At 70.8% G+C, this 114897-nt stretch carries 99 protein-coding genes and 2 pseudogenes (1 of these 101 only partly in view); 54 read left to right on the forward strand and 47 right to left on the reverse strand.

Going from position 1 to position 114897, the window contains the following annotated elements; all coding sequences use genetic code 11:
- Positions 1–224: 224 nt before the first annotated feature.
- The 10 genes from ACIBJH_RS35255 to ACIBJH_RS35300 form a co-directional block, all read right to left on the reverse strand.
- Entirely contained in the window at positions 225–1169 is a 945-nt protein-coding gene (locus tag ACIBJH_RS35255; RefSeq protein WP_399121002.1) for a hypothetical protein, read from the reverse strand.
- Between the two features lie 36 nt (positions 1170–1205).
- Positions 1206–1625 carry a nuclear transport factor 2 family protein gene (locus tag ACIBJH_RS35260; protein ID WP_399121003.1) on the reverse strand — a complete coding sequence of 140 codons (420 nt, stop codon included), beginning with the start codon at positions 1623–1625 and terminating at the stop codon, positions 1206–1208.
- 2 nt (positions 1626–1627) lie between these two features.
- The gene (locus ACIBJH_RS35265; RefSeq protein WP_399121004.1) at positions 1628–2563 is read right to left on the reverse strand and encodes a cyclase family protein; all 936 of its coding nucleotides are present in this window, start codon (positions 2561–2563) and stop codon (positions 1628–1630) included.
- Positions 2560–3507, reverse strand: a complete 948-nt coding sequence (locus ACIBJH_RS35270; RefSeq protein ID WP_399121005.1) for an SDR family NAD(P)-dependent oxidoreductase — start codon at positions 3505–3507, stop codon at positions 2560–2562. Before ACIBJH_RS35270 ends, ACIBJH_RS35265 begins: the two co-directional genes overlap by 4 nt.
- A 16-nt stretch (positions 3508–3523) precedes the next feature.
- Entirely contained in the window at positions 3524–5131 is a 1608-nt protein-coding gene (locus ACIBJH_RS35275; RefSeq protein ID WP_399121006.1) for a flavin-containing monooxygenase, read from the reverse strand.
- A 5-nt stretch (positions 5132–5136) separates the two neighbouring features.
- On the reverse strand, positions 5137–6081 hold the full coding sequence (locus tag ACIBJH_RS35280; RefSeq protein ID WP_399121008.1) for a hypothetical protein: 945 nt from the start codon (positions 6079–6081) through the stop codon (positions 5137–5139).
- Between the two features lie 40 nt (positions 6082–6121).
- A complete protein-coding gene (locus ACIBJH_RS35285) occupies positions 6122–7363 on the reverse strand; it encodes a cytochrome P450 (protein ID WP_399121010.1) in 1242 nt (413 codons plus the stop codon).
- Between the two features lie 53 nt (positions 7364–7416).
- The gene (locus tag ACIBJH_RS35290) at positions 7417–8157 is read right to left on the reverse strand and encodes an SDR family NAD(P)-dependent oxidoreductase (RefSeq protein ID WP_399121011.1); all 741 of its coding nucleotides are present in this window, start codon (positions 8155–8157) and stop codon (positions 7417–7419) included.
- A 44-nt stretch (positions 8158–8201) separates the two neighbouring features.
- Positions 8202–8591 carry a carboxymuconolactone decarboxylase family protein gene (locus tag ACIBJH_RS35295; RefSeq protein WP_399121012.1) on the reverse strand — a complete coding sequence of 130 codons (390 nt, stop codon included), beginning with the start codon at positions 8589–8591 and terminating at the stop codon, positions 8202–8204.
- A 97-nt stretch (positions 8592–8688) separates the two neighbouring features.
- On the reverse strand, positions 8689–9618 hold the full coding sequence (locus ACIBJH_RS35300; protein WP_399121014.1) for a cyclase family protein: 930 nt from the start codon (positions 9616–9618) through the stop codon (positions 8689–8691).
- Positions 9619–9794: 176 nt separating this feature from the next.
- On the opposite strand from ACIBJH_RS35300, the gene ACIBJH_RS35305 reads away from it, so the two are divergent.
- The 6 genes from ACIBJH_RS35305 to trxA all read left to right on the forward strand — a co-directional run bounded on the left by ACIBJH_RS35305 (position 9795) and on the right by trxA (position 16008).
- Positions 9795–10589: a FadR/GntR family transcriptional regulator gene (locus tag ACIBJH_RS35305; RefSeq protein WP_399121015.1), complete on the forward strand. Its 795-nt coding sequence runs from the start codon at positions 9795–9797 to the stop codon at positions 10587–10589.
- Positions 10590–10781: 192 nt separating this feature from the next.
- Positions 10782–11522, forward strand: coding sequence for a hypothetical protein (locus tag ACIBJH_RS35310; RefSeq protein WP_399121016.1), 741 nt, complete (start codon positions 10782–10784; stop codon positions 11520–11522).
- Positions 11523–11596: 74 nt separating this feature from the next.
- Positions 11597–13504 (forward strand): flavin-containing monooxygenase, encoded by a 1908-nt coding sequence (locus tag ACIBJH_RS35315; protein WP_399121018.1) that lies wholly within the window; start codon positions 11597–11599, stop codon positions 13502–13504.
- Between the two features lie 13 nt (positions 13505–13517).
- The gene (locus ACIBJH_RS35320; RefSeq protein ID WP_399121019.1) at positions 13518–13895 is read left to right on the forward strand and encodes an alcohol dehydrogenase catalytic domain-containing protein; all 378 of its coding nucleotides are present in this window, start codon (positions 13518–13520) and stop codon (positions 13893–13895) included.
- A gap of 53 nt (positions 13896–13948) precedes the next feature.
- Positions 13949–15652, forward strand: coding sequence for a hypothetical protein (locus tag ACIBJH_RS35325; protein WP_399121020.1), 1704 nt, complete (start codon positions 13949–13951; stop codon positions 15650–15652).
- Between the two features lie 32 nt (positions 15653–15684).
- Entirely contained in the window at positions 15685–16008 is a 324-nt protein-coding gene (trxA, locus tag ACIBJH_RS35330) for a thioredoxin (RefSeq protein ID WP_399121022.1), read from the forward strand.
- Positions 16009–16082: 74 nt separating this feature from the next.
- On the opposite strand, the gene ACIBJH_RS35335 is transcribed toward trxA, so the two are convergent.
- On the reverse strand, positions 16083–16865 hold the full coding sequence (locus tag ACIBJH_RS35335; RefSeq protein WP_399121023.1) for an SDR family NAD(P)-dependent oxidoreductase: 783 nt from the start codon (positions 16863–16865) through the stop codon (positions 16083–16085).
- A 176-nt stretch (positions 16866–17041) separates the two neighbouring features.
- Here ACIBJH_RS35335 and ACIBJH_RS35340 point away from each other — a divergent pair, with 176 nt between their 5' ends.
- The 5 genes from ACIBJH_RS35340 to ACIBJH_RS35360 all read left to right on the forward strand — a co-directional run bounded on the left by ACIBJH_RS35340 (position 17042) and on the right by ACIBJH_RS35360 (position 21714).
- Positions 17042–18052 carry an SGNH/GDSL hydrolase family protein gene (locus ACIBJH_RS35340; RefSeq protein ID WP_399121025.1) on the forward strand — a complete coding sequence of 337 codons (1011 nt, stop codon included), beginning with the start codon at positions 17042–17044 and terminating at the stop codon, positions 18050–18052.
- A gap of 29 nt (positions 18053–18081) precedes the next feature.
- The gene (locus ACIBJH_RS35345; protein ID WP_399121026.1) at positions 18082–18873 is read left to right on the forward strand and encodes an SDR family NAD(P)-dependent oxidoreductase; all 792 of its coding nucleotides are present in this window, start codon (positions 18082–18084) and stop codon (positions 18871–18873) included.
- Between the two features lie 129 nt (positions 18874–19002).
- Positions 19003–19836, forward strand: a complete 834-nt coding sequence (locus ACIBJH_RS35350; RefSeq protein WP_399121027.1) for an IclR family transcriptional regulator — start codon at positions 19003–19005, stop codon at positions 19834–19836.
- A 104-nt stretch (positions 19837–19940) separates the two neighbouring features.
- A complete protein-coding gene (locus ACIBJH_RS35355) occupies positions 19941–21122 on the forward strand; it encodes an acyl-CoA dehydrogenase family protein (RefSeq protein WP_399121028.1) in 1182 nt (393 codons plus the stop codon).
- 37 nt (positions 21123–21159) lie between these two features.
- Entirely contained in the window at positions 21160–21714 is a 555-nt protein-coding gene (locus ACIBJH_RS35360) for a flavin reductase family protein (RefSeq protein ID WP_399121029.1), read from the forward strand.
- A gap of 51 nt (positions 21715–21765) precedes the next feature.
- Here the strand turns inward: ACIBJH_RS35360 and ACIBJH_RS35365 are convergent, their stop codons facing one another.
- Complete coding sequence (locus ACIBJH_RS35365; protein ID WP_399121030.1) at positions 21766–22029, reverse strand: hypothetical protein; 264 nt, start codon at positions 22027–22029, stop codon at positions 21766–21768.
- A gap of 137 nt (positions 22030–22166) precedes the next feature.
- Here ACIBJH_RS35365 and ACIBJH_RS35370 point away from each other — a divergent pair, with 137 nt between their 5' ends.
- The 5 genes from ACIBJH_RS35370 to ACIBJH_RS35390 all read left to right on the forward strand — a co-directional run bounded on the left by ACIBJH_RS35370 (position 22167) and on the right by ACIBJH_RS35390 (position 27560).
- Entirely contained in the window at positions 22167–24026 is a 1860-nt protein-coding gene (locus ACIBJH_RS35370) for a flavin-containing monooxygenase (protein ID WP_399121032.1), read from the forward strand.
- Entirely contained in the window at positions 24023–24868 is an 846-nt protein-coding gene (locus ACIBJH_RS35375; protein WP_399121033.1) for a mycofactocin-coupled SDR family oxidoreductase, read from the forward strand. Before ACIBJH_RS35370 ends, ACIBJH_RS35375 begins: the two co-directional genes overlap by 4 nt.
- A gap of 66 nt (positions 24869–24934) precedes the next feature.
- Complete coding sequence (locus tag ACIBJH_RS35380; RefSeq protein WP_399121034.1) at positions 24935–25633, forward strand: TetR/AcrR family transcriptional regulator; 699 nt, start codon at positions 24935–24937, stop codon at positions 25631–25633.
- 89 nt (positions 25634–25722) lie between these two features.
- Positions 25723–27024: an NAD(P)-binding protein gene (locus ACIBJH_RS35385; protein ID WP_399121035.1), complete on the forward strand. Its 1302-nt coding sequence runs from the start codon at positions 25723–25725 to the stop codon at positions 27022–27024.
- 41 nt (positions 27025–27065) lie between these two features.
- A complete protein-coding gene (locus ACIBJH_RS35390) occupies positions 27066–27560 on the forward strand; it encodes a hypothetical protein (RefSeq protein WP_399121036.1) in 495 nt (164 codons plus the stop codon).
- 48 nt (positions 27561–27608) lie between these two features.
- Here ACIBJH_RS35390 and ACIBJH_RS35395 read toward each other — a convergent pair whose 3' ends face one another.
- A complete protein-coding gene (locus ACIBJH_RS35395; protein ID WP_399121037.1) occupies positions 27609–28211 on the reverse strand; it encodes a TetR/AcrR family transcriptional regulator in 603 nt (200 codons plus the stop codon).
- Between the two features lie 72 nt (positions 28212–28283).
- Here ACIBJH_RS35395 and ACIBJH_RS35400 point away from each other — a divergent pair, with 72 nt between their 5' ends.
- The 11 genes and pseudogenes from ACIBJH_RS35400 (at position 28284) to ACIBJH_RS35450 (ending at position 37853) form a co-directional block, all read left to right on the forward strand.
- Entirely contained in the window at positions 28284–29117 is an 834-nt protein-coding gene (locus ACIBJH_RS35400; RefSeq protein WP_399121038.1) for a class I SAM-dependent methyltransferase, read from the forward strand.
- Between the two features lie 172 nt (positions 29118–29289).
- Positions 29290–30687, forward strand: a complete 1398-nt coding sequence (locus tag ACIBJH_RS35405) for a condensation domain-containing protein (protein ID WP_399121039.1) — start codon at positions 29290–29292, stop codon at positions 30685–30687.
- Between the two features lie 287 nt (positions 30688–30974).
- On the forward strand, positions 30975–32462 hold the full coding sequence (locus ACIBJH_RS35410) for an ABC transporter substrate-binding protein (protein ID WP_399121041.1): 1488 nt from the start codon (positions 30975–30977) through the stop codon (positions 32460–32462).
- A 127-nt stretch (positions 32463–32589) separates the two neighbouring features.
- Positions 32590–32751, forward strand: a pseudogene (locus ACIBJH_RS35415) (ABC transporter permease); the annotation flags it as partial.
- A gap of 358 nt (positions 32752–33109) precedes the next feature.
- Entirely contained in the window at positions 33110–33493 is a 384-nt protein-coding gene (locus tag ACIBJH_RS35420) for an ABC transporter permease subunit (protein ID WP_399121226.1), read from the forward strand.
- The gene (locus ACIBJH_RS35425) at positions 33490–34350 is read left to right on the forward strand and encodes an ABC transporter permease (protein WP_399121227.1); all 861 of its coding nucleotides are present in this window, start codon (positions 33490–33492) and stop codon (positions 34348–34350) included. Before ACIBJH_RS35420 ends, ACIBJH_RS35425 begins: the two co-directional genes overlap by 4 nt.
- A gap of 257 nt (positions 34351–34607) precedes the next feature.
- A pseudogene (locus ACIBJH_RS35430) lies at positions 34608–35185 on the forward strand (alpha/beta hydrolase family protein).
- The gene (locus ACIBJH_RS35435) at positions 35185–35658 is read left to right on the forward strand and encodes a hypothetical protein (protein WP_399121042.1); all 474 of its coding nucleotides are present in this window, start codon (positions 35185–35187) and stop codon (positions 35656–35658) included. The pseudogene ACIBJH_RS35430 and the gene ACIBJH_RS35435 overlap by 1 nt, the downstream one beginning before the upstream one ends.
- Positions 35613–36167, forward strand: a complete 555-nt coding sequence (locus tag ACIBJH_RS35440; RefSeq protein WP_399121044.1) for a hypothetical protein — start codon at positions 35613–35615, stop codon at positions 36165–36167. Before ACIBJH_RS35435 ends, ACIBJH_RS35440 begins: the two co-directional genes overlap by 46 nt.
- Positions 36092–36379: a helix-turn-helix domain-containing protein gene (locus ACIBJH_RS35445; protein ID WP_399121045.1), complete on the forward strand. Its 288-nt coding sequence runs from the start codon at positions 36092–36094 to the stop codon at positions 36377–36379. The genes ACIBJH_RS35440 and ACIBJH_RS35445 overlap by 76 nt, the downstream gene beginning before the upstream one ends.
- A gap of 184 nt (positions 36380–36563) precedes the next feature.
- Positions 36564–37853, forward strand: a complete 1290-nt coding sequence (locus ACIBJH_RS35450) for an NAD(P)/FAD-dependent oxidoreductase (protein WP_399121046.1) — start codon at positions 36564–36566, stop codon at positions 37851–37853.
- A 15-nt stretch (positions 37854–37868) separates the two neighbouring features.
- Here the strand turns inward: ACIBJH_RS35450 and ACIBJH_RS35455 are convergent, their stop codons facing one another.
- Positions 37869–38804, reverse strand: a complete 936-nt coding sequence (locus ACIBJH_RS35455; protein ID WP_399121047.1) for an ADP-ribosylglycohydrolase family protein — start codon at positions 38802–38804, stop codon at positions 37869–37871.
- 56 nt (positions 38805–38860) lie between these two features.
- On the opposite strand from ACIBJH_RS35455, the gene ACIBJH_RS35460 reads away from it, so the two are divergent.
- A complete protein-coding gene (locus ACIBJH_RS35460) occupies positions 38861–39382 on the forward strand; it encodes an adenylate kinase (RefSeq protein ID WP_399121049.1) in 522 nt (173 codons plus the stop codon).
- 4 nt (positions 39383–39386) lie between these two features.
- On the opposite strand, the gene ACIBJH_RS35465 is transcribed toward ACIBJH_RS35460, so the two are convergent.
- Positions 39387–40562, reverse strand: coding sequence for an acyl-CoA dehydrogenase family protein (locus ACIBJH_RS35465; RefSeq protein WP_399121050.1), 1176 nt, complete (start codon positions 40560–40562; stop codon positions 39387–39389).
- Between the two features lie 332 nt (positions 40563–40894).
- Between ACIBJH_RS35465 and ACIBJH_RS35470 the strand changes: the two genes are divergently transcribed.
- Complete coding sequence (locus ACIBJH_RS35470) at positions 40895–41629, forward strand: dienelactone hydrolase family protein (protein WP_399121051.1); 735 nt, start codon at positions 40895–40897, stop codon at positions 41627–41629.
- Positions 41630–41684: 55 nt separating this feature from the next.
- On the opposite strand, the gene ACIBJH_RS35475 is transcribed toward ACIBJH_RS35470, so the two are convergent.
- A complete protein-coding gene (locus ACIBJH_RS35475) occupies positions 41685–42176 on the reverse strand; it encodes a hypothetical protein (RefSeq protein WP_399121052.1) in 492 nt (163 codons plus the stop codon).
- A 199-nt stretch (positions 42177–42375) separates the two neighbouring features.
- Here ACIBJH_RS35475 and ACIBJH_RS35480 point away from each other — a divergent pair, with 199 nt between their 5' ends.
- A complete protein-coding gene (locus ACIBJH_RS35480) occupies positions 42376–44535 on the forward strand; it encodes an MMPL family transporter (protein ID WP_399121053.1) in 2160 nt (719 codons plus the stop codon).
- Positions 44536–44548: 13 nt separating this feature from the next.
- Here ACIBJH_RS35480 and pepN read toward each other — a convergent pair whose 3' ends face one another.
- Positions 44549–46981: an aminopeptidase N gene (pepN, locus tag ACIBJH_RS35485; protein ID WP_399121055.1), complete on the reverse strand. Its 2433-nt coding sequence runs from the start codon at positions 46979–46981 to the stop codon at positions 44549–44551.
- A gap of 242 nt (positions 46982–47223) precedes the next feature.
- The gene (locus tag ACIBJH_RS35490; RefSeq protein WP_399121056.1) at positions 47224–47973 is read right to left on the reverse strand and encodes an IclR family transcriptional regulator; all 750 of its coding nucleotides are present in this window, start codon (positions 47971–47973) and stop codon (positions 47224–47226) included.
- 207 nt (positions 47974–48180) lie between these two features.
- Between ACIBJH_RS35490 and ACIBJH_RS35495 the strand changes: the two genes are divergently transcribed.
- Positions 48181–51015: a BTAD domain-containing putative transcriptional regulator gene (locus ACIBJH_RS35495; protein WP_399121058.1), complete on the forward strand. Its 2835-nt coding sequence runs from the start codon at positions 48181–48183 to the stop codon at positions 51013–51015.
- Here ACIBJH_RS35495 and ACIBJH_RS35500 read toward each other — a convergent pair.
- Positions 50993–52033 carry a CynX/NimT family MFS transporter gene (locus ACIBJH_RS35500; RefSeq protein WP_399121228.1) on the reverse strand — a complete coding sequence of 347 codons (1041 nt, stop codon included), beginning with the start codon at positions 52031–52033 and terminating at the stop codon, positions 50993–50995. The genes ACIBJH_RS35495 and ACIBJH_RS35500 overlap by 23 nt on opposite strands.
- Positions 52018–52239 (reverse strand): hypothetical protein, encoded by a 222-nt coding sequence (locus ACIBJH_RS35505; protein ID WP_399121238.1) that lies wholly within the window; start codon positions 52237–52239, stop codon positions 52018–52020. The genes ACIBJH_RS35500 and ACIBJH_RS35505 overlap by 16 nt, the downstream gene beginning before the upstream one ends.
- Positions 52240–52377: 138 nt before the next feature.
- Between ACIBJH_RS35505 and ACIBJH_RS35510 the strand changes: the two genes are divergently transcribed.
- Positions 52378–52854, forward strand: a complete 477-nt coding sequence (locus tag ACIBJH_RS35510) for an Lrp/AsnC family transcriptional regulator (RefSeq protein WP_399121060.1) — start codon at positions 52378–52380, stop codon at positions 52852–52854.
- Here the strand turns inward: ACIBJH_RS35510 and ACIBJH_RS35515 are convergent.
- The 6 genes from ACIBJH_RS35515 to ACIBJH_RS35540 are packed head-to-tail and all read right to left on the reverse strand — an operon-like array spanning position 52851 to position 60765.
- Complete coding sequence (locus tag ACIBJH_RS35515; protein ID WP_399121061.1) at positions 52851–53822, reverse strand: PDR/VanB family oxidoreductase; 972 nt, start codon at positions 53820–53822, stop codon at positions 52851–52853. The genes ACIBJH_RS35510 and ACIBJH_RS35515 overlap by 4 nt on opposite strands.
- Entirely contained in the window at positions 53812–55248 is a 1437-nt protein-coding gene (locus ACIBJH_RS35520; RefSeq protein ID WP_399121062.1) for a glutamine synthetase family protein, read from the reverse strand. Before ACIBJH_RS35520 ends, ACIBJH_RS35515 begins: the two co-directional genes overlap by 11 nt.
- Before the next feature lie 5 nt (positions 55249–55253).
- Positions 55254–56606, reverse strand: coding sequence for a Rieske 2Fe-2S domain-containing protein (locus tag ACIBJH_RS35525; protein ID WP_399121063.1), 1353 nt, complete (start codon positions 56604–56606; stop codon positions 55254–55256).
- 30 nt (positions 56607–56636) lie between these two features.
- On the reverse strand, positions 56637–58583 hold the full coding sequence (locus ACIBJH_RS35530) for a primary-amine oxidase (protein ID WP_399121064.1): 1947 nt from the start codon (positions 58581–58583) through the stop codon (positions 56637–56639).
- Positions 58580–60115 (reverse strand): gamma-glutamyltransferase, encoded by a 1536-nt coding sequence (locus ACIBJH_RS35535; protein ID WP_399121065.1) that lies wholly within the window; start codon positions 60113–60115, stop codon positions 58580–58582. Before ACIBJH_RS35535 ends, ACIBJH_RS35530 begins: the two co-directional genes overlap by 4 nt.
- A complete protein-coding gene (locus tag ACIBJH_RS35540; RefSeq protein WP_399121066.1) occupies positions 60112–60765 on the reverse strand; it encodes a cyclase family protein in 654 nt (217 codons plus the stop codon). Before ACIBJH_RS35540 ends, ACIBJH_RS35535 begins: the two co-directional genes overlap by 4 nt.
- 137 nt (positions 60766–60902) lie before the next feature.
- Between ACIBJH_RS35540 and ACIBJH_RS35545 the strand changes: the two genes are divergently transcribed.
- Positions 60903–61607 (forward strand): GntR family transcriptional regulator, encoded by a 705-nt coding sequence (locus ACIBJH_RS35545; protein WP_399121067.1) that lies wholly within the window; start codon positions 60903–60905, stop codon positions 61605–61607.
- Between the two features lie 20 nt (positions 61608–61627).
- Here ACIBJH_RS35545 and solA read toward each other — a convergent pair whose 3' ends face one another.
- The 13 genes from solA to ACIBJH_RS35610 all read right to left on the reverse strand — a co-directional run bounded on the left by solA (position 61628) and on the right by ACIBJH_RS35610 (position 75724).
- Positions 61628–64204: an N-methyl-L-tryptophan oxidase gene (solA, locus tag ACIBJH_RS35550; RefSeq protein WP_399121068.1), complete on the reverse strand. Its 2577-nt coding sequence runs from the start codon at positions 64202–64204 to the stop codon at positions 61628–61630.
- Positions 64201–65658, reverse strand: a complete 1458-nt coding sequence (locus tag ACIBJH_RS35555; protein ID WP_399121069.1) for an aldehyde dehydrogenase family protein — start codon at positions 65656–65658, stop codon at positions 64201–64203. Before ACIBJH_RS35555 ends, solA begins: the two co-directional genes overlap by 4 nt.
- 11 nt (positions 65659–65669) lie before the next feature.
- On the reverse strand, positions 65670–66521 hold the full coding sequence (locus ACIBJH_RS35560) for a creatininase family protein (RefSeq protein ID WP_399121070.1): 852 nt from the start codon (positions 66519–66521) through the stop codon (positions 65670–65672).
- A gap of 67 nt (positions 66522–66588) precedes the next feature.
- Positions 66589–67047, reverse strand: a complete 459-nt coding sequence (locus ACIBJH_RS35565; protein ID WP_399121072.1) for a cytidine deaminase — start codon at positions 67045–67047, stop codon at positions 66589–66591.
- Positions 67044–67808: an amidohydrolase family protein gene (locus tag ACIBJH_RS35570; RefSeq protein ID WP_019071637.1), complete on the reverse strand. Its 765-nt coding sequence runs from the start codon at positions 67806–67808 to the stop codon at positions 67044–67046. Before ACIBJH_RS35570 ends, ACIBJH_RS35565 begins: the two co-directional genes overlap by 4 nt.
- Positions 67809–67827: 19 nt before the next feature.
- Positions 67828–68790 carry an ABC transporter ATP-binding protein gene (locus ACIBJH_RS35575; protein ID WP_399121073.1) on the reverse strand — a complete coding sequence of 321 codons (963 nt, stop codon included), beginning with the start codon at positions 68788–68790 and terminating at the stop codon, positions 67828–67830.
- The gene (locus ACIBJH_RS35580; protein WP_399121075.1) at positions 68787–69800 is read right to left on the reverse strand and encodes an ABC transporter ATP-binding protein; all 1014 of its coding nucleotides are present in this window, start codon (positions 69798–69800) and stop codon (positions 68787–68789) included. The genes ACIBJH_RS35575 and ACIBJH_RS35580 overlap by 4 nt, the downstream gene beginning before the upstream one ends.
- Positions 69797–70486, reverse strand: a complete 690-nt coding sequence (locus ACIBJH_RS35585; protein ID WP_399121076.1) for an alpha/beta hydrolase — start codon at positions 70484–70486, stop codon at positions 69797–69799. Before ACIBJH_RS35585 ends, ACIBJH_RS35580 begins: the two co-directional genes overlap by 4 nt.
- 5 nt (positions 70487–70491) lie before the next feature.
- Positions 70492–71562 (reverse strand): ABC transporter permease, encoded by a 1071-nt coding sequence (locus ACIBJH_RS35590; protein ID WP_399121078.1) that lies wholly within the window; start codon positions 71560–71562, stop codon positions 70492–70494.
- Entirely contained in the window at positions 71559–72470 is a 912-nt protein-coding gene (locus ACIBJH_RS35595; protein WP_399121079.1) for an ABC transporter permease, read from the reverse strand. The genes ACIBJH_RS35590 and ACIBJH_RS35595 overlap by 4 nt, the downstream gene beginning before the upstream one ends.
- Positions 72463–74118, reverse strand: a complete 1656-nt coding sequence (locus ACIBJH_RS35600) for an ABC transporter substrate-binding protein (RefSeq protein WP_399121081.1) — start codon at positions 74116–74118, stop codon at positions 72463–72465. The genes ACIBJH_RS35595 and ACIBJH_RS35600 overlap by 8 nt, the downstream gene beginning before the upstream one ends.
- A 152-nt stretch (positions 74119–74270) precedes the next feature.
- Positions 74271–75083 (reverse strand): N-acyl homoserine lactonase family protein, encoded by an 813-nt coding sequence (locus ACIBJH_RS35605; protein WP_399121082.1) that lies wholly within the window; start codon positions 75081–75083, stop codon positions 74271–74273.
- Between the two features lie 92 nt (positions 75084–75175).
- Positions 75176–75724, reverse strand: coding sequence for a CGNR zinc finger domain-containing protein (locus ACIBJH_RS35610; protein WP_399121084.1), 549 nt, complete (start codon positions 75722–75724; stop codon positions 75176–75178).
- A gap of 100 nt (positions 75725–75824) precedes the next feature.
- On the opposite strand from ACIBJH_RS35610, the gene ACIBJH_RS35615 reads away from it, so the two are divergent.
- Positions 75825–77042 (forward strand): MFS transporter, encoded by a 1218-nt coding sequence (locus ACIBJH_RS35615; RefSeq protein WP_399121085.1) that lies wholly within the window; start codon positions 75825–75827, stop codon positions 77040–77042.
- A gap of 125 nt (positions 77043–77167) precedes the next feature.
- The gene (locus tag ACIBJH_RS35620) at positions 77168–79558 is read left to right on the forward strand and encodes an ATP-binding cassette domain-containing protein (protein WP_399121086.1); all 2391 of its coding nucleotides are present in this window, start codon (positions 77168–77170) and stop codon (positions 79556–79558) included.
- Between the two features lie 26 nt (positions 79559–79584).
- On the opposite strand, the gene ACIBJH_RS35625 is transcribed toward ACIBJH_RS35620, so the two are convergent.
- From ACIBJH_RS35625 to ACIBJH_RS35635, 3 genes are read right to left on the reverse strand one after another with little or no spacing between them, the layout of a single operon-like run.
- On the reverse strand, positions 79585–81696 hold the full coding sequence (locus tag ACIBJH_RS35625) for a bifunctional serine/threonine-protein kinase/ABC transporter substrate-binding protein (protein WP_399121087.1): 2112 nt from the start codon (positions 81694–81696) through the stop codon (positions 79585–79587).
- Between the two features lie 52 nt (positions 81697–81748).
- On the reverse strand, positions 81749–83926 hold the full coding sequence (locus ACIBJH_RS35630) for a bifunctional serine/threonine-protein kinase/ABC transporter substrate-binding protein (protein ID WP_399121088.1): 2178 nt from the start codon (positions 83924–83926) through the stop codon (positions 81749–81751).
- On the reverse strand, positions 83923–84618 hold the full coding sequence (locus ACIBJH_RS35635; protein WP_399121089.1) for a hypothetical protein: 696 nt from the start codon (positions 84616–84618) through the stop codon (positions 83923–83925). Before ACIBJH_RS35635 ends, ACIBJH_RS35630 begins: the two co-directional genes overlap by 4 nt.
- Before the next feature lie 449 nt (positions 84619–85067).
- On the opposite strand from ACIBJH_RS35635, the gene ACIBJH_RS35640 reads away from it, so the two are divergent.
- The 3 genes from ACIBJH_RS35640 (at position 85068) to ACIBJH_RS35650 (ending at position 88235) form a co-directional block, all read left to right on the forward strand.
- The gene (locus ACIBJH_RS35640; protein ID WP_399121090.1) at positions 85068–86108 is read left to right on the forward strand and encodes an alpha/beta fold hydrolase; all 1041 of its coding nucleotides are present in this window, start codon (positions 85068–85070) and stop codon (positions 86106–86108) included.
- Between the two features lie 94 nt (positions 86109–86202).
- Complete coding sequence (locus tag ACIBJH_RS35645; protein ID WP_399121091.1) at positions 86203–86820, forward strand: VOC family protein; 618 nt, start codon at positions 86203–86205, stop codon at positions 86818–86820.
- A gap of 44 nt (positions 86821–86864) precedes the next feature.
- A complete protein-coding gene (locus tag ACIBJH_RS35650) occupies positions 86865–88235 on the forward strand; it encodes a dihydrolipoyl dehydrogenase family protein (protein WP_399121092.1) in 1371 nt (456 codons plus the stop codon).
- Between the two features lie 21 nt (positions 88236–88256).
- Here the strand turns inward: ACIBJH_RS35650 and ACIBJH_RS35655 are convergent, their stop codons facing one another.
- Positions 88257–88529: a hypothetical protein gene (locus ACIBJH_RS35655; RefSeq protein ID WP_399121093.1), complete on the reverse strand. Its 273-nt coding sequence runs from the start codon at positions 88527–88529 to the stop codon at positions 88257–88259.
- A gap of 663 nt (positions 88530–89192) precedes the next feature.
- Between ACIBJH_RS35655 and ACIBJH_RS35660 the strand changes: the two genes are divergently transcribed.
- Positions 89193–90035, forward strand: a complete 843-nt coding sequence (locus ACIBJH_RS35660) for an MHYT domain-containing protein (protein WP_399121094.1) — start codon at positions 89193–89195, stop codon at positions 90033–90035.
- 63 nt (positions 90036–90098) lie between these two features.
- On the opposite strand, the gene ACIBJH_RS35665 is transcribed toward ACIBJH_RS35660, so the two are convergent.
- Positions 90099–91022, reverse strand: a complete 924-nt coding sequence (locus tag ACIBJH_RS35665) for an NAD(P)-dependent oxidoreductase (RefSeq protein ID WP_399121095.1) — start codon at positions 91020–91022, stop codon at positions 90099–90101.
- A gap of 144 nt (positions 91023–91166) precedes the next feature.
- On the opposite strand from ACIBJH_RS35665, the gene ACIBJH_RS35670 reads away from it, so the two are divergent.
- From ACIBJH_RS35670 to ACIBJH_RS35725, 12 genes are all read left to right on the forward strand, one after another.
- Entirely contained in the window at positions 91167–91772 is a 606-nt protein-coding gene (locus ACIBJH_RS35670) for a TetR/AcrR family transcriptional regulator (RefSeq protein ID WP_399121096.1), read from the forward strand.
- A gap of 156 nt (positions 91773–91928) precedes the next feature.
- Positions 91929–92924: a LacI family DNA-binding transcriptional regulator gene (locus ACIBJH_RS35675; RefSeq protein WP_399121097.1), complete on the forward strand. Its 996-nt coding sequence runs from the start codon at positions 91929–91931 to the stop codon at positions 92922–92924.
- A 338-nt stretch (positions 92925–93262) separates the two neighbouring features.
- On the forward strand, positions 93263–94792 hold the full coding sequence (locus ACIBJH_RS35680; protein WP_399121098.1) for an ABC transporter substrate-binding protein: 1530 nt from the start codon (positions 93263–93265) through the stop codon (positions 94790–94792).
- Between the two features lie 85 nt (positions 94793–94877).
- On the forward strand, positions 94878–95819 hold the full coding sequence (locus ACIBJH_RS35685) for an ABC transporter permease (protein WP_399121099.1): 942 nt from the start codon (positions 94878–94880) through the stop codon (positions 95817–95819).
- The gene (locus ACIBJH_RS35690) at positions 95816–97672 is read left to right on the forward strand and encodes a dipeptide/oligopeptide/nickel ABC transporter permease/ATP-binding protein (protein ID WP_399121100.1); all 1857 of its coding nucleotides are present in this window, start codon (positions 95816–95818) and stop codon (positions 97670–97672) included. Before ACIBJH_RS35685 ends, ACIBJH_RS35690 begins: the two co-directional genes overlap by 4 nt.
- Positions 97669–98598, forward strand: a complete 930-nt coding sequence (locus ACIBJH_RS35695) for an ATP-binding cassette domain-containing protein (RefSeq protein ID WP_399121101.1) — start codon at positions 97669–97671, stop codon at positions 98596–98598. The genes ACIBJH_RS35690 and ACIBJH_RS35695 overlap by 4 nt, the downstream gene beginning before the upstream one ends.
- Positions 98595–100082, forward strand: a complete 1488-nt coding sequence (locus ACIBJH_RS35700) for a glycoside hydrolase family 43 protein (RefSeq protein ID WP_399121102.1) — start codon at positions 98595–98597, stop codon at positions 100080–100082. The genes ACIBJH_RS35695 and ACIBJH_RS35700 overlap by 4 nt, the downstream gene beginning before the upstream one ends.
- Positions 100083–100141: 59 nt before the next feature.
- Positions 100142–102304, forward strand: coding sequence for a beta-galactosidase (locus tag ACIBJH_RS35705; protein WP_399121103.1), 2163 nt, complete (start codon positions 100142–100144; stop codon positions 102302–102304).
- Positions 102301–104847, forward strand: coding sequence for a beta-glucosidase (locus tag ACIBJH_RS35710; RefSeq protein ID WP_399121104.1), 2547 nt, complete (start codon positions 102301–102303; stop codon positions 104845–104847). Before ACIBJH_RS35705 ends, ACIBJH_RS35710 begins: the two co-directional genes overlap by 4 nt.
- Positions 104844–106418, forward strand: a complete 1575-nt coding sequence (locus ACIBJH_RS35715; protein ID WP_399121105.1) for a DUF4038 domain-containing protein — start codon at positions 104844–104846, stop codon at positions 106416–106418. Before ACIBJH_RS35710 ends, ACIBJH_RS35715 begins: the two co-directional genes overlap by 4 nt.
- A gap of 121 nt (positions 106419–106539) precedes the next feature.
- Positions 106540–107463 (forward strand): DUF5829 family protein, encoded by a 924-nt coding sequence (locus ACIBJH_RS35720; protein ID WP_399121229.1) that lies wholly within the window; start codon positions 106540–106542, stop codon positions 107461–107463.
- A 43-nt stretch (positions 107464–107506) separates the two neighbouring features.
- Entirely contained in the window at positions 107507–108007 is a 501-nt protein-coding gene (locus tag ACIBJH_RS35725) for a GNAT family N-acetyltransferase (RefSeq protein WP_399121106.1), read from the forward strand.
- A gap of 23 nt (positions 108008–108030) precedes the next feature.
- On the opposite strand, the gene ACIBJH_RS35730 is transcribed toward ACIBJH_RS35725, so the two are convergent.
- Positions 108031–109707, reverse strand: coding sequence for an MFS transporter (locus tag ACIBJH_RS35730; protein ID WP_399121230.1), 1677 nt, complete (start codon positions 109705–109707; stop codon positions 108031–108033).
- Between the two features lie 146 nt (positions 109708–109853).
- Positions 109854–110294, reverse strand: coding sequence for a MarR family winged helix-turn-helix transcriptional regulator (locus ACIBJH_RS35735; RefSeq protein WP_399121107.1), 441 nt, complete (start codon positions 110292–110294; stop codon positions 109854–109856).
- A 72-nt stretch (positions 110295–110366) separates the two neighbouring features.
- On the opposite strand from ACIBJH_RS35735, the gene ACIBJH_RS35740 reads away from it, so the two are divergent.
- From ACIBJH_RS35740 to ACIBJH_RS35750, 3 genes are all read left to right on the forward strand, one after another.
- The gene (locus tag ACIBJH_RS35740; protein ID WP_399121108.1) at positions 110367–111254 is read left to right on the forward strand and encodes a PfkB family carbohydrate kinase; all 888 of its coding nucleotides are present in this window, start codon (positions 110367–110369) and stop codon (positions 111252–111254) included.
- A gap of 79 nt (positions 111255–111333) precedes the next feature.
- A complete protein-coding gene (locus ACIBJH_RS35745; protein ID WP_399121109.1) occupies positions 111334–111528 on the forward strand; it encodes a hypothetical protein in 195 nt (64 codons plus the stop codon).
- A gap of 132 nt (positions 111529–111660) precedes the next feature.
- A complete protein-coding gene (locus tag ACIBJH_RS35750) occupies positions 111661–113127 on the forward strand; it encodes an FAD-binding protein (RefSeq protein WP_399121110.1) in 1467 nt (488 codons plus the stop codon).
- Between the two features lie 14 nt (positions 113128–113141).
- On the opposite strand, the gene ACIBJH_RS35755 is transcribed toward ACIBJH_RS35750, so the two are convergent.
- On the reverse strand, positions 113142–114897 hold the 3' portion of the coding sequence (locus ACIBJH_RS35755) for an ATP-binding protein (protein WP_399121111.1). The gene runs 1028 nt beyond the window's last position; only the last 1756 of its 2784 coding nucleotides appear in the window; the start codon falls outside the window, past its right edge — the gene reads right to left on this strand; the stop codon is at positions 113142–113144.

Here is a 114897-nt window from a genome sequence, read left to right on the forward strand (position 1 = left end):
ACATCGCCCGCGACCTCACCATCTGGATGGCCACCCGCGACTTCCCCGGACGGCCAACCAGACAGGTCAGCGAGTTCTAAAACACGGCCTAGGCGCACCGGGCCGACCTGGTCACGTTCCCGGCGGAGTCGGGCGGCGTCGTCTGGCTGGCCGCACCAGGACCGGCGAGGTGGCCTCGATCGTCGTCACCAGCGGAATGCCCGGCGCGAAGGCCTGACGCGGCGCTAGGAGTCGGTCCAGCGGACCGGATGCCCGGACGGATCCGTGGTGAGCCAGGTGCCGTCGCCGAGGGGCCGCATGTCGTAGGGGTTGTCCGTGCGCGCGTCGAACTCGGCTCCGACCCGGCCGGAGCGCACATCCACCCGGTAGTGCCGGAACCACTCCTGCTCGTCCTCGGTCTGGCCGCCGAGAGTGACGACGACGGTGTCCGGGTCCAGATAGCCGCCGCTCCATTCCACGAAGACCTCGTCGGGATCGTGTCCGAAGGCGTCGGTGGAGAGCGTGAACCGCACCTCTCCTTCGGGGTAGGTGTGGAGGGCGACGTCGGCCTGCTCGTGGTGGACGGTCATGAACTCGTGTCCGTCGGGCGACAGGGCGATGAGACACCGGTCGTCCCACGGATAGGTGACGAGATCCATCCGGCTCCCGGTCAGCGACGCGCGGAAGACGGCCGAGCCGTCCTGTCCCTCGCCCACGTCGAGGAGGACCTCGTCGCCCGCCGGGTGCAGCAGGTGCTGCCCGCCGTGCCCGACGGTCGACAGCTCCGCCTGTGCGAGGACCGCCCCGGTGGCCGCGTCCAGGGCGACCCACTTGTCGTGTCCGTCACGGCCCGCCATGGCGTCGGGCCGATAGACCCACACGACGAGTTCGTCCGACGACAGCACACAGCCGGGCCGGTGCCCGTGCCGCCGGTCCGACCGTGGTTCGAACAGCGACCGCCAGACCTCGGTCCCGTCCGCCGTCACGCAGACCGCCGCGTGGAGGGTCGTGTAGTAGGCGCGCCGACGGCCGACGGAGACGGTGTGCTCGACGACGTCGTCGCCGGGGGACGGCCGGCAGACCATGACCGGCGACAGTACGCCCCTGACGTCGCCGGCCAGGTCATAGGCGCAGACACGCCCGTCGACCAGCCGTGTGATCGTCCGTGGGGGACAAGGGGATTGAGTCACGCCCCGGAGGTTAGCGTCCCCGCGGATCTTCGACCGTCACGGGGGATCGCCCACGTACTCGTCCACCCGCCGCCGCAGCAGCCAGCGCCCCGCGGATTCCTCGAACGTGTCGTGATAGCGCGCCACGACGGCGACCGACCACGCGGAGCCGTCGTGGACGAGCATCACCACGTCACTGGTCGCCTTCGCCGTGCGGTCGTCCCACTCCGTCAGGAGGGTGTTGCCGACCATGTGGCGTTGGGGCCTGCCCGGATCCGGTCGCCACCCCGGCTGGGAGAACGCCGCGAGGATGGCGTCGGCGCCCGCCAACGGATCGAAGCCGGGGATCTCGACCACCGCGTCCGGCAGGTACAGCGCGACCATGTCCGTCGTACGGCCCTCGTCCTGCGCCTGGGCATGCGCGGCGATCGTCGCCCGCACACCCGCGCTCACCTCCGCGAACTCCCGCACAGCCACGCCTACTTGAGGACGATCGGAGTGATGGGGGAGCCGACGGAGCCTGTCACCTTCAGGCCCGGCGCGCAGAACAGCATCTCCCACACGCCGTCCTCCTCGCAGTCCGCCGCCAGCTCCTCGAAGTTGAACATCTCGCCGAGGGTCAGGCCCATGTCCCGGATCACCACCTGGTGGAACGGGATCGTCGCGCCCTTGACGGGACTCGGCCACACCTCGCCGGAGTGGTTGTCCATCGCGAGCGCCGCGACCTCCCGCTCGTACAGCCAGTTGCAGGTGTCGAGACAGGGCCCGGGGGCGTTGCCCAGGAAGTGCTCGCGGTCGCCCTCCAGGAACCACTGGTAGGAGCCGGTGCGCAGCAGCACGATGTCACCGGACTCGACACGCACGCCCTGGCGTTCCTCGGCGGCCAGCAGATCGGCCTCCGTTATCTCGTACGAGTCCTCCAGCCGGTCCACCCCCTTCAGCCGCGCGATGTCGAGCAGGACGCCACGGGAGATCAGCCGGTCGACGGCCTTGTGGAACGAATTGCGGCTGGCGCCCTGGAAGTTGTTGACCGCGGCGGCCGGCACGTTGTTGTAGAAGAAGCCGCCGTAGCCCGCGTGTGCCAGCCCGTCCCATTGCGTGGCCGCCTGTAGTCCCGTGACGATCATGTCGTCGGCGGAGATCAGACCGTCCTGCGAGAACGCCGTGTCGGACGGCAGCAGAGTCATGACGTGGATCGGGTTGTTGCGGAACCCCCCTGATTTGAAGGGTCCGTTGCTGTCGAACGCCATGCCCAGGTCGAACGCCTTGCCGGTGCGGACGAGTTGGGCCGCCGCGATCCGCTTCTGCGGGGTCACGAAGTTCAGGGTGCCGATCTCGTCGTCATCTCCCCAACGACCCCAGTTGCTGAGCTTTTTGCCGAGTTCGTGATGAGGCCAGACCTTCTCTGCGCTCACGCTTCTCCCTCTTCTCCTTGCCGATGTGCCAAGTAACGGCTGACGCATTCCATGAGGTCGCCCGGAACGTGATAGCCGGAGTGGTCCTTGATGCGGTCCAGGTTCGAGGCGATGTCCTCGACCGTGACCTTGAGCGGATCGGCGGGCAGCCAGCCCTCGGTGACGCCGACGAAGAGATGCGCGAAGCGTCCACCGCCGGCGAGGAACACCTCGCCGCTCACCTCGCACGTCTCGTGCGCGAGGTACGCCACCATGGGCGCCACCAGCGCGGGATCCATCACGCCGGTGGCGGGTCGGCCCCGCTCCCGCAGCGCGTCCATGCCCTCCGACGGGCCGCCGCCCATCCGCGTCATCGCGTTGGGCGCGATCACGTTGACCTTGATGTCGCGGCCGGCGGCCGACGACGTCATGCTGCGGGCCATGCCGATCATCGCCGCCTTGGCGGTGGCGTAGCCGAGGTTGTCCGGGAGGCCGAACATGCCGATCGAGCCGGTGAGGACGACCCGGCCGTGGTTCCGCTCCAGCATGTGCGGCCAGGCCGCGCGCGTGGTGTGGAAGGCGCCGAGGACATGGACCGCGAGATGGCTCTCGATGTTCGCCGCGTCGATGTCCGGGAGTCCGGCGAACCGCACGTTGCCCGCGTTGTTGACGAGGACGTCGATCCGTCCGAAGGCCTCGACGGCCGCTGCGACGGGACGTCGGCCGCCCTCGGCCGTCGAGATGTCGCTTGTGTCGGCGATCGCCGTACCGCCCGCGTCGTTGATCTCCGCGGCGACGGACTCGGCCGGACCGGTGTCGGAGCCGGAGCCGTCCAACGAGCCGCCCAGGTCGTTCACGACGACCTTCGCGCCCAACTCGCCGAGCAGCAGGGCGTAGGCCCGCCCGATTCCGCGTCCGGCGCCGGTGACCACCGCGACGCGGTCGTCGAATAGGTGTTGCCGCATGACCATGCCTTCCGGTTCAGGAAAGGAAGCGGGAGTACTTCGACTGGAGGACCTCGCCCATGAATTCGCGCAGCTTGGGGCGCCCGCCGGGATTCAGCAGGAAACTCCGCGGTTTCCCGGTGATGTTGGAACCGAAGAAATAGCTGTGCTCACCGAACGGTGAATACGCGGCGAGTTCCGCGACCATGGCGTTCCAGCCCGCCTCCGTGTCGGCGGGAACCTCGATCGCCCGGTGGCCGTGATCGCGCGCGTACTCGATCGCGTCGGCGATGAAGTCGACCTGGTCCTCGGCGTACCTCGGGTTGTTGCCGGCCGCGCCGTGCGGGCCGCCGGGGAAGAAGAAGTTCGGGAAGCCGTGGCTCATGAGTCCCATGAACGTGCGGGGTCCGTCGGCCCAGTACTCCTCCAGGGCCAGTCCGTCGCGACCGCGCACCCCCATGCGGTTCAGCGCACCGGTGCCGAAGTCGAACCCCGACGCCCAGACGATGACGTCGAACTCCCGCAGCCCGTCGGTCGTTTCGATGCCGGTCTCCGTCACCCGGACGAACGGGTTCTCCCGGAGATCGACGAGACTCACCTTCGGATCGTTGTACGCCTCGAAGTAGCCGGTCACGAACGGCGGCCGCTTCCCGGCCCAGCCGTGGTCGGTGGGGACGAGCCGTTCGGCCGTCGCCGGATCCTCGACGATGTCGCGGACCTTCTGCGCCATGAAGGCACACCAGTCGTCGTTGACCGCCTTGTTGGTGAACATGTCGGCGTAGTGACTTATCACCTTGGCGAAGCCCGGACTCCGCCACATCCGCTCGTGGAACGTCCGGCGGCCGTCCTTGGAGTCCTCGAAGGCCGTACGATCACGCGGCTGGTGCAGGAATCCGCTCGCCGACTCGTGCAGGGTCTCTCGTAACACCTCGAAACCGGCGACGAGTTGGGCCTGTCGGGCGGGCGTGATCGGCTCGTTGTTCAGCGGTGTGCACCAGTTCGGCGATCGCTGATAGACCGTCAGAGAGGCGACGTCCGCGACGATGGCGGGGATCACCTGGACTCCGCTGGAACCCGTGCCGACCACCGCGACCCGCTTGCCCGCGAAGTCGACGGGAGTGTCGGGCCACAGGCCGGTGTGATGGGCGACGCCCGCGAAGTCCTCGCGGCCGGGCACATCGGGGAAGACCGGCACCGACAGCACACCGGTGGCCGCGACCACGAACCGCGCCCGGATCTCGGTGCCGTCGGTTGCCCGCACCAGCCAGGTGGCCGAACTCTCGTCGTACAGCGCGGAGTTGACCCGGGCCCCGAACCGTATGTGGTCGCGCAGGCCCAACGTGTCGACGACGTAGTTGAAGTAGCGCTCGTTCTCCGGCTGCCCGGCGAACCGCTCACGCCACTCCCAGCCCTCGAACAGCTCCTTCGAGAACAGATAGCCGTAGGTGTAGCTCTCCGAGTCGAGACGGGCGCCCGGGTAGCGGTTCCAGTGCCACACTCCGCCGACTCCGGAGCCGGCCTCCAGCAGCCGTGCGGAGAGCCCGACGTCGAGGGCCCGCTTCAGCTGGTGAATCCCGGTGACCCCGGCGCCGATGACCACAAGGTCGACGTCGGTCCCGTCCATGTCCCTCGGCGGGACTGCCACTTCACTCACCCCCTGCGCGGGTCGCCGACCGGCAGCCCGGTGGTGAAACCCCAGGGAATGCCGAGCGCGGTGGCGGCGTCGGTCACGAGCGTGTCGCCCGTCCGGGTCCGCACTCCCACGCCCTGCGCTTCGAGGTGACGTGCGACGCGGTCGAGGTCCACGACCTTCCAAGTGATCGAGTGGTACGTGTCGTTGGGCGCCCCGGTGGCCCAGTCGGCGTACGCCGCGGTGCCCTCGTCGGGGACCGCGTACTCGAAGACGGCGTCGGCCAGGTGGACGTAGGTGCTCTGCGCGCCCAGCACCTCGTTGCGTCCGGTGTGGATGACGGTTCCGCCCAGGCCGTCGACCATCACCCGCAGGGCGCGGTCGACCCGGTCGGTCAGCACGGTGTGGTGCGAGCAGCGCTCGATGCCGAGTGGGTCCTCCTCGGACACCGGCGGCAACTCCCAGTCCGGGGCCAGCCGGTGGTCCAGCGGGAACGGGATCTGCGGCAGGAACTCGTAGCGCAGGCCCGCGTCCTCGGGCACTGTGAAGAAGATCGGCATCGGTGAGTTGGGAGCGGTGGGAGGCTCATCTCCCTCGGCCACCTGGTCGAGTTGACCGACCATGCCGATGCCAAGTGCCTTCAGCGCGCGATAGGCGTCGCCGATCCCGTCGACGTACCAGCCGAACCCCTTCAGGTGCGGCTTGTCGACCGAGGCGTAGCGCTGGATGCCATCGAGGACGTAGCGCTTGGGGTCGATCGTGTCGAAGAGGACGTCGTTGATCGGGGTGAACGTCGAGTAGTCCGTCGGATAGCCCTCGCTGGCGGGGGCGCCCCGCAGCATCTCGGCCATCGGCCGGCTGGGTCGTCCGAAGACCCGCTCGAACCACGCCTCCGCCTCGCGGAGATCGGTCACATGATGGCTGGGGTGGTACAGCCGGGTCGGACGAAAGCCGCCGTCGGTCATGGGGGTCCTCCTTCTTCCGATGTCTGTCGTACGAGCCGTGTCACCAGGCGACGGGCAGTTCGTAGATGCCGTAGGCCTGCGAGTCCTCCTTGAACTTCAGGTCCGCCAGGTCGGCCGCGAGCCGCAAGGTGGGGATGCGGCGGAACAACGTGCTGAAGACCACCTGGAGTTCGATGCGGGCGAGCTGCTGTCCGACGCACTGGTGGGGGCCCCAGCCGAACGCGAGATGGTGGGACGCGGGGCGGTCCAGGGTCAGTTCGCCGGGGTCGGGGAAGGCGGCGGGATCCCAGTTCGCGGCCGGCAGACTCGCGATGACGCCTTCACCCGCGCGGATCGTCACCCCCTCGAACTCAAGGTCCTCGACGACGGCCCGGCGGGCCAGCAGATGGGGGAGCGTGAGATAGCGCAGCAGCTCCTCGACGGCCTTCGCCACATAGTCGGGGTCGCCGGAGTGCGCGCGCAGGTCCGCGAGTCGGTCCGGGTTCTGGAGCAGCAGCGCCGTCCCGAGCGTGATCATGTTGGCGCTCGTGTCGTGGCCCGCGACGAGCAGGATGTGCCCCAGCGGCGCCGCTTCCCGCAAGGTCAGCTCACCGGCCTTGATCCGCGCTCCCAGGTCCGAGAGCACGTCCTCGGCCGGGTCGTCCATCTTGGCCTCGATGAGCCGGGCGATGTAGGCGCGCAGGGCGCCCGCCGTTTCCGCGTTCTCCTCGGGCGTCTTGTTCACCGCGTTGGTGACACCGGCGTGCTTCTGGAAGAACGCGTGATCCTCGTACGGCACCCCGAGCAGCTCACAGATCATCAGCGACGGCAGGGGCAGCGAGAGGGCCTCGTTCAACTCGGTCGGGTTGGGACCGTCCAGCATCCTGTCGATGAGATCGTCGGTGATCTGCTGGATCGCCGGCTGGAGCCTGCGCATCCGGTGCCGGGTGAAGGAACTGGTCAACATCCTTCGCCAGCGCGAGTGTTCGGCGCCGTCGGTGTTGTTGATCGACGGCTGCATCTCGCCCGCGTGCGCCTTCATGGCCGCGGTGGTGTGCGGGTAGCCCGGCGCGCCGATGTTCGCGCTCATCCTCCGGTCGGCGAGGATCGCCCGCTGGGCGGCGTGGGTGAGGACCAGCCAGGGGGTGGTGCCGTCCCAACTCCGCACCCTCAAGACGGACTTGCCGCTGTCGTGGAGCTTGAGGAGGTCGGGCGGGGGAGCGAAGGGGCAGGCGCCCGACCTGGGGGCCGGGAAATCCGGCAGTTCCTCCGTCGTTTCGGTGCCCGTCACTGTCTCTTTCATGGTCGTCCTTTGTCTGTGGCGTTGTTCGTGGCCTGTGCGTGGCCGCTCGGGGCTCAGACGAAGTAGCGTCCGCCGTTGACACTGAGGGTCTGGCCCGTGACGTAGCCGGCCTCGTCCGAGGCCAGGTAGGCGACCGCGTAGGCGATCTCCTCAGGGCGCCCGGCCCGCTTCATGGGCATGGTCGCGCCGAGCACGTCGGGGTCGAAGCCCTCGCGGAGCAGGGGGGTGTCGATGAGGCTCGGTGCCACGTTGTTGACGGTGATCCCGGTGTCGGCGAACTCGCTGGCGAGTGCCTTGGTGAGGCCGATCACCCCGCCCTTGGACGCCGCGTAGTGCGACACCGCGGGACCGCCGGTCTGGGCGGACGAGGACGAGATGTTGACGATGCGTCCGCGCCCCGCCGTCAGCATGTCGGGCAGGAAGGCCCGGGTGACCAGGAAGGGGCCCTTGAGGTTGATCCGGATCATGCGGTCCCAGGCTTCCTCGGTGAGGTCCGGGAACGGTATGTAGTTGGTGATCCCGGCGTTGTTGACCAGGATCGTGACCGGGCCGAGTTCCGCGTGCGTCAAGTCCGTCGCGGCTCCTACCGCCCTGGCGTCGGCCGCGTCACCGACGACCGCGACGGCCTTGCCACCCGCCTCGCCGATTGCGTCGGCCGTCTCGTGCGCGCTCGTGCCGTTCAGGTCCCACACGGCGACCGTCGCACCCTGGGTGGCGAGCACGAGAGCGATCGCCCGCCCGATGCCCCGGCCGCCACCGGTGACGACCGCGTTTCTCCCGTTCAGTGACGTCATTCAGGACTCCCTGTGAGGCAGTTGCTCGGTTTCCGTGGGAGCGATCACCCGTCGCCGCGCTCACGGGCCTGGTCCAGCGCCTTCCTGGCGGCCTTCCGCGCGGCCATGGCCCGGGGGAAACCCGCGTATCCGGTGGCGTGGTAGAGGACTTCGGAGATCTCGTCCTCGGTGAGCCCGTTGTTCAGCCCTATCCGGACATGGCTGCCGAGTTCGTCCTCGGCGCCCAGCGCGATCAGGATTCCCAGGGTGACCAGACTGCGGTCCCGCCGGGCCAGGCCGTCGCGCGCCCAGAGTTCGGCCCACACGCTGACCAGCCCGATCTCGACGAGTTCCGAGCCCACACCCCTGTCCCGCAGATCGGCGTCCGCGGGCAGTGAGGTGTTGACGACCGAGCTCATCGTTTCGAGCCCGAGTGCGCGCAACGGATCTTTCATGTCCCGCACTTGCCACACCCTTCTGTTTCAGATCGGTGCAATCAGCTAACTGATTAAACTCTATTGCGGAATGATGTAGGCGGCAATGGTCGCGACGTCAGCGGATGGCGACGGGATGCACGAGGCCCCCGGTGCTGTGCAGGAAACGCTCGGGTGTCGCGTGGAGCAGGAAGGTGTAGCGGCGATCCGTCGCGCATGCCGCCGCGAGGTCTTCGAGGACCCAGTTCTGCCCCTGGATCATCCCCATCATCACCAGGCAGAGGACGTGCACCGGCAGCATGAGGTCCTCGACGTTCGACGGCAGCAACTCCATCGGCATGTTGTCGATCGCCGCCGCTGCCGCCCGCCGCTCATGGAAGAACAGCGGCGCGTCGTGGTCGAGGGCGGGCACGGGCCGCCGGTACCCCGGCACGTCGCCCGCCAGGAAGTACGACACCTGCCCGGTCCTGACCAGAACGATGTCACCCTCCTCGACGCGCACCCCCTGGGCCTCCTCCACGGCCTCCAGCACGGCCCGCGTCACGGCGAACCTGCCGGGCAGCCGGTCGACGCCCTGATGCCGGGCCACGTCGAGCAGGACACCGCGCGACACGATCGTGCCGGCCGTCTCGATGCCGAGCCTGGTGGCGCCGGAGGCGTCGACCGCGTCCGCCGGAACGCCGTTGTACATGACGCCGCGATGGCTGCAGTGCGACAACGCGTCCCAGTGCGTGGCCGCCTGAGTGGGTGTCACCACGATGTCGTCGCTGTACGCGCACGCGTCGGGGGAGTCGGCCATCGGGGTGTTGACCGCGAGCATGGTCCGGACCGGATTGATGCGCCCGGGTACACCCGTGCCGTTCTGCGGGCCGTTCAACGACAGCGACATGGCCAGCGAGAACGTCTCACCGGTGAGCACCGACGCCGTGCCCCTTCTGACCACGTCCGGGGTGAGGAAGTTGAGGGTGCCCCGCTGGTCCTCGGCGCCCCAGCGCTTCCAGTTGTTGACTCGTTCCGCCAGGATGTCGAACTCGGCAACGGTCAGCACCGCTTCCGCCTCTCGTCCGCTGTGACGTGTCCGTGCATGGGCGTGGTCATGCCCTCAGAGCCGGACCCTAGCGATGATCGGATATATCAGTGAGCTGATTCCCGGTGAGCGGGCGGCCATCGAATCCTTGGTCACCGCCCCGAATCCGAGGCTCACGATCCAGTACACTCATTGCCATGAGTTCAACAGTGGGGTCGCAAGTCGGTCGGACCGTACGCGCGCCCAAAACGGCGGAGTTGATCGCCGCGCAGCTGCGCCGCCGGATCGTCCTGGGCGAGTTGACGCCCGGCGAGACCCTCCCTCCGGAGAACCAGCTCATGGAGCAGTTCGGCGTCTCGCGGCCCACGCTGCGCGAGGCCTTCCGCATCCTTGAGGCCGAGATGCTGATCAGCGTCAAGCGCGGCAGCCGCGGCGGCGCCCAGGTCGTGGCCCCGGACTTCTCCGTGGCGGCACGCCACGTGGGCCTGCTTCTGCAGATGCAGGGCACGACCCTCGATGACGTCTACGAGGCCCGGATGGTGTCCGAGCCGGCCTGCGCCCGACTGCTCACCAAGCGCCGCACCAAGCAGGACATCGCCGATCTGAACGAGGTCGTGGCCCAGCTGCAGTCCGCGGTGGAGTCGAAGGACAACTCCGTTCCCGACGCGGTCCTTTGGACCCGGCTCACCTACCGCTTCCACGAACTCATCATGGAGCGCTCGGGCAACAAGACGCTCGCGGTCCAGGGCGCCGTACTGCAGGAGATCGTGGCCACCCACATGGAGATGCGCGTCGCGCGGAACTTCGACAAGACGGAGTCGCCCGAGCGCTTCCAGCGCGCCATCAAGGCCTACAAACGACTCGTGGCACTCGTCGAGGCCCGGGACGCCGAAGGCGCCGAGCGGCACTGGCGCAACCACATGAAGGTGGCCGGCACGTATCTGCTCAAGGACGGCCTCCAGGACAAGCCCGTGGTGGACCTGTTCTTCTGAGCCCCGCCAGTTCCTCCGAGCCTCTCCCCAACATGTGTTCCGGTCAGCGGAATCGCCGGCCGAACCCTCATTCCCGCTGCCTAGCCTCCTCGTACTGCTTCCAGTCGAGGGGGTAGAGCGCCCGTCGGGGATCACAGCCCATCCTTCGCCCCTCCCTCGCGATTCACGTTTTCTCGGATCAAGGGAGATCCCATGGACGAAAAGGTGAAGTTCAGGCTGTACCGCATGTCGGTCTGGTGCGGTGTGGTGGTGCTGGTGGCCAACACGTTCGCCTTCTCGGTCGTCGGCAAACTGACACCGCCCATCTCACCGACGGCCAGCCCCCAGCAGGTCGCCGACTTCCTGACCGACCACCGCACCGGCATCCTCTGGGCGGCGGTCATCATGGGAGTGTTCGCCCCGTTCTTCTACGCGTTCGCGGTTGTCACGAGCCTCCAGATCCGCCGTATCGAAGGCGGCTGGGGCCTGCTGTCGATGATCCAGCTGACGACGGCGGTCGTCGCCCCGACCGGCTGGGTCTACCCGCTGGCCGTACTGGCCACCGCCGCCTACCGGCCGCACCGCGACCCGGCGTTGATGCAACTGCTCAGCGACCAGTTCTGGCTGACCTATGTCGGTGTCGCCGTCATCTTCGTGATCAACGTCGCGGTGATCGGCCTCTCCGCGTACCTCGACCGTCGGCCCGAGCCGGTGTTCCCGCGCTGGTTCGCCTGGCTGAACTTCGTGCTCGCGATCGCCTTCTTCCCCGGAGTCTTCGTCTATGTGGCGACCGACGGACCGTTCGCCTGGGACGGAGTGTTCACCGTCGTGGTGCCGTCCGTCGCGTTCGTCATCTGGAAGATCGCGATGATCATCGTGCTGCTGCGCGCGGTCAAGTCCGAGGAGCGCGAGGTTCTGGGGGAGCGGGAGCAGCCGGTACTCGTGTCCGGATGACGCGTCGGGGCGATGACTCCACCGTGGACCGCATGTATCGTGAATCGAATGTATGAGTGGAATGAGTTAACTCAATGACCTTGATGCCGGACAAGGCGTTCATCGACCGCGCACTGGACGACGCCGACCTGAACGCGCTGCGGCTCGCGCTGTACCAGGCCACCGGAGACGAGTCCCTGCTCGAACTGCCGCTGAAGACGGTCCCCATGTACGGCGGCGCGCTCATGCAGACCGTCGTGGCCGACGAAGCCGTGGCGACCCTCCGGGCCAGGGCGACGGAGTTCCTCACCACCAAGCCCGCCGACTTCACCGAGGTCGGGCCGACCGACCCCGAACTACGCCGTATGTACGAGGCGTTCCGCAACGAGGAACTCTCCGACCGGAGTTGGGCCTACCGACGCGACCTCGCCGCGTTCGACGACCACCCGCGGCTGGCCCAGTGGACGGACACCAGACCACCCATCCCCGAGGGCTTCCATGTGGCGGTCATCGGCGCCGGCTTCGGCGGTATCGCCGCCGCCGTCCAGCTGGAGCGCCTCGGCATCCCGTACACGGTCTACGAGCGGCGCTCGGAACTGGGCGGCACCTGGAGCATCAACGCCTACCCGGACGTACGGGTGGACACCACCAACTTCCTCTACCAGTTCTTCTTCGAGAAGAACTACCCGTGGACCGAGTACTTCGCCCGCGCCGGCGAGGTCCGCGAGTACCTCGAACACGTGGCCAAGAAGTACGGCGTCCTCGCGCACATGAGCTTCGACAGCGACATCAAGGAAGCGTCCTTCGACGCGGAGTCGGGCCGCTGGACGATCGACGCCGTGATCGACGGCCGACCGCAGACCCTCACCGCCAACGCCGTGGTGAGCGCGAGCGGCCTGTTCGCCACCCCCAAGCGCCTCGGCACCCCGGGCATCGAGGAGTTCGGCGGCGAGATAGTCCACACCGCCGAGTGCACCGGCCTGGAACAGCTCGACGGCCGGGACGTCGCCATCATCGGCAACGGCTCCACCGGCGTGCAGATGCTGTCCCAAGTGCGCAGCCGCGCCCGCAGCGTGGGCGTCTTCCAGCGCACCCCGCAGTGGATCAGCCCCCGCGAACGCTACGGTGAGGTCATCTCCCCGGAGACCCGCTGGCTGCTGGACACCATGCCGTACTACTGGAACTGGTACTGCTACTCCATCGCCACCCTCCGCCTCGGCGGCCAGGTCCTCCAGGAACCCGACCCCGAGTGGCAGGCCGCCGGCGGCCTCGTCAACCGGGCCAACGACTCCTACCGAGAGGGCCTCACCGCCTATGTGAAGGCGAAGCTGGGCGACCGGCCCGACCTGTGGCAGAAGCTCATCCCCAAGCACGCCCCCATGGCCCGCCGCCTCATCGTCGACAACAACTGGTACGCCTCCCTGCTGGAGGACAACGTCGAGCTGGTCACGGAGACCATCGAGCGCTTCACCCCGACGGGCATCCGCACGGCCGACGGCAAGGAACGCTCCTACGACCTCGTCTTCACCGCCACCGGGTTCGCCACCGAGAAGTACCTCTGGCCGACCGCCTATCGCGGCCTCGACGGCGAGACCCTCGAAGACCGCTGGCGCGACCCCGAGAGCGGCGGTCCCCGCGCCTACCTCAGCCTCACGGTCCCCGACTTCCCGAACCTCTTCATCATGTACGGCCCCAACTCGCAGAACCGGTCAGGGTCGTTGATCGTCTGGATGGAGACCTGGGCACGCTACGCGGCCCAGGGACTGGTGGCCCTCATCGAGGGCGACCACCGCTATCTGCACGTCCGCCGGGACGTCTTCGAGGACTACAACCGGCGCCTCGACGAAGCGATGCTCTCCCTCATCTGGTACGACCCCGGCTCCACCGACCGCAACTACTACGTCAACGAGTTCGGCCGCCAACAGGTCAACGTGCCCTGGCGGCTGGAGGAGTACCACCGGCTCCTGGAGCGGTTCGATCCGGACGACTACCACTTCGCCTGAGAGGCCGGCGCCGATGCGAGCGGTACGCGGCGCGCCACCGGGCGTGGACGTCGTAGAGACCGAAGTGCCGGGCGGTGCAGGCGAGTTGGTGCGGGTGGCCGGGGAGGGCGTCGCGCGCTGCGGCAGCACCTGCGCGTGGTGTGCGAAGGGCCGGTACAACCTGTGCCGTCTGGCGGGCACCGAGATCTTCGGCATGACCGTCCCCGGCGGCATGGCCGAGTACTTCAGGGCGCCCGCCACGGTCCTACCGATCGCTCCCGAAGTCGCCCTGGCGGCCCGGCATCCGTACCAGGTCGAGGCGGGGGAGCGCCGCGGCGCGATCGTCACCGTCGGAGTCCTCCCGCCCGACCTCAGCCGGCCCGGCACCTTCAAAGTCGTCGTCCACCCCTGAGCAAAGCGATTCATGTAACTGATAAAGCCAACTGAACCTTTTGAGGAGTGGCCGTGACGATCGAAACCGTCGCCGACCGGACCACCGTCGAGGTGGTCAACCCGACCGCGGACATGTTGGAATCCGCGGGCACACCGCTGGCTCCGCGACTGGACACGCTGAACGGCAAGGTGCTGGGGCTGCTGTCCAACAGCAAGCCCAACGCCGAGGTCGCGCTGCGGGCGGTCGCGGAGAGGATCAAGGAGACCTACCCGGACCTGAAGATACGGCTGTACCCGGGCTCCATCCGTTTCGAGCCCGAGCTGCTGCGGCGGGCCATCGAGGAGAGCGACGCCCTCATCGGCGCCACGGCCGACTGCGGTGCCTGCACCTCGTGGCTGATCCACGACGGCGCGCAGGCCGAGAAGGCGGGAGTCCCCCAAGTCACCATCGTGGCCAGGGGTTTCGAGCGCGACACGGACACCAGCGCCAAGGTCTTCGGGGTACCCGACCTGCGCTGCGTCGTGGTGCCCCGCGTCTTCACCGCGCTCACGGCGGAACAGGCGGCCGACCAGACCCTGCCGCTGACCGAGGAGATCGTCGCCGCACTCACCTCGACTCCCGCGGCGGAGGCCATCGACACCGGGGAGCCGCCGGCCGAGGAGGAGCGGCAGGAGACGTACACCTTCGGCGGAGCCACGGCCGTGGAGGCTATCGACGCCTTCAACGAGTACTACCTCGACCACGACTACGGCGACGGCCTGCCGCTGCACGCACCCACCCGGGAGAAGGTCGAGGCGATCATCGCGGCCCAGGGCCGCCCCCGCGACGAACTGATCCTCACCATCCCGCCGTTGCACGGCCACGGCACCCTGGAGCGGATCGCGGTCAACGCGGCCATGGCGGGCTGCCGTCCGGAGGAACTGCCGGTCGTGATCGCCGCGTTGAAGGCGATCCACGCCTGCCCGCCCCCGATGAACCTCTCGGTCCTCATGTCGACCGGGGCCTTCGCCCCCGTGATCCTCGTCAACGGGCCCCTCGTGAGGAAGCTCGGCATCAACAGCGGACGCAGCCCGCTCGGGCCGGGCAGCAACAACCGGGTCAACATCCGCATCGGGCGGGCGGTCGCGCTCACCCTGCGCAACCTCGGCGCGTGGATCCCCGGCCGCATGGACCTCGACACGATCGGCACCGTGCGCAAGAACATCCAGGTGCTGGGGGAGAACGAGGACGAGAGCCCCTGGGAGCCGTACCAGGTCGGCCAGGGCTACCGCCCCGACGACAGCACGGTCACGGTGCTGCACTCGGTGGGGGAGTGGGACCTCGGCTCCAACCACGGTCCGGTCGAGCGCCGGCTGCACTCCATCGCGGCACGCACACCCACGCTCACCCAGGTCGGGTTCATGACCAGCACCCTGGCCGGACTCCTCGGCAACGAGGACGGACTGTTCTATCTGCTGCCCCCGGAGACGGCGAAGAAGCTCTCGGAGGCGGGCCTGAGCAAGGACGCCGTCCGCCGCTATCTGCTGCACAACATCAGGCCCCGTATCGCCGACGTCATCGCGCCGTTCGTCGACTTCCGCGAACGGGGTCTGGTCCGGCCGGAGTGGGAGTGGATGTTCCGGCTCAGCCCGGAGGAGCAACGGACCCAGTCCATCCAGGCGTTCAACGACCCGGACGCGATCAACATCGCCGTCGCCGGGCACGGCACGCCCAAGGAGTTCGTCTTCGGCACCATGACCACACCGATCACCGAGAAGATCGCCGGCATCGGATGACCGGCGGCCAGACGGCGGAGGGAGGCTCGGCAGTGCCGGCTGTCCGCGCCGTCACCGACGACGACTTCGAGGAGACCGTACGAGGTACCGGCCGACCGGTGCTCGTCGACTTCTGGGCCCCGTGGTGCGGTCCCTGCCGGGCGATGGGCCCCATCCTGGACGCGATGGCGGCAGCCCATGCGGGGAGCATCGACATCGTCAAGGTGAACCTGGACGAGAGCCCGCGCGCCGCCGAACGGCACGGCGTCTCGTCGATTCCCGCGCTCCTGCTCTTCTCCGGGGGCGAGGTGGTGACGAGGCTCGTCGGAGCCAAGCCGCGCACCATGATCGAGAGTGCCCTCGCCGACTATCTGTGACGGGTGGCGCCAAAGGGCGGTGCGGGTCCGGGAGTTTTGCTCCGGGCCCGCACCGCCGTGGGTTGCCGTCGTGATCAGAGCTTCTGGTAGGCGAACTTCCGTCCCGTGCCGCCGTCGACCACGAGGGTCTGCCCGGTGATCCACCGGGAGAGGTCCGTGAGGAAGAACAGGATCGCCGACGCGATGTCGCTGGTCGTACCCACCCGTCCCAACGGCACCTGTTCCCCGGCCCGTTCGTAGTAGTCGGCCTCGGGGTGCCGCTCGGCGACCCGGGGCGTCGCGGTCTGCCCGGGGGCGACGACGTTCACCCGGATGTCGGGGCCGAGTTCGAGAGCGGCCGTGGCGACCAGGTTGACCAGGCCGGCCTTGGCGGCGCCGTAGACCGCGTGGTTGGGGGAGGACCGCAGGCCCGAGATGGAGCCGACGAAGACCATCGAACCGCCCTCGGTCATGGCCCGCGCGCCGATCTGTAGGGAGAGAAGGGCATGGCGCAGGTTCAAGTCGAGGCCGCGGTCCCAGAGTTCGTCCGTGATCTCGCTGATCGGGCCCCAGTCGGAGATGCCGATGATGTCCGCGAGTCCGTGCACCGGGCCGAAGCGCTCGACGGCCTCCTCGACCATGCGCTCCACCTCCGCGCGGTCCGTCGCGTCACCGGTGACGGCCAGACCGTCGACCTCCTCGGCCACCGCCTTGGCGCGGGCGGGGTCCGTGTCGACCACGGACACCCTCGCGCCGACTGCCGCGGCGGCCAGGCAGGTCTGCCGTCCGATGCCCTGTCCGCCGCCCAGGACCAGGACGTGCCGGCCCTCCAGGTCGAGCAAGGCGCGGTAGTCGGGGGTGAGTTCGGTGATGCCCATCTTTTCTCCCTCGCAGTCGAGGAGGCGGTCCGGGCGAGCGTCGGAAAGGTCGCGACGGCTGCTTGACGCCGGACGGAGCCTCCTCGTTAATATAGCCAAATCAGTTAGGTAATTGAGCGAATCTCGATGAAGCGTAGAGCGGCGGTCGCACCGTCGAACCAAGAGGTGATCCCCGAATGATCCGGGTTCAGCCCGAGCGCTTCCTCCGTGGCGTCCTGCCGGACGTGTCGTGGTCACACGGCGGCTCGCGACTTCCCCCGACCGCCTGCCGGAAGCTGACGGCCGACACCGTGCGGGCCGCCCGGGTACCGGCCGGAGTCCATCTCGCCTTCACCGGCTCCGCGTCGACGATCGTGCTCACGGTGCGGACGGGGGAGCGGACCACCGTGCCCGCTCCCACCGTGCCCGAGGCCCTCGTCGTACACGTACCGGGAAGGCCGGCCGGCGCGATCCCCCTGCCGCCCGGGGAGCACGGCACGGTACGCGTCGACCTGCCCGACCGCGATCCGGCGCGGACCGTGCGCGTCTACCTCCCCGAGGCGGTCGAGACCGTGATCGAGGGCCTCGCCGCCGACGTCCCTCTGGAGCCCGCTCCGCGTGGCCCGCTGTGGGTCGTGTACGGGGACTCCATCACCCAGGGCTGGTCGGTCGCGCGGCCCGGGCTCGCCTGGCCCTCCCTGGTAGCCGACGACCTGGGCCTCGATCTGGTCAACCTGGGCTTCGCCGGAGCGGCGCGCGGTGAACTCCTCGTCGCCGACGCCCTGGCGGCTTCGGGCGCCGCGGCCGTGACGCTGGCCTGGGGCACCAATGCCTGGTCGTCCCTGCCGACCAGCGCCACCCAGATCGCCGAGACGACGAGGCTGTTCCTCACCGCCGTACGCCAAGGGCTCCCCGACACTCCCGTCACGGTCGTGAGCCCGATCGTGCGCCCCGACGCGGAGGACACCCCGAACCGGTTCGGGGCCCGCCTCGCCGATCTCAGGGAGGCGCTGGAGACGGCGGTGACCGATACCGGTGACCGCCGGATCACCCTCGTACGGGGTCTGGACCTGGTGCAGGCGGACCAGCTCGTCGACGGGATCCATCCGGGCGACGAGGGCCACCGAAGCCTCGCCCGGGGCGTAACACCACATGTGGCACAGGCAGTTGGGCTCACCGCACGACGTACCGAAGCCGGTGTCCCATGACCCCGACCAGCGAACGCACGAGGAGCGGGATGGACCTGTCGAACGTGTTCCGACTGAACGGCAGGGTCGCGATCGTCACCGGCGGCGGCAGCGGCATCGGACGCGCGAGTGCCGAAGTGCTCGCCGCGGCCGGCGCCCGGGTCGTCGTGGCCGACCTCGACGAGGAAGGTGCCGAGACAACCGTGGCGCACATCAAGGAACAGGGCGGCGAGGCGGTGGCCCGCCGGGTCGACGTGGCCGATCCGACCGCCGTGAACGACCTGGTCGACGGCACGGTCTCCGGCCTCGGCCGCCTCGACGTCCTCGTCAACAACGCCGGCATCATGATCCGCCGCCCCCTCACGGAACTCCCGCCCGAGGAATTCGACCGCGTCCTCTCCGTCAACCTCAAGAGTGTCCTCTACGGCGGCCAGGCCGCCGCCCGGGTGATGGAGCCGGGGTCGAGCATCGTCAACACCCTCTCCACGATTATCGACTTCGCCACCGTGGGCACGGGCTCCTACGCCGCGGCGAAGAAGGGCGGCGAGGCACTGACCCGTACGTTCGCCGTGGAACTGGGGCCGCGGGGCATCCGGGTCAACGGCGTCGCGCCGGGCTGGACCGACTCGGGCATCACCCGGCAGCGGGGCGTCGACGAGACGGGTGAGTTCCAGCAGGACCGCTTCGACGAACTCGCCCGCAAGATGGCCTCCTCCTCCCCGCTGGGCGCGGTCGCCGAGCCGATCGACTCCGCCTACGCCGTTCTCTACCTCGCCTCCGAGGCGAGCCGTTTCGTGACAGGACATGTGATCCGGGTCAACGGCGGCGCCTCCATGGCCTGACGGACCGTCAAGACGGGTCCTACCTCTCCTACTTCGTGATGCAGAGCCGATGAAGTCCTCTCCGACGAGGGACCCGTTGGACGACCGGCACGAGACGGCCGGCCGCCCAGGGATGCCCAGGAGGTCACAGTGTCCGAATCCCCGTCCAGCATGGTCGACAGGGTCGTAGTGATCCTCGGTGTGTTCGAGCGGTCGGCGGGACCGCTCAACCTGGGGCAGATCAGCGCGTGCAGCGGGCTGCCGCGCTCCTCCGTCCACCGCATACTCCAGCAACTGGTCAACGCGCGCCTGCTCAGCAGGTACGACAACGAGTACCGGCTCGGACTGCGTATGTTCGAGATCGGCAGCCTGGTCCCGCACCGGATCCGGATGGGCGAGGTCGCCAGGCCCCTGTTGCAGGAGCTGCACACGGCCACCGGGCACGTGGTGCACCTGGCCGTCCTCGACCAGCAGGACGTCGTCTACCTGGAGAAGGTCGGCGGGTCCTTCGCCAGCACCCTGCCGTCCAGGATCGGCGGCCGGCTCCCCGCGCACTGCACGGCACTGGGCAAGGCGCTGCTCGCCCACGCCCCGCGGGACTTCGTGGACGAGTACCTCTGGAGCGGTCTGCCCCGCCGTACGGCCGCGAGCATCACCACCCCGCAGGCCCTGGAAACGGCCCTCTCCCGGATCCGCTCCACCGGGTACGCGACCGAGACGGGAGAGGCCGCCGCCTCGGTCGCCTGTGTCGCCGCGCCGGTCCTCGTACTGGACCAGGCGGTCGCCGCCATCTCGGTGTGCGGACCCCAGGACCGCATCAGGGTCGACGAGTTGAGGTTCCAGGTCAGGTGGATCGCCGCCGAGGTGGCCCGCCGGCTGATGGTGGCCCCACGCCGGCAGCGGTCGCGCCCACGGCGGTTGATCACCTCTGTTCCGCTCAGCGGGCAGGTCGTGACCGCCGCAGCGACCGACGCAGCACGATGAACACGTGAGGGACGAACCGGAACGGATCGCGTACCGGCGACGGCCGACACTCTCCTCGCCGCCGGACGTCGAGGCGACCTACTAGAAGGCGGAAGGTACGCGGTATGGCGCACGAGGTTGTCCAGCGAGTCGAGCAGTACGGTCCGAAACTCGCGGAACTGGCCGCGGAGAACGAGAAGTTGGGCAGGCTGAGCGACGAGACCGTGGGTCTGCTCCGCTCGGCCGGTGTCCTGCGCCTGTTGCAGGACACCAAGTTCGGCGGCTACGCGGCCCACCCCCGGGACTTCGCGGAAGCGGTCATGGCGGTCGCCCGGCACGATGGTGCCGCGGGCTGGGTCTGCGGTGTCGTCGGGGTCCACCCCTGGGAGATCGCGCAGATGGACCCGCGCCTCTCCCGGGAGATCTGGGGCGCGGACCCGGAGACCTGGATCGCCTCCCCGTACATGCCGAACGGGATCGCCGAGCCGGTGGACGGCGGATACGTCCTGTCCGGCCGCTGGCCCTTCTCGTCGGGCACGGACCACTGCGACTGGGTCTTCCTGGGCGCGCTCGTCGGGGACGGCAAGGGCGGGCCCGCCTCCCCGCCGACCGTGCTGCACGTGGTCCTGCCCCGGTCGTCGTACGAGATCATCGACGACACCTGGGACGTGATCGGGCTGTCCGGCACCGGCAGCAAGGACGTCGTCGTCGACCGCGCGTTCATCCCGGCCTACCGGACGGTTAACCAGGACGAGGTGTCGGCGGGCGAGGCCGCGGAGCGCAACGGGGTCACCGAGGCCCTCTACCGGCTGCCGTTCACCTCCATGTTCCCGCTCGGCATCACCTCGGCGGTCATCGGCATCTGCGAGGGCGCCCTCGACGCGCATCTGGCACTTCAACGCGACCGGGTCTCCGTGACCGGTGTCCAGATCCGCGACGACCCGTACGTGCTCCACGCGGCGGGCGAGGCGGCGGCGGAGATCGCCGCCTCCCGGGTCCAACTGATCGACGGCATCAGCCGGATCCACGACAAGGTCGCCGCCGGAGTGCCGGTGACGATCGAGGACCGCTCCAACGTCCGCCGCAACCAGGTGCGTTGCGCGTGGCGGGCCGTCGCCGCCGTGGACGAGATCTTCGCGCGGTCCGGAGGGAACGTGATCCGGCGCGACAACCCGCTGCAGCGCTACTGGCGCGACGCGCACGTGGGCCTCGCGCACATGATCCACGTCCCCGGTGCGGCCTATCACGCCAACTCCGTGGCACAGATGGGTCTTGAGCTGCCGCCGCCGCTGAGCGTGATGATCTGACACCCCCGCCCAGCGGTCGAGGAGGAACGGACGAAGCATGCACTCCGCCGACGGAACGAAGCCCGTCACCCCCGACGACCCGGTCGACAGAGGCCGTTTCCGTGAGGTGCTGGGAAACTTCCCCACGAGCGTCGTCGCCATCACTGCCCAAGGGCCGGGGGAGCGGCCCGAGGGGATGATCGTCGGATCTTTCACCTCGGTCTCCCTCGACCCGCCGCTCGTGGCGTTCCTGGCGGACCGGTCGTCCAGCACCTTTCCGAAGATCCGCAACGCCGGCCGCTACTGCGTCAACGCGCTGGCGGCCGACCAGGAGGCGGTGTGCCGGCTGATGGCGGCCAAGGATGCCGACCGGTTCGAGGGCATCGACTGGCAGTCCTCGCCGCTCGGGAACCCCGTCCTGGAAGGCGTCGTCGCCTGGGTCGACTGCGTGATCGAGGAGGTGGTGGAGCTCGGCGACCACTATCTCGCGGTGGGACGCGTCCGCGACCTGGGCATCCGGTCGGCGAAGACTCCGCTGCTGTTCTTCAGGGGCGGCTACGGCGACTACTTCTCCACCACGGCCCTGGTGCTGGACCGGCTCGTGGGCTGGTAGCGGGGTACAGGGGGGCGCGATATGACACCGCGCCCCGCCCCGTGACACGGCTCAGCCGGCCAAGTCCGGCTCCCGCACGGTCACTTCGGCCAGTTCGATGCCCCGGGTCTGCAAGCCCTCCTCGATGAACGCCTTGAGGGAATCGCCGTCGAGCACACAGGTGGCGCAGACGTCGTTCGAGCCTCGGGAGTAGTCGACGGTCAGCCGTGACCGCTCGGGAGAGAACTCGGCGAGACGGATGGAACCACCGTCCGGAGCGACCATCGGCTCCAGCAGGGCGAGCACTTCCTCGACGACGTCCTGGGCTTGCGGCATGGCCGGTCTCCTCTGTCGCGCACTGCTCAATCGAGACCGCCAATTGTATCATTGAGTGAGCTGATTATGCTGAATAGATTTCCCCTGGACCCTCTGGTCCCCATGGACCGCTCGGACCCTCTGGACGGAGAACAGGCATGACGCAGACCTCGGCCGAGCCCGCGGATCTCGATCGGGCGCGGGCCAAGTACCGAGCCGAGCGGGACAAGCGCCTCGATCCCTCGCGCCGCGAGATCCTCGACCTCGCCGGGCGCGGGGAGTTGGTGGAAGACCCCTTCACGGAGGTGGTGCCACGCGCGCCGCTGCGCGACACGGTCGACGCGTTGGTCGTGGGAGGCGGATTCGGCGGCCTCCTCGCCGCCGCGCACCTCCGCAAGGCCGGAGTCGACCGCATCCGCATCGTCGAGAAGGCCGGTGACGTCGGCGGGGTCTGGTACTGGAACCGGTACCCCGGCGCGATGTGCGACGTCGAGTCCTACGTCTATCTCCCGATGCTGGAGGAACTCGGCTACCTCCCCCGCCACCGCTACTCCTACGGCCCCGAAATCCTCGCCTACGCAAGGAAGTTGGCGGCCCACTTCGACCTCTACGACCACGCGCTCTTCCACACCGCCGTGACCGGCCTGACCTGGGACGCGGCGGGTGCGAAGTGGAGCGTACGGACCGACCGCGACGACGAGTTCGAGGCCCGGTACGTGGTCGTGGCCCACGGCTCCTTCACCTCCCTGAAGCTCCCGGCCATCGACGGCATCGACACCTTCGAGGGCAGGCTCTTCCACACCTCGCGCTGGGACTACGACTACACGGGCGGAGGGCCCGACGCACCGCTCACCCACCTCGGTGACAAGACCGTCGGCGTCATAGGTACCGGTGCCACGGCCGTCCAGATCGTCGCGCCCCTCGCCGCATCAGCCCGCCAGCTCCGCGTGTTCCAGCGCACCCCCTCCACGGTCGGCGTCCGCGACAACCGCGAGACGGACCAGGAGTGGGCGAAGACCCTGGAACCCGGCTGGCAGAAGCGGCGGCGCGACAACTTCACCTTCGTCACCAACGGCGAGAAGATCACCGAGGACCTGGTGCGGGACGGCTGGACCGTCTTCTACCAGGCGATGCTGAGCAACCGGGGATACGGCGACCTCAGCGCCGAAGAGCTGGCCGAGCAGAAGGAGTTGACGGACCTTCAGCACATGGAGAACATCCGCTCCCGGATCGATTCGGTGGTCAGGGACCCGGAGACGGCCGAGGCGCTGAAGCCGTACTACCGTTACCAGTGCAAACGCCCCTGCTTCCACGACGAGTACCTGCCGGCCTTCAACCGGCCCAACGTCCAACTCGTCGACACCCGGGGCCGGGGCGTCCAGCGGATCACCCCGAAGGGAGTCGTGGTCGACGGCGTCGAGTACCCGCTCGACTGTCTGATCCTCGCCACCGGCTTCGACCAGGACTCGTCGTACGTCGACCGGGTCGGCTTCGACGTCACCGGACTCGACGGCACAACCCTGTCGCGGAAGTGGCGGGACGGCCCCGAGACCTTCCAGGGCGTGATGACCAGCGGCTTCCCCAACTTCTTCTTCCTGCCGCCCAATTACACCCAGGGCACGGCGGCGGTGAACTTCGTCCATACGTTGGAGGAGACGGTCCGTCATGTCGCCTTCCTCGTCGCCGAGTTCGAGCGACGGGGCGTGGTGGCGGATGTCACCAAGACGGCCGAGGACGTGTACGTACAGCGTGTCGTGGGGGGTTCCGGCCTCGCGCTCCTGGGCGCCGGCTCCTTCCTGAAGGACTGCACACCCGGGCGCTGGAACAACGAGGGCGATCCCGATGGACGGCCCCGCAAGAACGTCAACTACCCGGGTACGTCCACCGCTTACTTCAGCATGCTGGAGGAGTGGCGACAGCGCGGGGACCTGACCGACCTGAGCCTCACCCCCCGGCCCGAGGCGAACACGGCGGCCGGACCCGCCGCCCCCACCGACGACGTACGGAGCGCCCGATGACCGGAACCGTCCCCTCCGCCCCCGCGCCGGGCACACCGACCGCCCACCGCTTCCGGGGCAAGGTCGTCTTCATCACCGGAGCGGCCCGCGGCCAGGGCCGCGCCGAGGCCGTGCGGTTCGCCGCGGAGGGCGCCGACATCATCGCCCTCGACATCTGCGAGGACCTGCCGACCACCAACTACCCCGGGGCGACACCCGAGGACCTCGCCGAGACGGCACGCCTCGTGGAGAAACTGGGGCGGCGGGTCCGTACCCACAAGGCCGACGTACGCGACTTCCCCGCCGTACGGGCGGCCTTGGAGTCGAGCGTTGCCGAACTGGGGCGCCTGGACGTCGTGGTGGCGAACGCCGGCATGACCACCGCCGGCCGCGCCTGGGAGATCGACACGGAGCACTGGCAGGCGACCATCGACATCAACCTGACCGGCGCCTTCCACACTGTCAAAGCGGCCGTCCCGCTCATGATCGAGCAGGCGACCGGCGGTGCCATCGTCTTCACCAGCTCGGTCGCGGGACTGCGCGGACTGCCCCTGCTGGCCGACTACGTGGCCGCCAAACACGGGGTCACCGGCCTGGCCAAGACGCTCGCCAACGAACTGGGCCCGCACCGGATCCGGGTCAACTCCGTGCACCCGCACGGCGTCGCGACCCAACTCGTCCCGGGAATCCGCGCGTTGATCGAGAACGACGCAGAACTGGGTGCCTTCTACCAGGGCGTGCTGCCCGACGGAGTCAGCGAGCCCGAGGACATCGCGGCGGCCGTCGCCTGGATCGCCTCCGACGAGGCACGGCACATCACCGGAATCCAGCTCCCGGTGGACCTCGGCCGCACCAACCGCTGACCCCGCGACGACTTCAAGATCCCCGCCCCCCCCGTGCTGATCTCCGGGGCCCTAAAATGTGGAGCTATGCCAAGATCACCAGGGCACGGGCCGGACTTCGAGATCAGGCGTCAGGAGATCATCGACAAGGCCGCCGCGTTGTTCGCGAAGAAGGGCTACGCCGCCACCGGCATCGCCGAGGTGGGCGACGTCGCCGGTCTTGGCCGGGGCGCGCTCTACTACTACATGGGCTCCAAGGAGAATCTCCTCGTCGAGATCCAGGACCGGGTGATGCGCCCCTTGCTGGCCTCCGCCCACCGGATCGCCGCCCTGGAGGACGTCGACCCGGTGCTGCGGCTGCGCATGCTGTCGCAGACCCTGCTGGAGAACACCCTCGCCCGACTCGACCACGTCTGGGTCTACGAGCACGACTACCGGAACCTGCGGGGAGCCAACCGGGCCCGGCTGCTGGACCAGCGGCGTGAGTTCGAGGAGATCGTGCAGAACCTGCTCGTCGCAGCGATGGACGACGGTTCGTTCCGCAGCCTCGATCCCAGGCTGGCCACTCTGCAGTTCCTCAACATGCACAACCACACGTACCAGTGGGTGAAGGTCGACGGCGCGTGGGACGCGCAGTACCTGTCGAGCGCCTACTGCACCACCCTCTTCCGAGGCCTGGGCGGTCCCGGAAGCCGGTTCGACGACATCGAGGACCGCATGGTGGAGTACCTCGCCAAGAGGGAGTCCGCCGTCCCCGAGCCGCTGCCGCACTCCGTCACGGACTGACTCCGGCGCCCGGCGGGCACGTGTGAGCGCTTCCGGCCACCACGCTCGCGGTAAACGAAACCGGGCACGCCGGCTCCGTCGGCAGTGCGTTGTGTGCGGAGCATTGCCCCTCCGTATCCACGTCCGTTACCGTGACGACGATTGATTCGCTGACCGATCGGTACAACCTCCGAAGTCCCGCAGCGTGGCGGGAGATTGCTCAGCATGTGGAGGGGCTCTTGAGTGAATTGACGAACGCCTCGGGCGAAGAAGACCGAGGCACCGGACGGGATCCGGCGAGGATCGTGTTCGCGCCGCACGAGGTGGACGTGCTGGTGATCGGAGCCGGCGCCACAGGTATCTACCAACTCTGCCGGGCCCGCGAAGAGGGCTTCTCCGCGCTGTTGTTGGAGGCCGGTCACGGAGTCGGCGGAATCTGGTACTGGAACCGCTCTCGTCAAGCGAACTCCGACACCGCACGAGTCGACGCGGGCAAGTCCTTCCCGTGGTGGGAGGAGAGAGCGCCCCATACCGAAGAACGGTCCGGGCAACCGGATATCGGGCGCTGCCTGGACCACCTCAACCACATTGTCGACCGCTCCGGCGTACGCCGTGGCATCAGATTCGGTGTCACGGTGAAATCGGCGGTCTACGACGACCCTTCCGGAACATGGAGGGTGACGACCACCGATTCCGTCGAATACCGCGCACGCTTCCTGGTGGCCACCACGGGAGTTCTGTCCGCCCCCGCGCAGCGAACACGGGACTTCATCTGCATGCGCGTCGCGCTGATCGAAACCGGTTTGGGCGGCACGGAGTACGTCGCCTCACGGAACGAATCGCCGCAGGGAATACGGGAACGCAATGCCGTGGTCGACATGAGGAAAGGGCGGCAGCCGGCCCGCCCGAATAACCGCAGTCTGGTCAAGGCCCCCGAGGCGACAGCCGGGCCGGACATCGTCGAGTTCGACACCGTTCGCGCGACCGACTCCGACCTCGGCGTCGGTGTGCTGAAACGGCTCGGAATACGAGGCCGGGAAGGGCTCAAACTGATGGGCTACTGGGCGAACGGCCCCCGTACCTATCTCGGCGTGATGACCGCCGGATTCCCGAACCTCTTCTTTCCCGGCGGCCGTCAGAGCACTCTCCAGGACAACCCTCAATGCGCCGGAGATCAGGTGGATCTCGTCACCGGCACTCTCGTGCACGCACGCGATCACGGCCATGACGTCGTCGAGGTGGAACTCGCGGCGGAGGAGGAGTGGACGAACCTGATGGAGAACGGCGAGACCCGCCTGACGTACACCGCCCCGAACGGCGCCGGATGGTCCCGCCTGCGCGAGATGGCCGTGGCGATCGCGGACCACGAGTACGCGGGGTTCATCTTCTCCAAGGCGGGCAGCGCGGCCTGACCCGTGCCGGGGCTCGGCGGGCCGAATGGTTGGATACGGGCATGGACCACGGCGGCCACCAGGAATCGGGCCTTTCCAAGAGCGTCTGGAGCGACGCCGACTTCCCGGAGATGGGCTGGCACGACGCCACCGTCCACGGCCTCTCCGTGCAGCCGACCGACGACGTCCTGCCGCGACTGCTTCTCGACCTCGACTACATCGTCCGCTGGGTCCACCCGGTCCCGCCGGCGACACATTTCTCCTTCTGGGTCGCCCCGGCGACGCTCGTCTTCGACGACGTCTGGGACCTCGAAGGAGACCTCGACTTCAAGGGCACGGCCCCGGACCTGGAGATCGACGGCGTGCACCGACTCGTCCCGGACGACGGCCGGGAAGACCTGCCGCTGTGGCACATCGAGGGCCACGCCTTCGACCTGAGGTTCCGCGCGTCCGGCTACCGCCAGTACTTCCGGAAAGCACCGACACGCGCATCGCGGCAGGCACTGCCGAACGCCGAGCGGGGTGGCTGCGCCTTCACCGAGGTCGGCTTCCGCTGACCCGCCCGTCGGCCGGACCTCACCAACGCACAGCACCGCGAGGCGAGTTCAGCGTGGCCTCCGCTGTACGACGTCGGCGAGCACCGTGGTCACCAGCTTGCCGACGGTCGATGCGGTCGGCGGGTCCGAGGCCCGGTCGGCGAACAGGAGGTGCCCGCCTCCGACCAGGGAGAGGGTGAGCGAGTCGATGTCGGCGTCGGCCGCGATACGGCCCCTCTCGCGCTCGTCGGCCAGATAGGCGGAGACCGCCGCCGTCACCTGGGCCAGGATGGCGATACCGCCTCCGGGCCTGGCCTGCCGCAGCCGTGCGCGCAACTCTTCCCGGAAGGTGATGAGCGGAATGATCGCTACCGGAACCGGTCCGAACAAGGTGGTCAGCGCGTCGGTGAGATTGTCGGCGACGCTGCCGGTCCCGGCCGAGTCACGCAGCGCCAGCGCCTGCGTCTCCAACCGCGCGGCGCGGTCGAGGACGAGGTCGGCGAGGAACGCGTCGAAGTCGGTGAAGTGCCGGTGCAGGACGCCTTTGGCGCAGCCCGTCTCATCGGTGACGGCCCGGCTGGTCAGCCCGTTCGGACCGTCCCGCAGCAGCACGCGCTCTGCGGCGTCGAACAACTGCTGCCGCGCATCACGAAGGTGAACCCCGGTCGGCACTTGTGGATCCTCTCCCGCGCCAGCTCTCTGACACCCATTGGCTTGTGGGCGCTTGCCCACTAAGGTGAACGCATGCCCACTTTACCGCGAGAGCAGCCAGAGCCCGCCCCGCTCCATCAGGCCCGACAGATGGCCGAGTCCTTCGGCGCGGACGCGCAACGCTACGACCGTGCCCGGCCCGGCTACCCCGATGAGCTGGTGGCCCGGATCGTCGCCGGGAGCCCGGGAAGCGATACGCCCGACGTGCTCGACGTGGGCTGCGGTACCGGCATCGCGGCCCGCCAGTTCCAGGCCGCCGGCTGCACCGTGCTCGGCGTCGAGCCGGATGCCCGCATGGCCGACTTCGCCCGGTCCCGCGGCCTGCCGGTCGAGGTGACGACCTTCGAGGCCTGGGAGCCGGGCGGCCGTATGTTCGACGTGGTGACCGCGGCCCAGTCCTGGCACTGGGTTGACCCCGCCGCTGGTGCCAGGAAAGCGGCCCAAGTGCTGCGCCCGAACGGCCGATTGGCGATCTTCGGCCACGTGTACGAGCCGCCCGCCGAGGTCGCCGAGCCCTTCGCGGCCGCCTATCGACGAGTGGCGCCCGACTCGCCGTTCAACGGCCGGTCGGCCCGCCGTCCGCTGGAGATGTACCAGGCGGGGTACGCGACGGTCGCCGAGAAGATCGGTGAGACCGGGCAGTTCGACGCCCCGGAACAGTTCCGGTTCGACTGGGAGCACGCGTACACCCGCGATCAGTGGCTGGAACTGCTCCCCACGACCGGCGGCCTCACCCGCCTCGTCCCCGGTCAACTGGCCGAGATACAGGGCGAGGTGGGCCGTGCCATCGACGCGTTGGGAGGCAGCTTCACGATGGCGTACACCACTCTGGCGGTCATCGCGGTACGCGCCACCACCCCTCTTTGACGCGCAGTGATCCACTCCCTTTCGGAACGGCGGGTTCCAGAGCGTTGCTTTCCGAACGGCCCGCTCGTTGATCTCCGCATGCAGTGAGCGGTGCCCGAGCGGCATGGAGGCGTGGATCGACAGTGGTGCCCGGCGGCCTCCCGTGGGCAGGCGAACGGAGAGCCCTGTGCGCATGAGTGACCTTCAGCGGTGCGAGATCCGTCCCGGACGACTCGTCGAGTGGACGCTGCACCCGACGGCCGTAGGAGCGGCGCGGGTGCTTCCCGACGACGTGCGGCCACCGGCGTATGTGCAGGAGTCCCATATCCGTACGGCGCGTTCGGTGCGCGAGGACGGGCTGTTCGTGCCGACCTGGCTCGGTACCGCCTTCGACATGCCGGGGCGGATCGAACTCGACGTGCTCCAGGGCGCGTTGCGGGCCTGGATGCTCCGGCACGAGACGCTGCGCAGCGGTTTCCGGTGGGCCGGTGACGAGATGCGCCGCTTCACCCTGGACGCCGACGCGGTGGCCCTGCACCGCGAGGACGTCGGCGAGTTCGCGGACGCGGGGACTCTGACCCGGTATCTGCAGGACCGTTTCGATGTCGCAGCGGACGCGCTCACCTGGCCGAACTTCCTCTTCGCCGCGGTCGTTCGCCAGGACTGCACGAGCGTGTACCTGGCGTTCGACCACAGCAACGTCGACGCGTACTCGCTCCATCGCATCGCGGGCGAGGTGCACGAGCTGTACGCGGCCGGGCTCGCCGGGAAGGCGGTCGAGGCGGCGCCGGTCGCCAGTTACATCGACTTCTGCGCGGGCGAACGCACGGACGCCGATCTGATCGACGACACGCACACCGTCGTCTCCCGCTGGCGCGAGTTCATCGCCCGCTGCGACGGCAAACTGCCGAACTTCCCCGTCGACCTCGGCCTCGACCCCCAAGGGCCGCTGCCCACACAGAAGTTCCTCCAGGAGATGCTCACCGACGACACGGAGGCGGCGGCCTTCGAGGCGTACTGCCGCCCCTACGGCGGAAGCCTCGTCGGCGTTCTGGCGGCCGTCGCCCTCGCCGCCCGCGAGATCAGCGGCCTCGACGTGTACCGCACCGTCGTGCCCTTCCACACCCGGGCCAAGTCCCGCTGGGCCGACTCCGTCGGCTGGTATGTCGGCGGCGCGCCGATCGAGATCCCCATCGAGCACGCGAGGGACTTCGACGACGCCCTGCGCATGGTCCGCGCCACCCTCCGCGAGAACCGCCCGCTGGCCCGCATGCCCATCGCCCGCGTACTGCGCCTGCTGGGCGCCGACTTCCGGCCCACGTCCCCCGACCTGTACTCGATCGTCTCCTACGTCGACTCGCGCGCCCTGCCCGGTTCGGAGCGCTGGCAGGAGCTGAAGGCGTACGGGCTGATCCGGGTGTCGTACGGTGACCAGGTGTGCGCGTGGGTGACCCGGGTCCACGAAGGCCTGCAGTTCGCCTGCCGTATCCCGGACAACGTCATCGCGGACAAGAACATGCGGCTGTGCATGGAGCTGGTGGGGGAGCGCCTCGTCTCGGTGGCCCGGCGGGCACTGCCCGTGCGTCTCTAGCCCGGGCGCAACAGGTGATGCACTGCCGCCCGGAATTACGCATCACATGTTGAATGCCTGTCTCGTGTCGTGATGTCACACTTCCTGAAAGCCGAACCCGCTGACCAGAGGGTGTTCACCCCGCGTTCGGCCACGCTCGGTACCTCGCTCCCGGCGTCGTAAGCGGGAGTCACGATGACAGGCCCAGACACAACCGGCCTCTCCCCTCGATCCACCTCCCGGCGCTCCGTTCTGCGGGGCGCCGCCACGGCCGGGACGCTGCTGGCCGGCGGTGCCTCACTCGCCGCGTGCGGGCGGCAGCCGGTCTCGGCGTGGCCGGGCCGACCGGACCGCCACGCAGGGGCGGCCGACTGCGGGTCGGCATGATCGCGGCCGGCAAGGGGGAGTCGTTCGACCCCTCCCTCGCCCCCAACGCCCTCATCAACACCGCCATGAGCTGCGCCGTCTTCGATCCCCTGCTCACCATGGGACCGGACGGCCGGCTGCGGCCGATGCTCGCGACGTCCTGGACCTCGAACTCCACCGCGTCCGTGTGGACGTTCCGGCTGCGCAAGGGCGTCACCTGGCACGACGGCGAGGACTTCACCGCCGCCGATGTCCTGTACTCGCTGAAGTGGATGGCGAAACCCGGCAACGGGCTCGCCCTCAGCATCGCCGACGTCGACCTGGAGAAGGTGTCCGCACCGGAGCCGTACACCGTGGTCGTCCCGCTGAAGAGCCCCAACCTGCTCTTCCCCTACAGCCTCGCCACCGCCTCCATCGTGCGGCGCGGTGCCGAGGACTTCACCAGACCCGTCGGCACCGGGCCCTTCTCCTTCGTCTCCCTCGATCCGGGTCAACAGGCCGTCTGCAGACGCAATCCGGCGTACTGGGAGCCCGGGAAGCCCTACCTGGACGAGCTGGTGTTCCTGTCCGTGAAGGACGACTTCGCCCGGCTAAACGCGCTGCTGTCGGGCCAGACCGATGTCATGGCCCAGGTGCCCTTCACCCAGGCCAAGTCCCAACTCGTGGGCGACGTACGGCTGATCAGGAGTCCCGGCGTCACCGCGCAGGCCTTCTACATGGCCGTCGACAAACCGCCGTTCGACGACGTCCGGGTCCGCCGCGCGCTCCGGCTGATCGTCGACCGCAGGCAACGGGTCGACGTGGCCCTGTTCGGCTTCGGGACGGTCGGAAACGACCTGTACGGCAAGGGACTTGAGTACTACGACGACTCCCTCCCGCAACGCACCCGCGACCTCGCCAAGGCGAAGGCCCTGCTTGCCGAGGCCGGGCACGGCAGGGGACTGACCCTGAAGCTGCAGACCTCCACGGTCGCGCCGGGGATGGTCGAGGCCGCCACGCTCTTCCAGCAGCAGGCCAAGGACGCCGGCGTCGACATCTCCATCTCTCAGGTCGACCCCGCCTCGTACTTCGACCCGACCCGCGACTACCTCAAGATGCCCTTCGCACAGACCATTTGGCAGGGGATGACGACTTTGGGCGATGTCTACAACGCGGGCCTGGTCTCCAAAGCCCCGTACGGTGAGACCCACTGGTCCGACCGCCGCACCGACGAACTCGTCGCCACCGCCGTCGCCGCACCCGACGCGAGCGCCGCCCGGTCCGCCTGGGCCGCCGTACAGCGTCAGCAGTACGACAGCGGGGGCTACATCTGGTGGGGCAACGTCGACAACCTCGACGCGGTGTCGAACAGGGTCGGCGGCCTGGTCCCCAACCGCTACCAGAACCTCGGTCTGCCGACCGGCCTCAACGAAGCGTATTTCGCGTCGTGACCGCCACCACCACGGTGCCGCCACCGCACCCGCCTCCGCGCCCTTCGGCTCCCGGCACCCGCTGGCCCGTGTCGCCCTGCGCCGCATCGCCGGCGGCGTCCTCACCCTCCTCGTGCTGTCCGTCCTGGTGTTCCTCGCGACCTCCGTGCTGTTGGGCGACGCGGCGAGCGCGATCCTCGGCAAACAGGCGACGCCGGACGCGGTGGCCGAGCTGCGGCACACGATGGGACTCGACCGGCCCCTCGTCGTCCAGTACGGCAAGTGGCTCGCCGGACTGCTCCACGGCGACCTCGGCAACACCGCCGCCGGATACGCGGCGGGCGGCCGGTCCAGCGTCTGGGACCAGATCAGCGGCAAACTCGGCAACTCCCTGGTCCTCGCCGCCACGGTCTTCGTGCCGGTCCTGCTGCTCTCCCTGCTGCTGGGCGTCCTCACGGCCCTGCGGGCGGGCCGCTGGCTCGACCACCTCGTCACCACGGTGACCCTGGTGCCGGCGGCGCTGCCCGAGTTCGTCCTCGGCACCGTCCTGCTCGCCGTGTTCTTCACCTGGTTCGACGTTCTTCCCCCGGTGTCCTTCGTGGCCCCCGGCACCAGCCCCCTCGCGACCCCCGCGACCCTCGTCCTGCCCGTTACTCACCCTGGTCGGGGTGACCGTGGGACCGGCCACCCGCATGATCCGGGCCGGCATGCAGGAGGCGCTGCTGTCCGACCCGGTCGCCGTCGCCCGCCTCAACGGCATCCCCGAGGCCCGCGTCGTCCGCCGCTACGCCCTGCGCAACGCGCTCGCGCCGAGCATCCAGGTCTTCGCGCTCATCGCCCAGTACCTCGTCGGCGGACTGCTCATCGTCGAGGGACTCTTCGGCTATCCGGGCATCGGCAAGGAACTCGTCGACGCCGTGACCGTCCACGACAACCTCGAAGTCCAGTCCGTGACCATGCTCCTCGCCACCTTCTACGTCGCCGTCACCATCGCCGCCGACCTGCTGGTCATGGCCGTCGTACCGAAGCTGAGAACAGGTGGTACGTCATGACCGCCCTCCTGAAGACCGACTCCGCGCGGCGAGGGTTCCCGTTCGGCGCGGCCCTGCGACGACGCACCCCGAAGACCCTCTCCGGCCGGGTCGGCCTCGTTCTCCTCGTGCTGGTCCTCGCCGTCGCCCTGCCCGGCCCCCTGTGCACCCCGTACTCCCCGGACCGCACGGTCGGCATCCCCTTCGCCGGGCCGAGCGCCAGTCATCCACTGGGCCTCGACTTCCTCGGCCGGGACGTCCTGTCGCGGGTGCTCTCCGGCGGACTCGGCGTCGTCCTGTACGCGGGCGTCGCCACCCTCGCCGCCTACGCGGTCGGACTCACCGTGGGACTGCTGGCCGGCTACAGCCGCTCCTGGCTCGAACCGGTGCTGATGCGTCTGACCGACGCCCTGCTGGCCTTCCCGGCACTGGTCTTCCTGCTGCTGCTCGCCACCGCGTTCGGCCGTGGCATCACCGGAGTGGTGATCGCCACCGCGCTCATCCAACTCCCGCCCATCGTGCGCATCGTCCGGTCGGCCGCGCTGGAGCAGTCCCTCAAGGGCTATGTCGAGGCGGCCGTCGCCCGCGGCGAGGGCACGCTCCCGGTGCTCGGACGCGAGATCCTGCCGAACATCGCCCGCCCGGTCGCCGCCGACGCGGGACTGCGGTTCAGCTGGTCGGTACTGCTGATCGCGGGCGTCAACTTCCTCGGGCTCGGGCTCCAACCCCCGGCCGCCGACTGGGGGTTGATGGTCTCCGAGAACCGCGGCGGCATCGCCCTCAACCCCTCGTCGATGCTGGTCGCCGCAGCCCTCCTCGGCGCCCTGACCCTCGCGATCAACCTGCTCGGCGACGCCCTCGCGGGAGGCACCGAATGACCGACACCACCCCGCTCCTTGAGGTCGCCCGGCCCCACACCGCCGTACCGGGGGAGTCGGCGGAGCGACTGACCTGGACCGCCCCGGACGGGCAGGAGATCCAGGGGCTCCTGGTCACCCCGCGCACTCCGGGGCCGTACCCGCTGGTCGTGAACATCCACGGGGGTCCGGTGTGGGCGTGGCGCGACGAGTGGGCGGCGCGGCAGCCGCTCGTGTCCCTGCTGGTCGGACAGGGGTACGCGGTGCTGTCGCCGAACATGCGCGGCAGCCTGGGACGCGGGCAGAAGTTCGTGACCGCCGGGCTCCACGACATGGGCGGGGCGGACGCCGACGACCTGCTGGCGGCCGTCGACGCGCTGGTGGCCGCCGGACGGGTCGACGCAGACGGGTCGCGGTGACGGGCAACAGTTACGGTGGCTTCATGTCCGCGTGGCTGATCGCCCACTCCGACCGGTTCGCCGCCGCCGTGGCCCGCTCACCGGTCACCGACTGGGTCAGCCAGCACCACACGAGCAACATCCCCGGCTTCGACCGGATGTGCCTGGACGGCGACCCCCTCGACCCGGCCTCCGACTACCGCACCCGTAGCCCGCTCTACCGCGCACGGCACGTACGGACGCCGGTGCTGCTGATGGCGGGCGCCCACGATCTCGCGACCCCGCCGCAGCAGGCGGCCATGTTCCACCGCGCCCTGCGCGACCACGGCCGCGACGGCGCTCTGGTGATCTACCCGGACGAAGGACACGGCGTCCGCGCCCACGCGTCCGTCGTCGACCAGGCCGCCCGCCTGCTGGAGTTCCTCGACCGCCACCTTGGCCCGGCGGGGGAGACCTGATGGCCACGGACGAGCAGAACCCGCCCACCGCGCTCGCCGGCGACGACGTCCAGTCGGTCGTCGACACCCTCGCCGACCGGCTCGGCCGCTCGGTCGCCGTGGACGATCCGCTGATCCATCTCATCGCCGCGAGCAGGCACTTCGGCGACGAGGGCGACACCAGGGTCCGGTCTGTGATCGACCGCCAGATCTCCGCGGACCTCCAGCGCTGGGTGCTCGCCAAAGGCATCGCGGACTGGACCGAGCCGGGCCGCGTCACCGGAGAACCGGACTTCGAGCTGGCACCGCGCTCTGCTTCCCGGTCCGCTGCAACGGCCTGCTGCTCGGCTTCCTGTGGCTCATCGAGTCCGACACGGCGATCGACGACGAAGCCGGCCGGGCGGTCGCCGAAGCCGTCGAGAGCATCGGCCTCATCCTGTACCGCCGGATGGTCCTCAGCGAGCGCCGCCGCTCCCGCGTGGAGTCGTCGCTGAGCATGCTCCTGTCGCCCGAGGCGGAGGACCGCTACCGGGCGATCGACGAGATCCAGGAGGAACAACTCCTCGCCCACTCCGCCCACTTGGTGGTCCTGGTGGTCGAGGCCGACGGCGAACCGACCGGCGACACGGCCCTCGCGCTGGAGTCCGCCGCGGAGCGCATGGAACGCCGGCTGCCCCGAGGGTCGGTGCTGACCCTGGTCACAGGGCGCCGGGCGACCGTCGTCGTCGGCGGTCCGCGTCCGCCGAGCGACCGGACCGTGCGCGAACTGGCGGAGCGGTTCCGGCACGACTTCGGGCGGACGGCACGGCCCGGACGGACCTGCGCGATCGGCCTCAGCGCCACCGTGCACGGTCTCGAATCCGTCGTCGACGCCCACCGGCAGGCCGGCAGGCCGGCACCGCGGTCCGCGCGGCCACGCTCCTGCCGGTGTTCGACGGTGTGGCGTCCTGGTCCTCGCTCGGCCCCTTCGCCCTGCTGCTGCGCGTCGACTTCGACCAGCTGACACAGGACCTGCCGTTTCCCGGGGTGGGTGACCTGCTCGGCGATCCGGAGCACGCCGTCCTCGTCCGGAGCGCCGAGGAATTCCTCGACCGCGCAGGCGACTCCGGCAGCACGGCCCAGGCGCTGCATGTGCACCGGACCACGCTCTACCACCGGCTCAAGCGCGTCGAGACCATCACGGCCTGTCCCTGGACGACGGGATGGACCGCCTGACCCTGCATCTCGCGCTCAAGCTGGCCCGGATCAACACCGCGCGCAGATCGACGGGTTGACCGCGACACCTGATGCGACACCCGACGCAACACCTGATGCGGGAAAGCGCCGTGCGGCGCGACCGCGAGCGCTTACGGCACACCCGCCGACGCTCCTACGCTCGACGAAAGAAGGAGGACCGCCGATGCATTCCGACGCCGTGATCGTGGGAGCCGGTGTCATGGGAACGTCGATCGCGCTCGAACTGGCGCGATCGGGCCGCAGCACCGTCGTGGTCGACAAGGCACGGGGCATAGGGCACGGCTCCACCAGTGCGTCCAGCGCCATCATGCGGTTCAACTTCTCCACTCCGGCCGGTGTCGCCACCGCCTGGGAGTCCAGGTTCCACTGGGAGAACTGGGCCGAGCACACCGGACTGCCCGAGTCCGCCGGCCTCGTCCGGTACGTCAGGACGGGCCTCGCCTTCCTCGACGTGGACATCGCACCCCGAGCCCTGTACCTGCCCTTGTTCGACACCTTCGGGGTGCTCTACGAGGAGTGGGACACCGACCGCCTCACCGCCGAGATACCCGGCATCGACACGGGCCGCCACTGGCCGCCGAAGCGTCTGGCCGACGACGCGTTCTGGGCCCCGTCCGCCGAGAGCCTCGGCGCGGTGTACACCCCGGACGCAGGCTACGTCAGCGATCCCCAGCTCGCCGCCGCCAATCTGGCCGACGCCGCCGTACGGCAGGGCGCGGTCTTCATGCTGAACCGGGCGGTCACCAAGGTGGTCCGCCACTCCGGGCGGGTGGCCGCCGTACTCCTCGACGACGGGACCAGGATCGACACCGGCATCGTCGTCAACGCGGCCGGCCCCTGGTCCGGCCGTATCAACGAACTCGCGGGCGTCGGCGACGAGTTCACGGTGTCACTCCGGCCGCTGCGCCAGGAGGTGCATCACCTGCCCGGCGGCGCGGAGGGCACGACGGGCATGTGCGTCGCGGACATCGACCTCGGTGTCTATCTGCGCTCCGAAGTGGGCGGCGGTCTGCTGATCGGCGGGACCGAACCGGAATGCGACCCCCTGCAATGGGTCGACGACCCCGACGGCGTCGCCCCCGACGTGACGAAGGCCGTGTTCGAGGCACAGGCCACCCGCGCCGCCCGCCGCCTCTCGACCCTGACGGTCCCGAACCGCCCGAGGGGAGTCGTCGGTGTCTACGACGTCACCGACGACTGGACGCCCATCTACGACAAGACCGACCTGCCCGGCTACTACGTGGCGATCGGCACCAGCGGAAACCAGTTCAAGAACGCCCCGCTCGTCGGCGGATTCCTGCGCACCATCGTCGACCAGACGGAGAACGGCGTGGACCACGACCGGCACCCCGCGGTGTTCAAGGCCCCGTACACGGGCCACACCATCGACCTGGGCACCTTCTCCAGACTGCGGCCGGTCAACGACAAGAGCTCGGGGACGGTCCTGGGCTGACGGCCGCCGCCCTGCCTAGATGCCGGCCGGGCGGGTCGCCGCGCGCGCGTCCCAACCGCTCCAGGCCGGGATCGCCTCCAGGGCCTCCCGCCAGGCCGACGGGATGCCGTCGGTGCCGGTGCGGGCCGCGACCACACCGCCCACGATCGCGCAGGTCGTGTCCCGGTCGCCCCACCCGGCGACGGTCTGCCACAGAGCCTCCGGCAGGTCGTCCAAGTTCCCCGCCGCCGACCACAGGGCGAACGGCACGGTGTCCGGAGCCGAGATCAGTGTCCCCGAACCCAGCACGGACGCCGCGTGCCGCACCGACGTCCGCGCGGAGAATCCCGCGGCCACCAGCAGACGGGCACGGACATCGCTGTCCGGTACGTGCGAGGCGACCTCCCGCAGGAACTCGGCGCGCGGCAGGGCCTGTTGATCCGCGCCGGTGGCGGCCAGCGCGGCGGCGACCGCCACGGCCACCGTCCCCGCGACGGCCTCCGGGTGGGCGTGGGTGGTCAGCGCGGAGAGTCGAGCCTGCTCGGCGGCGGTCTTCGGGTCGTCCCGGAACCAGGCGCCCAGTGGGGCGACCCGCATCGCGGCACCGTTGCCGTAGGAACCCTGGCCGCCGAACTGCCCCGTGGTGACCGCCCGCCGGTCCTCGCCCTCGCCGATCCGGCGCAGCACACCGTGCATGGACGGGCCGTACTTGCGCCCCGGTTCCCGCTCGTACTCGGCCGCGAACTCCCTTGCCAGCGCGTCCGGTTGTACCTCCCCATGGGCCACCAGATGCGCGAACAGGACGAAGGCCATCGCCGAGTCGTCCGTCCACAGCCACGGCGCGGGCCGCAGTTCCCGCGCGGCCCACAGCTCCTCGGCGGGCTCGTCGGACCGTGTGAACCAGCCGTCCCCGAAGGCGTCGCCCGTCACCAGCCCGTCCAGGGAGGCGTGGGCATGCTGCGGACTGCTCATGGTGGGGCTCCTGTTGATGATCGGCGGGCTGCGCACATCGTAGTTAGGGTGCGTGGATGGAGCGGATCCTGGTGGTCGGGGCGACGGGCGCGGGCAAGTCCACGCTGGCCCGGGGCGTGAGCGAGCGGCTGAAACTGCCGTACCACGAGATGGACGCCCTCTACTTCACCGGCCCAGGCTGGGCCGTCAACGAGCACCTGGCCGACGACGTGCTGCGGCTCACCGCCGAAACCCGCTGGATCATCGACTCGATCGGCTCGCCCGAAGTCCGCGACCTGCTCTGGGAGTTGGCCGACACGGTGCTCTGGCTGGACTACGGGAGGGGCGTGATCATGCCGCGCGTCCTGCGCCGGTCCCTGTGGCGCACGGTCACCCGCGAGCGCGTCTTCGGCGGCAACAGGGAGACCTGGGCGGGCTGGTTGAGCCGCGAGCACCCGGCCTGGTGGGCCTGGTCCCAGCACGCGGGCCGGCGCGCCGAGATCGAGCGCCGGACGAACGACCCGCGCTTCGCTCCGCTCACCGCACTCCGGTTCGCCCGACCCCGGGAGACCGCGGCCTGGTCGGCGTCCCTGGGCTGAGCCGTCAGAGGAAGGGCGTGCCCGCGTCGAGTCCGGAGAGGACCCGGCCGTACAGCTCCAGATTGGTGGCGGGGTTGACGAAGGAGTGCAGGCTGAGCGCGTGCAGATCGCGTACCGCCCGCTGGACGGGGACGTCCCGGTGCAGCGAGGACGCGCCCGACGCGGAGGCGATGAGGTCCACGGCCTCCTTGCACAGCCGGGTCGTATAGCCGCTCTGCGCACGGATCTTGGCGCGTGTTTCCTGTGTGTACGGTTCGTCGTTGTCGGCCGCGGACTCGATCCGCGCGACGAAGTCGGCGGTCAGCAGTTCGGCGCAGGAGATCTTCAACGCGGCTTCGGCGAGCTGGAGATGGGTGACGCCCGCCTCGTACTGCCGCTCGTGGAAGGTGTACGTGATGCCCCGCCGGTGGATGCGCTCGGTGAACTCCGCGAGAGCCGCGCGCGCCAGGCCCAGCGCGTTCGGCGCCGTCCAGGCGCAGAACAGCATCAGGACCGGCATCCGGTAGAAGGGGTCGTCGGCGTTGGCCTTGGAGGGGAAGCCGCCGCCCAGCAACTGCCCCACGGGCAGGATGCGGTGCGCGGGCACGAACACGTCCCGGGCGACGACGCTGTTGCTACCGCTGCCCGCCAGACCCGACACGTACCAGTCGTCGAGGATCTTCAGATCCGCCATCGGTACGGCGGTCCACAGCACCTCGGGCGGCCCGCCCTCGGACTCGACCCGGGCGGTCAGCAGATGCCAGTCGGCGTTCTGACAGCCGGTGGCGAAGCCCGAGGTGCCGTTGACGACATAGCCGCCGTCCGTCGCCACCGCGACGGCGTCCGGGATGAGCGTGCCGCCGACCCGCACATCCGGTCCGGTGAAGATCTCGTCCTGCGCCTCGTCCGGGAACAGCGCGGCGATATAGGAACACCCGGCCTGGATCAGCGCCATGAAACCGGTCGAACCGCACCCGGCGGCGATCTCGCCCAGCACCTCGACCTGCGTGCTCAGCCGACTCTGGTAACCGCCGTACCGGCGTGGGACGTTCATCCGGTACACCCCGGCGTCCGTCAGCGCCGACACCACCTCGGCCGTCACCCGCCGCTCCTGCTCGGTGCGCAACGCGCTGTCACGGAGCAGGGGTTGCAACTCCCGTACACGTTCGACGAGACCGGCATCGGACGGGAGCGGAGCCATGGGCGACCTCCGAGCGCTACGGGCCCTCACCGTGACGCGGATCGCACACGGTGTCAACGCCCGTGCTCCGCAAGGGGAGTTGTGCGCCACTCGCAGTGCTGCTTGGCCACGACGGCGACCGTCGGCCCCTATCCGGTGGGCTACGCTGTGCGGCTATGAATACCGGGACGGCCTTGCGCCACACACGGATCGGTGACCCGGGGCTCTTCTGAGCGCCGTACGGGCCGGTCTGGGCCCGCTGTCCGATCGAGGTTCCTGCGCCGCCGCGCGGGCTCCGCCTCCGTCGTGTTGATCACAGGCTCTGCACATCAACCACGACAGGAGCATTGTTCATGCCTACCAAGACGCTGCGGATTCCCACCACGGACGGCCAGGCCGACGCTTTCGCCGCCTTCCCCGACCACGGAGAGCAGCACCCAGGGGTACTGATGTACGCGGACGGCTTCGGCATCCGGCCCGTGCTGCGGGAGATGGCCCGCGAACTGGCCGGGCACGGCTACTACGTGCTCGTCCCCAACTCCTTCTACCGGCACGGCCCGACACCGCTGGTCGAGCTTCCCGAGTACATCGGAGAGGAAGTCCGGCCCGCGGTCTTCGCCCAGCTGATGCCCCTGATCGAGGCGCACACCGCCGAACGTGTCCTGCGCGACGCCGACGCCTACCTCAGGTTCCTCACCACTCAGCCCGAGGTCGGCCCCGGACCGCTCGCGGTGACCGGCTACTGCATAGGCGGCCTCTACGCGATGCGCACCGCCGCGGCCCACCCCGGCCAAGTGGCGGCCGTCGCCGCGTTCCACGGCCCCGTGGGTGTCGATGGGGCCAGTCTCTTCTCCAAGCTCACCGCCCAGGTCCACCTCGGCCACGCCGAAGGCGACGTGACACCTGAGGCCCTCGGTGAGCTCAACGAGGCCCTGGATGCGGCAGGTGTCGGATACACCTCCGAGATCTACCCCGGTACCGTCCACGGCTTCACCATGTCCGACACCGACGCCTTCAGCGCCTCCGGACTGAAGCGCCACTGGGATCGCCTGCTCTCGCTTCTGGACCGCACCCTGGCCGACAGCTGAGGCTCCAGTCCCCTGAGCGACGGCTCGCTGGTCCTCCCCGGCGCCGGGGACGGCGCTATTCGGCGATCCTGGTGGCCGCTTCCACGTTCGGCCAGCGAGCGAGCGAGATCATCGCCAGCACCCGGTGGATCAGATAGCCGGCCAGCGGCAGTTCGGCGAAGACCGCGAGGGCCGCCGCCGACCAGACGTCGTCGGTGCCGAAGGCCAGCGACACGTCGAACCACGCGTCGCAGATCAACAGCGCCGCCGAGAAGACCGCCGCCACGATGACGCCTCGGTTGCGCCGCCAGCCGAGCAGCGCGGTGGCCGCCATCGAGAGCACGAGCAGGACGTCGAACCCGACCCAGGTCACCCGCCACTGGTGCACCTCGTAGGCGGACGGCAGCGTGACCGCCAGCAGAACCGTCCACGGGACCAGCCCCACGGCGCAAACGGTCAGCAGCTCCAAGGTGTGCCGCCGGTGGCGCCGGGCCCGCTCCAATATGTCGGGCGGCGGAGCCGGGGTGTCTGTCACCTGCCGTATGTCGGCCTTCGACGTGTCGTTCACCTTGACTGCTCCGTTCTCAGGAGTCCGGTCATGATCCGGTACCTAAGGCTGAAACAGCCCTGGACCGCGCTCTCTTCCCGAGGTGCGCGCACGCGGATTCTGTGCTTCCGGATCCCGTCAAACCGGATGGATTATCCCGATAGCGGATGAACGGGGCCGCGGGCTAGACTCGCGCAACCTACGACGCGGGGAGTCCGGCATGCGACGGTGGGCCGAATTCGTACTGCGGCACCGCAAGGCGGTCGTGGCGTTCTGGGGTCTTGTGCTGATCGCCGGCATCGCGCTGGCAGGCCGGACCACGGACCGACTCACGATCGACTTCTCGCTGCCCGGCCAGCCCGGCACCGTGACCGCGCACAAGATCGAGAAGGCCTTCGGCAGCGGCGGCGACACCAATCCCTATCTCGTGGCGGTCACCCTGCCCGCCGGACAGACCGTCACCGGCCACGAGGCGGACGTCGGGCGCGTGTTCACCGCCGCCGGCACGGCCGCACCGGGACTGCGGGTCATCGACGAGGCGAACACCGGTGACAAGGCGTTCCGGACGAAGGACGACCGCACCGCCTACGCGCTGGTGTTCTACCGGTTCAACCCGTCACCCAGCCAGAAACTGCTGACCGACCCGATCCGGACGGCCGCCGAGAAGGCCGCGCCGGCGAGCGCGACGGTCGGCGTGACGGGCGAGGACCCGCTCGCCTCCGGCGGCGACGACGGGGGCGGCCCCGGAGTACTCGGCGAGACCCTCCTCGGCGCCCTCGGCGCACTCGCCGTCCTCGCCTTCGTGTTCGCGTCCTTCCTGGCCCTGCTGCCGCTCCTGGTGGCCGCGGTGTCGATCCTCGCGACCTTCGTGATGCTGCTGCCGCTCACCTACGCCACCGACGTGTCGTTCATCGTGCAGTTCCTGGTCGCCCTGATCGGCCTCGGCGTCGCGATCGACTACTCGCTGCTCTTCGTCACCCGCTGGCGCGAGGAGCGCGACCGCGGCCGGGACAACCACGACGCGGTCGTCGTCGCGATGCAGCACGCCGGGCACGCGATCGTGTTCAGCGGCGTCACGGTCGCCATCGGCCTGCTCTCCCTGGTCGTCCTGCCCGTCCCGTTCCTGCGCAGCATGGGCTACGGCGGAGCGCTCATCCCGCTCGCCAGCGTGCTGACGACGCTCACCCTGACCCCCGCGATCCTCGGCGGCATCGGACCCAAGGTCGACTGGCCCAAGATCCGGCACGAGAACCGGGCGAGCCGCTTCTGGAGCCGCTGGACCGCCGCCGTCGTACGGCGCCGCTGGATCGCGGCCGGTGCCGCGCTGGCCGCCCTCGCGGCCCTCGTCGGCGTCTTCCTCGGCATCAAGATCGGCCTCGCCTCCTCGGAATCCCTCGCCAAGAACGGCCAGGCCTACGACACCCTGCGGACCCTGGAACGCGGCGGCGTCCCGACCGGCGCGCTCACCCCGATGGAGGTCCTGGTCAGCACCGACCAGGCGAAACGCGTCGCCACCGCACTCACCAAGGTCGACGGTGTCAGCAGCGTCTTCGTGCCGACCGGACCCGCGGGCAACCAGGGCGGTCAGAGCATCGTCGTCGTCATCCCCGACACCGAGACCGTCAACTCGAAGAGCGTCGACGTCGTCCGACGGGTCAAGACCGCCACCGAACACCTGCCCGGCGCCGTCGGCGTCGCCGGAGTCGGCGCGGCACAGATCGACTTCCTGCACGCCGTCTACGGCAACTTCCCGCTGATGCTCACGATCATCGCGCTGCTCACCTACATCCTGCTGGTGCGCGCCTTCCGCTCGCTGCTGCTGCCGCTGAAGGCGGTGCTGCTCAACCTGATCTCACTGGCGGCGACCCTCGGCCTGATGGTCCTCTTCTGGCAGGACGGACACGGTTCCAACGCGATCTTCGGCATCGCCGCCACCGGGGCCGTCACGTTCTGGATCCCGATCATGATCTTCGCGTTCCTGTTCGGACTGTCCATGGACTACGAGGTGTTCATCCTCACCCGTATCCGGGAGGAGTACGACGCCGGCCTCTCCACCGACGACGCGGTGGTCGAGGGCATCGGCCGCACCGGCCGCCTCGTCACCAGCGCCGCACTCATCCTCTTCCTCGCCTTCGCCGCACTCGCCTCGGGACCGGGCACCGACCTCAAGACCCTGGCGACCGGCCTCGGGATCGGCATCCTGCTGGACGCGACCATCGTGCGGATGCTGCTCGTACCGTCCCTCGTCTCCCTGTTCGGCGGCTGGAACTGGCACCTGCCGGCCTGGGCGGCCCGCCCGCTGCGCGTCCAGCCGTCCTCCCCGCACCCGGAACGGCAGGCACCCGGGCCGACGCCACCCGGGAACCAGTCCTCCGTCTAGAACAGGGCGCGGTTCAGGCGCCGTCGGCCCGTGCGCGGAGCATGCGGCTCACCTCGTCCGAGCGCTCCAGGAGCGTGGTGCGGACCACCGGCACCGCCTCCCGGGACGCCTCCTGGGCCCGCTCGATGTACGTCGGGTCGATGGCGTGCAACGGGAAGAGGCGGTGCGTGTAGCTCATCGCCAGGAGCATGCCTCCCTGGTGCAGCTTCGGGATCGACTCCAGATAGCGTTCGGCGTACGGGGCCAGTAGCGCGTCCTGGCCCGGGCGCCAGAAGGCCGCCGCCACCAGGCCCATCGAGTTGACGGGGACGGCACGGTCCACGGCGAGCTGCTGCCAGACCTCCGCCTTCGTGGCCGCGTCGGGCAGCGCGGCCCGGACGGTCAGGGCGCGGGTCCAGGCGTCGGGGTCCGGGTCACGGGCGAGCAGGAGTTCGGACTCCGCGGCCACGTCCCCGCCCAGTTCCGCGTCGCGGACCAGCGCACGCCAGTGCAGGTCCACGTCGGCACCGGCCCGTTCGCGGAGCCGGTCGAGATCCTCCCGGGTCGTCGCGGTACGGGCCAGCCCGCGCAGTGCGACCTGACGGCGGCCCGGGTCGGCGGCGAGCCGGAGACAGGCCGCCGCCACCGCGGCCGACAACGCGGTCCGCTCGGCGGCCGGCGCCCACAGCTCCGCGATGTTCGCGGCGAGGGTCAGATACGGCTCGATCACCGCGTCGGACGTCTCGGCCGCCAGCAACGCGGTGAGGCACCGCCCCGCCTCCGCCGCCGTGGCCTCGCCGGTCGTCAGCATGTCCCAAACGGTGGCCGCGGCCACGCCCCGCGAGATCGCCGTGGGCAGCCGCGCCGCCGTGCGGAACAGTGCGTCCCTTGTGGCGGGGTCCGGGCGGGTCGTGGCGAAGGTCAGGTCGTCGTCGTTGATCAACAGCACGTCGGCGGGCGGGAGTCCGGTCACCGGGGTCCGGGTCTCGGTGACCTCGACGCGCACCAGCGCCCGGCGTTCCAGCGCGTCGCCGTTCTCCCCGTACGCGCCCACCGCCAGCACCTGCGGGCGCGGGGCGCCGTCGGCCACCAGCGTGAGGGTGTCGCCGTCGCGCTCCAATGTGAAGCGGTCGGTGCCCGCCGTCGTCAGCCAGGCCGTGCGCCACGTGTCCAGGTCGCGGCCACTGACCTCCGACAGCGAGTCGATCAGGTCCTGGAGCGTGGTGTTGCCCCACGCGTGGCGGGCGAAGTAGGCGGCCATGCCGGTCCTGAAGTGCTCTTCCCCGACGTACGTCTTGAGCTGTTGAAGGACCGAAGCGCCCTTGGGATACGTGATGTTGTCGAAGATCGACGCGGCCTGGGCGACGTCGTGGATGGGCTGGTGGATCGGGTGCGTGGCGGGGCCCTGGTCGGACAGGTACGCGCTGATCTTGCCGATCATCAGATGGCCCGCCCACGCGTCGGTGTGCCGGGTGGCGCGCTCGGCGGCCCAGTGGCAGGCGAACTCCGCGAACGCCTCGTTCAGCCAGAGGTCGTCCCACCAGCGCATGGTGACGATGTTGCCGAACCACATGTGCGCCATCTCGTGCAGCAACACCCTTGCCAGCAGGCCGTGTTCGGCGGGAGTCGGCGCGGCCCGTCGCAGGAAAGCGTCCGACCACGTCACACAGCCGTAGTTCTCCATCGCCCCGCCGAACTCGGGCATGAAGACCTGGTCGTACCTGCGCTGCGGGAACGGCATCGCGAAGGCCTCGGCGTAGAAGGCGAGGCCCTGGCGGGTGAGGGTGAAGATCTCCTCGGCGTCACGGTCGAGGATCTCGGCGAGCGAACGGCGGGCGTACAGGCCCAGGCTGTGGCCGTCCACCTCCCGGCGGACCTCGTGGAAGGGGCCCGCGTTGATGACCGTGTTGTACGTCGACAGGGGCGGGGTGTCCGGGAAGGTCCACCGGCGGGCCGCGCCCAGCTCCTCGACGTCCGCGTCACCGGAGTTGCTGGTGACGGTCCACGCGGCCGGGGCCGTGACGGTGAAGCCGTGCGGCGCCTTGAGGTCGGGCTGGTCGAAGCAGGCCCACACGAAGCGGGCCTCGTCCGGCTCGAAGCTCATCCACACGTACACCTCGCCGTCGCCGGGGTCCGTCGCCCGGTGCACGCCCTCGCCGGTGGTGGTGTCGGCCTGCACGCTCTCCACGCGCAGCACGTTGTGCGCGGCGAGCCCCGGGAGCTGGATCCGCCCGTCCTCGCCGGGGCCGACCTCGATCCCGTTCAGCGTCGCGCTCAGCACCCGCGCCGCGCAGTCCACGAAGGTCGCCGCGCCCGGCTCGCGACACGTGAACGCCACGGTTGAGACGGAGCGCACCTCCGGCCCGTCGGGCAGCGCGGTCAGATCGACGTCCACGTCGTACCGCTCGACCGCGATCAGCGCGGCCCGGTCCTCGGCTTCGGTGCGGGTCAGGCTTCGGATCCCCATGTGTCCTCCCTCGGCAGACAGCGGCCGTAAGCCTATGACGGAGATCGCCGGGGAGCAGAGGATTTTCGTCGCCGCGCGGACGGACCGGCGACGGGGCCGGTCGCCCACGCGAGCCCCGGGCGGAGCCGCCCTCGTCCGTGGCGCCGCGCGGAGCGTTCCGCGCACTCGCGGACAGGGCCGTCGCCGCGGCCCGGTGCTCATCCCCGCACGAGCGCCGGGCCGCGTCGTCGGCCCCCCCGGTGTCACCGCCCCCGCAGGCCCATGCCGATGACCCGGGCGGTATGGCGGGCGGCCTCCGCGAGCCGCTCCAAGTGGTGTGCCGGGTCCGTGAGGACACACAGGGCGGCCAGGGGCGCGGCGCTCGTGCCGAACAGCGGAACCGCCGCACAACACACCCCGCTCACCACTTCCTCCCGGTCGAACGCGGCACCCCGCTCACGGATCGCGGCGGCGTCCCGCGCCCAGGACGCGGGCAGCGGCCCCGGCGGCGACGCAGGACCGGCCATGGCCACCAGGACCTTGCCCGCCGCGGTGAACCACGGCCAGGTCATCCGGGTCTGCAGCGGATCGGGCCGTTCGGCGTCGTCGGGACACCACTCGACCATCAGCGTCTCGCCCTTCCACAGCACGGCGATCCCCACCGTCGTGCCCGTGAGCTTCGTCAGCCGGCGCATCGGTTCCCGGGCGGCGGCCCGCAGCCGGGGATGCGGCTGCCAGGCCTGCCCGAGGCGGAACATCCGCGGGCCCACCCGGTAACTCCCCCCGCACCGCTCGACCGCGCCCAGGTCCGCCAGCTGCTCCAGCAGCCGGTACGCGGTCGTCTTGGGCAGCCCGCAGTCGGACGCCAGTCTGGTCGGCCCGGCCTCCACGGCCCGCTCCACCGCCTCAAGCAACGCGAAGGCGCCCTCCAGCACACTCCTTCCGCCGGCGTTTCCCGTGGCGGCCGGTAACGCCTCCGGCCGCCGTACCGGCACCCGTGTCCCAGGTGCCATCACTTCCCCTGTGATCACACTTCTCGCCCCCGTTTGCCTGTTGTGCAGCCGCCAGGCGACGGCCCTGCCGTGGTGCCCGAACGGCGCCCCGGTCCGGGCCCGTTCACTCCCCAGCAGACTGGCACCGGTGTGTGACAGGAAACCTTGTCGAAGGCTTGTCGCGCCGCGTACACGTCTGTGAAAGAAAGGAGGAGGCTTTGTGCGGGGGTGGCGCACACCATGGTGGACGTGCAGTTGCTGGGGCCGGTGGAACTGTCGGCGGCGGGGCGCGCCGTGGAGGTGGGCCCGCCCCAACGCCGTACCGTGATGGCCGCGTTGGCCGTGGACGTCGGCCGTCCCGTCGCGGTGGACGTGGTCATGGAGCGGGTCTGGGGCACGCGCGCGCCGGACGGGGCGCGCGGCGCCGTGCACGCCCATGTCGCCCGGATCCGGCGGGTGTGCGAGCAGGCCGCCGAGACCGCGCGGGAACCCTTATCGGTGGTACGGCGCTCCGGCGGCTACCTCCTGGAGGCCGGCCCTGACCAGGTGGACGTGTACAGATTCCGGCAGTTGGTGGACCAGGCAAGGACCGCGGGCCCGTCCGACCCGGAGCGGGCACGGCTGCTGCGCGAGGCGCTCGACCTCTGGCGCGGGGAGCCGTTGTCCGGTCTGCGCGGGCAGTGGGCGGCCCGGATGCGCGAGGCCTGGCGCCGCCAGCACCAGGACGCAGCGGTCGGCTGGGCCCGCGCGGAACCGGTCCACAGCGACCCCGCGTCCGTCATCGGCCCGCTGACCGGCCTGCTCGCCGAGTACCCGCTCGCCGAACCCCTCGCCGAGGCGCTGATGCGGGCCCTGCACGAGACCGGCCGCAGCGCGGAGGCCCTGGACTGCTACGCGGCCGTCCGCAAGCGCCTCGCGGAGGAGCTGGGCACCGACACCGGACCGGCACTGCGCCAGTTGCACCAGACGATCCTGCGCGGCCACCGCTCCGGCCCCGCCAAGCGGCCCGAACCGTCCGAGACGGCCCGCTCGGCCCAACTGCCCGCCCAACTCCCCATGGGCGTACGGGGGTTCACCGGCCGCGACGAGGAACTGGCCCGGCTTGAGGCGATCCTCGCCTCGATGGAGGGCGAGTCCGCCGCCGTGATGATCTCGGCGATCTCGGGCATGGCGGGCGTCGGCAAGACCGCGCTCGCGGTGCACTGGGCCCGACGGGTCGAAAGTGCCTTCCCCGACGGGCAGTTGTACGTGAACCTGCGCGGCTTCGACCCGCAGGGCGCGGTGATGCCCCCGACCGAGGCGGTCCGCGGATTTCTCGACGCGCTGGGAGTACGACCGGACCGGACACCGCCGGGCCTCGAAGCCCAAGTCGGCCTGTACCGCAGCCTGTTGACGGGACGTCGGATGCTCGTCGTCCTCGACAACGCCCGCGACGAGGAACAAGTACGCCCGCTGCTGCCGGGGGCGGTCGGCTGCATGGCGCTGGTGACCAGCAGGAACCGGCTCACCGGGCTGGCCGCGACCGAGGGCGCCCATCTGCTCGCGGTCGACCCGTTGACCCCGGACGCGGCACGGGACGTTCTGGCGGAGCGGCTCGGGGTGGGCCGGGTGGCCGCCGAACCGGAGGCCGTGGCGGACGTCGTCACCTGGTGCGCGGGACTCCCGCTGGCCCTGGCGGTCGTGTCGGCCCGCGCCGCCGCGCAGCCACGACGCCCGCTCGGCCCGCTCGCCGAGGAACTCCGCGAGGTGGCCGGCCGACTGGACGCGCTCGACGGCGGCGAGGAGGCCAGCCAGGTACGGGCCGTGTTCTCGTGGTCCTACAGCGCGCTCAGCCCGGCCGCCGCCCGGCTGTTCCGGCTGCTCGCCCTGCATCCGGGCCCGGACCTCTCACGGCACGCGGCAGCCGCCCTGGCCGGCGTTCCGCCGGGACGCGTCCGCGGACTGCTCGCCGAACTGACCGGCGGGCACCTGCTGACCGAGCACGCTCCGGGACGGTACGCGTTCCACGACCTGTTGCGTGTCTACGCGGGGGAGTTGGTGGCCGCGTACGACGACGAGTGGGAACGGCGTGCGGCCCTGCACCGGATGATGGACCACTACCTGCACTCCGCGCGTGCGGCCGACGTCCTGGTGACCCCGCAGCCCAACCCGGTCGCCTCCGCCGCGCCCAGAGCGGGCGCGAACCCGATGGTGCCCGAGGACTACGGCAGAGCGCTGGCCTGGCTCGTCGCCGAACACCCGGTACTGCTGGAGATCGTGCGGCAGCCACCGCCCGGCTTCGACGGCCATGTGTGGCGACTGGTCACCGTCCTGACCACCTTCCTGGACCGGCACGGCCACTGGGAGGCCCTGCTGACCGCCGGTCACAGCGCGCTCGTGGCGGCCGAACGGGACGGCGACCTGGCCGGAAGAGCGGGCGCCCACCGCGGACTCGGCCTGGCCCTGGACCGCCTCAAGAGCCCGGAACCGGCCAGGGAGCACTACTTACAGGCACTGGAACTCTTCGCCGAGCTGGGCAGCGACGCGGGGCAGGCCCGCACCCATCAGCATCTCTCGCGGATGTCGGGCACCCAGGGCAACCCCGCACTGGCGCTGGAACACGCCCACCGGAGCCTGGGGCACTACCGGGTGGCGGACGACCCGGCGGGCCAGGCCGCGGCGCTCAACATCATCGGCTGGATGGAGGCCCAACTCGGCGCACACCACAGCGCGTTGGCGCACTGCGAGCAGGCGCTCGAACTCGCCCGTGCGGCCGGTGACGTGGACGGACAGGCCCACATCTCCGACAGCCTCGGCTACATCCACCACCAACTCGGCCGCCACCAACAGGCCGTCGACCGCTACCGGGAGGCGGCGGCCCTGTTCCGCGCCACCGGCGAACGCCGCAGCGAAGCCACCTGTCTCCGCTGCCTCGGCGACAGCCACCACAGCGCCGGCCAACCCGACGCCGCACACGAGGCCTGGACCCGCGCCCTCGCCCTCACCGACGAACTCGGCCTGCCCGACGACGATCCCCTCCGCACCGATCTCCGCGACCGCATCAGCGAACTGCCCCTGCCGTAGCGGACTTCGGCAACCGCGAGGAGGCGTCCCCGTTGCCGAGCCCGAGGCTGAGGAGGGCACCGAAGACCGCGCAGCCGCAGGTGATCCACCAGGTGGAGTGCCAGCCGCCGATCCGGGTCGCCAGCCACGCGGCGATCGTGGGGCCCACGAAACTGCCCGCGTTGAAGAGCTGCTGGATCAGCCCCATGGTGGCCGGGGCCGATCCGCCCGCAGGCGTCAGCCCACCGATCATGCGCAGCAGGGTCGCGGGTATCGCCCCGCCGGTCAGCGAGAAGGCGACGACACACAGGAACTGCCAGGCGGTACCCGCCGGGACACCGTGCCAGTCGACGGCGAAGGCCGGCAGGGAGGTCGAGGCCATCAGCGCGAAGGCGGGCACGACGACGGCGCGCACGGCCAGGCCGCGTTTCAAGAGCGCCGCCGTGCCGATCGAACCGACGGCGTTCACCGCACCGACCACGGCGCTCAGCACCCCCGGCCAACTGCCCGTCATCCCACCGTCGCGGTAGACGGTCGGCAGGAACCCGACCACGGCCATCCACGGCAGCGTGTAGCAGGCGAAGACGAGCCCGGCCGTCCAGGGAGCGGGAGCCCGGACGGTACGGCCGATGCGGGCGAGGGCAGCCGCCGCCCCCCGCGCACCGCCCGCGTCGTCACGCGGCACGCGGGCCAGCACCCACGGCAGCGGCGCCAGCGCGACCACCGCCATGCCCCACCACCACACCCGCCACGACACCAGCTGAAGGGCCGACGCGCCGACCACGAGCCCGGCGAAGGTGGAGATCCCCTGGTAGGCGCCCCAGAAGCCCATGGCCGTGGTGAAGCGGCCCGGCGGAGCGGTACGCCGGATCAGCCCCGGACCGGTCACCGCCACCAGGATGAAACCGGCCCCCTCCACCGCCCGCGAGACCAGCAGCGGAGTCGCCGACCCGGCGAATCCACCGCCGGCCGAACCGAGGAACAGCAGGACAAGCCCCCCGCTCAGACAGCGCCGCTCACCGATCAGCTCGGCCAGCAGCGAGACGGCAAGTCCCCCCCCAGCATCCCGGCCAGTTGGACGATTCCCAGCAGGGTCCCGGCCTGGACCAGACTCAACGACAGATCGTGCCGCAGGTACGGCAGCGCGGGCGGCACCTTCCACACCTGGAGCCCGGCGGCGACCCCGCCGGACACGACGACGATCCAGGAGCCACCGGTACCGGCGGGGTACGACTTCGAAGCCATGACGGCGGTCCTTCAACGGAACGGAGGCGGGAGACGGCCCACCACCTAGACCACGCGCCAGGGCAGCAGCGCAACACAGGTCTTCTCCATTGCGACAGATGCTCAATAGAACGCGATCTCAGTGCCAGAATGCGCACCATGACATCGATGGATTCCTTGGACGCCCGGATCGTCCTGGCCCTGGACGACGACCCGGACGCCACGATCCTCGCCCTGGCCCAGACCCTCGGCGTGGCCCGCAACACCGTGCACGCCCGGCTGCGGAGAATGGCGGCCGAGCACGCCCTCAAACCCTTCAGCCGCCGCGTCGACCCCGCCGCCCTCGGCTACGGCCTGGTCGCGTTCATGTCGCTCGCGGTGAGCCAGGCCGAACCCGAGAGCGTCCACGAAGGCCTGCTCGACCTGCCCGAAGTCATCGAGGTGCACTACACCACCGGCGACGCCGACCTCCTCGCCCAGGTCGTCGCCAGGGACACCACGGACCTGCACCGCATCACGAAGGCGATCCTCGCCATCGACGGAGTCGACCGCACCAGCACCGCCATCTCACTGGCCGAGGTCATCCCCTACCGACCCCGGTCCCTCCTCAACCGCCTTGCGGAAGGCGGCGCTTAGAGGTCCAGTTCCAGCACCGGCGAGTCGCAGCGGCTCACGCAGATCATCATCGTGGTGGCGGTAGGGCGTTCGGACGACTCGATCACCGTGTCGCGGTGGTCCGGGAGTCCGGCCACGACCGCCGTCTCGCAGCTGCCGCAGTAGCCCTCCTCGCAGGAGTAGGGGATGTCCGGGAGTCTCTCCCGTACGACGTCCAGCACGGAACGGTCGGCTGGCACGGTCAGCCGCAGTCCTGAACGGCTCAACACGACCTCGAACTCCCCGGCAGACGTGCCGAGTTGGTCGGCAGCGGTGAAGCGCTCCAGGTGAAGCACCCGTGCGGAGTCCGGTGTCCGGCACAGCTCCGTCACCGCGTCGAGCATCGGCTGCGGGCCGCAGGCGTAGACGGCGTGCGCGGGCGGGGTGGTGGCGAGTTCGGCGGCCAGGTCCGGCAGGCCCGCCTCGTCCTGAGGTACGAGCAGCACCCGTTCCCCGCCCAGCGCCACCAACTCCTCGGCGTACACGAGCCGGGACCGGTCGCGGGCGCCGAGGACCAACCGCCACGGCAGACCGCGTGCGGTGAGTTCGCGGGCCATCGGCAGCAGCGGGGTGACGCCGATGCCGCCGGCCAGCAGCAGATAGCCCTCCGCGGGCACCAGCGGGAAGCGGTTGACCGGCCCGCGCACCTCCAACTCCCGCCCCACCAGGGCGGTTTCATGGATCTCCCGGGAACCGCCCCGCCCCTCGGGCACCCGGTGCACGGCGACCGTCCATGCCTCCGTGTCCGTCACCTCTCCGCACAGCGAGTAGGCACGCCGGAGCCCCGAAGGCAGGGTCAACTCCACGTGTGCTCCCGGCTCCCACGAGGGCAGGGCGCCGTCGGTGGCCCGCGTCAGCCGCAGTTCCACCACGTCATGGGCGACCCAGCGGACCTGCCGGACCAGGAGCCGTTCGGTCGTCGCGGAGGGGGAGTCGAGGTCAGAAGACACGGAAGTACTCCCGCTGTTCCCAGTCGGTCACCTCTTGGCTGAAGCGGTCGATCTCGGCCCGCTTGATGCTCGCGTAGTACGCCACGAAGTCCTTGCCGAGCCGGTCGGCGAGCATCCGGTCGGACTCCAGCGCGTCCAGGGCCTCGCCCAGCGAACGAGGGAGCGGTTCGGCGCGGGCCGCGTACGGCTCGTCGGCAGCCGGTCCCGGTTCCAGTCCGCCCGCCACGCCTTCCAGCCCGGCGGCGAGTTGAGAGGCGAGGTACAGGTAGGGGTTGGCGGCCGGCTCGCCGATCCGGTTCTCCAGCCGGGTGGACGAGGGTCCGTCCCCCAGCACCCGCACCATCGCCCCGCGATTGTCCCGCCCCCACACCGCACGGTCCGGCGCCAGCGACAGCGAACGAAAGCGCTTGAAACCATTGAGAGTCGGGGTCGAGAACGCGCTCGTGGCCCGCGCGTGCCGCAGCAGCCCGCCGAGAAAGGCGGTCCCGTACGGCGACAACGGCGGCCCGGACGCGGTGAGTTCGCCGTCCTCCGGTGCGAAGACACCCACGCCGTCCCGCACCATGCTCTGGTGCAGATGCCAGCCGCTGGAGAACACGCCGGGAAGATGGGGGCGGCACATGAAGGTGGCGTGGTGGCCGTGGCGGGCGGCGACCTGCTTGACGGCGCTGCGCAGCAGGACCATCGCGTCGGCCGTGCCCAGACCGTCGGCGGGCTGGAGGGTCAACTCGACCTGGCTGGGACCGAATTCGACCTCCAGACTACGCAAGGGCAGCCCCAGGCCCTCGATGTTCGCGCGCAGGACGTCGAGGATGGGATCGAGTTCGTCGTAGCGCAGCTCGCTGAGGTACTGGTAGCCGTGGTTCAGCATCCCGACCTCGGGCGCGGCTCCGGGCTGGCCCTGGTCGCCGGGGCCCAGGCGCGGATCGTCGAGCCGGAAGAGGTGGAACTCCACCTCCAGACCGGTGCGGTAGGTCAGTCCGTCGGCCTGGTCGAGGACCGAGCGCAGCAGCCCGCGCGTGCACAGCGGGACCGGCGTGCCGGAGGTGAAGCGCAGGTCGCACAGCAGCCAGCCGGTGCCCGGTGACCAGGGCAGCATCCGGAAGGTCGACGGGTCGGGCACCATCACCATGTCGGCGGCGCCGCGCAGTTCGGGCAGCCCGAGCGGCGTCTCCTTGGTGAAGAGGGGGAAGACCGTCCGCCCCGAGGTGTCCTTGGCGAGCAGGGACGAGGCGATGCCGGTGCCGTCGCGCAGCACGTTGGGCAGTTCGCCCACGGTGACGGTCTTGCCGCGCAGCAGACCGTGCTGGTCGGCGAAGACCAGCCGTACCACCGTCATCCCGCCGCTCTCGGCGCGCCCGAGTATCTCCCGCGCGGCGGCGGCCTGTTCGGGGGTCCACAGGCCGTGGCGTTCGATGAATCCCACGCGGCTCAGCCGTCCGTTCCCAGCGGCTGCGCCCAACTGCTGTCGGCGCGCTGCTTGTCGGTGACGGCCGTCCAGTGCTCCTGCCACCCCTCGGTGGGCCCGATCCCGTCCAGGGCGACCGGACCGTGCAGCCGCGCCGCCGCCTCGGCCGGCAGCACCAGCGGCGGGTCCTCACCGCGCTCGACCGCGGTGATGGCCTCGCCGAGCATCCGCCGATACATGACGATGGCCTTGTCGGAGCGGCCCAGATGCTCACGCGTACGGTCCTGCACGGACCCCTGCCCCTCCACCGCCCACTGGTCGTGCACGTTGATGTCGAAGCCGAGCCCGGTGTACGTCGTCGTCCGCTGCTCGACCGGGTCGTAGCCGTAGCCGTTCTCGCGGCCGAAGCGTGGCCGGTAGTCGGGCAGGGTGACCGCGCCGACCCGCTGCCGGCGCATCTCCACCTGGTCGACCGGGCCGCCGACGCTGGTGAACAGGGCATACCAGTAACTGGAGTTGTCGTCGATCGGCACATGCCACTGGGTGATCGCCGTCTCCGCGTCCAGCGGGATGTGGAAGGCGTGCGGGAACACCTGGTGGGTGATGCGGACATGGGTACGGCTGCCGTCCATCGGCAGGCCCCGCGTGTCCGTTCCGTCGAGCGTGCGCCGGGCGGTGATGCGGATGCCGTACGGGGTGCGGGCGGCGTCGATGTCGGGGCGGCCGTACTCGCGCAGGATCTTCGTCATCGGGAGGTCGGTGCCCTGGGATGCGGCGCGGAACTGTTTGCCGTAGCTGTCGGCGGGGTCCTCGTCCTGGAAGAAGCGGTGGAGGTAGGAGGCGTGGGCGGGATCGATGCCGACCTCCAGGGCCTGGAGCCAGTTGCACTCCAGCAGCCCTTTCCAGGCGAAGGCGTGGTCGGCGGGTGCCTGGAAGCAGTCCAGGGCGGGGAGTTGGGGCGGTTCGCCGGGGCCGAGGTAGCCCCAGATGATCCCGTTGATCTCGCGGACCGGGTAACTGCCCAGCCTCACGCGGGACTTGAGCGGGCTGTCGACGGGCTCGGCGGGGGTGTCGAGGCACGAGCCGTCACGGGCGAAGAGCCAGCCGTGGAAGCAGCAGCGCAGCCCGCCGTCCTCCAGGCGGCCGAGCGCCAGGTCGGCGCCCCGGTGCGGGCAGCCCCGGTCGACGAGACCGAGTTCGCCGTCCTCGTCACGGAACAGGACCAGGTTCTGGCCCATCACCTTGGGCGCCACCAGCGGTCGTACGCCCGCGAGTTCCTCACTCAGGGCGATCGGCTGCCAGTAGCGGCGCATCCACTCACCGGCCGGGGTACCGGGTCCGGTCCGGGTGAGCCGGGTGTTCTCTTCCTCGCGCATGGGACGCCTTTCGGGGGAGGGGTGGCGCGGTCAGCCGCAGCAGTGGTCGGGGGCTGCCGGGCTCGGTGTGTGGCAGGAGGCGGGGGCCGGAACGTCGAGGGCCGGGTTGCGGTCGAAGAAGCCGTCGGGCTCCAGGCGCAGCCGCGCCTTGGCCACCGGCATCACCGGCCACTCCTCGGGGCGCGGGAAGTGGTGTGAGCCGACCGTGGCCCACAGCACGAGGTCCGTGCCGTCCAACGACCGGTTCTCCTCCTGCCACTTGTGGACCCCGTCCGCGCCCGGCTCGGCCTGGTTGGGGTACTCGCCGCCGACGAACCGCCGCTGCGCGTCGTAGGCCGTCGCCCACAACTGCCGCCCCACGAAAGGCGCTCGGCGGGCGCACACACTGTCCTCGCGCACCGGCAGCACCGCCGTGTTCTCCAAGTGCACGCGGTATGCGGTCGGTTCACCCATCCGGTTGCGGGACTCGGTGCTCTCCACCCGCCAGTGCAGCGCGCGGGACGGGTCGGTGCGCCGGGCGCCCTCCGACTCGCTGAGGATCGGCCGCAGCACGGTCTGGGCCGCGTTGCCGTACGGGTCGAGGACCGGGTCGGGTTCGTGCTCGGCGGTGACCTCGACCAGCCGGTTGGGATCGCCGTCCACCGCCATGTCGAGGCGGACGCTGAAGAAGTGCTGGTGGTTGGTGACCGCGACGTTCGGCGCGACCCGGCGCGCGTACGGCGTCGCCTCGTCCTCCTCGACACCGGTGGCGGAGAGGATGCCGGTCATCTTGATCTCCAGCATCACCGAACCGTCCTGGTACAGCGACCAGTAGAAGCCGTAGTCGTAGTTGGCGACGGTCGCGAACGCCGAGATGATCAGCCGGCGCGAACGGCGCACCTCAGTACGGCCCGTGCGGCCGTCGTGGTGCTTCCAGAGGATTCCGTCGTCCTCCTCGTGCACACAGACGGCGTTGGGAATCAGCCGGGGCACGCCGTCGCCGCCGAGCACCGCCGCGTCGAAGTACTGGATGACACCGAGGCAATCGCAGCCCAGCGCAAGGGAGTTGGTGAGCGGGCCCGCGCCGTACTCGCCCCAGTCGAAGAAGTTCTTGCGGTACTGGGTGGAGGCGGTGTCGAAGTAGGGCACGTACATCTCGTTGACGGCCGCACGCCGGATCACCTGGCGAGGACTCTTCCCGGCCGCGGCGAAGGCGAGGTCGTGCAGGACCAGCCCCTCGCGATGACTGAAGCCGACCCGCACCGACCACCCCTGCCAGTCGATCCGCTGCCCGGTGACAGTGAAGCTGGGGCCGTCCGGCTGGACGACCTCCAGCGGCTTCAGCCCAGGGCGCTCGGCCACCGTCCCGGCCGCGAAGACGCCCGACTCGTCCGACAGCGGCACGACCCCGTGGTCCTCGATGTACAGGACCTCCATGGACTCCATGTCGATGATCGGTACCACGCCCTGCACCGGCCGGGCGTAGCCGTTGTCGTCCTCGTCGGTGCGATGCCAGACGCTGCCCCAGGTCAGCCGGCGGCCCGCGTACTCGGGCGGTTCGAAGCCGCCGATCGACTCCGGATCCACCATCACCAGCGACACGTCGTGGATACCGCGCAGCGCGAGCGCCTCCCGGAAACGCGGATCGGCGCGGCAGGCGGCAGCGGCCTGCCGAGCCTCCTCCGAGGAACAGCCCGGGCTGCGGACGTCCAACTCCCGCCAGGCGGTGGTCTGCGGCTTGTCGCCGAGTTCGAGATCGACCTCGAAGGCATGGCGGGCGGAGGGCGAGAACACCACCGCGCGGGCCCGCCGGGCGTCCCCGGGCGCGGCACGGCGGGCGTGGTCCTCGTCCAGCGCCACACCCCAGAACCGCGAGTCGTCGGGCACGCGGGTGTCGGCCCTCAACACCCCTACGGCCGTGGCGAGTTCGGTGACGGTGAGGGGGTCCAGCGGATGCGGTGCGTCGGCCGGTACGGGTTCGGGGGCGAGAGTGCTCACAGGGAACTTCCTTCCAAGATGGTGCCGCCGTCGGCGCGGGGATCGGAGGCGCCGTCCAGCCGACCGCCGACGGACAGCCGTACGGCCTGGGTGTGACCGGCGAGATCGGTACGGCCCGGCGCCACGACGACCGGAACCGCTGACGGGAACGCGCCAGCGGGGACGGATCCGGGTTCGGTCAGCAGGGTCTGTGTCTCGTGGCCGATGTCGCGGGCGCCGATCACCCACCTGGACCGGTCCAGCACGGCTGCCGGATCGGCTGCCGGGTCCATGAGGTCGGGCACGGTCTGGGCGAGGATCTGCGGTTGCGCCCGACCGCCCTGGCAACCGGCCGCGAGCAGCAGCTCGGCGGACCGGCCGAGCACCGGGCACAGGGTGTGCGGGGGACGCAGGCCGGGGCCGATGAGGGCCGGATGGCCGGGGAGCAGACTGAACGCCGAGCCCCGGTTGTGCAGCACGATGCCCGTCTCCGGGTCGCAGATGCCGGAACCGAAGGTCTGGTACACGCTCTGGATCAGCGAGACGGCCAGCCCGGACGCGTCCACGGCGGTGATCGCGACGGTGTCCCCGGCGGGCCGGAAGGACGGCTCGGGCGGTTGCGCACCGGCGAGCGCGGCCGGGCGCAGCAGTCCGTCCAGGTCCACGGACGCGGGCCCGAGTGGATCGCCGAGCAGCAAGTCCCTTGCTGCCGAGGCATCTTGGCAGCGGGCGGCCAGTACACCGGTGCGCTCCGGTTCGGGCAGCTTCGCCACGGAAGCCGCGGTCTCCAGCACGGCCAGCAAGCTCGCTCCCTGACTCGGCGGCGGCGCGGTCCACCACCGCGTACCGGCCACGTCCAGCGTCAACGGCTCGGCGCTCGCCGCCTGATGAGCCGCGAAGTCGCTCGCGGTGAGTGAACTCCCGGCCCGGCGCAGGCCGTTCACCAATGCCTCGGCGACCGCGCCCCGGTAGAAGGACGACGGATCGTCGGCGAGCGTGCGCAGTACGGCGGCCAGCCGGGGCTGGGGGAGCGGGTCGCCCTCGTCGAGGGATGCGCCCTCGGGGCCGGTCAGCAGCGCGGTGAGGCCGGGGTCCGCGGCGACCTGCGGGGCCCGCTCACGGACGGCACGAGCCAGACCCGCCGAGACGGTGGCCCCGTCCTCGGCCAGATCGGCGGCATCCCGCAGCGCGGCGGACAGGGCGCCGGGTGTGCCATGGGCCTCGGCGAGCGCGGCCCATCCCGCCACCACACCGGGCACGGTCACCGTCTGCGGGCCCTGCGCGGGCATCCGCTCGTCGGCCGCGCGCAAGGCGTCGACGTCCACGGCCTGTGCGGCGGCCCCCGCCGAGAGGATCGCGCGTACCGAGCCGCCGGGGGCGTGGACGAGGGCGATCAAGTCGCCGCCCAGGGAACACTGGTGGGGATAGACCACGGTGAGAGCGGCGGCCGCCGCCAGCGCCGCGTCCACGGCGTTGCCGCCCCGCTCGGCCGCACGCCGGGCGGCCGTCAGCGCCGCCGGGTGCGGTGCGGCGAGGATCAGGTCGGTCGTCACGCTTCGTCCCTCGGGAACAGCACGGTTCGGGAGGGAGCGGCCTCGGCGCCCTGCAGAGGCAGGGGGAGGGAGATCATGTCGTAGACCCCTGCCGGTGTGTGCAGGAGGTCCACCACTTCCAGGATCAACACCTCGGCAGCGCACAGGAGTTGGTGGGTCTCCCAGTGGGTGGTGTAGGCGACCGCCTCGATGCTCAGATAGTCGATGCCCGCGGTGCGTACGCCGGCCTCGATGAGCCGTTCCGCGCCGTCCGGGGCCAGTCCGACCCACTGCCGGGCCTTCCACGGGCTGCGCAGTACGCCGTCGGAGTTGCTGGTGCGCAGCAGCACGCGTTCCTCGGTGCCGAGGCCGGCCGCGTCGAGATCGGCGGCGGTGATCTGCTCCTTGACGTGGGTCAGATCGAGGACGCGGGCGGTGCCGTTGAGGGCGGACAGGTCGAGCCGGTCGACCGTCTTGCCGCCGTCGATGAAGTGGGCCGGAGCGTCGATGTGGGTGCCGGTGTGGGCGCCGATGCGCCAGCGGCTCACATTGGAGGGATCGCCCGCGGTGCGGGACTCGACGATCTCCACCTCGGGCCGGCGGCCCCAGTGCAGCATGCCGGGGTGGATGGGAACGGACACGTCGATCGCCTTGGCGAAGTCCAGATTCATGCGGCCCTCCTATTGGATGCGGATATCATGGAAGTGGATCCAAAAATGCGTGGCTGTGGACGCCCCGGGCCGCGTGGGAAACTGCTCCACCACCGCGCACCCCCCGACCGCCCCCGAGAAGGGTTTGACCGACTCCCATGACCCCCCAGACTGACGACGAACCCCTCGTCGACGACATCGCGGCCCGTATCCGCGCGCGGATCATGAACGGCGAGCTGGCGATCGGCAAACCGCTGCGCCAGGCGGCGCTGGCCACCGAGTTCGGGGTCAGCCGCACACCGGTGCGCGAGGCGCTGCGCCAGCTCCAGAACGGCGGGCTGATCGAGATGCAGCCGAACCGCGGTGCGGTGGTCCGGGTGCCCGCGCCCTGGGAGGTGCGCCAGGCGTACGAGGTGCGCGCCGAACTGGAGGGCATGGCCGCCCGGCGCGCCGCCTCCCGCATCACGGAACGCGGGCTCGCCGCACTGCGCGAGCACAACGCGGTCCTGCGCGAGGCGGTGGCGCGGGCCGCCGGTGAGGGGACGGGAGGCGGTAGCGCCGCGACCACGGCGGCGAACGACTGCTTCCACACGGTGATCTGCGAAGCGGCCGACAATCCCTGGCTGAGCCGGATGATCGACCGGATCAACGAGAGCTTCCCGCGCAACGTCTCCTCGCTCGCCCTCGCAGGTGACGAGCGCCATCGGCAGCTCAACATCCGCGAACACGAGGCCGTGATCGAGGCGTTGGCCGCGCATGACGCCGACCGTGCGGACGTGTTGATGCGCGAGCACGTCATCAGTTCCGGGGAGCATCTGACGGCCTGGTACGAGCGCCGGTCCCAGACGGTGTTCCACGGCTGAGTGGATTGTGTGGCGCCGCCTCATGAGGTTCCGCCGGGAAAGAGTCGGGTCGGCGACAGGAAGTCCAGGTCCGGGCGGGCGATCCCGCACACGAGGTCGGCCAGCGCCTCACCGATCGCCGGTCCGAACTTGAACCCGTGGCCCGAACACGCGGACGCCACCAGCACCTGCGGTACGCCCGGCACCTCGCCGACCAGGAAACGCCGGTCGGCGGTCATCGTGTAGAGGCACGTCAGGCTCTCGGTCACCGGCCCGGCGCCGGGCAGCACCTGGGCCACCGCCTCGGTGAGCAGGGCGAGTTCGGCGTCGGTCGCTTCGGGGCGGGCGGCCTGCGGTTCCCAGGTCGGGCCGCTGTCCAGTCCCGCCTTGAGGCCGCGGCCGTCGGTCGCGGGGAACCCGTACAGCAGGCCCTGCGGCAGATCGACGGAGAAACTGCCCAGACCGGAGGGGCCGAGCGGGCCCGCCGGGTCGGCGGCGAAGTAGGCGTTGACGATCCGAGTGACCGTCAGATGCGGGGCCAGGGAAGGGACTTGGGCTGCGGTCCAAGGGCCGGTGCACAGCACCAGGCGGCGGGCGCGCAGGACGGACTCGCCGGTGCGGACCACGACCTCGTCGCCGTCCGCTTCCCAGCCGAGGACGGGAGAGTTGTCCTCGATGCGCGCTCCGGACCGTTCGGCCAGGCCTAGTTGGGCGCGGAGGGTCTCCTGCGCGTCGATGATCCCGGCGCGCGGGTCGTGCACCGCGGAGAATCCGGCGGGCAGCCGCAGCCCCGGGAAGATCCGTGCCGCCTCTTCGGCGTCGACCTCTCGGCAGCCGGGGCCGCGCAAGGGGTCCGGGCGGTCGTTCGGTGCCGCGTACAACCCGCCCGTGATGTCCAGCAGTTGGGCCTTCGAGGCGCCTTCCAGCTCCGTCCATGCTCGGTAGGCGGTGTCGACCAGGGCGTCCCAGTCGGGGTGGGGGTAGGCGCGGCGGATCATCCGGGTCGCCCCGTGCGAGGAGCCCAAGTCATGCCCCAGGCCGTACTGTTCGAGCCCCAGGGCGTCGAGTCCGCGCGCGGCGAGGTGCCGCAGGGTGGCACTGCCGTGGACGCCGAGACCGACCACGATCGCGTCGTGGGTGTGGTGGGGGGTGCGCGTGTGCGTGGCCGCGGGCGAGGGTGCGGGCGCCGCGTGTTCGCTGCCCGGTACCCGGGCCTGAGAGTTCGTTGGCGTTGGCGTGACGTGGGAAGTTCCGGGGGACGGCACGGGCGTCGTGGGGCCGGTGTCGCGCTGCGTGCCGTGTACGGCATCGGCCTCCCGCCGCGAGTCTCCCGCCTCCGGCTCCCGTCGGCCCGCGCCGGACGCCGTACCGCGCCCCTGCAAGCAGACGATCTCCCGAACCGCCTCCACCAGCGCGTCCAGATCGTCCTCGTCGTTGTAGACGTGGACGGAAGCCCGGACCACCTTGGTCAGTCCCCGGTGGTCCATGTCCCAACGGCCGTGTCCTGCCGGTACCGCGATCAAATGGACGCGGCGGTAGGCGAGTTGACGCTGCATTTCGGAGGCGTCCAGCCCGTCGACCACGAAGGTGACGATGGCGCCGCCCGCGGCCGGCGGGTCGGTGACCTGGACGCCCGGGAGCGCGGAGAGGCGTTCCCGCAGCGAGGCGGCGAGGACGGCCAGGTGCCGGGCGACGGTGTCCACGCCGAGCGCGGCGAGATCGGTCAGGGCGGCGCCGAGGCCGAGGCGCAGCGCGTGTGCGGCCTCCCAGAGCTCGAAGCGTTTGGCGTCCGGCACCAGTTCCCAGCTGCGCTCGGCCGTCCATACGGCGCCCCGGACATCGGGTGCCTCGGGGGCGAGCCGGTCGAGAAGGGGACGGCGGACCGCGAGCAGGCCGGTGCCGCGGGGTCCGCGCAGGAACTTGCGGCCGGTGCCGATCAGCAGGTCGCAGCCGATGGCACCCATGTCCACCGGCAGCTGACCGAGGGACTGCGTGGCGTCCAGGAGGAAGGGCACCCCGTGGGCGCCCGCCAACGCGCCGATGGAGGAAGCGGGTTCGACCAGCCCCGAGGACGTCGGGACGTGCGCAGCCGTCACCAGAGCCGCGGGCCCGGCCCGCAGCGCCGCCTCCAGAGCCTCCAAGTCCACCGCGCCGTCAGGGCCGTTGGGCAGCAGCTCGACCTGGACACCGTGATCGCGTTCGACCGACAGCAGGTGCAGCGCGCTGCTGACATAACTGGAGCGGGCCGCCAACACCCGGTCGCCGGGGCGCAGTCGAAGCGCCGACACGGCCCGCTGCCAGCCGGCCGTCGCGCTCTCGACGAGGGCGACCTCCTCCAGCCGGGCGCCGAGGAGTTCGGCGGTACGCGCGTAGACGGCCTCCAGCGCGGGAGCCGCGTGCTTCGCGGCCTCGTAGCCGCCGGACAGGCTCTCCGCGCGGAGGTGGTCGATGACCGCCTCGACGGTGCCGTTGGCGAGCAGGGCCGCGCCGGCCGAGTTGAAGTGGTGACCGGTGAACGAGCCCGGGGTGCGGGCGCGTTCGGCCGCGACGTTCAGGGTGCGTGGGGGCGGGGGACTCGGGGGCGAAGCGGCCGTACCGGCCGTGACGGGCGCGCTCACAGGGCGATCGTCACGCTCTTGAGCTCGGTGAACCCGTCGACGGCGGCGTCGCCGAGGTCCCTGCCGAGGCCGGACTGCTTCATCCCGCCGAAGGCCACGGCGGGGTCGAACTCGTTGTACGTGTTGACCCACACGGTCCCCGCCTCCAGCGCGGCGGCCGTGCGATGGGCACGGGCCAGGCTGCCGGTCCACACGCCGGCGGCGAGCCCGTACTCGCTGTCGTTGGCCAGCGCGATCGCCTCCTCCTCGCTGTCGAAGGGCAGGATGGCGGCGATCGGGCCGAAGATCTCCTCCCGGGCGATGCGCATGTCGGGGGTGACCTCGGTGAACACGGTCGGCGGCACGAACCAGCCCGGCCCGGGCAGCGGTTCGCCGCCCACGGCCACCTCGGCGCCCTCGGCGCGGCCCAGTTCGACGTAACCGGTGACGCGGTCGTACTGCTCCTGCGACACCAGCGGACCGATGTTGATGCCGCCCGAAAGACCCGGGCCGATCCGCAGCGACTCCACGGCCGGTACCAGCCGGTCCAGGAACTCCTTGACGATTCCGCGCTCCACCAGCAGCCTGCTGCCCGCCGTGCACATCTGCCCGGAGTGCCCGAACACCGCGCGTACGGCGTTCGGTACGGCGGCGTCGAGATCCGCGTCGGCGAAGACGATGTTGGGTGACTTGCCGCCCAGTTCGAGCGTGAGCCGCTTCAACGACGGTGCCGCCGCGGCCATGATGTGCCGCCCGACCTCCGTCGAGCCGGTGAAGGACACCTTGGCGACACCGGGATGGGAGACCAGCTCCGCGCCCGTACGGCCGTCACCGGTGAGGACGTTGACGACGCCCTCGGGCACGCCCGCCTCCAGGCAGAGCGCCGCCAGCCGCAGTGCGGTGAGCGGGGTCTGCTCGGCCGGCTTGACGACGACCGTGCAACCGGCGGCCAAGGCGGGCGCGAGCTTCCACGCGGCGATCATGAAGGGGAAGTTCCACGGCAGTACGGCGGCCACCACACCCACCGGTTCACGGACGCTGTACACGTGCCGGTCGGGGGCGGCCGCGTGCACGGTGCCCTCCAGCCGGGTCGGGGTACCCGCGAAGTGGCGGATGGCTTGCAGCCCCAACTCCACATCGCCACGGGCGCGTTCGATGGCCTTGCCGTTGTCCAGGGTGTCCAGTACCGCCAGTTGCTCGGCGTCACGCTCCACAAGATCGGCGAGACGCAGCAGGACGTCCCGGCGCTGCCTGGGCGGCAGCCCGCGCCAACGGCGGTCCCGGTGAGCGGTGTCGGCGGCCTCGACCGCCGCCGTCACCTCCGCCGGACCCGCCTGGGCGACCGTGGTGAGCTGTTCCCGGGTGGCCGGGTCGAGCACCGGTATCCGCTCCGTCGCGGTGCCGGTGGTCCACTCGCCGCCGATGAGCATGGGCTCGCAGTCCGGCAGCCGGGGGAGCACGATGCTGGGGTCCACGGTGTTCTCCTTCACGCCTGGCGTCCGGGACGGTGAGTGGGGTCGGGCCACGGCTCACGGACCGCCGTGGACACCGCCCGGGCTGTGGTCAGGACGCAGCGGTCGAACTCCGCCTCGCCGTGCTTGGGGTTCGCGTCGGCCACGTCCCGGCCCCACACCCCGGTCTCGCTGACCTGGTCCATGCGGTAGTCCCAGAACGAGTCGACGTCGACGTGGGAAGTGGCCCGGTCCATTCGCACCAACTCCGGCGCGAGGTGCAGCATCACGGACGTCTCGAAGAAGTTGGCGTGCATCAACGCCCGCCCGTACGTGACATGTCCGTCGACTTCGGGCCCCGGATACATGGTCACGTACCCCAACGCCCGCACCCGCGCGTCCCGGTGACGGACCCTCAGTTTCTCGGCCGACACATCGAGCGCGCCGTTGTTCCAGATGTGCCCGTTGAGCAGCACGAACTGCCGTACTCCAGAGGCGTACAGGGAGTCGATGACATCCTCGACGACGGCGATCATCGTCTCCGGCCGCAACGCCACCGTCCCCGCGAAGTCGCCGTGCGACGCCGACACGCCGAAGCTCAGCGGCGGTACGACGGGCACGCCGGTCAGTGCGGAGACGCCGAGGGCGACCGCTTCGCAGATCCGGGTGTCCACGGCGAGGGGGAGATGAGGGCCGTGCTGTTCGGTGGCGCCCACGGGGATGATGACGGCGTCCTGGGCGACGGCCGTGGACTCGGCCTCCGGCCAGGTCAGCTCCTCCCACAGCACCGGCGTCCCGGATCCGCCCAACTGCGCGGCGAGTTCGGGGACATCGAGCCCGGTGGGGACGGTCCGACCGGACGGACCGATGACGAAGTCGGACGACATGGCTCTCCTCTCCTCGGGACCGATGGCGTTCGTCATCGGCGTGGACTCTTCTCGGGATCGATGGCGTTCACCATCGGCGTCGGCTCTTCTCGGGCAGCAGGTCCAGGGCGCGCAGCGGGACGGGCTCGTCCCCGTCGACCGTGGTGACCCACACGGTGGCGTCCGGGCAGTAGTCGCTGATCAGCTCGCGGCACACCCCGCACGGTGCGATGATCCGGAACCAGCCCGCCGGCTTGATCTGCACCGACACCACCGACGTGATGTTCAACTCCGCACCACCGGGCAGCGCGCCCCGGGCGGTCCCCATGGCCACCCCCTCGGCGCAGATCGAACTGCGCCGGCAGGAACCCTCCACATGGACCCCGGTGTGCACCCGGCCGTCCGCCGTGCGCAGCGCGGTCGCGACCTCGTGTCGGCCCGACTGCCACACCCGCGCCAGCAAGTGCTGTGCGGTGGCGAGGAGTTCGACGTCGTCCTCGTGCATCGACGGCGGTACGGCCACCGGCCGCACGTTCACGGCGCTCATACCGTCAGCCCCAGCAGCCGGGCCATGTTGCCGCCTTCGACGAGCGCCCGGTCCTTCTCGTCCTCGACCGCCTTGGCGATCTTCATACGTTCCAGGTCGAAGTCGGAGCCGGGCCACTCGCTGCCCATCAGGATCTTCTCCGGCCCGAGCCGCGCGTAGGCGCGCTTCACGTCGCTCATCAGCGTCGCCGACGTCTCCAGATACACGTGCGGCTGCCGCTCGGCCACGATGATCGCCTCCGGCACGTTCCACACCGCCCCCATGTGGGCGATGATCGTGGGGACTTGGGGGTGGTCCCGGGCGATCTCCTCGATGGCCAGCGGCGCGCAGAAGGCGTCGTCGAGAGCGTTGATGAGAACGAGCAGTCCGCGCCGCGCGCACGCCTCGAAGACCGGGTCGAGGAGGCCGTGGTCGGCGACGTGGTAGCCGTGCAGGCTCGGGTGCAGCTTCAGCCCGACCAGACCCGCGTCGGCCATCCGGTCGATCTCGTCGAGCGCGTCGTCGGCCTGCGGCATCACCTGCCCGAAGCCGAAGAACCGGTCCGGGTAGGTGGCCACCAGCGAGGCGATGAAGTCGTTCTCGATGCGCTGCGCGAGCGAGCACACCATCGCCATGTCCACTCCGGCCGCGTCCATCCGGTCGAGGATGCGCCGCGGCTCGAAGGGTTTGTACGGCGGCGGGGCCTGGCCCTTGCGGGCGCCGGTGAGGTAGTCGGAACGGCCGCGGACGTCCTGGGTGGTGTTGTACGCGTCGATGATCAAGGCGGTTCGTCCTTACTCGCTACTCGCTGGTGACCAGGGGAAGGTGGCAGCGCACACTGCGGCCCGGCGTGATCTCGCGCAGCTCGGGGGCCGTGGTGCGGCACTCCTCCGTGGCGATCGGGCACCGGGTGCGGAACAGGCAGCCCTCGGGTGGTTTCGCCGGATCGGGCAACTCGCCCTCCAGTACCTCCTGTTCACGTTTCTCCCCGGGGCGCAGCACCGGCACGGAGGACAGCAGCGCGCGGCTGTAGGGGTGTGCGGGGGTGTCGAAGAAGGCGTCGCGGGAAGCGATCTCGATGATCTGGCCGAGATACATGACCGCGATCCGGTCGGCGATGTGCCGTACGACGCCCAGGTCGTGCGAGATGAACAGCATCGTCAGGCCCCGGTCGCGGACCAGGTCGGAGAGCAGGTTCAGCACCTGGGCCTGGATCGACACGTCCAGCGCCGAGACCGCCTCGTCGGCCACCACGAACTGCGGAGAAGAGGCCAACGCCCGTGCGATGCCGATGCGTTGGCGCTGTCCGCCGGAGAACTCGTGCGGCCTGCGTCCGCCGGCCTCCGCGCCCAGACCGACCAGGTCGAGCAGCTCGGCCACCGTCTTCGTGGCCTCGGTACGGGTGGCACCGCGTGCTCGCAACAAGGGTTCGGCGACGATGTCGGCGATCCTCCGGCGCGGATTCAGCGAACCGAACGGGTCCTGGAAGACCATCTGCAACTCGGCACGGGTACGCCGCAGTTGGCGCCCGCGCAACCGAGTGAGGTCGGTGCCGTCGAACTCGATCCGGCCCGAGGCGGGCTCGATCACCCGCAACAGGGCCCGCCCGAGCGTCGACTTCCCGCAGCCCGACTCGCCGACCAGGCCGAGGGTCTCGCCCTGGAGGATGTCGAGGTCGACGTCACGCAGCGCCCTGACCCGGCCGCCCGCCCGGCTCGGGTACTCGACCCGCAGCTCGCGGGCCTGGATCAGCGCGGCGGTCATGCGAGGCCTCCCTGGGTACGGGCCGTGGCGCGGGCGGGGGAGGGCAGCACGCAGGCGTCGAGGTGCCCGTCGTCGCCGTGCCGCTGCCGCAGCACCGGCCGCTCGGCACACGCGTCGTGGACGAAGGGGCAGCGGGGCGCGAACGCGCAGCCGGACGGCCGGTCCACCCCGGTCAGCGGACTGCCCGCGATGGTCGGCAGGCGTCGTACGACAGGACCGTCGATGGGTGGGACGGAGCCCAACAACCCCATCGTGTAGGGGTGTTGGGGGTGGAACAGCACCTCCTCGCGCAGCCCCTGCTCCACGATCCGGCCCGCGTACATCACCGCCACCCGGTCCGCGACCTCGGCCACGACGCCCAGGTCATGGGTGATCAGCAGGACGGAGGTGCCGTGGTCGCGCTGGACGCGCTTGAGTACGGCGAGGACCTGGGCCTGGATCGTGACGTCGAGGGCCGTGGTGGGTTCGTCGGCGATCAGTACCGCCGGGTCGTTGGCCAGGCCCATCGCGATCATCACGCGTTGGCGCATGCCGCCGGAGAGCTGGTGGGGGTAGGCGCGTGCCGTGCGGTCCGGGCCCGCGATGCCGACCTCGCCGAGCAACTCGACTGCGCGGGCAGCTGCCTGACCCCGTGTCACATCGCGGTGGGCGCGGATCATCTCGGAGACCTGGGCACCCGCGCGGTGCAGCGGGTTGAGTGCGGCCAGTGCGTCCTGGAAGACGACCGCGATGTCCTTGCCGCGCACCCCGCGCAACTCCCGCTCCGACGCGGCTACCAGGTCACGGTCTTTGAAGACCGCCTCGCCGGTGATGTGAGTGCGCGGACCGCGGTTGAGGCCGACCAGGCTCATCGACAGGGCGGACTTCCCCGACCCCGACTCGCCCACCAGCGCGAGGACTTCGCCCTGGCGGAGGGTGAGGTCCACGCCGTCCACGGCGGGCAGTCGGCCCGCCGGTACGTCGAACTGGACGTGCAGGTCCCGGACTTCGAGCACGGGCGTTGACGTCATGAGCCGTCGCCCACGGCCAGGGCCGCCGTGTGGATCAGGTCGGCGACGCGCTCGGGCCAGACCAGGGTCGTGTAGTGGCTGCCCGGTACGTGCTCGACGGTGGCCTTCATGCGGGCCGCCATGTCGTTCTGGATCTCCGGGCGCAGGGTGCGGTCGTCGTCGGCGACCAGATACCAACTGGGCAGCGTGCGCCAGGCCGGTGTGCCGGTCGGCTGGGTGAAGACGAGGTTCTCCGCCTTGCGGCCCTCCGCCTCCACCACGGCCCGCTGCTCGGGGGAGAGGTCGGGGCCTATCTCCGCCCAGAACTCCTCGCTCGTCTCGGACTTCCACTCGCCGTTGGGGCCGCGCCGCATGTACTTGGAGATCTCGGCCTCCTCGTACCGCTCGACGATCTCGTTGACCGTCTCGCCCTCGTCGGGCCCGAACGCGGCTATGTAGACAAGCCCCTTGACCCGCGGATCGCGCCCGACATTGCTGATGACCGCGCCGCCGTAGGAGTGCCCGGCCAGCAGCACCGGGCCCGTCGTCTCCGCCAGCACGGCCGCCGTGTTGGCGACGTCGTCCTCCAACGAAGTCATCGGGTTGGTGACGGTGAACAGCCGGTGACCGCGGGCGGCCAGCAGGGGCTGGACGGCCGACCAGGTCGTCGGCCGTCCGCCGGCACCGTGGACGAGCACGATGTCCATGCGGGTCATCCTTTCCGTAGCCGCGGATCGAGGACTGTGTAGAGCACGTCCACCGCGTGGTTGACCAGGGTGAAGAGGAGCGCGATGGCGAGGGCGGCGCCCTGCACCACGGGGTAGTCGCGTTGCAGGACGCCCTGCACGAGCAGGCGGCCGACACCGGCGTACGAGAAGACCGTCTCGGTGATCACCGAACCGCCCAGCAGCGACCCGAACTGGAGCCCGAGGACGGTCACGATGGGCAGCCAGGAGTTGCGCAGCACGTGGTGGCGGATCACCGCACCCTCGCTCAGGCCCTTCATCCGTGCGGTCCTGACGAAGTCGTCGTCGAGGACCTCCAGCACCGAGGCCCGCACGATGCGGGTGATGAACCCGGCCATCGACAGCGCCAGGGTCACGGCGGGCAGGATCAGATGCTGGATCCAGGGCCACACCAGCTCGGGGCGGTTCTGCAGAATCGCGTCCAGGAGAACGAAGTTGGTGGTCGGGTTGTAGTCCAGCGAGCTGGGCAGCCGGCCGAGGACCGGGAGCCAGCGCAGCCACACGCCGAACACGACGATGCCGAGCACGCCGAGCGCGAACCAGGGGAGCGAGAAGCTGACCGTGGCGACGGCCCGCGTCGAGTGGTCGATCCAACTCCCTTTGCGCAGCGCGGCGATGACCCCGGTGACGACACCGAGCAGCACTGCGATCGTCATCGCCGCCAGCGTCAACTCGATCGTGGCGGGGAGCGCGTCGCCGAGCAGGCCCAGGACGCTGTTGGAGCCGTAGAACGAGGTGCCGAGCCGCAGGTGCACCAAGTCGTTGAGGAAGGTGCCGTATTGGGCGATGAGCGGTCGGTCGAGGCCGAGTGCCTTGTTGACGCGCGCTTCGTTGGCGGCCAGTTCGGCCGCGGAGAGGTTGTTGCCGCCGGCCGCGAGCGAGGTCGCCGGTGAGCCGGGCAGCAGGCGCATCGCGAGGAACACGAGGCTGGCCAGCGCGAACAGGACGACAGGGATGACCGCGAGTCGTCGTAGGACCAACAGGGTTGGTCCCGCTGACCACTTGGGCCTGCGGAGAGGGAGCAGTGCGGTCGTCACGCGGGCCCCTTCACGTCGAGCGCGTCGCGCAGGTCGTCGCCCACGAAGTTGCAGGCGACGACGAACAGCAGCGTGAACGTCGCGGGCAGGACGACCAGTCGGGGTGCCGTGTAGAGGAACTCCTGGCCCGCCTGGACCATGTAGCCCCAGTCGGGCTGCGGGGGTTGGATGCCGAGGCCGAGGTAGGACAGGCCGGCGGCGAAGCCCGCCGCGATCGAGAGTGTCATGACGACCTGCGCGAGCATCGGTCCTGCGATGTTAGGGAGGAGTTCGCGGGCCAGGATGCGCGAGGTGCGGGTGCCGCCCAACTTGGCGGCGACGACGTAGTCATGGGCCGCCTCGCGCGCGGTCAGGGCGCGGGCCAGCCGGGCCAGACCTGGCGCGAGGGACACCCCGATGCCGAAGACCAGACTGACCGTGCCCGGTCCCGCGGCCGCCACGAGGAGGATGACGAGCAGGATGGAGGGGAAGGCGAGGGCGAGGTCGACGATCCGCATCAGGACCTGCTCGACGACACCGCCCGCATACCCGGCGACGAGTCCGATCCCGGTTCCCACGACGGCCGCCAGCGCGGTCGCCGAGAACGCCACCAGCAGCAACGGCCGTGCGCCGTGCACCAGTCGGGCCAGTTCGTCGCGGCCCAGGTCGTCCGTGCCGAACAGATGGCCGGACGAGCCCATGGGCAGGAGCGCCGAGGACGTCTGACGCAGCGGGTCCACCTGGACCAACAGCGGTCCCACGACCGCCACCAGGACCAGGACGATCAGCACCAGCCAGGACAGCACGGCCGGCCAGGACCGTGCCAACCGGCGCCGACGCCATACGGCGAGGACCGTCCGCCCGGTGAAGGGCGACGAAGGGGGCCCTACGGTCGCCACGGGTGGTGGAGCCGTCGTGGTGTCAGACACTGGCCTTCTCCATGTAACACCGGTGGTTGGCCAGCGCCGCCGTGTTCATGTGCTTCACGTGCGAGCCGCTGACCACCAGGTTGGCGAAGCAGGCCAGCATCGACAGGACCATGTAGTCCTCGGCCCAACGGCGTTGGATCTTCGTGTAGGCGGCCGTGCGCTGCGCGCCGAGGGGCAGGTTCTTGGCCGTCTCCAGTTCCGCGGCGAGCGAGGCGGAGCCCTTCAGCGTGTCCATGCCGGTGATGGTCGCGCCGTAGAGGCCGGTGGGGCTGGCCATGGCGCCGACCATGTCGTTGGCGTCCGGGACGTAGGTGTTGCGCTCCCAGATCATCAGGTCGTGGTAGTCGTCCTTGCCGTCGAGCAGCCGGGTGAAGTAGGTGGCCGGGTCGACGGAGGTGGTGACCACCTTGAAGCCGACGTCGGTGAGGTTCTGGGCGACGATCTGCGCGGCCTTCGGGTGCCAGGAGTCGCTGGCCGCCATGAGCCGGATGCGGCGGCCACCGGCACCGGCCTCGGCGACGAGCTTCTTCGCCTTCGCCGTGTCCTGGGTGCTGAGGTCGGCGAGGCTGGTGTCGTAGCCGCTCTGCGCGGGCGGGATGGCGTAGCCGGCGGGCAGCGCGCCGACGCCGTAGAAGGCCTGGTCGAGAATGGACTTGCGGTCTATCGCGAGGTTGATGGCCTGGCGGACCTTGAGTTCGGGGACGCGGCGGGCGTCGATCATCAGGATCGCGTTGGCGTTGTACGGCGTCTTGTAGACCGTCACCGAGTCGTCCTTGCGCAGCTGCGCGGCGGCGGAGTACGGGGTGAACTGGGTGGCCGAGATGTCGCCGCTGAGCAGCGAACTGACGATCGTCGAGGGGTCCTGGACCTGGCGGAGCACCAGCCGGTCGACCGGCGGTCTGCCGAGGCGGAAGTCGTCGAAGGCCGTGAGGGTGATGGACTGGCCGGAGGTGGCGGCGGAGAAGGCGAACGGGCCGGTGCCGACGAGGTGTTTGCCGATGTCCGCGCCGTATTTCTTCAGCGCGGCCTTGGAGATGATGCGGCCACCGATGTCGGACAACTGGCCGAGGGTCGTGCGGTCCGGCTTCTTGAGGACCATCTTGACGGTGAGGTCGTCCGGAGCGGTCAGCGAGGCGACGTTCGCGCCGAGGTCGGACAGCGGACGGGTGGCGCCCTTGGGCAGTGTCGGGTCCTTCTCGTTGAACTGCCGTCCCAGGCTTGCCAGTACGTCCGCCGAGGTCAGTGTCGTACCGTCGTGGAACTTGACGCCCTCGCGCAGGGCGAAGGTGTAGGTGAGCTGGTCGTCGGAGATCGTCCAGCTCTTGGCCAGGTCGGGCGTGGGCTCGTTGGTCTCGAAGGAGATGAAGGTCAGGCCCCGGCAGATGCAGTCGACGGCCATCCAGTCGCCCAACGAGGTGTAGAACGTCGGGTCGTTGACCGCGCTCGTGGCGTCGATGGCGAGGGTCAGCGTGCCGCCCTTGCTGCTCCCCTTCGCGTCGTCGGCCGCCGCACCGCAGGCGCTGAGCAGGGCGGGGAGCCCGAAGCCGACGCCCACTCCGAGCAGTCCCGCGCCCCGGAGCATGGTGCGGCGCGACGCCGTCGACGGGATGGAGCCGGGTGACGACGATCCAGCTGACTGGTCCGGCATGTGGGCCTCCTTGGGCACCGATCCTCGGATAATGGATCTCAAAGTGTCAAGATTGGATCCAATAACATGTTCACGGGCCACAGGGTCCCTCTCGTGTCCCGGGTGTTAAAGGCGTGTGAACCGGGCTGTGGGCGCGATCCGGCCAGTGCCGGCTACGCGCCCGGAACGCCCCGGCGACGGATCAACTCGGGCCAGGCCACGGGGTCATGGCCGGGAATGAGTTCGTAGCCGCGTTCGGCGGCGATGCGCTTGAGCCGGCGGATGGGCTCCACCGTGCTCTCCGGGTCGACACCGATCGAGGCGCCGATCGGACGCTCGTGCTCGATGTTCTCGGTGAGGTCGGCCGCGTCGAAGGCGAACACGAAACCGCCGCCGTCCGCGAGGTCGACGACGAAGCTCTGGTGCCCTGGGGTGTGCCCGGCGGTCAGTACGGCGGTCACACCGGGGGCGATCTCCACGTCCCCTTCGGCCTGTCGCCAGTCGATGCGCGGGTCGTCGAAGTCGACGCGGAAGATGGAGTGGCGCTCGACCTCGGGCTGCCCGGACAGGCCGTAGGAGAGTTCCTCGCGCTGGACATGCACCGGCACCCGGCCGGCGAAGTGCTTGAGCCCGCCCGCATGATCGGCGTGCAGATGACTGACGGCCACCGCGTGGATCGCGTCCATCGCGATACCGGCCGCGTCGAGGGCCTCCTCCAGCGGCTCGCCCGGACCCGGCAGGATCGGCCGGTAGTTGGGGGAGCCGTAGAAACGGCGGCGCAGGGCCGGGTCCCGGATCAGCGCCGTGTTGAAGCCCGTGTCGAGCAACAGCCAGCCGCCGTCGCACTCCAGGAGGACCGCCGGCACGGGTTCACGCAGCCGTTCCTCGTACGGGGCGCCGTGCACGGAGACGGACTTGGGGAGTTCCTCCCAGCCCAGCAGCAGGGGCACGATCCTGCGTACGCCGTGGCGTGTCATGAGGTTCATGGGTGATCCGTTTCGGGAGGGATCCACACTCTAAGTATGTGGATCCCAAAGGCGGTTGCGGAGAGGTGAACAAGTTCTCTCCGCCGCGCCGGTCAGGCCGTCCTGCCGCGCAGGGTCTCCTTCTTGGCGCGGTTTCCGCAGGTGCCCATGGAGCACCAACGGCGGTTCCCGGGGCGTGAGGTGTCGAGGAACAGGGCGCCGCAGGTCGGGCCCGCGCAGTTGCGGAGGCGGGTGAGAGACGGGGAGGTCGCGAGGTCCAGGGCGTCACGGGCGACGAGGGCGAGGGTGGCCGGGACGGGGTCCTCGGCCAGCCAGTCGAGCCGCCCCGCGCGGTCCAGGCGTGGCACCGGGACGGGATGCGCCGCGGCCTCGTTGACCAGGGCGAGCGGGTGCGCGTCGGGCATCCGGCCGGCCCGGGCGGCGGTGATCAGGACGTAGACCGCCTCGCGAAGGTCGCGTGCCCGAGCAGCGTCGGCGTTCCCTTCCGTGGTGCATGGGCCGCACTGCCGTACCCAGGCCGACAGGGCCTCGGCGTCGGGGAGTTCCTCCACCACGCCGGGCGAACCACGGTGGCGCAGGGTGCGGATGAAGTCCAGGCAGAGGCGCCCGGCGCCCTGGCGGAAGCGCGGAGTCGATGACACGCGCTCAGCCTACTCCCCAGGAACCGGTTTAAGTGGTGCCAGTTGAGTAGCTCGCCTGCTACCGTCATTCGAACCAGTCAAACCGGTTCTCGCGTGAGGTGTGTCCGTGCCCCGCTGGGTGATCCTCGTCCTGTCCCTCGCCTGCGGTGTGGGCGTCTCGACCATCTACTTCCCGCAGGCGATCAGCTCGCTCATCGCCGCCGACCTGAACGTCTCGGCCGCGTCCGCCGCCCTCGTCGTCACGGCGGCCCAATTCGGGTACGCCGCCGGGATCTTCCTCCTCGTCCCGCTCGGCGACCGGCTCCCGCACCGCCCCCTGATCGTCACCCTGCTCGTGCTCACCGCCGCCGGACTGCTCGCCGCGAGCGCCGCGCCCTCGCTCCCGCTGCTCGTCGCCGCGAGCGCGATCACCGGCGTGACGACCGTCGTGCCGCAGATCATCATCCCGATGGCCGCCGGACTCGTCCCCGCCGAACGCCGCGGAGCCGTCACCGGCACCCTCCTCAGCGGCCTGATCGGCGGCATCCTCCTGGCCCGTACCTTCAGCGGCACCCTCGGCGAACGGTTCGGCTGGCGGGCGCCGTACCTCGTGGCCGCGGTCGTCGTCCTGGTGCTGGCCGCGGTCCTCTCGCGGGCCGTCCCGCCGACCACACCGTCCACGCAGCACGGCTACCCGGCCCTGATATCCGCCCCGCTGCGACTGCTGCGCACCGAACCGGATCTCCGCCGCTCCTGCCTCTACCAGGCCATGGTCTTCGGCGGCTTCAGCGCCGCCTGGACCACGCTCACCCTGCTTGTCACCGGACCGACGTACGGCATGGGCGCCCAGGCGGTGGGCATCCTCGGACTGGTCGGCGCGGCCAGCATGTTCAGCACCCCCCTCGCCGGGCGGCTGGCCGACCGCAGGGGCCCCGACACGGTCAGCCTCCTCGCCATGCTCGGCACGATCGCCGCGGCTGCGCTGCTCGTACCGGCCGCCGGGGGAGGCAGGGCCGGGCTGCTGACCCTGGCCGCGGGCATGCTGCTGCTCGACGTCGCCGTCCAGTCCGGCCAGGTCGCCAACCAGGCCCGCATCTTCGCGCTACGGCCCGAGGCCCGGGCCCGTATCAACACCGCGTACATGACCTGCGCGTTCCTCGGCGGCAGCGCGGGTTCCTGGCTGGGGGTGCGGACGTACGACCGGTTCGGCTGGCGGGGTGTGACGGGGCTGGTCACCACGCTGGGCGTGGTGGCGCTGGGTCGGCACCTGCACCACGTACGTCGTGCGCGACCGAACCGGTCAGGATTCGAGAAGCGCGAGGCCGCGCGACACCCCTAGCGTGACTGCCAGGCACATCGCCGAGTACCGGAAGCGGACGTACCGCTCGAAGCCTGGTTGGATCGAGCCGGGCGATGACCGCCGAGCGACTCTCGGCGGCCCGGCGCAGACGGAGGGAACGCACGATGAGCAAGGCCACGAGAACGGACACGCAGTCGTCCGGGCTGCACGCTGCCGACAGCCACGACCTGATCCGCGTGCACGGGGCGCGCGAGAACAATCTCAAGGACGTCAGCATCGAGATCCCGAAGCGTCGGCTGACGGTGTTCACCGGTGTCTCCGGCTCGGGCAAGAGCTCACTCGTGTTCGACACGATCGCCGCGGAGTCGCAGCGGCTGATCAACGAGACGTACAGCGCCTTCGTGCAGGGCTTCATGCCGACGCTGGCCCGCCCCGAGGTCGATGTCCTCGACGGGCTGACCACCGCGATCATCGTCGACCAGCAGCGGCTGGGCGCCGACCCCCGCTCCACCGTCGGCACCGCCACCGACGCCAACGCCATGCTGCGCATCCTCTTCAGCCGGCTCGGCAAGCCGTACCTCGGCTCGCCGAAGGCGTTCTCCTTCAACGTCGCCTCGATCAGCGGCGCGGGCGCGGTCACCATGGAACGCGGCGGACAGAAGGTGAAGGAGCGCCGCAGCTTCAGCATCACCGGCGGCATGTGCCCGCGCTGCGAGGGCCGCGGCTCGGTCACCGATCTCGACCTCACCCAGCTCTACGACGACTCCAAGTCCCTTGCGGAGGGCGCGATCACCGTTCCCGGCTACACGGGCGGCGGCTGGAACTCGCGCCTCTACGTCGAGTCCGGCTTCTTCGACCCCGACAAGCCCATCAGCAAGTTCACGAAGAAGGAACTGCAGGACTTCCTGCACCGCGAGCCGACCAGGATGAAGATCGCGGGCATCAACATGACCTACGAGGGTCTGATCCCGCGCATCCAGAAGTCGATGCTCGCCAAGGACCGGGAGGGCATGCAGCCGCACATCCGGGAGTTCGTGGACCGGGCCGTCACCTTCACCACCTGCCCCGACTGCGAGGGCACCCGCCTGAACGAGGGCGCCCGCTCGTCGAAGATCAAGGGCATCAGCATCGCGGACGCCTGCGCGATGCAGATCAGCGACCTGGCCGAGTGGGTGCGCGGCCTCGACGAACCGTCGGTCGCGCCACTGCTCACCGCGCTGCGGCAGGCCCTCGACTCGTTCGTGGAGATCGGCCTCGGCTATCTCTCGCTGAACCGGCCGGCGGGCACGCTGTCGGGCGGCGAGGCGCAGCGCGTCAAGATGATCCGCCATCTCGGCTCCTCCCTCACCGACGTGACGTACGTCTTCGACGAGCCGACCATCGGACTGCACCCGCACGACATCCAGCGCATGAACGACCTGCTGCTGCGCCTGCGCGACAAGGGCAACACCGTGCTCGTCGTCGAGCACAAGCCGGAGACCATCGCGATCGCCGACCACGTCGTCGACCTCGGTCCGGGCGCCGGTACGGCGGGCGGCACCGTCTGCTTCGAGGGCACCGTCGAGGGGCTGCGCACCGGCGGCACCATCACCGGCCGGCACTTCGACGACCGGGCCAAGCTGAAGGAGTCGACGCGCAAGCCCACCGGCGCCCTGGAGATCCGCGGCGCCGCGACCAACAACCTCCAGGACGTCGACGTCGACGTCCCGCTCGGCGTCCTCGCCGTCATCACCGGTGTCGCGGGCTCCGGCAAGAGTTCGCTGGTGCACGGGTCGATCCCGGCCGGCGAGAACGTCGTGTCGGTCGACCAGGGCGCCATCCGCGGCTCACGCCGCAGCAACCCGGCGACGTACACCGGACTCCTCGAACCGATCCGCAAGGCCTTCGCCAAGGCCAACGGCGTGAAGCCCGCCCTGTTCAGCGCCAACTCCGAGGGCGCCTGCCCCACGTGCAACGGCGCCGGCGTCATCTACACCGACCTGGCGATGATGGCGGGCGTGGCCACCACCTGCGAGGAGTGCGAGGGGAAGCGGTTCGACGCGTCGGTCCTTGAGTACCACTTCGGCGGGCGTGACATCAGCGAGGTGCTCGCGATGTCGGTGACCGAGGCCGAGGAGTTCTTCGGCTCGGGCGAGGCGGCGACCCCGGCCGCGCACAAGATCCTGACCCGCCTCGCCGACGTCGGCCTCGGCTACCTCAGCCTCGGTCAGCCCCTCACCACCCTCTCCGGCGGCGAACGCCAGCGCCTCAAGCTGGCCACCCACATGTCCGACAAGGGTGGCGTCTACGTCCTGGACGAGCCCACCGCCGGCCTCCACCTCGCCGATGTCGAGCAACTCCTCGGCCTGCTGGACCGGTTGGTCGACTCCGGCAAGTCCGTCGTCGTCGTGGAACACCACCAGGCCGTCATGGCCCACGCCGACTGGATCATCGACCTCGGCCCCGGGGCCGGACACGACGGCGGAAAGATCGTCTTCGAGGGGACACCGGCCGACCTGGTCGACGCGCGGTCGACGCTCACGGGGGAGCACCTGGCGGCGTACGTGGGCGCCTGAGCGGGAGGAAGGACAGTCGGCGCGGCTCACGTCTTCCTGCCGAGGTCCTGGGCGCGTGCCACGTAGCGGGCGGTTCCGCCGGTCACCCGGTACAGGAACCTTCCGCCGCCCTCGGCGCCCGCCTCGAAGTTCTGCGTGGAGGCGTCGAAGCTCATGAGGCGGGTGATGCCCTGCCAGGGTCGGCGCAGGAGTTCCGAGCGCAGGGCGGTGCGGCCGTCGTCGCCGACGGAGGCGAGGCCGTGGGCGGCGAACCGGACGGCGTCGTACGCCTCGGCCGCCCAGGGCCCCGGCGCGTGCCCGTGGCGGGCGCGGAACGCGGCGGCGAACGCCTTCGTACGGGAGTCGGCGTTCGCGTCGGTGTAGCCCGTGCCGATCCGCCAGTCCTCGCCGACGGCCAGGAAGGGAGCGCCGAGCACGTGCTCGCCCGCGACCCGGGCGCCGAGGTGGCCCGCGTCCCGCAGCGCGCGGGCGCAGGCGGCGGCGCGGTCGGGGCGTACCCCGCCGAAGAAGACGGCGTCACGGGGGCGGGCGGCGATACGGCGGGCGGCTGTGGTGAAGTCCTCGTCCGCGGCGACCTCCTCCACCGTCGTCCCGCTGTCGAGCGCGCCGTAGACGGTGGTGATGCGGACCGTGGCCAGACTCTCCACCTCGGTGGCCACGTCGTGCACGATCACCGTGCGGGCGGGTTTGACGACCCGGTTCAGATGGGCCACTGCCGCGAGCGGGCCGACGGTGCGGGTGTCGCGCAGGACGAGCGCGGCGGTGACGTTGACGGTGTCGAGTTCGTCGGTGTCGGCGCGGGTGACCAGCAGGGTCAGCCGGGCCGTCGTGCAGGCGGCCAGGGCCGCGGGCACGGTCGCGTTCGTGCCCGCGGCGATCACCACGGACACGTCCGGGTCGGTGGCCAGCCGGGCGGCCGCCGCGGCGGAGCCCTTCGCGGTGCCTGCGTCGTCCGCGGTGCGCAGGACGAGGTCCAGGGGGCGCCGGGCGTCCTGGTTGTGCTGTTCGACGGCGAGGAGGGCGCCGCGCTCGTGGTCGGTGAAGAAGGGGTCGTCCGGGCTGCCGAGCAGGGCGACCACATGGCGGGAGCGACGTACGGAACCGGTGTTCGCCGACGCGGCGCCCCGGCCCCACCGCCACCACGCGCCCGCCCCGGCCGCCGCGGTGACACCGAGCGCGGCCCCCGCGACGAGCAGGCGCCGCCGGGTGGGCGAGGCCGGCGCGTCCACGGGGGTGGGCCCGGCGAGCACGGTCGGGTCGGGAACGGGCAGGTCCAGGACGCGTGCCGCACGGGCGGCGACCAGGGCCGGCAGCCCCTCGGGCAGCCACTCGGCCACGGTGAACTCGCCGAAGACGTCGCGGAGTTGACGGGCGCTGGGGCGGCGCTCCGGGTCCTTCGCCAGACATCGTCGTACGGTCCGGTCGAGGCTTTCCGGGATGCCGTCCAGGTCCGGTTCCTCCCCGACGGTCCGGAACAGCACGGCCGCCGCGCCACCGGTGCCGAACGGCGGGCGGCCGGTGGCCGTACGGGCGAGGACACAGCCGAGCGAGAAGATGTCGCTGGGCGGACCGACGGTGTGTCCGCGGGCCTGCTCGGGCGAGAGGTAGCCGGGGGAGCCGACGACGGAGCCGTCCGTGGTGAGCGCGGTCGCGCCGACGGCCCGGGCGATCCCGAAGTCGATCAGGCGCGGTCCGTCCGCGGCCAGCAGCACGTTCGCGGGCTTCACGTCCCGGTGGACCAGCCCGGCCGCGTGCACCCCGTCCAGCGCCTCGGCCAGCACGGCACCGAGCCCGCGCAACTGCGCCTCGGGCCAGGGGCCGCGCAGCGCCACGGCCTCGGCGAGGGACGGCCCGGGCACATAGGCGGTGGCCAGCCACGGGGAACGGGCGTCGGCGTCGGCCGCGACCACCGGCACGGTCCACCGGCTGGTGAGGCGCGACGCCAGCTCCGCCTCACGGCGGAAACGGGCGCGGAAACCGGGGTCGTCGGCGTACTCCTCGCGGATCACCTTCAGCGCGCACCACGCGCCGTGCGGCGAGCGCGCCAGATAGACGACGCCCATGCCGCCCGCCCCGAGCCGCCCGGCGAGCCGGTGCCCGCCGATCAGGGACGGATCGGTGGGCAGGAGCCCTTCCACGTCGGCCGCCTCCGTTTCGCAGTCGTTCCCGCCCGTCGGCTCGGAGCCCGGGTCAGCCCTGGTTCTGCGCCGCGCGATGCAGATCGCCGAGCGATCCCAGCTGCCGGAACCGCCCGCCCCGCACCTCGTGGACGAAGGTCTCGTCCGCCCAGCCCGTCGAGCTGTTGTCGTACTGGTGGAAGTCGCCGAAGGCGTACGTCCGCGCGATGCCCTGGTACTTCACCTTCGCCAGCCGTACGGCGAGATCGGCCCGCACCGGCCGCCGCCGCGCCCCGGCCGGAACCGTGCTGGCGAATTCGGCGAGCAGCATCCGCACACTGTCGTACGCCTCGGTCGCGTACGGCTCCGGAGTGCTGCCGTAGAGCTTTTGCCAGGCGGTGGTGAAGTCCTTGGCCCGCTTCGTCGTCAGTACGGAGGGGTCCACGGCGTCCGTCACCACGTACCAGCCGTCGCCCGCCGTGCCCGCGAGGCGCGGGAAGCCCGAGCCGTACAGCTGGTGCTGCATCCAGCGCGGTCCGGTGAAGCCGGCCGTGGCCAGGTCCTGGGCCGTGCGGACGGTGGCGTCCAGGGCGCCCAGATAGACGAAGGCCTCGACACCGGCGGCGAGCACGTCACGCACCGCCTTCGGGCCGTCGTCCGTGTCCTCGGCGACGACGCGGGGCACGACCTCGCTCTTGAGGACGTTGCGCCAGTTGTTGACCACCTGAGCGCCCTGGTCCTGCATGGCCGGGCCCCCGGCCCGGTCGATCACGACGCCGGCCGGCACCACCTGTCGGACTATGTAGGCGTGCAGTCCGATCCAGCCGCCGAGCGCGGCGTGGGCGGGGCCGCTCTGGAACGAGGTCTTGGCCGACGTCAGGAAGTAGTCCTGCGTGCCCGTGGTGCTGGAGACATGGGTCAGTCCCGCCGCGCCGTAGACGGTCGCGGCCCGCTGCATGGGGAGTTCGGCGACCGGTCCAAGTACGGCGACGACGTCCCGGTCGGCGGTGAACGTACGGGCCACCGCCCGCGCGGTGTCCGCGTCGCCCTTGTCGGCGAGGACCTTCACCTTCAGGTCGTAGGAGCGCTTCGGCGTGGCGTTGTGCTGGGCGACGGCGAGCCGGGCGGCGCGTTCGGAGGCCCTGCTGACGGCGGCCTCGGCCGCGCCGGCGGTCGTGTGCACGCCGAGGACGTATACGGGACGCGCGGCACCCGCGGACGGTTTCTTCTCGTCCCCCGACGCCCACACCGCCGCTCCGGTCCCGCCGCCCGCGAGCAGCAGCGCACCGCCGGCCAGCAGCAGGCGGCGCCTGCCCGGGTGCCGGACGGGGTCGGCCGGATCGTCCAGGACCGTGGGTTCGATGTCCGGGAAGGCGAGGCTCTCGGCGGACCGTGCCGCGACCATCCGGGCGACGGGGTCGGGGAGCCAGCCGCCGGAGTCGTCCGGAGCGTCGTCGGCGAGCAGGCCCCGTATGGCGTCGGCCGTGGGGCGCGCGGCCGGGTCCTTGGCCAGGCAGCGTTCCACCAGGGTCCGCAACTCGCCCTCCACACGGCCGAGTTCGGGCTCGTCGTGGACCGTGCGGTACATCAGGGCGTCGGGCGTCCCGCTGCCGAAGGGCGGAGCGCCGGTCGAGGCGTACGCCAGCACGCAGCCCAGCGCGAAAACATCGCTCGCGGATGTGGCGGGCTGCCCCTCGGCCTGCTCCGGGGCGAGGAAACCGGGGGTGCCGACCACGAGCCCGGACGCTGTCAGCGCCGTGTCGTCGGCGGCGCGTGCGATGCCGAAGTCGATCAGACGCGGTCCGTCCAGGGCGAGCAGGACGTTGCCCGGCTTGACGTCCCGGTGCACGAGCCCGGCCGTGTGCACGGCGTCCAGCGCCCCGGCCAGCAGCCCGCCCAGGACACGTACCGCCCGCGACGGCAGCGCGCCGTGCGCGGCGACCGCCTCGGCGAGGGAGGGCCCGGGGACGAAAGCGGTGGCCAGCCACGGCTCGCGCGTCTCGGCGTCCGCGTCCAGGACGGGAACCACCCAGGGGCTGTCCACCCGCCGCGCCAGCTCCACCTCCCGCGCGAACCGGGCCCGGAAGTCGTCGTCACCGGCGCCCTCGCCCCGGATCACCTTGACCGCGGCGAGCGCCCCGGAGTCGGTGCGCCCGAGGTAGACGACGCCCATGCCACCCGCGCCGAGCCGCCGCAGCAGCCGGAAGCCCGCGATGCGGGACGGGTCGGAGGACCGCAGCGGTTCGCTCACTGTCCCGCCCCCTTCGTCCCGGTGGGTTCGGGGGAGGCGTCGCCGGCCTTGCCCTGGCTGTCGATGCTCGCCGCGACGAAGGTCATTCCCCTGCCCATGTCGGTGGTGACGGTGGAGTCCTCGGTCTCGGTCCGGCCCGCGCCGTGCCGCGCGGTCGCGGCCACGGTGACCGGCCCCATCCGGAACTTGTACCAGTCGAAGGGATGCGCCTTGCCGCCGCCGGCTACCCAGGTGCCGGTCTCCGTCAGGTCGTCGTCGGAGATCACGGTCCGCCCGTCGGCGAACGCGTCGGCCCGCGAGAACAGGCCGAGCACCCGGTCCGTGGCGTTCAGTTGCTGCCCCGGGCAGCGCAGCGCCTCCTCCAGCGACCCGGCCATGTCACGCCGTGCCGACACGACGTCCTGGTGCACGGTGACGGTCAGCGACACGTACACCGGCCCCTTGCCGCCCTTCGCCGGCAGCTCGTACGCCCGGGTGAGGCTGGCCAGTACGGTGCCCGGCAGCGCCTCGCGCCGCCACAGGCAGTCCTCGCCGAGTACGGCCCACTCGGCGGGATCGCTCTCGAAGGGATCGCGTTGGCGGTACCCGGTGCCGAAGTAGTCGGGGCGCACGGTGAGTTCACGGACGAACTTCACCGCCTCGGCCCGCGTCCTCGGCGCCCGGTCCTCGGCGAGCGTGTACGGCTCGTTCACGGGCGACGCCGAGACCGAAGGCGATGCGTCGGCGCCCTTCTTCGGCGTCCGTTCCGATTCGGGCTCGTCGCCCGACCCGCCGCTGCACCCCGCCAGCAGCAGCACACCGGCCGCCGCGACTGCCGAGCCTAAGACTGGTCTCCGTCCGGCCATGCGTCACTCCCACCCCTCATGCCCGCACCCTTGGCACGAGTGTGGCGCATGTCAACGCTCTCGGTTTCCAACTGCCCTTACAAACATGAGTAGTTAGGGGTTCTGACGACGGTGTGCGGCGTTCCGGTTGCAGCCGGTGCGGGCGCGGCTCCCGGTCTTCGGCCACCGGCGTCAGCGCGGATGGCGAGAGGCCGTACCTCCCACATGTGAGGAAACCGGTCGTGGCGCCCCGCGTGACCGGCGGCAGACCATGATCGGACGGCACTCTCCGGCACCCCACAGGCAGGACGGTTCACATGATCGACAGGCGAGCCCTGGGCAGGACCATCGGAGCCGGGACCGCGGCCGCATCCCTGGCGGGATGGCTCGGCTCGTCACCCGCGTCGGCCGCTCCCGCCGGGCCGGAGGCGTCAACTCCCGTGCGGACGAAGGCTCTTACGTCCTTCGAGTCGCTGAAACAGGTCAGGGCGGGCGAGTTGACAATCGGCTACGCCGAAGTCGGCCCGGCCAAGGGCCCGGTGGTCGTCCTGCTGCACGGATGGCCGTACGACATCCACAGCTACGTCGACGTCGCGCCACTGCTGGCCGCCGAGGGGTACCGGGTGATCGTGCCCTACCTGCGCGGCTACGGCACCACCACGTTCCGGTCGCCGAAGACCTTCCGCAACGGCCAGCAGGCCGTGGTCGCCCTCGACATCATCGCCCTGCTGGACGCCCTGCGGATCGAGAAGGCGCTGCTCGGCGGCTTCGACTGGGGAGCGCGGACCGCCGACATCATCGCCGCCCTGTGGCCCCGGCGCTGCAAGGCCCTGGTCTCCGTCACCGGCTACCTCATCACCAACCGGGAGAAGAACAGGCGACCGCTGCCTCCCGCCGCCGAGTTGGCGTGGTGGTACCAGTACTACTTCGCCACCGAACGCGGTGAGCTGGGCCTGGCCCACTACGGGCACGACTTCGCCAAGCTGATCTGGCGCGACGTCTCCCCGACCTGGCACTTCGACGACGCCACCTTCGACCGCACCGCGAAGGCCTTCGAGAACCCGGACTACGTGAGCATCGTGATCCACAACTACCGCTGGCGGCTCGGCCTCGCCGCGGGAGACCCCCGCTACGACGGCATCGAGGCCAAGCTCGCCGCGGGCCCGGCCGTCGCGGTACCCACGATCACGCTCGACGGCGAGCTGGACCCCTTCACCCCGGCCGGCGACGGAAGTGCCTACCGCGCGAAGTTCACCGGCCCCTACGACCACCGCGCCCTCGACGGCATCGGGCACAACGTGCCGCAGGAGGCGCCGGAGGCGTTCGCCCGCGCGGTTCTGGACGCAGATCGTCTCTGATACCAGCACCGGGCCGGACTCCCCGGCGCGGATCGGAGCCGTAGCGGCGATTCTGGAGGGGGCGGCAGTTCGTCCGAGAACGGAGACGCAGCTCATGGACATGAAGCTCGAAGTCGTCGTGGTACCGGTCGGGGACGTGGAGCGGGCCAAGAACTTCTACACGGCGCTCGGCTGGCGGCTCGACGCCGACGTCGCCACCGGCGAGGACTTCCGGGTCGTACAGGTGACGCCGCCGGGCTCGCCCGCCTCCGTCATCTTCGGCACCTCGGTCACGACCCAGGCACCGGGCTCCGCCCAGGGTCTGCACCTGATCGTGGACGACATCGGCGCCGCCCACGACGAACTCAAGCGGGTCGGCGCCGACCCGAGCGACGTCTTCCACGACGAGGGCGGCGTCTTCCACCACGCCGGGACCGACGCCCGGGTGCCCGGACCGGACCCGAAGCGCAGCAGCTACGGCTCGTTCGTGTCGTTCAGCGACCCGGACGGCAACGGCTGGGTCCTCCAGGAGATCACCACCCGGCTCCCGGGCCGGCTGGACCCCGCGGCCACGACGTTCGCCTCGGCCGAGGACCTGGCCGGCGCACTGCGCCGCGCCGCCGCGGCACACGGCGAGCACGAGGCACGCACCGGCACGGAGGACCCGGACTGGCCCGACTGGTACGCGCGGTACATGGTGAGTGAGCAGGCCGGTACCGAACTGCCGACCTGACACCCGATCGAGGGCGGCCCCCCCCGGGCGAGGAGGACGAACGGATGAGCCACGACCACGATCATGCCTACGACTACGACGTCATCGTGGTCGGCGGGGGATCGCCCGGTGAGCACTGCGCCGGTGCCCTCGCCGACGGCGGACTCCGGGTCGCCCTGGTGGAGCGCGAACTGGTCGGCGGGGAGTGCTCGTACTGGGCCTGCATCCCGTCGAAGACCCTGCTGCGCCCCGGCGAGGCGGTGCACGGCGCGCGAGAGGCCGCGGCGAGTGCCCAGGTCGACGTCGAACAGGCCCTGGCCTGGCGGGACTTCATGGTGTCGGACTATTCGGATGCCGGACAGGAACGCTGGCTGGCCGACAGCGGCATCGACCTGCTGCGAGGCACCGGCCGCCTTGCCGGACCGGGTGTCGTGGAGGTGGCCGGGGCCCGTCACACCGCCGAGCACGTCGTCGTGGCGACGGGGGCGGCGCCGATCATGCCGCCGGTGCCGGGCCTGGCCGACCTGACGGGTGTGTGGACCAACCGCGAGGTGACGGGCATGAAGGCGGTCCCGCGCCGGCTGATCGTGCTCGGCGCGGGCCCCGTCGGCGTCGAGATGGCCCAGGCCGTACGCAGGCTCGGCGGCGAGGTGGCCCTCACGGCCCACGGCCCGTACGTCCTGCCCCGCGAGCCCCGGCCGCTGGGCGAGGCGCTCGGCGAGGTACTGCGCCGCGACGGGGTCGAGCTGGTGCTCGGGCCGCGGACGGTCGCCGCCCGGCGCGAGGGCGCGGACTACGTCCTGACGCTCGACGACGGACGGGAACTGCGCGGCGACCACCTCCTCGTGGCCACCGGACGCCGTCCGCGCGTCGACGACATCGGCCTGGACACGGTCGGCGTGAAGGCCGACGAGCACGGCATTCCGGTCGACTCGCGGCTGCGTGCCGCCGAGCGGCTGTGGGTCGTCGGCGACGCCACCGGACTCTGGATGCTCACCCACGTCGGCAAGTACCAGGGCGAGATCGTCGCGGCCAACATCCTCGGCGAACCCCGCGAGGCCGACTACACGGCCGTCCCCCGCGTGGTCTACACCGACCCGCAGGCGGCGTCTGTCGGCGCGGACGAGGCACGGTTCAGCGCCACCGTCCCGATCTCCGGTGTGGCCAAGACAGCGGCCTACACCCGCGCCTACGCGGACGCCAACGGGTTCCTCACACTGCTCAGCGACGGCCGGGTGATCACCGGCGCCCACGCCCTCGGCCCGGAGGCGGGGGAGTGGCTGCAACAGGCCACCCTCGCGGTGCGCGCCAGGGTCCCGCTGGAGATTCTGAGGGACACGATCCAGCCGTTCCCCACCTTCTCGGAGATCTACGTCGCCGCGCTCAAGGACCTGCACGATCAGATCCGGGCCGCGGACGCGAAGGCGACGCCATGACGCGGTGACGTACCGCATCGCTCAGGGGATCAGCTGCCGGCCGCCGTCGATGCCGTAAGTCGCCCCGGTGAGCGCGGTGTTGGTCATCAGGCGCAGAGCGGGCGCGGCCACGTCCGACGGTCCCACGACCCGGCGGATCGGCAGCGTGGCGCGCAACTCCTCGTGGCGAAGCTCCAGTTCGGCGCCGAGCAGGCGTGCCGTCAGCGGGGTGTCGACGAACCGGCGGCGATGGCGGGCAGGGCAGCCGCCGCGACGGCCGCGAGGCTCGATCTGGAGGACGCCGAGGGAGTGCACGCCCTCGGCCCCGCCCGGTGACGACGACGGTGCTTGCCGAGAGTTCGTTCACTGGTGTCTCCGTCGCCGGACCCCTCGTCGCGGCGTACCGGAAGCTCAGCCGTCGCGTCGACGTGACCTCGTGCGACCTCTGGCCCTCAGCGGACCCGGACGTCCTCACGGTCCAGGGCGACATCACCGGTCCCGCACTTCGTCACCGGCGAGATCCTCCACGTCGACGGCGGCCGGAGTGCCGATCGCTGAACTCCCCACGCTGGTCGGCTTTATGGGCAGTAGTAGCGAAGTATCGATTCGGCTAACACCTTTCCAGGTTGTGTAGGAAATGTGTGAGCGCCGTGATTGAATCATGCACAACTCGGCCTGGTGGCTTGAAGTCGACCGTTCGGTTCCCCGTGTCCTGTCTCCGTTCGCAGGATGTCCGCGCGCTCGTGCACGTCCGCCCGGCCGAGCCGGTACGAACGTGCGGCAGGGGCGGGAGTGGTCGATCCACGCGCGCCCCTGCCGTGGCGCACCCTGTCCCCGCGCGTCTCCCGACCGGAGGCCCGCGCCCGGCGCGGCACGGCGCTCTCCGTGGCCCGTCGGAAGGGAGCGTGCGCACGTCACCGTGCCGGCCCGCCGCTCCTGCGGCGCGGCCTGCAGTCACGTACGTGAAGGGAACCCTCGATGACCGCCACCGTCTCCGACTTCTACTACGGCGCAGTGACACCTGTAGCCGCCTACCTGATGGCCTGCCTGGGCGCGGCCCTCGGGCTGCGCTGCACGACCCGTTCGCTGCGCCGCCCGCAGCACAGAGCCCGGTGGCTGGCCATGGGCGCCGTGTCGATCGGCTGCGGCATATGGACCATGCACTTCATCGCCATGATCGGCTTCAGCGTCCAGGGCGCGCTGGTCAACTACGACACGACGAAGACGCTTCTGAGTCTGTTCGTGGCGATCGTGGTGGTCGCCGTAGGAGTGTTCCTGGTCGGCTACCGGGGCGGCTCACCGCTGAACCTCGGTGTCGCGGGCGCGGTCACCGGGCTCGGTGTGGCGGCCATGCACTACCTCGGGATGGCCGCCATCGAGACGAACGGCACCCTCCACTACAACGCGCTGACCGTGGTGCTGTCCGTGGTGATCGCCGTGGGCGCGGCCACCGCGGCGCTGTGGGCGGCGATCTCCATTCACGCGCTGTGGGCGAGCCTCGGCGCGAGCCTGGTCATGGGTGTGGCCGTGACCGGCATGCACTACACCGGCATGGCGGCGGTCTCCGTCCACCTCACCCACCAGGCCGCTTCCGCGCAGTCCTCGGCCGACCTGGTCGCGTTCCTCCTGGTCATGCTCGCTGGCCCGCTCGTCGTCCTGCTGATCGCGGCCGTGATCGTCATGTTCGACCCCGACATGATGCTCGGCGACGACGAGGCGGCGGTGCAGGCGCCCGCGCCCGCGCCGCTGTTCGGCGGCGACTCCGTGTTCCCGGCGCCGCAGCCGTCGGCACAGCAGTCGCAGACGCGCACCTCCTGGTGACCTGACCTCGGCACCCCGAACACACACGGCCGTCCGGGCCCGCTCCCGGGCGGCCACACGCGTTCACCTGCCGTGCTCCGCAGGGTGAGTGCGGGCGCCGGACGGTCCCACGCCCTCGGTCCTGGCCTCCAGCGCGCGCACCACGGCCACCATGTCCTCGCCGCCGTGACCCCGTGCCACTGTCTCCTCGTAGAGGGCGTGGCAGACGTCGAGGAGCGGGGCGGACAGTCCGGTCTTGCGAGCGGCCTCCGCGATCAGCCGGTTGTTCTTCAGTACGTCGGCGGCCGCCGCCTGCACGGCGAAGTCGCGGGTCACCAGCTTGGGCGCCTTCACCCGGGAGACCGAACTGGCCATCGGCCCGGCGTCCAGCACCTCCCGCAGCAGACGCTGGTCGAGCCCGTGCCGGTCGGCGAAGTGGAACGCCTCGGCCAGCCCGGTGACCAGGGTGATCAGGAACAGGTTCACCGAGAACTTCATCAGCAGGGCGCCCGGAACGGCACCGCAGCCGAACGTCTCCCGGCACACCGGCGCGAGCAGTGGTCGTACGGCCGCCACGGCATCGGCGTCCCCGGCCAGCATGCCCACCAACTGCCCCTGTTCCGCCGGGACTCGGGAACCGGAGACCGGAGCCTCGACGTATCTCCCGCCCGCGCTGCGGATGTCGTCCTGGAGACTGCCCGAGTACTCGGCCGAGGTCGTGCCCATGTGGACGACGGTGTGTCCGGCGACCCGCGCGGCGAAGTCCGGGGTGCCGCGGCCCAGCACCGCGTCGACGGCGGTCTCGTCGGCCAGCATCAGGAACACGACGTCGTCGGCCCGCTCGAAGACCTCGGCGGGGCCCGCCGCGACCTCGGCCCCGGCGGTACGCGGCGGTTCGGACCGGCCGGGCGTGCGGTTCCACACCACGAGGGGTGTTCCGGCGCGGGCGAGGTTGAGTGCCATGGGCTGCCCCATGACTCCGAGGCCGACGAAACCCACGTACGCCACGATGCACCGCCGTTTCCGTCCCCCGGCGAGGCCACACCGCCACCATCGCCGTTGTCTATGACAGTGGTCATAGTAGCGTCACTCTATGACCGCTGTCATAGAGTGGAGTCCGGACAGCCCGTGCGACGGTGACGGAGGTCGGGGATGGCAGCGGCGAAGGCGTCCCGGTACGGGGCGCGCGAGCGGATGGTCTTCAGTGCGGCGCAGCTCATCCGGCGCGACGGAGTCGCCGCCACCGGGATGCGCGAGGTCGCCGTCCACGCACACGCGCCGCGCGGCTCGCTGCAGCACTACTTCCCGGGCGGCAAGGAGCAGTTGGTCAACGAGGCCGTCGGTTGGGGAGGCCGGTACGCGGGCAAGCGCGTCGACCGTTTCCTCGCCGCGCTGCCCGAACCGACGCCGAGCGGGCTGTTCGGCGAGATGGTCCGGCAGTGGACCGACGAGTACACGGCCGTCGGTTTCGCGGGCGGGTGTCCGGTGGCCGCCGCCACGGTGGACTGCGCGGAGACCAGCGCGGCCACGCGTGAGGCCGTTTCCGCCGCCTTCGCCACCTGGAGCGGCTCGGTCGCCCGCGCCCTCACCGGGATGGGTGTCCCGGAGGAGCGGGCCGGCGCGCTGGCCACCCTCATGATCAGTGCTCTGGAGGGGGCGATCCTCGTCGCCCGCGCCGAGCGGGACGTCCGTGCCCTGACGTCCGTGGCCCGGGAACTCGGCCCTCTCCTCGACGCGGCGGTGTGCGAGGGTGGCTGATCGGAGGCCCAGGGGCCTCGTGCGTACCACCAGTAACAGGCCATCCTGTCCGACACGTCGGACGTGTGGCACCCTCACTGTTACGATTCAGTGACGCACGCCACCCCGGACGGGCGCACGGCATCGGCATGTCCGAGATGTTCCCAGGAGGCTCCCATGGCGGGCAGGACCGGCCGCGTGACGGCGACCGACGTCGCCAAGGAAGCGGGAGTCTCGCAGACCACGGTCAGCTATGTGCTGAACGACGTGCCGCACCAGAAGATCTCCGACCAGACCCGGCGCAAGGTCCTGGACGCGGTGGCGAAACTGGGCTACCAGCCGTCGGCCGCCGCACGCGCCCTCCGCCTGGGCCGCAGCGACCTGGTGCTGATGTTCCTTCCGGACGTCCCTGTCGGCGGCACTCTCACCGCCCTCGTCGAGATGCTCGGCGACGAGCTGGAGCGCCACGGCCTGAACCTCGTCACCCGGCGCGAGCATCACGCCCCGCTCAAGTCGCTGTGGCAGGAACTCATGCCGGCGGCCGTGATGACGGCCTTCGAGGTCCCCGCCGAGGACGTGGCCGCCATGCGGGCGGCCGGTATCCACGTGGTCAGCGCCGGTATGGGCCCCGCCGCGGACCCCGGCGTGCTGACCATCCCCCAGACCTGCATCGGCGCGATGCAGGTGGAGCGGCTGGCCGACACGGGGCATGTCCGCATCGGCTACGCGGCTCCCGGGGATCCCCGGCTCGTGGACTTCCTGGCCCTGCGGCTCGAAGGCGCCCGAACCGCCTGTGCGGAGCGCGGACTTGAGCCGCCGGTCCTGCTTGAGGTACCCCTCGACATCGCGGCTGCCGCCGCCGCGGCCGAGCAGTGGCACTCGGCCGATCCCGCCGTCACGGGAGTGTGCGCCTACAACGACGAGACGGCTTTCGCCCTTCTCGCGGGCATGCGCAGGGTGGGCCTGTCCGCCCCCGGCGACCTGGCCGTGATCGGCGTCGACAACGACAAACTGGCGCCCTTCGCGATGCCGCCGCTGACGACGATCGACAACAACCTCGATGTCGTCGTGGGCCGCGCGGCCCGGATGATCGTGGCCGGCGTGGCCGGCCGCGCGCTGCCGGCGTCGCCCCAGGTGACCCCGCTGAGCCTGGTCGTGCGCGAGTCGGCCTGACGGCGGCGGGCTCCACCTGACAACAGCCTTTCCGGCTTCGGGCGCGCGCTGATGCGACGGCCCGGTTAATTCCGGCTTTCCGGAAAACAGTGACGCACGGGTCTTGTGGCCCGCCCAGGGCTGGGCTTACGTTACGCATACGTTTCACTTGTACGTATCAGTGGCTGGTTCTCACCCACCGAAAACGGTGGCGAACACACCCCCTTCGGCCAGGGACGGCTGACCGCCAAGAACGGTCGACGCCGCGTCAGAACCTGGTTCTCCCCTTACCTCCGAGGCTCTTGAGGGCGGCTCGACGCCTGATGTCGCCCGGTCATCCACTCACCAGCGGAGTACCCATGCGAAGAATCGCGCTGACGGCCGTATCCGCGGCCCTGATGTTGTCCGCGGCCGCGTGCGGCTCGGGTTCAGGTTCCGGTTCCGGCAAAGCGGCCACCGGCGGCACCCTGACCCTGGCCCCGCTCGTCGCGGCGCAGCCGTGGGACCTGGCCGACGCCGGACTCGGCAACAACGCGCAGTACTACCAGCCCGTATACGACTCGCTGTTCCGGCTGTCCCCGACGGCCGAGGTCGAACCCAACCTGGCGACCAAGTGGTCCTACGACGCGGCCCGCACGGTACTCACGCTGACCCTGCGCAGCGGCGTCAAGTTCACCGACGGCACCCCCCTGGACGCGACGGCGGTCAAGACCAACCTGCTGCACACCAAGGGCGGCACCAGCGAGGCGGCCGGCCAGCTGACCAGCATCAGCGGCGTCGACGTCGTCAGCGCCACCGAGGTCAAGATCAGGCTCTCGGCCCCCGATCCCTCGCTGGTCCCGAACCTCGGCAACGTGGCCGGCATGATCGCCAGCCCCAAGGCCATCGCCGCGGGCACGATCAAGAACACCCCGGTGGGCTCCGGCCCCTACACCCTGGACAAGTCCGCCACCACGGCGGGCAGCACCTACACCTTCGTCCGCAACGCGGGGTACTGGAACAAGGCCGCCTTCCCGTTCGACAAGATCGTCCTCAAGCCGCTGACCGACCCGACCGCCGTGCTCAACGCGCTGCGCTCCGGCCAGGTCAACGGCGCGCTGCTGGCCAGCGCCAAGAGCATCGCCCCGGCCAAGAGCAGCGGGCTGACCGTCACCAAGTTCACCTCCGGTGACGTCGAGGGCGTCTACATCTGGGACCGTGCCGGAAAGATCGTCAAGGCGCTCGGCGACGTCCGGGTCCGCCAGGCCCTCAACTACGCCTTCGACCGCGACACGATCGTCAAGACGGCGAAGCAGGGTCTGGGCAAGGCGACCACCCAGATCTTCAACCCGGCCGGTTCGGCCTTCGACAGCTCCCTGAACTCCAAGTACACCTACGACCCGGCGAAGGCCAAGCAGCTCCTGGCCGAGGCGGGCTACCCGCACGGATTCTCGGTCACCGTCCCGGACATCTCGTCGGTCTTCCCTGACCAACAGGCCGCCATGGTCCAGCAGTTGGAGGACATCGGGATCAAGGTGAAGGTCGACAAGATCCCGGCCACCCAGTTCATCAGCGCCCTTCTCGCCGGCAAGTACCCGCTGTCGTACATGACCCTGGCCTCCTTCCGACCCTGGGACACCATCCAGATCGAGGTGGGCAAGAGCGCGCTGTGGAACCCGCTGCACACCGAGGACCCCAAGGCCACCGACCTCATCGACAAGGCCCGCTCGGCGACCGGCGCCGCCCAGGACGCCCTGTTCAAGCAGCTCAACACCTACCTCGTCGACCAGGCGTGGAACGCGCCCTGGGACTCCGTCGAGGCCGTCTACGCGACGACGAAGGGCGTCACCTTCACGCCGCAGACGTTCGCCGCGGTGCCCCCGATCTACAACTTCAAGCCCGCCGGCTGACCAGGACGGCGGACCGGGCGGGCACCGATCCCGCCCGGCCGCCGGCACACCGCAACGGCCGAGGAAAGGCAAGGTGGAGAGACTGATGATTGTTTTCTTGGTCCGGCGCATCGCCGCCGGGCTGGTCCTGGTCCTGGTCATCGCGACCACGACCTTCGCGCTGATGGGCCTCACCGGCTCCGATCCGGTGCGCCAGATCGTGGGACAGACCGCCACCCAGCAGCAGGTGACCGCGAAGTCCGCCGAACTCGGGCTCGACCAGCCCTTCGTGGTCCGCTACGGCCACTGGCTCGCGGACGTGGTGCACGGCAACCTCGGCAGCTCGTGGTTCAGCGGTGAGTCCGTGACGACCTCGCTGGAGAACAAGCTGCCGGTCACGCTGTCGATCGTGCTGGCGGCGCTGCTGCTGTCGGCCGTACTGAGCACCGTCCTGGGAGTGGCCGCCGCGGTCCGCCGCGGAGCACTGGACCAGGTGGTGCAGCTGCTCGCGGTCCTCGGGTTCGCCGTGCCGAGCTTCCTGGTCGCCCTGGTGTTCGCCGTGGTGATCGGCGTCGACCTGGGCTGGCTGCCCGCGACCGGCTATGTCCCGTTCGCGGACTCGGCGAGCGGCTGGCTGAAGTCGATCACCCTCCCCGCGCTGTCGCTCTCCGTCGGAGCGATCGCCGCCACCGCCCAGCAGGTACGCGGCTCCATGGTCGACGTCCTGCGCGCGGACTACGTACGGACCCTGCGCAGCCGTGGCATCAGCGAGCGGAGCCTGCTGTTCCGGCACGCGCTGCGCAACGCGGCCCCGGCCGCGCTGACCGTGCTGGCCCTGCAGTTCATCGGCCTGGTCGGCGGCGCGGTGGTGGTCGAGAAGGTCTTCGGCCTCAACGGGATCGGCAGCGAGGCGACGAGCGCCGGATCCCAGGGCGACACCCCCGTGGTCATGGGTGTCGTCGTGGTCATGGTCGCCCTCGTCGTGGTGGTCAACATCCTGATGGACCTCGCGTACGGCTGGCTCAACCCGAAGGTGCGTGTCGGATGACGCTGCCTCAGTCCGAAGAAACAGCGATCGCCCCGGCCGTCGCCGCACACGGAAGGGCGGGCCTCCTGCGCCGGCTGCTGCGCAGCCCGGTGGCCGTGACCTGCCTGGTCCTCCTCGCCCTCATCTCCCTGGCCAGCCTGTTCGCACCGCTCCTGACCAGCCAGGACCCGGCGCACACCTCGCTCACCGAGAGCCTCGCCCCGATGAGCGGAAAGCACCCCCTGGGCGGTGACGGCGTCGGCCGTGACGTCCTGGCCCGGCTGCTCTACGGCGGCCGCACCAGCCTGCTGGGCGCCCTGCTCGCGGTGGCCGTCGCCGTGGTGATCGGCGTTCCCGCCGGTCTGGTCGCCGGCTACTACCGCAAGTGGTTCGACGCGGTGAGCAGTTGGGTGTCCAACCTGCTGATGGCAGTACCGGCGATCATCGTGCTGCTGGTCGTGATGTCCGCGGTGGGCCAGAACACCTACCTCGCCATGGCGGTCTTCGGCGTCCTGATGTCACCGGGCGTCTTCCGGCTGATCCGCGCCTCGGTGATCTCCGTGCGCGAGGAACTGTACGTCGACGCGGCCCGGGTCTCCGGCCTGGCCGACCGTCGGATCATCCGCCGGCACATCCTGCCCGTCGTCCAGGCGCCGACCATCATCCAGGCCGCCCAGATGCTGGGTCTCGGCATCGTCATCCAGTCCGGTCTTGAGTTCCTCGGCCTGGGCTCGGCGAGCCAGGCGAGCTGGGGCTCCATGCTCAACGACGCCTTCGCCAACATCTACAACAAGCCGGAGCTGATGGTCTGGCCCGGAGCGGCGCTCGCGGTGACCGTCGCCGCGTTCGGTCTGCTCGGCAACGCCCTGCGGGACGCGCTGGACGGCACCGCGACGCGCGGGCGGAAGCCGCGCGGCACGACACCTCGTAAGCCCGTGGTGGTAAAGCACTCTGCACCGCCCGAGGAGTCGGACGCGCTGCTCGCCCTCGAAGGCCTGACCGTCTCCTATCCGACGGCCGAGGGGGAGAAGACCGTCGTCGAGGGCGTCTCGCTCACGGTGCGAAGGGGCGAAGTCCTCGGACTGGTGGGGGAGTCGGGCTCGGGCAAGAGCCAGACCGCCTTCGCCGTACTGGGGCTCCTGCCCCCGGAGGCGAGCGTCTCCACCCGCCAGCTGATCTTCGACGGAACGGAGTTGGGAAGCCTCGGCCGCGCCGGGATGAACCGTTACCGGGGCCGCCGCATCGCCTACGTCCCACAGGAGCCGATGTCCAACCTCGACCCCTCCTTCCGTATCGGCGCCCAGCTGGTCGAACCGGTGCGCAGACACCTGAAGTTGTCGGCCGCCGAGGCGAAGGCCAAGATCCTCGCTCTGCTGGAGAGGGTCGGGATCGCCGACCCCGAGCGGGTCTTCAACAGCTATCCCCACCAGATCTCCGGCGGCATGGCGCAGCGCGTCCTCATCGCCGGCGCGGTCTCCTGCGAACCCGACCTGCTGATCGCCGACGAGCCGACCACCGCGCTCGATGTGACCGTGCAGGCCGAGGTGCTCGACCTGATCCGGTCCCTTCAACGCGAGCGGAACATGGGCGTGATCCTGGTGACCCACGACTTCGGTGTGGTGGCCGACATCTGCGACCGCGTGACGGTGATGCAGACCGGCACCGTCGTGGAGTCCGCCCCCGTACGGGAGTTGTTCGCCGATCCGCGCCACCCGTACACGCGGATGCTCCTGGCCTCCACGCTGGAGGACGCCGAGCCGAGGTCGCCGCTCAGCCGCATCGTGCCGTCGAGCGTCGCGGGAGCCACGAAGGCCGCGGACGTCACGGACACCGCAGGGATCACGAACTCCGCACATCAGGAGGGTCCGGCATGACCGCGACCATGAACGGGACACCGAACGGGCGACTTCCGGCCGACGAACCCTTGTTGGCAGTCGACGACTTGATCGTGGAGTACCCGTCCAAGGGCTGGCGCAAGCCGCCGTTCCGGGTGCTGAAGGGCGTGTCGATCACCATCGGCGCGGGCGAGACCCTCGGACTGGTCGGCGAGTCGGGCTCCGGCAAGACCACCCTGGGCCGGGCCGTCCTCGGCCTCGCCCCGGTCGCCTCCGGCGCCGTCCGCTACGCCGGGAGGGTCATCTCGGGCCTCGGCCCGAAGGAACGCCGGGCGCTCAGCAGTGACATCCAGGTGGTGTTCCAGGACCCGTACACCTCCCTCAACCCGGCGATGACCGTGAACGACATCCTCAGCGAACCGCTCCGCGTCGCGGGAACCCCTCGCGCGGAGGCCGAGAAGCGGGTGCGGGACCTGCTCGACCAGGTCCGGCTGCCCGCCGACGCGGGGGAGCGGCTGCCCCGGGAGTTCTCCGGCGGCCAGCGCCAACGCATCGCCATCGCACGGGCGTTGTCCCGGGACCCACGGGTCATCGTGTGCGACGAGCCGGTCAGCGCACTGGACCTCTCGACCCAGGCCCGGGTCCTCGACCTGTTCGTCGAGATCCAGGAACGCACCGGCGTCGCCTATCTCTTCGTCACCCACGACCTGTCCGTGGTCCGGCACATCAGCCACCGGGTCGCCGTCATGCAGGGCGGGGAGATCGTCGAGACCGGCGACGCGGCGACCGTCACCACCACACCCCAACACCCCTACACCAAGCGCCTGTTGCTCGCCGCGCCGGTGCCGGACCCGGCACGCCAGGCGGAGCGCCGGGCCGAACGGCAGCGCCTGGCGGAGGCCCTGGCGGCCGGCGCCTCCACGAACACCCCCGCTATCGCCTCGACGTCGGGAGACCGAGCATGACCCTGCCCAACCCCATCGTCCCCGGCTTCCACCCGGACCCCAGCGTCACCCGCGTCGGCGACGACTACTACCTCGCCTGTTCCAGCTTCGAGTACCTCCCCGGCATACCGCTGTTCCACAGCCGGGACCTGGAGCACTGGGAGCCGATCGGCCATGTCGTCACCCGTCCGGGGCAGTTGGCGGTCGAGAAGGTCCCCACGCTCGGTGGTGCCTGGGCGCCCACCATCCGTTTCCACGACGGCCGTTTCTGGCTGGTCGTCACCGACGCGATGGGACGCGGCAGCCTCGTCTTCACCGCCGACCGCGCCGAGGGCCCCTGGTCCGACGGCATCGTCATGCAGGGAGCGCCCGGCATCGACCCGGACCTCGCCTGGGACGCCGACGGCACCTGCTACGTCACCTACTCCGGTCTCCAGCTCGACGGCGACCGCGCCGGCGAGCACCTGGGCGTCCAGCAGGTCCGGATGGACCTCGAAACCGGCCAAGCCCTGGAAGAACCACGGTCGTTGTGGTCCGGCACGGGCCTGATGTTCCCCGAGGCACCGCACCTCTACGAGATCGACGGCACCTGGTACCTCCTGATCGCCGAGGGCGGCACCGAACGCGGGCACTCCGTGAGCATCGCCCGCGGACCCCGTCCCGACGGTCCCTTCGAGGGCTGCCCGGCCAATCCCGTGCTCAGCGCCCGCAGCACCGCCCGCAAGGTCCAGAACACCGGCCACGCCGACCTCGTACGTACTCCCGACGACGGCTGGGCCCTCATCCTGCTGGGGATGCGGCCCGGGGGTCTGACCAGGGCCTTCTCGCCCATGGGCCGGGAGACGTTCGGCACCACGCTGGAATGGGTCGACGGCTGGCCCGTGGTGCAGCCGGTCCAACTGACGCCGTCCACCGGACCGGTTGAGCAGAACGACACCTTCAGCGGCGCCCAACTCGGCCTGGAATGGCTCTCGATACGCACACCCGCCGCCGACTGGTCCTCGCTCACCGAGCGCCCGGGCCACCTCGTCGTCCACGCCGACGGCTCCACCATGGACGACCCCCGGCCACGGTTCGTCGGCCGCCGCCAGCAGCACGAGTCGGCCGTCTTCACGGTCCGCGTGGACAGCGGCGAGGGCATCGGTGGACTGAGCCTGCGCATCGACGAACTCCACCACTACGACATCGAGGTGGGCGCCGGCCTCGCCCGCGCCCGCGCCCGGGTGGGCGGACTCTCCCAGACCTGGGAGCAGCCGATTCCCCCGGGACCGGTGACCGTACGGATAGAGACCGAACCGGTCACCGGCATGGGCCTCGACGCCCTCGGCCCCGACGTGGTCCGCCTGTCCGTCGACCCCGGCACCGGACCGGTCGAACTCGCCGCCCTCGACGGCCGCTACGTCTCCGCCGAGACCGCCGCGTCCTTCACCGGCCGAGTCGTCGGCATGTACGCCACCGAAGGCACGGTCGCCTTCTCGCACTTCAGTTACCGGGGCGAGGACTGACACCTTCGTCCCGTCCCGAACCGGCCGACCGGTTCCTGACAGAAAGTCACCAGCACCGTATGGGCACTTCCTCCTCACCCATGCTCTTCGGAGCCGCGTACTACACCGAGTACCAGCCGTACGAAAGACTCGCGCAGGACCTCGATCTGATGGCCGAGGCCGGGTTCAACGTCATCCGGGTCGGCGAGTCGGTCTGGTCGACCTGGGAACCCCGCGAGGGACAGTTCGAGCTGGACTGGCTGCAGCCCGTGCTCGACGCCGCCCACGACCGCGGCATCAAGGCGATCGTGGGCACCCCGACCTACGCCGTCCCGCCCTGGCTGCGCCGCAAGTACCCCGAAACGGCGGCCCGTTCACGCACCGGGGAACCCATCCCGTACGGCATGCGCCAGGACGCGGACTACTCGCACCCCGCCTTCCGGCACCTCGCCGAACGGCTCGTCCGCAAGGTCGTGGGCCGCTACGCCGACCACCCCGCCGTCATCGGCTGGCAGGTCGACAACGAACCCGGACTCCGCCTCTTCCACAACGACTCGGTGTTCCAGGGCTTCCTCGACCACCTCCGCGACCGCTACGGCGACGTCGAGACCCTCAACCGCCGCTGGGGGCTCACCTATTGGTCCCACCGCCTGACGGACTGGGCGGACCTGTGGACCCCCGACGGCAACACCACCCCGTCCTACGACCTGGCCTGGCGCCGCTACCAGTCCCGGCTGACGCAGGAGTACATCACCTGGCACGCCGAACTGGTCCGCGGCCTCGTCCCCGAGCACCAGTTCATCACCACCTGCGTCGCCCTCGGCCAACAGGGCCTGGACATCTCCGCCATCGGCCGGCCCCTCGACGTCGCCGGGGCCAACATCTACTACGCCACCCAGGACGGACTGGCCCTCCCGGGCCCCGACGAACTCGTCGGCGGACTGCACCCGTTCTTCGTCCCCTGGTCGGGACCCGCCTGGCTCTCCCTCCAGAACGACCTGGCCCGCGGCATCCGCCAGGAACCCTTCCTCGTCATGGAGACCAACGCCACCTCCATCGGCGGCTCCGCCGACAACTTCCCCCTCTACCGGGGCCAGGCCCGCCAGGCCGTGTGGAACATGGTCGCGCGCGGAGCCAGAATGATCGAGTACTGGCACTGGCACTCCCTGCACTACGGCGCCGAGACCTACTGGGGCGGCATCCTCGGCCACAGCCTGGAACCCGGCCGGACGTACGAGGAACTCTCGGCGATCGCAGGGGAGTTGCAACAGGCGAGCCCGACGATCGAGGGCCTGCGCCCCCGCAGCGACGTGGCGATGCTGCTCTCCTCCGACAGCCGCTGGGCCATGGAGTTCATGGGACCGCTCCGGGGCGGCGCCCCCGCCTGGTTCGGCGACCCGCAGTCCTACGACCGGATCGTCGCCGCCTACTACCGGGGGCTGTTCGACGCCGGATTGTCCGTAGACATCGTTGCCCCGGAACAACTCCCGTCCAGTCCAGAGGAGTTGGTGGACCGCTGGCCGGTGCTCGTCGTCCCGGCGCTGTACATCGCGGACGACGCGACCCTCGATCTGCTGCGCCGCTACGCCGAAGCGGGCGGCCATCTCGTCCTCACCCCCCGCACCGGCTACGCCGACGAGGAGGCCGTCGCCCGGCACACGGTCATGCCCGGAGTGCTGCGCCCCGCCGCGGGCGCGCACTACCAGGAGTTCACCAATGTGCTGGCCCCGGTCACGATCACCAAGGGCGAGGGGACGCCGAACGGCCCCGCCCTGCACGGGCAGGCCACCGCATGGGCCGACGGGCTGATCCCGGACGGCGCGACCGTCCTCGCCGGGTACGACCATCCGCACCTGGGCGAGTTCGCCGCCGCCACCACCCACGAGTACGGCACCGGCCGGGTGACGTACATCGGCACCGTCCCCGACCGCGAACTCTCGCACAGCCTCGCCGACTGGATCGCCGCGACCTCACTGCCGCCGGACGCCTGGCGCGCGGCCCGGCCGGCCTCCGTCACCTGCACCTCGGCCACCACAGCCGACGGCGCGCTCCTGCGCTTCGTCCACAACTGGGCCTGGGAACCGGCCGATTACCGCCTCCCGGAAGACGTCCGCGACCTGCTCACCGGCGAGCCCCTCGCCGCCGGAACCGCCCTCGGGCTCGGCCCCTGGGACGTCCGGGTCCTCGTCGAGAGCGCAGGCGACACCCCCACCAACCACCCTTCATCGAGGAGGACGCCGTGACCCGGCAGCCCACCCCCACCGACGCCCCGCCCGCGGCCGACGAGGCCGAGCTCGCCAGGCGCCTCGGCGCGCTCACCCTGGAGCAGAAGGTGCGGCTGCTGACCGGCGCGGACTTCTGGTCCCTCCACCCCGAACCCGCCGTAGGACTACGGAGGTTGGTCGTCTCGGACGGCCCCGCCGGAGTCCGCGGCGAACTCTGGGACGAGCGCAGCCCCTCCGCCAACGTGCCCTCGCCCACCGCCCTCGCCGCCACCTGGGACGAGCGACTGGTCGAGAAACTCGGTGGGTTGCTCGCCCACGAGGCACGCGCCAAGGGCGTCGACGTCCTCCTCGCTCCCACTGTCAATCTGCACCGAACCCCTTACGGCGGACGGCATTTCGAGTGCTTCAGCGAGGACCCGCTGCTCACCTCCCGCATCGGCGTCGCCTATGTGAAGGGCGTGCAGGACGGCGGCGTGGCGGCCACCGTGAAGCACTTCGTCGGCAACGACTCCGAGACCCAGCGGATGACGCTCGACGCCCGCATCGGCGAACGCGCCCTGCGGGAGCTGTACTTGACGCCGTTCGAGGCGATCGTCGGCGAGGGTCGCGTCTGGGCCGTCATGGCCGCCTACAACGGGGTCAACGGACACCCGATGACCGAGAGCCCGCTGCTGCGCCAAGTCCTGCACGACGACTGGCACTTCGACGGACTGGTGATGTCGGACTGGTTCGCCGCCCGCACCACCGAGCAGTCCGCGCGCGCCGCGCTGGACCTGGTGATGCCCGGCCCGATCGGCCCGTGGGGCGACGCGCTGGTCGCCGCCGTACGCAAGGGCAAGGTCGACGAAACGCTCGTCGACGACAAGGTGCTGCGGCTGCTGCGCCTCGCCGCCCGCGTCGGCGCGCTGGACGGCATACCCACCACCGCCCGGCCACCGGAGCAGGACACCGCATCGGTCGCGGCCCGACTGCGTGAGACCGCCGCCGCCGGATTCGTGCTCGCCCGCAACGAGAACGCCGTACTGCCCCTGAACCACGCGGTGTTGAAGAAGGTCGCCGTGCTCGGCCCCAACGCCTCCGTGGCCCGCACCCTCGGCGGCGGCAGCGCCACCGTCTTCCCGCCGTACACCGTCTCCCCGCTCGACGGCATCCGTGCCGCCCTCGGTGACGGCGTCGAGGTCACCCACGGCATCGGCGTCACCCCGCAGACCCGCACCCCCGTGGCGCCGCTGTCCCACCTCCGCCTTCCCGACGGCTCCGGCGAGGGCACCGAGGTCCGCTTCCTCACCGCGGACGGAACCCTCCTGGGCTCCGAACTCCGCGCCGGAGCCGCCTACACCTGGATGGGCTCCTACGGCCCCGGAGTGCCCGTCGGCGAGGTCGCCCGGGTGGAGGTACGCACCGTCGTCCGTGCGACCGGGGTCGGCCGCTACGCGATCGGCGGCTCGGGCATCGGCCGCTTCCGGATGTCCGTCGCGGGGGCCGAGGCCTTCGACGTACGGCTCCAACTCCCGCCGGGCGCCGACCTGGTGGAGGGGCTCATGACCCCGCCCCAGCAGCTGCACACCGTGGAGCTGGCTGAGGGCGAGGAGACCGAGATCGTCCTCACCCACGACATCGACATCGACGCCGACAGCGAGTCCGCCTCCGGCTCCACGGGCGAGGCCATCGGTGGTGCGGTCACCATGTTCCAGCTCAATCTGTTGCCCCCGCACGGCAGCGACGACGAGGAGATCGAGCGGGCCGTGGCACTCGCCCGGGAGGCCGAGGTCGCCGTGGTCGTGGTCGGCACCACCGAGGAGGTCGAGAGCGAGGGCTTCGACCGCACGAGCCTCGCCCTTCCCGGCCGGCAGGACGAACTCGTCCGCCGGGTCGCCGAGGCCAACTCCCGTACCGTCGTGGTGGTCAACTCCGGGGCGCCGGTGCTGCTTCCGTGGGCCGACGACGTGGCGGCCGTGCTGCTCGCCTGGTTCCCCGGCCAGGAGTTCGGCAACGCGCTCGCCGACGTCCTGCTCGGCGAGGTGGAACCGGGCGGCCGACTGCCCACGGTCTGGCCCGCCTCCGAACACGGACTGCCCACCACCGAACCGTCCGACGGCGTCCTCACCTACGACGAGGGCCTGTTCATCGGCCACCGTGGCGCCGGCCGTCCCGAGTGGCAGCCGCCCCGCTACGACTTCGGCCACGGACTCGGCTACACCACCTGGGAGTACGTCTCGCTCGACGTCCCCGGCGAGGCGGAGCCCGGCGCCGACTTCACGGCGGAGGTGCGCATCCGCAACACCGGTACGCGGCAAGGCAAGGAGGTCGTACAGATCTACGCCGGCCGCCCCGCAAGCGAGGTCGAACGCGCGGTCCGCTGGCTCGCCGGGTTCGCCGTGGTCGAGGCCGCGCCCGGCGAGGAGACCGTCGCGACGGTGACTGTGGACGCGCGGGCCCTGCGGCACTGGGACACCGGGACAGGCGGTTGGACGGTGGAGCCGGGCACCTTCCGCCTGGAAGCGGGCCCCTCTTCCACGACCCTGCCTCTCACCGCCGACTTCACCATCCGCCCGTCATGAGCCGTGCACGACCGGAAGCGGACCCGGTGACCGTCCCCTGGCGGGGGACCGAGATCACCCTCACCGGGGTCCGCGACCACGCCAACCCCTATACGGACGTCGACGTCTGGGCCGATTTCACCCACGAGTCCGGGACGGTCCTGCGCCGCCCGGCCTTCTGGGACGGCGGCCGGGTCTGGAGGATCCGGTTCGCCTCCCCGGAGCCGGCCGGCCGCTGGACCTGGCGCAGCGACAGCAACTGCCTCACGGACGAAGGACTCTCCGGGCGGACCGGAACCCTCGACGTCCGCCCCGCCACGGACGACGCCAACTCCTTCGACCGGCACGGCTTCTGGCGGATGTCACCCGGTGGACGCAGCCTGGTGCACGCCGACGGAACGCCCGCACTGCTGGTCGCCGACACCGCCTGGGCCCTGCCCTGGCGGGCCACGGAAGAACAGGTCAGGCAGTACGCGGCCGACCGCCGGACCAAGGGCTTCAACGCGGCCCTGCTCATGAGCGTCCAGCCCGACATGGACGCGCGCGGCCCCCGCGACCGCACCGCCGACGAGGGGTTCGACGTCGGCTTCGAGGACCTGCCAACCGGGCACGTCAACGTCCTGAATCCGGCGTACTTCCAGTACCTCGACCGGCTGACCGGCATCCTCCGCGACCACGGGATCGTGCCCGTCCTCCAGCCGCTCTTCCACGGCTTCGGCTGGAAGGGCCAGCGAGTTGCGGGCCCGGTGGTCCCACCACAGGAGTACGCCCGCTACTGCCGCTACCTGGTCGCCCGCTACGGCGCCGCCCCCACCGTCTACCTGGTCGGCGCCGACGGAGAGGGCGGCGAACCACAGATCGCGGCGGGCGGCGCGGAGATCGGCCGCTGGGACGGCTACGGCCAGCCCTGCGGCATCCACTACCGGCCGCACTCCGCCAACCGCGCCCACCAGCACGAGAGTTGGCTGCACTTCCAGTGGTGCCAGACCGGCCACATGGGCGGACATGTCCAGGAACGGGTCGCCGACATGTGGCGCAACACCCCGCCCAAGGCGGTGGCGAATGGCGAGCCGACGTATGAGAACACCGGCCGCCCGGGGCGTGCATCGGGCTGGTGGCAGGGACACGAGGCCTGGAGCAACCTCTGCGCCGGCGGCACGATGGGCGTCGTGTACGGCGCGGCGAGCCTGTGGCAGTGGCGACTGCACCCCGACGAACCCGGCCACGAGACGTACTTCCTCGCCGAGGACGCGGGCTGGCGCGAGGCACTCGACTTCGAGGGCTCGCACCACGTCGGCCGCATCTCCCGCATCCTCGACGGCCTCCCGCTCACGGACATGCGCCCGGACTGGCAGTCCACCCTGGCACCGCGGGGTTTGTCCGTCCCCGGCGAGCTGTACCTCTGCTACGCGGAGGAGGGTGGCCCGCTGATCATCACCGCCCCGGAGAACGTCCCGCTTCCCTACCGCGTCGTAGATCCGCGTACCGGCGCCACCGTACGGGAGGGTGTACGCGCCACGGCCGGGGATCCCGTGCCCGACGAGGGAGGGGCACCGAGGGTGTACATCTGCCATGCCCCGCGGGGGAGTTGATCCATGGGGGAGGCTGCTGTGCGGCCCGTGTGTCAAGCATTTCGACCTCGTTCACAACGCACGGCAGCCGTCCCCTCGCCGCCCTACGATCGCGCGCATGCTGATACGTCGGACATTTCGATTGATCATCGTGCTCGTCATGGCCCTGGCCGGAGCGATCGGAGGTGGTGTGGGGGCGGCACAGGCCGAAGGCGGCCGGTCGTCCTCGCTCGATCGGCAACTGCTGTTCTACAACCACTCCTACGGCGTCTTCGACCGGGAGACCGCCGACGCCATCGAACACTCCGACTACCTGCGGGACTTCGCCAACTTCCAGGTCCGCACCACGACCGGCACTGGCGGACAGACCTGGACCGGCCGCTACCTGATGGGCCGTGAGACCTACGTGGAACTGTTCGGAGTCGGTGACGTCGCGGGCCAGGACGGCACTCTCGGCTCCGCCGGGCTGGGCCTGTCGACCGAGCGGGCGGGCGACCTGGCGACGGTCACCGCACGGCTGAAGGACGAAGGGGTCGCCGACCCGATCGAGTTCCTCCAGACCAGGGACTTCGGCGACGGCGTGCCCGTGCCGTGGTTCGACGCCGTCCTCACCACCACCGAGTACGACGCCTTCGGCGCCTGGGCGATGGAGTACCGGCCGGAGTACTTCGCCGACCCCCGCGGCAACACCGAACCGCCGAACTACCCGGGCGACGTGGGCCGGGAACGCTACCTCTCCGACGACTACCGCACCCACCTGATGCGTGACGTGACCTCCGTCCGTATCGCGGTCACCCAGGGCGACCTCGCCGACACCGTGCCCCTGCTGCGGGCCGGCGGCTTCACTGTCCGGACCGTGGCGGGCGGTGGCGTCGTCGCGGAGGGCGGCGGCACCACGATCCGCCTCGATGTCGTACCGCGCGAGAACGCGGGGATGCGGCGGGTCGACTTCGCACTCAACCGGCCCGTGAAGGACCGACACGTGGAGCGGATCGGCCACTCGACCCTCACCGTCGGCCCCGGCAGCCGGGCCGTGTGGACGTTCGCCCACAACGGCACCCCGTAGGGGCTCGTACGGAGCCCGGCTCGTACCGTGTGATGCTGACGTCATGACTGCTCAGGACCAGGTTTCCGTCGTCCGCCGACCGGGCGGAGAGCTCTCCGCCGAGGACGGCACGGCCGCGCTGCTGACGGCCTACCACCTGCGCACGGAGGCCGAGAAGGGCCGTGCCGTCGCCGATGCGGACGGTCTGCCGGACCGCTACCGCGCGGAGATCGCGGACCCGCGCACCGCGTTCGCCGACGACGTGGTGCTCCTGGCGCTGAGCGGGAGCACCCCGGTGGGCTGTCTGGTGGTGACGGCCCCCGCCGGCGGACGGTCGGAGATCAAGAGGCTCTGGACGGACCCGGCATTCCGGGGCCGGGGCATCGCGTCGGACCTGCTCCGTGCCGCACTCGCGCATGCCGCGGAAAGCGACGCGAGCACCGTGCGACTGTCGGTCTGGAAATGGCGCACCGGGGCCATCGCCCTGTACGAGCGGTTCGGCTTCACCGTCACCGAGTCATGGGACGACCGCGATCAACTGGTGTGCATGGAGCGCACCGTGTGAATGGTCTCCCCACAACTCGCTTTCTACGACGCCCCGTTCGGCCCCGCCTGGGTGGCCTCGGGTGTCTCGGTGGGGGCGGCCGGCAGACCGGCCGGTGCCGGTTCGGGGCCGGGCTCGGACTGGTGGCCGCCGCGCAGGGCCGAGGCGACTGCGGAGACCAGTGCCATGCCCGCCGCCACGCCGAAGACGATGGTCAGGCCGTGGTGGAACGGGCCGGAGACCAGCCGAGGGAAGAAGGAGTGGCCGGTCAGGACGGCGCGCTGGGCCGCCGAGAGCTGGTCGAGGACGCCGTTGGACGCGAGCAGGTGCTGGATGGGGTTGTTGCCGAGGAACGTGGCGAACAGGGTGCTCACCGGTGGCAGCGACGCGGCCTGGTCGGCGGCACCGGCCGGAACGCCGTGCGCCTGGAGTCCCTTGCTCAGCGTGCCGGGCAGCGAGGTGGCGAGCCCGGAGACCATCAGGGAGAAGAACACGCCGATGGACAGGGCGGTGCCCGAGTTCTGGAAGGTGGAGCGCATGCCCGAGGCGACACCCCGGTACTCGCTCGGCACACTGCCCATGATCGAGGACGTGTTCGGCGCGGAGAACATGCCCTGGCCAAGACCGTTGAGCAGCAGCAGCGCCGCGAACATCCCGTAGTCGAAGTCGATCGGGAGCGCGAGCAGCCCGACGAAGGAGAGCGCCACGACGACCAGGCCGACCGTCGAGAACATCCGGGCGCCGAACCGGTCCGACAGATATCCGGACACGGGCCCGGCGATGAGGAACCCGACCGTGAGCGGCAGCATGAAGATGCCCGCCCACAGCGGGGTGTCCTCGTAGTCGTAGCCGTGCAACGGCAGCCAGATGCCCTGCAGCCAGATGATCAGCATGAACTGCAGCCCGCCGCGCGCGATCGCGGTCAGCAGCGCGGCCAGGTTGCCCGCCGCGAAGGCCCGTACCTTGAACAGGGCCAGGTCGAACATCGGTTCGGCGATGTGCGTCTCGATGTAGCAGAAGACCAGGAGCAGGACGACGCCGCCGATCAGGCCGCTGAGGACCCACGGGTTCCCCCAGCCGGTGGCGCTGCCGCCGTAGGGCTGGATGCCGTAGGTGATGCCCGCGAGGAGGATTCCGGCGCCCGCCGCGAAGGTGAGGTTGCCGAGCCAGTCGATGCGGCCGGGGCGGCCCGCCGAGGTCTCGCGCAGGCTCAGATACGACCAGATCGTGCCGGTGATGCTGATCGGCACGCTCACCCAGAACACCGCGCGCCAGTCGACGACGGCCAGCAGACCGCCGGCGAGGAGGCCGAGGAACTGCCCGGCGAGGGCGGTGATCTGGTTGACGCCGAGCGCCATTCCGCGCTGCCGGGCGGGGAACGCGTCGGTCAGGATGGCGGCCGAGTTGGCGGTGAGCATCGAGCCGCCGAAGGCCTGCACGATCCGCCACAGGATCAGCCACATCGCCCCCGCCCCCGCGCGGAACGGGTCCAGGGACAGCGCGACGGACGCACACGCGAAGATCAGGAAGCCGATGTTGTAGATCTTCACCCGGCCGAACATGTCACCGAGCCGGCCGAGCACGACGACGAGTACCGCCGAGACCAGCAGATAGCCCAGGATCATCCACAGCAGATAGCCGATGTTGCCCGGCGCGAGCGGGTCGAGGCCGATGCCCCGGAAGATCGCCGGCAGCGAGATGATCACGATGGAGGCGTCCATCGTGGCGATCAGCACCCCGAGCGTGGTGTTCGACAGCGCGACCCATTTGTAGTTGGGCCCCGGGGGAGTGTCCTTACGACGGCCCGAGCGCACGGCGCCCGACAAGGGCGGCCGAGCACCGTCGCCGGGTATGTCCCCTGTCCCGCTCACAGTCGCTCCGCCAGTCGGTCGAGGAGGGGCAGGGCCGACGCGAGGGTCGCGCGCTCCTCCGCGGTGAACTCGTCGAGGACGGCCCCGAGCCGGTGCACCGACGCGGAGCGCCGCTCGGCCAGCACGGAGTGTCCCTCGTCCGTGATCTCCAGAATGCTGCGCCGCCCGTCCGCCGGATCGGGGCTGCGGCGGACCAGTCCGCGCTGTTCCAGCAGTGCGAGCGTGCTCGCCATGGCCTGGGGGCGGACCCGCTCCGCCTCGGCGAGGGACGTCGGAGACTCGGCGCCGTCACGGGCGAGCCGGGCCAGGACCGAGACTCCGGAGAGCGACACATCACCCACGGCGTGCGCCTGCCGCAGCCGCCGCGTCACCCGCCCCACCGCGAGCCGCAGCTCGGACGCGAGCCGGGCGGTGTCGTTCGGACCGTTCACCTTCATGGGTACTAACACTAGATTTATCAGCCTGGACTGCTCAACCAATTGTTAGTAAATCGAGCGAGGAGGTCGCCGGTGGAGAGAGGACGCCCCGCAGGACTGTTCGTCGGGCTGTGCACCCTGGACGTCATCCAGCTCGTGGACCACGCCCCGGGCCCGAACGAGAAACTCACCGCCCGGGACCAGGTGGTCGCTGCGGGCGGCCCGGCGGCGAACGCGGCCGTGACATTCGCCCACCTGGGCGGTACGGCCACGCTGCTGACGGCGATCGGCCGCCACCCGTTGGGAGCCGGGGTGGCCGCCGACCTGAACGCGCTGGGCGTGACCGTCCGCGACCTGGCGGCCGACTCGACGCGACCGCCAGCCGTCTCCACCGTGCTCGTGACCGCGTCCACCGGGGAACGCGCCGTCGCCTCGACCAACGCGACAGCACACCGGCTCGCCCCGCCCGACGATCTCGACGCGCTGGTGGCGGCCTGCGACCTCGTCGAGTTCGACGGCCACCACATGGAACTCGCGATCGCCACGGCCCGTTCGGCGCGTGCCGTCGGCCGCAAGACCCTTTTCGACGGCGGCAGTTGGAAGCCCGGCACGGAGGAGCTGCTGCCCCTGCTCGACATCGCCGTCTGCTCGGCCGACTTCCGCCCGCCCGGCACCCGCACACCGACGGACACGCTGCGCTTCCTGCGGGACCACGGGGTGCTCCTGTCGGCGGTCAGCAGGGGAGCGGACCCCGTCCTGTGGGCGGGCCCCGACAGCGAGGGCGCGATCGAGGTGCCCGAGGTGCACGTCGCGGACACACTGGGCGCGGGCGACGTGCTGCACGGGGCCCTCGCCCATCACCTCGCACGCCAGGACCGCCTGACCTCGGACGGCTTCGCCGAGGCGCTGCGCCCGGCGGCCGCCGTGGCCTCACGGGCCTCCGCCTCGTTCGGTACGCGCGCGTGGATGCGCGAGGGGTGACCCGGCCGACGCGCCAGGACCTGAGAAGATCATCAGGAACGTACGCGTCACCGGACCGTACGAACCAGGGGTGGGAAACATGATCGTTGTACTGCTGCTCGGTGTCCTCGTGCTCGTCATCGGCGGGTGCGTCTGTGTGGTGTGGGCAGAGCGCGGTGGGCCTCGCTGGGCGCGCGTCGTGGCGACCGTGACCCTCACCGCGAGCGAAGTGTTGCGCAGCTCCAGCAAGAAGCGCGGGTCGGGCTCGGGCACGAGCAGCCAGGGCGACGACTAGCGGGGCCCGGCCGCCGGGGCAGGTGCCGAACCGGTCGGGGAACGCGCCGCGACGGAACCCTGTTCCGCACCCCAACGTGCCTAGACTGAGCCGTCGTTGATCGTTTCACCCGGACGGTCTCAGGAGGACCACATGCCTCGCACCCCGACCCGACGAACCGCTCTGCGCGGCCTGGCCGTCGCCTCGGCCGCGGTCATCGGCTTCGACCCCTTCACCCGGAGCTGGGCGGTGACCGACTCCGGCGGACCGCTCAGCGGCGTCCCGCACCTGGACGGGACGCTGCTCACCGACGACGCCTCGCTCACCGCCGACGCCGACGACTTCGGGCACATCGTGCACCGCAGACCGGCCGCGGTGCTCCGGCCCGGCTCCGTGCGGGACGTCGTCGCGATGGTCCGCTTCTGCAATCTGCACGGGCTCCGCGTGGCCCCGCGCGGACAAGGACATGGCACGAACGGACAGGCGCAGGTCGAGGGCGGCCTGATCATCGAGACCGAGCCGCTCGCCTCCATCGGGCCGGTACGGACGGGCAGTTCACGCGTCACCGTCGGGGCGGGCGCGAAGTGGAGCGACGTCGCCAAGGCCACCCTCGCCCACGGTCTGACCCCGCCCGTCTTCACCGACTACCTCGAACTCTCCGTCGGCGGCACCCTGTCCGTCGGCGGCCTGGGCGGCCAGACCCACCGGCACGGCGCACAGGTCGACAACGTCCTGGAACTCGAAGTCGTCACCGGCGCGGGCGAGTTGCTCCACTGTTCCCCCACCCGGCACCCCAACCTGTTCCACGCCGTGCTCGCCGGACTCGGGCAGTGCGCCGTGATCGTCGCCGCCACCCTGCGCCTCGTGCGCGCCCCGGAGACCGTACGGCATTACCTCCTGCCCTACGCCGACCTGCGGACCTTCCTCGACGACCAGCGCCTCCTCGCCACCGAGGGCCGGTTCGCCTACGTCGAGGGCCAGGTGAGCGCGGACACCGCCGGTGCCTTCAACCAGTTCGTCATCGAGGCCGTCGCCTACGGACCGCCGGTGGGGGACACCCCGGACGACACCAAGCTCCTGGAGGGGCTGCGCCACACCGCGTCCGGCGTCCAGATCACCGACCTCGGCTACTACGACTTCCTCGACCGGCTCGCCCCCTCCGTGGCCGCCCTGAAGGCAGCGGGCCTGTGGGCCTACGCCCACCCCTGGCTCAACCTGCTGCTCCCCGGCCGCAGGACCGCCGACCTCGCCACCACTCTCCTCGACGCGCTCACCCCGGCCGACCTGGGACCGGGCGTCGTACTCCTCTACCCGCTGCTGCGCGACCGCCTCCACACCCCGCTGCTGCGGACGCCCGACGACCCGGTGCCGTACCTCTTCGCCGTCCTGCGCACCACCCCGCCCGAGGACACGGCCACGGTGCGGCGGCTGCTGAACGCCAACCGGTCCGCCTACGACACCGTCAGCGCGGCCGGCGGCACGCAGTACCCGGTCGGCTCGATCCCCTTCGGACACGCCGACTGGAAGCGGCACTTCGGGCCGGTCTGGAAGCGGTTCGCCGAGGCCAGGAGGACGTACGACCCGAACGGGATCCTGGTACCGGGGCAGGGCATCTTCTGATCGCCGACGCCGTCCTAGTCGGGCGGCAGGTCCGCCAGCGCGTCGCGCAGTGCGGCGCGGGAGGCCACTCCCAGCTTCGGGAACAGCTGGCGCAGGTGGGCGGCGACGGTGCGCGGGGAGAGGAAGAGGCGTTCCGCGATCTGTTTGTTGGTGAGGCCGGCCGCCGCGAGGAGAGCGATCTCCCGTTGCTGCGGTGTCAGTGACGCCGGCCCCGTGACGCCGGCCGCTCCGACGGACAGGCCGGTCGCCCGCAGCTCGTTGCCCGCCCGGGCCGTCCAGGGGCGGGCGCCGAGCCGTTCGAAGGCCTCGATCGCGTCGGCCAGTTGGGTGCGCGCCTCCGTCGTGGACTTCACCCGGCGGAGGCGTTCGCCGTAGGCGAGGCGGACCCGGGCCAGTTCGAAGGGCCAGCGGTCCGTGCCGGGTACCGCGAGGGCCTCCTCGAACAGGTCGATCGTGTCGTGGTCGACGGCGGCGATGGCCGCCGACGCCTTCACCAGCAGGGCGAGCCGCGGCGAGATCGCGGCGATGCCGGCCTCGCGCGCCGCCGTCGCGTGAGCCGTCGCCTCCGCCGCCCGTCCCGTCCGGACCGCCGACTCGACGAGATCCATGACCACGAGCAGGGCGGGCGGAACGTGCGAGGCGAGTTCCCCGGCGCGGCTGATGGCGCACGCGTGCCGGTAGGCGTCCTCGAACCGGCCCCGGCCGAGCGCGGCGAGCGCCCGCGCGTGCGAGGCGCACGACAGATAGGAACCCACACCGCGGGGCGTCGCCCACAGGGTCATCTCGTCCGTGAGGGCGCGGGTGGCGTCCTCGTCGCCGCGGGCGGCGGCCACCAGCGCGCGCTGGTAGAGGAACTCCGTCGACAGGAGCTGATAGTTGTGGGCTTCCCCCAGGTCCCGGCCCTGCGCGGCCTGCGCCTCCAGCTCGTCCCACTCGCCGGCCGCGAAATGGTCCCTGCCCAGGTACACCAGCCCCTGGATCTCCACGGTGAGCGAGCTGTTGTCCCGCCCGTCGCGGAGCACCCGCCGCAGCGCCGTGCGGCACGCCGGGAGCCGGTCCACGTACAGCGACGTCATGGCGATCCGGATGACCCGGACCGGGTCGGCCTCCCGGTCGAGCGAGGCGATCGCCTCGTCGAGCTTCCCCAGCGCGTCCGGCCCCGTCCGGGCCGGGTCTGCCATGGTGTTGACGGTCAGGGCCAGTTGGTCCGGGACCTCCGGTTTCAGGAGGCCGAGCGCCCGGTGCAACGGCTTCCACAGTTCCGCGCGCTGACTGCTCTGGCAGAGCCAGGCCAGGGTGTACAGCGCGTCGATCATGGTCGGGTCGGTGGCGTCGTACGGCTGGTGCTGCATGTCGATCGCGCCGACGAGCAGCCGGTGCGCGGTGTCCAGATCGCCTTCGCCGCTGAGCAGGATGTGGTGTGCCGCCGCGACGGCGGCGACCAGCGGGCCGGCCCGTCCGCCGTCGGCCCGCCGGGCCTCCTCCAGCAGCCGGGGCACATCACGCAGGTCACCGGTCAGGTCCGCGCCGAGATAGGCGGCCTCGGCGATCCGGCGACTGCGCTCGTAGCCGCGCGGGCTCAGCTCCGCGGCGCGCAGCAGTGCGGCGATGGCACCGCCCGCGTCGCCCCGCCGCACGGTGTCGCGCGCCACCGTCTCCAGCAGACTCGCGACGTCCTCGGTGGGCTCGACGGTGGCATGGGCGAGATGCCAGGCGCGTCGCTCGGGGCGGTCGGCGCTGAACTCCGCCAGGGCGCGGTGCACTTCGCGG

It is taken from the genome of Streptomyces sp. NPDC050548 (assembly GCF_044457385.1).
Taxonomy (GTDB): Bacteria; Actinomycetota; Actinomycetes; order Streptomycetales; family Streptomycetaceae; genus Streptomyces.

What these genes read in the sequence shown, in the direction of transcription:
- ACIBJH_RS35680 (WP_399121098.1), top strand. Translation starts at nt 93,263, where the DNA reads ATGCGAAGAATCGCGCTGACGGCCGTATCCGCGGCCCTGATGTTGTCC.
- ACIBJH_RS35480 (WP_399121053.1), top strand. Translation starts at nt 42,376, where the DNA reads ATGCGACGGTGGGCCGAATTCGTACTGCGGCACCGCAAGGCGGTCGTG.
- ACIBJH_RS35440 (WP_399121044.1), top strand. Translation starts at nt 35,613, where the DNA reads ATGGTCCTCAGCGAGCGCCGCCGCTCCCGCGTGGAGTCGTCGCTGAGC.
- ACIBJH_RS35455 (WP_399121047.1), bottom strand. Translation starts at nt 38,804, where the DNA reads ATGAGCAGTCCGCAGCATGCCCACGCCTCCCTGGACGGGCTGGTGACG.
- ACIBJH_RS35390 (WP_399121036.1), top strand. Translation starts at nt 27,066, where the DNA reads ATGGACCACGGCGGCCACCAGGAATCGGGCCTTTCCAAGAGCGTCTGG.
- ACIBJH_RS35690 (WP_399121100.1), top strand. Translation starts at nt 95,816, where the DNA reads ATGACGCTGCCTCAGTCCGAAGAAACAGCGATCGCCCCGGCCGTCGCC.
- ACIBJH_RS35640 (WP_399121090.1), top strand. Translation starts at nt 85,068, where the DNA reads ATGATCGACAGGCGAGCCCTGGGCAGGACCATCGGAGCCGGGACCGCG.
- ACIBJH_RS35525 (WP_399121063.1), bottom strand. Translation starts at nt 56,606, where the DNA reads ATGCGCGAGGAAGAGAACACCCGGCTCACCCGGACCGGACCCGGTACC.
- ACIBJH_RS35675 (WP_399121097.1), top strand. Translation starts at nt 91,929, where the DNA reads ATGGCGGGCAGGACCGGCCGCGTGACGGCGACCGACGTCGCCAAGGAA.
- ACIBJH_RS35620 (WP_399121086.1), top strand. Translation starts at nt 77,168, where the DNA reads ATGAGCAAGGCCACGAGAACGGACACGCAGTCGTCCGGGCTGCACGCT.
- pepN (WP_399121055.1), bottom strand. Translation starts at nt 46,981, where the DNA reads ATGGGGATCCGAAGCCTGACCCGCACCGAAGCCGAGGACCGGGCCGCG.
- ACIBJH_RS35340 (WP_399121025.1), top strand. Translation starts at nt 17,042, where the DNA reads ATGATCCGGGTTCAGCCCGAGCGCTTCCTCCGTGGCGTCCTGCCGGAC.
- ACIBJH_RS35285 (WP_399121010.1), bottom strand. Translation starts at nt 7,363, where the DNA reads ATGAAAGAGACAGTGACGGGCACCGAAACGACGGAGGAACTGCCGGAT.
- ACIBJH_RS35560 (WP_399121070.1), bottom strand. Translation starts at nt 66,521, where the DNA reads ATGTCGTCCGACTTCGTCATCGGTCCGTCCGGTCGGACCGTCCCCACC.
- ACIBJH_RS35315 (WP_399121018.1), top strand. Translation starts at nt 11,597, where the DNA reads ATGACCTTGATGCCGGACAAGGCGTTCATCGACCGCGCACTGGACGAC.
- ACIBJH_RS35725 (WP_399121106.1), top strand. Translation starts at nt 107,507, where the DNA reads ATGACTGCTCAGGACCAGGTTTCCGTCGTCCGCCGACCGGGCGGAGAG.
- ACIBJH_RS35380 (WP_399121034.1), top strand. Translation starts at nt 24,935, where the DNA reads ATGCCAAGATCACCAGGGCACGGGCCGGACTTCGAGATCAGGCGTCAG.
- ACIBJH_RS35370 (WP_399121032.1), top strand. Translation starts at nt 22,167, where the DNA reads ATGACGCAGACCTCGGCCGAGCCCGCGGATCTCGATCGGGCGCGGGCC.
- ACIBJH_RS35650 (WP_399121092.1), top strand. Translation starts at nt 86,865, where the DNA reads ATGAGCCACGACCACGATCATGCCTACGACTACGACGTCATCGTGGTC.
- ACIBJH_RS35450 (WP_399121046.1), top strand. Translation starts at nt 36,564, where the DNA reads ATGCATTCCGACGCCGTGATCGTGGGAGCCGGTGTCATGGGAACGTCG.
- ACIBJH_RS35270 (WP_399121005.1), bottom strand. Translation starts at nt 3,507, where the DNA reads ATGCGGCAACACCTATTCGACGACCGCGTCGCGGTGGTCACCGGCGCC.
- ACIBJH_RS35565 (WP_399121072.1), bottom strand. Translation starts at nt 67,047, where the DNA reads ATGAGCGCCGTGAACGTGCGGCCGGTGGCCGTACCGCCGTCGATGCAC.
- ACIBJH_RS35435 (WP_399121042.1), top strand. Translation starts at nt 35,185, where the DNA reads ATGGCCACGGACGAGCAGAACCCGCCCACCGCGCTCGCCGGCGACGAC.
- ACIBJH_RS35290 (WP_399121011.1), bottom strand. Translation starts at nt 8,157, where the DNA reads ATGACGTCACTGAACGGGAGAAACGCGGTCGTCACCGGTGGCGGCCGG.
- ACIBJH_RS35320 (WP_399121019.1), top strand. Translation starts at nt 13,518, where the DNA reads ATGCGAGCGGTACGCGGCGCGCCACCGGGCGTGGACGTCGTAGAGACC.
- ACIBJH_RS35510 (WP_399121060.1), top strand. Translation starts at nt 52,378, where the DNA reads ATGACATCGATGGATTCCTTGGACGCCCGGATCGTCCTGGCCCTGGAC.
- ACIBJH_RS35745 (WP_399121109.1), top strand. Translation starts at nt 111,334, where the DNA reads ATGATCGTTGTACTGCTGCTCGGTGTCCTCGTGCTCGTCATCGGCGGG.
- ACIBJH_RS35345 (WP_399121026.1), top strand. Translation starts at nt 18,082, where the DNA reads ATGGACCTGTCGAACGTGTTCCGACTGAACGGCAGGGTCGCGATCGTC.
- ACIBJH_RS35660 (WP_399121094.1), top strand. Translation starts at nt 89,193, where the DNA reads ATGACCGCCACCGTCTCCGACTTCTACTACGGCGCAGTGACACCTGTA.
- ACIBJH_RS35545 (WP_399121067.1), top strand. Translation starts at nt 60,903, where the DNA reads ATGACCCCCCAGACTGACGACGAACCCCTCGTCGACGACATCGCGGCC.
- ACIBJH_RS35695 (WP_399121101.1), top strand. Translation starts at nt 97,669, where the DNA reads ATGACCGCGACCATGAACGGGACACCGAACGGGCGACTTCCGGCCGAC.
- ACIBJH_RS35645 (WP_399121091.1), top strand. Translation starts at nt 86,203, where the DNA reads ATGGACATGAAGCTCGAAGTCGTCGTGGTACCGGTCGGGGACGTGGAG.
- ACIBJH_RS35605 (WP_399121082.1), bottom strand. Translation starts at nt 75,083, where the DNA reads ATGAACCTCATGACACGCCACGGCGTACGCAGGATCGTGCCCCTGCTG.
- ACIBJH_RS35305 (WP_399121015.1), top strand. Translation starts at nt 9,795, where the DNA reads ATGAGTTCAACAGTGGGGTCGCAAGTCGGTCGGACCGTACGCGCGCCC.
- ACIBJH_RS35360 (WP_399121029.1), top strand. Translation starts at nt 21,160, where the DNA reads ATGCACTCCGCCGACGGAACGAAGCCCGTCACCCCCGACGACCCGGTC.
- ACIBJH_RS35505 (WP_399121238.1), bottom strand. Translation starts at nt 52,239, where the DNA reads ATGGCTTCGAAGTCGTACCCCGCCGGTACCGGTGGCTCCTGGATCGTC.
- ACIBJH_RS35295 (WP_399121012.1), bottom strand. Translation starts at nt 8,591, where the DNA reads ATGAAAGATCCGTTGCGCGCACTCGGGCTCGAAACGATGAGCTCGGTC.
- ACIBJH_RS35540 (WP_399121066.1), bottom strand. Translation starts at nt 60,765, where the DNA reads ATGAATCTGGACTTCGCCAAGGCGATCGACGTGTCCGTTCCCATCCAC.
- ACIBJH_RS35685 (WP_399121099.1), top strand. Translation starts at nt 94,878, where the DNA reads ATGATTGTTTTCTTGGTCCGGCGCATCGCCGCCGGGCTGGTCCTGGTC.
- ACIBJH_RS35730 (WP_399121230.1), bottom strand. Translation starts at nt 109,707, where the DNA reads ATGGACGCCTCCATCGTGATCATCTCGCTGCCGGCGATCTTCCGGGGC.
- ACIBJH_RS35750 (WP_399121110.1), top strand. Translation starts at nt 111,661, where the DNA reads ATGCCTCGCACCCCGACCCGACGAACCGCTCTGCGCGGCCTGGCCGTC.
- ACIBJH_RS35405 (WP_399121039.1), top strand. Translation starts at nt 29,290, where the DNA reads ATGAGTGACCTTCAGCGGTGCGAGATCCGTCCCGGACGACTCGTCGAG.
- ACIBJH_RS35585 (WP_399121076.1), bottom strand. Translation starts at nt 70,486, where the DNA reads ATGGACATCGTGCTCGTCCACGGTGCCGGCGGACGGCCGACGACCTGG.
- ACIBJH_RS35575 (WP_399121073.1), bottom strand. Translation starts at nt 68,790, where the DNA reads ATGACCGCCGCGCTGATCCAGGCCCGCGAGCTGCGGGTCGAGTACCCG.
- ACIBJH_RS35700 (WP_399121102.1), top strand. Translation starts at nt 98,595, where the DNA reads ATGACCCTGCCCAACCCCATCGTCCCCGGCTTCCACCCGGACCCCAGC.
- ACIBJH_RS35460 (WP_399121049.1), top strand. Translation starts at nt 38,861, where the DNA reads ATGGAGCGGATCCTGGTGGTCGGGGCGACGGGCGCGGGCAAGTCCACG.
- ACIBJH_RS35355 (WP_399121028.1), top strand. Translation starts at nt 19,941, where the DNA reads ATGGCGCACGAGGTTGTCCAGCGAGTCGAGCAGTACGGTCCGAAACTC.
- ACIBJH_RS35280 (WP_399121008.1), bottom strand. Translation starts at nt 6,081, where the DNA reads ATGACCGACGGCGGCTTTCGTCCGACCCGGCTGTACCACCCCAGCCAT.
- ACIBJH_RS35670 (WP_399121096.1), top strand. Translation starts at nt 91,167, where the DNA reads ATGGCAGCGGCGAAGGCGTCCCGGTACGGGGCGCGCGAGCGGATGGTC.
- ACIBJH_RS35715 (WP_399121105.1), top strand. Translation starts at nt 104,844, where the DNA reads ATGAGCCGTGCACGACCGGAAGCGGACCCGGTGACCGTCCCCTGGCGG.
- ACIBJH_RS35705 (WP_399121103.1), top strand. Translation starts at nt 100,142, where the DNA reads ATGGGCACTTCCTCCTCACCCATGCTCTTCGGAGCCGCGTACTACACC.
- ACIBJH_RS35580 (WP_399121075.1), bottom strand. Translation starts at nt 69,800, where the DNA reads ATGACGTCAACGCCCGTGCTCGAAGTCCGGGACCTGCACGTCCAGTTC.
- ACIBJH_RS35425 (WP_399121227.1), top strand. Translation starts at nt 33,490, where the DNA reads ATGACCGCCCTCCTGAAGACCGACTCCGCGCGGCGAGGGTTCCCGTTC.
- ACIBJH_RS35335 (WP_399121023.1), bottom strand. Translation starts at nt 16,865, where the DNA reads ATGGGCATCACCGAACTCACCCCCGACTACCGCGCCTTGCTCGACCTG.
- ACIBJH_RS35310 (WP_399121016.1), top strand. Translation starts at nt 10,782, where the DNA reads ATGGACGAAAAGGTGAAGTTCAGGCTGTACCGCATGTCGGTCTGGTGC.
- ACIBJH_RS35490 (WP_399121056.1), bottom strand. Translation starts at nt 47,973, where the DNA reads ATGGCACCTGGGACACGGGTGCCGGTACGGCGGCCGGAGGCGTTACCG.
- ACIBJH_RS35400 (WP_399121038.1), top strand. Translation starts at nt 28,284, where the DNA reads ATGCCCACTTTACCGCGAGAGCAGCCAGAGCCCGCCCCGCTCCATCAG.
- ACIBJH_RS35375 (WP_399121033.1), top strand. Translation starts at nt 24,023, where the DNA reads ATGACCGGAACCGTCCCCTCCGCCCCCGCGCCGGGCACACCGACCGCC.
- ACIBJH_RS35365 (WP_399121030.1), bottom strand. Translation starts at nt 22,029, where the DNA reads ATGCCGCAAGCCCAGGACGTCGTCGAGGAAGTGCTCGCCCTGCTGGAG.
- ACIBJH_RS35470 (WP_399121051.1), top strand. Translation starts at nt 40,895, where the DNA reads ATGCCTACCAAGACGCTGCGGATTCCCACCACGGACGGCCAGGCCGAC.
- ACIBJH_RS35735 (WP_399121107.1), bottom strand. Translation starts at nt 110,294, where the DNA reads ATGAAGGTGAACGGTCCGAACGACACCGCCCGGCTCGCGTCCGAGCTG.
- ACIBJH_RS35465 (WP_399121050.1), bottom strand. Translation starts at nt 40,562, where the DNA reads ATGGCTCCGCTCCCGTCCGATGCCGGTCTCGTCGAACGTGTACGGGAG.
- ACIBJH_RS35600 (WP_399121081.1), bottom strand. Translation starts at nt 74,118, where the DNA reads ATGCCGGACCAGTCAGCTGGATCGTCGTCACCCGGCTCCATCCCGTCG.